The organism is Aeromonas rivipollensis (genome assembly GCF_010974825.1).
GTDB classification, from domain to species: Bacteria; Pseudomonadota; Gammaproteobacteria; order Enterobacterales; family Aeromonadaceae; genus Aeromonas; species Aeromonas rivipollensis.
The window spans coordinates 1-113,051 of record NZ_JAAILA010000025.1; the positions used below are offsets into that span (position 1 = coordinate 1).

General features: G+C 63.8%; 103 protein-coding genes, 1 tRNA gene and 1 pseudogene (1 of these 105 running past the window's edge). 52 read left to right on the forward strand and 53 right to left on the reverse strand.

Features of this window, described 5'->3' with window-relative positions; translation table 11 throughout:
- Positions 1–345: integrase core domain-containing protein (locus G4923_RS14155; protein ID WP_163137451.1), on the forward strand; the 345-nt coding region annotated here is incomplete at its 5' end.
- 64 nt (positions 346–409) lie between these two features.
- On the opposite strand, the gene pgi is transcribed toward G4923_RS14155, so the two are convergent.
- The 6 genes and pseudogenes from pgi to coaBC form a co-directional block, all read right to left on the reverse strand.
- Entirely contained in the window at positions 410–2,059 is a 1,650-nt protein-coding gene (gene pgi, locus G4923_RS14160) for a glucose-6-phosphate isomerase (RefSeq protein ID WP_163137452.1), read from the reverse strand.
- Between the two features lie 418 nt (positions 2,060–2,477).
- Positions 2,478–3,314 carry a mechanosensitive ion channel domain-containing protein gene (locus tag G4923_RS14165; protein ID WP_106885449.1) on the reverse strand — a complete coding sequence of 279 codons (837 nt, stop codon included), beginning with the start codon at positions 3,312–3,314 and terminating at the stop codon, positions 2,478–2,480.
- A gap of 266 nt (positions 3,315–3,580) precedes the next feature.
- Positions 3,581–3,685: pseudogene (locus G4923_RS14175) on the reverse strand (nucleoid occlusion factor SlmA); the annotation flags it as partial.
- 119 nt (positions 3,686–3,804) lie between these two features.
- Complete coding sequence (slmA, locus tag G4923_RS14185) at positions 3,805–4,401, reverse strand: nucleoid occlusion factor SlmA (RefSeq protein WP_005323760.1); 597 nt, start codon at positions 4,399–4,401, stop codon at positions 3,805–3,807.
- A gap of 71 nt (positions 4,402–4,472) precedes the next feature.
- Positions 4,473–4,931 carry a dUTP diphosphatase gene (dut, locus tag G4923_RS14190; protein ID WP_025328776.1) on the reverse strand — a complete coding sequence of 153 codons (459 nt, stop codon included), beginning with the start codon at positions 4,929–4,931 and terminating at the stop codon, positions 4,473–4,475.
- A gap of 121 nt (positions 4,932–5,052) precedes the next feature.
- Positions 5,053–6,255, reverse strand: a complete 1,203-nt coding sequence (coaBC, locus tag G4923_RS14195; RefSeq protein ID WP_163137453.1) for a bifunctional phosphopantothenoylcysteine decarboxylase/phosphopantothenate--cysteine ligase CoaBC — start codon at positions 6,253–6,255, stop codon at positions 5,053–5,055.
- Between the two features lie 147 nt (positions 6,256–6,402).
- Here coaBC and radC point away from each other — a divergent pair, with 147 nt between their 5' ends.
- The 6 genes from radC (at position 6,403) to G4923_RS14225 (ending at position 10,075) form a co-directional block, all read left to right on the forward strand.
- The gene (gene radC / locus G4923_RS14200; protein WP_163137454.1) at positions 6,403–7,077 is read left to right on the forward strand and encodes a RadC family protein; all 675 of its coding nucleotides are present in this window, start codon (positions 6,403–6,405) and stop codon (positions 7,075–7,077) included.
- Positions 7,078–7,213: 136 nt separating this feature from the next.
- Positions 7,214–7,450, forward strand: a complete 237-nt coding sequence (gene rpmB, locus G4923_RS14205) for a 50S ribosomal protein L28 (RefSeq protein ID WP_005307492.1) — start codon at positions 7,214–7,216, stop codon at positions 7,448–7,450.
- Between the two features lie 11 nt (positions 7,451–7,461).
- Positions 7,462–7,629, forward strand: coding sequence for a 50S ribosomal protein L33 (gene rpmG / locus G4923_RS14210; RefSeq protein WP_005323752.1), 168 nt, complete (start codon positions 7,462–7,464; stop codon positions 7,627–7,629).
- Positions 7,630–7,723: 94 nt separating this feature from the next.
- Positions 7,724–8,179 (forward strand): hypothetical protein, encoded by a 456-nt coding sequence (locus G4923_RS14215; RefSeq protein WP_139744769.1) that lies wholly within the window; start codon positions 7,724–7,726, stop codon positions 8,177–8,179.
- A 27-nt stretch (positions 8,180–8,206) separates the two neighbouring features.
- Positions 8,207–9,019 carry a bifunctional DNA-formamidopyrimidine glycosylase/DNA-(apurinic or apyrimidinic site) lyase gene (gene mutM / locus G4923_RS14220; protein ID WP_163137455.1) on the forward strand — a complete coding sequence of 271 codons (813 nt, stop codon included), beginning with the start codon at positions 8,207–8,209 and terminating at the stop codon, positions 9,017–9,019.
- A 177-nt stretch (positions 9,020–9,196) separates the two neighbouring features.
- On the forward strand, positions 9,197–10,075 hold the full coding sequence (locus G4923_RS14225) for a VirK/YbjX family protein (protein ID WP_163137456.1): 879 nt from the start codon (positions 9,197–9,199) through the stop codon (positions 10,073–10,075).
- A gap of 75 nt (positions 10,076–10,150) precedes the next feature.
- Here the strand turns inward: G4923_RS14225 and coaD are convergent, their stop codons facing one another.
- Positions 10,151–10,633: a pantetheine-phosphate adenylyltransferase gene (coaD, locus tag G4923_RS14230; RefSeq protein ID WP_139744767.1), complete on the reverse strand. Its 483-nt coding sequence runs from the start codon at positions 10,631–10,633 to the stop codon at positions 10,151–10,153.
- A gap of 223 nt (positions 10,634–10,856) precedes the next feature.
- On the opposite strand from coaD, the gene G4923_RS14235 reads away from it, so the two are divergent.
- The gene (locus G4923_RS14235; RefSeq protein ID WP_106885455.1) at positions 10,857–11,900 is read left to right on the forward strand and encodes a glycosyltransferase family 9 protein; all 1,044 of its coding nucleotides are present in this window, start codon (positions 10,857–10,859) and stop codon (positions 11,898–11,900) included.
- A 58-nt stretch (positions 11,901–11,958) separates the two neighbouring features.
- Here G4923_RS14235 and G4923_RS14240 read toward each other — a convergent pair whose 3' ends face one another.
- Complete coding sequence (locus G4923_RS14240) at positions 11,959–12,747, reverse strand: glycosyltransferase (RefSeq protein WP_163137457.1); 789 nt, start codon at positions 12,745–12,747, stop codon at positions 11,959–11,961.
- Between the two features lie 225 nt (positions 12,748–12,972).
- Between G4923_RS14240 and waaF the strand changes: the two genes are divergently transcribed.
- The 3 genes from waaF to G4923_RS14255 all read left to right on the forward strand — a co-directional run bounded on the left by waaF (position 12,973) and on the right by G4923_RS14255 (position 16,374).
- Positions 12,973–14,070 carry a lipopolysaccharide heptosyltransferase II gene (waaF, locus tag G4923_RS14245; RefSeq protein WP_163137458.1) on the forward strand — a complete coding sequence of 366 codons (1,098 nt, stop codon included), beginning with the start codon at positions 12,973–12,975 and terminating at the stop codon, positions 14,068–14,070.
- Position 14,071: 1 nt separating this feature from the next.
- Positions 14,072–15,349, forward strand: coding sequence for a lipid IV(A) 3-deoxy-D-manno-octulosonic acid transferase (gene waaA / locus G4923_RS14250; RefSeq protein ID WP_163137459.1), 1,278 nt, complete (start codon positions 14,072–14,074; stop codon positions 15,347–15,349).
- A 146-nt stretch (positions 15,350–15,495) separates the two neighbouring features.
- Positions 15,496–16,374, forward strand: coding sequence for a DMT family transporter (locus G4923_RS14255; RefSeq protein ID WP_163137460.1), 879 nt, complete (start codon positions 15,496–15,498; stop codon positions 16,372–16,374).
- Between the two features lie 182 nt (positions 16,375–16,556).
- Here the strand turns inward: G4923_RS14255 and G4923_RS14260 are convergent, their stop codons facing one another.
- On the reverse strand, positions 16,557–17,420 hold the full coding sequence (locus G4923_RS14260; RefSeq protein WP_163137461.1) for a YicC/YloC family endoribonuclease: 864 nt from the start codon (positions 17,418–17,420) through the stop codon (positions 16,557–16,559).
- A gap of 146 nt (positions 17,421–17,566) precedes the next feature.
- Here G4923_RS14260 and rph point away from each other — a divergent pair, with 146 nt between their 5' ends.
- From rph to G4923_RS14305, 9 genes are all read left to right on the forward strand, one after another.
- Complete coding sequence (rph, locus tag G4923_RS14265; RefSeq protein ID WP_025328763.1) at positions 17,567–18,283, forward strand: ribonuclease PH; 717 nt, start codon at positions 17,567–17,569, stop codon at positions 18,281–18,283.
- A gap of 83 nt (positions 18,284–18,366) precedes the next feature.
- A complete protein-coding gene (gene pyrE, locus G4923_RS14270; RefSeq protein WP_111910822.1) occupies positions 18,367–19,020 on the forward strand; it encodes an orotate phosphoribosyltransferase in 654 nt (217 codons plus the stop codon).
- A gap of 187 nt (positions 19,021–19,207) precedes the next feature.
- The gene (locus G4923_RS14275; RefSeq protein ID WP_163137462.1) at positions 19,208–21,619 is read left to right on the forward strand and encodes a heavy metal translocating P-type ATPase; all 2,412 of its coding nucleotides are present in this window, start codon (positions 19,208–19,210) and stop codon (positions 21,617–21,619) included.
- Positions 21,616–22,005: a Cu(I)-responsive transcriptional regulator gene (gene cueR, locus G4923_RS14280; protein WP_005323722.1), complete on the forward strand. Its 390-nt coding sequence runs from the start codon at positions 21,616–21,618 to the stop codon at positions 22,003–22,005. The genes G4923_RS14275 and cueR overlap by 4 nt, the downstream gene beginning before the upstream one ends.
- Before the next feature lie 156 nt (positions 22,006–22,161).
- Positions 22,162–23,316 carry a GGDEF domain-containing protein gene (locus tag G4923_RS14285; RefSeq protein WP_163137463.1) on the forward strand — a complete coding sequence of 385 codons (1,155 nt, stop codon included), beginning with the start codon at positions 22,162–22,164 and terminating at the stop codon, positions 23,314–23,316.
- A gap of 30 nt (positions 23,317–23,346) precedes the next feature.
- Complete coding sequence (locus G4923_RS14290) at positions 23,347–23,610, forward strand: YihD family protein (protein ID WP_025328759.1); 264 nt, start codon at positions 23,347–23,349, stop codon at positions 23,608–23,610.
- Between the two features lie 197 nt (positions 23,611–23,807).
- Positions 23,808–25,259, forward strand: a complete 1,452-nt coding sequence (ccoG, locus tag G4923_RS14295) for a cytochrome c oxidase accessory protein CcoG (RefSeq protein WP_163137464.1) — start codon at positions 23,808–23,810, stop codon at positions 25,257–25,259.
- Between the two features lie 123 nt (positions 25,260–25,382).
- A complete protein-coding gene (locus tag G4923_RS14300) occupies positions 25,383–26,372 on the forward strand; it encodes a serine/threonine protein kinase (protein WP_111910825.1) in 990 nt (329 codons plus the stop codon).
- A gap of 214 nt (positions 26,373–26,586) precedes the next feature.
- A complete protein-coding gene (locus tag G4923_RS14305; protein ID WP_111910826.1) occupies positions 26,587–27,195 on the forward strand; it encodes a thiol:disulfide interchange protein DsbA/DsbL in 609 nt (202 codons plus the stop codon).
- A 73-nt stretch (positions 27,196–27,268) separates the two neighbouring features.
- On the opposite strand, the gene pncB is transcribed toward G4923_RS14305, so the two are convergent.
- Positions 27,269–28,447 (reverse strand): nicotinate phosphoribosyltransferase, encoded by a 1,179-nt coding sequence (pncB, locus tag G4923_RS14310; protein ID WP_025328755.1) that lies wholly within the window; start codon positions 28,445–28,447, stop codon positions 27,269–27,271.
- An 80-nt stretch (positions 28,448–28,527) separates the two neighbouring features.
- Complete coding sequence (locus G4923_RS14315) at positions 28,528–29,163, reverse strand: nicotinamidase (protein ID WP_163137465.1); 636 nt, start codon at positions 29,161–29,163, stop codon at positions 28,528–28,530.
- A gap of 74 nt (positions 29,164–29,237) precedes the next feature.
- On the opposite strand from G4923_RS14315, the gene G4923_RS14320 reads away from it, so the two are divergent.
- Both G4923_RS14320 and G4923_RS14325 read left to right on the forward strand, forming a co-directional pair.
- Positions 29,238–29,888, forward strand: a complete 651-nt coding sequence (locus tag G4923_RS14320) for an NUDIX hydrolase (RefSeq protein ID WP_111910828.1) — start codon at positions 29,238–29,240, stop codon at positions 29,886–29,888.
- A complete protein-coding gene (locus G4923_RS14325; RefSeq protein ID WP_163137466.1) occupies positions 29,885–30,370 on the forward strand; it encodes a 2-thiouracil desulfurase family protein in 486 nt (161 codons plus the stop codon). Before G4923_RS14320 ends, G4923_RS14325 begins: the two co-directional genes overlap by 4 nt.
- Here G4923_RS14325 and G4923_RS14330 read toward each other — a convergent pair.
- The 3 genes from G4923_RS14330 to G4923_RS14340 form a co-directional block, all read right to left on the reverse strand.
- Positions 30,313–31,260, reverse strand: a complete 948-nt coding sequence (locus tag G4923_RS14330) for an acyltransferase (protein ID WP_163137467.1) — start codon at positions 31,258–31,260, stop codon at positions 30,313–30,315. The genes G4923_RS14325 and G4923_RS14330 overlap by 58 nt on opposite strands.
- A 9-nt stretch (positions 31,261–31,269) precedes the next feature.
- Complete coding sequence (locus G4923_RS14335; RefSeq protein ID WP_163137468.1) at positions 31,270–32,169, reverse strand: acyltransferase; 900 nt, start codon at positions 32,167–32,169, stop codon at positions 31,270–31,272.
- A gap of 121 nt (positions 32,170–32,290) precedes the next feature.
- Positions 32,291–33,808, reverse strand: a complete 1,518-nt coding sequence (locus tag G4923_RS14340) for a YifB family Mg chelatase-like AAA ATPase (RefSeq protein ID WP_163137469.1) — start codon at positions 33,806–33,808, stop codon at positions 32,291–32,293.
- A 383-nt stretch (positions 33,809–34,191) separates the two neighbouring features.
- Between G4923_RS14340 and ilvG the strand changes: the two genes are divergently transcribed.
- From ilvG to ompA, 6 genes are all read left to right on the forward strand, one after another.
- Entirely contained in the window at positions 34,192–35,838 is a 1,647-nt protein-coding gene (gene ilvG, locus G4923_RS14345) for an acetolactate synthase 2 catalytic subunit (protein ID WP_163137470.1), read from the forward strand.
- Entirely contained in the window at positions 35,835–36,113 is a 279-nt protein-coding gene (ilvM, locus tag G4923_RS14350) for an acetolactate synthase 2 small subunit (RefSeq protein WP_106885470.1), read from the forward strand. Before ilvG ends, ilvM begins: the two co-directional genes overlap by 4 nt.
- 12 nt (positions 36,114–36,125) lie before the next feature.
- The gene (locus G4923_RS14355; protein WP_163137471.1) at positions 36,126–37,070 is read left to right on the forward strand and encodes a branched-chain amino acid transaminase; all 945 of its coding nucleotides are present in this window, start codon (positions 36,126–36,128) and stop codon (positions 37,068–37,070) included.
- A 153-nt stretch (positions 37,071–37,223) separates the two neighbouring features.
- Complete coding sequence (gene ilvD, locus G4923_RS14360) at positions 37,224–39,065, forward strand: dihydroxy-acid dehydratase (protein ID WP_163137472.1); 1,842 nt, start codon at positions 37,224–37,226, stop codon at positions 39,063–39,065.
- Between the two features lie 101 nt (positions 39,066–39,166).
- Entirely contained in the window at positions 39,167–40,699 is a 1,533-nt protein-coding gene (gene ilvA, locus G4923_RS14365) for a threonine ammonia-lyase, biosynthetic (protein ID WP_163137473.1), read from the forward strand.
- 235 nt (positions 40,700–40,934) lie between these two features.
- Entirely contained in the window at positions 40,935–42,065 is a 1,131-nt protein-coding gene (gene ompA, locus G4923_RS14370; protein ID WP_163137474.1) for a porin OmpA, read from the forward strand.
- Between the two features lie 182 nt (positions 42,066–42,247).
- Here ompA and priA read toward each other — a convergent pair whose 3' ends face one another.
- A complete protein-coding gene (gene priA / locus G4923_RS14375) occupies positions 42,248–44,455 on the reverse strand; it encodes a primosomal protein N' (RefSeq protein WP_163137475.1) in 2,208 nt (735 codons plus the stop codon).
- A gap of 147 nt (positions 44,456–44,602) precedes the next feature.
- On the opposite strand from priA, the gene rpmE reads away from it, so the two are divergent.
- From rpmE to G4923_RS14390, 3 genes are all read left to right on the forward strand, one after another.
- Entirely contained in the window at positions 44,603–44,818 is a 216-nt protein-coding gene (gene rpmE, locus G4923_RS14380) for a 50S ribosomal protein L31 (RefSeq protein WP_025328741.1), read from the forward strand.
- 125 nt (positions 44,819–44,943) lie between these two features.
- Complete coding sequence (locus tag G4923_RS14385; RefSeq protein ID WP_163137476.1) at positions 44,944–46,377, forward strand: DUF2867 domain-containing protein; 1,434 nt, start codon at positions 44,944–44,946, stop codon at positions 46,375–46,377.
- 178 nt (positions 46,378–46,555) lie between these two features.
- Positions 46,556–47,812, forward strand: coding sequence for a malic enzyme-like NAD(P)-binding protein (locus G4923_RS14390; RefSeq protein WP_163137477.1), 1,257 nt, complete (start codon positions 46,556–46,558; stop codon positions 47,810–47,812).
- Between the two features lie 66 nt (positions 47,813–47,878).
- Here G4923_RS14390 and G4923_RS14395 read toward each other — a convergent pair whose 3' ends face one another.
- The 4 genes from G4923_RS14395 to trmA form a co-directional block, all read right to left on the reverse strand.
- Complete coding sequence (locus G4923_RS14395; protein ID WP_025328738.1) at positions 47,879–48,058, reverse strand: hypothetical protein; 180 nt, start codon at positions 48,056–48,058, stop codon at positions 47,879–47,881.
- A gap of 54 nt (positions 48,059–48,112) precedes the next feature.
- Positions 48,113–49,438 (reverse strand): two-component system sensor histidine kinase RstB, encoded by a 1,326-nt coding sequence (gene rstB, locus G4923_RS14400; RefSeq protein WP_163137478.1) that lies wholly within the window; start codon positions 49,436–49,438, stop codon positions 48,113–48,115.
- Positions 49,439–49,546: 108 nt separating this feature from the next.
- The gene (gene rstA / locus G4923_RS14405) at positions 49,547–50,254 is read right to left on the reverse strand and encodes a two-component system response regulator RstA (RefSeq protein ID WP_163137479.1); all 708 of its coding nucleotides are present in this window, start codon (positions 50,252–50,254) and stop codon (positions 49,547–49,549) included.
- Positions 50,255–50,406: 152 nt separating this feature from the next.
- Positions 50,407–51,513, reverse strand: coding sequence for a tRNA (uridine(54)-C5)-methyltransferase TrmA (trmA, locus tag G4923_RS14410; RefSeq protein ID WP_163137480.1), 1,107 nt, complete (start codon positions 51,511–51,513; stop codon positions 50,407–50,409).
- 169 nt (positions 51,514–51,682) lie between these two features.
- On the opposite strand from trmA, the gene G4923_RS14415 reads away from it, so the two are divergent.
- Together G4923_RS14415 and G4923_RS14420 are read left to right on the forward strand one after the other, a co-directional pair.
- Positions 51,683–52,819, forward strand: coding sequence for a DUF5610 domain-containing protein (locus G4923_RS14415; RefSeq protein WP_163137543.1), 1,137 nt, complete (start codon positions 51,683–51,685; stop codon positions 52,817–52,819).
- Positions 52,820–52,904: 85 nt separating this feature from the next.
- Positions 52,905–53,438 (forward strand): ATP--cob(I)alamin adenosyltransferase, encoded by a 534-nt coding sequence (locus G4923_RS14420; protein ID WP_163137481.1) that lies wholly within the window; start codon positions 52,905–52,907, stop codon positions 53,436–53,438.
- A gap of 95 nt (positions 53,439–53,533) precedes the next feature.
- On the opposite strand, the gene malZ is transcribed toward G4923_RS14420, so the two are convergent.
- The 9 genes from malZ to G4923_RS14465 all read right to left on the reverse strand — a co-directional run bounded on the left by malZ (position 53,534) and on the right by G4923_RS14465 (position 62,252).
- The gene (malZ, locus tag G4923_RS14425; protein WP_163137482.1) at positions 53,534–55,363 is read right to left on the reverse strand and encodes a maltodextrin glucosidase; all 1,830 of its coding nucleotides are present in this window, start codon (positions 55,361–55,363) and stop codon (positions 53,534–53,536) included.
- A 31-nt stretch (positions 55,364–55,394) separates the two neighbouring features.
- Complete coding sequence (locus tag G4923_RS14430; protein WP_111910845.1) at positions 55,395–56,243, reverse strand: HDOD domain-containing protein; 849 nt, start codon at positions 56,241–56,243, stop codon at positions 55,395–55,397.
- A gap of 69 nt (positions 56,244–56,312) precedes the next feature.
- Entirely contained in the window at positions 56,313–56,732 is a 420-nt protein-coding gene (locus G4923_RS14435; protein ID WP_163137483.1) for an META domain-containing protein, read from the reverse strand.
- 299 nt (positions 56,733–57,031) lie between these two features.
- Positions 57,032–58,393: a molecular chaperone gene (yegD, locus tag G4923_RS14440; protein WP_163137484.1), complete on the reverse strand. Its 1,362-nt coding sequence runs from the start codon at positions 58,391–58,393 to the stop codon at positions 57,032–57,034.
- 173 nt (positions 58,394–58,566) lie between these two features.
- Positions 58,567–59,556 (reverse strand): 2-hydroxyacid dehydrogenase, encoded by a 990-nt coding sequence (locus G4923_RS14445; protein WP_163137485.1) that lies wholly within the window; start codon positions 59,554–59,556, stop codon positions 58,567–58,569.
- Positions 59,557–59,633: 77 nt separating this feature from the next.
- Positions 59,634–60,113, reverse strand: a complete 480-nt coding sequence (locus G4923_RS14450; RefSeq protein ID WP_163137486.1) for a CreA family protein — start codon at positions 60,111–60,113, stop codon at positions 59,634–59,636.
- A gap of 20 nt (positions 60,114–60,133) precedes the next feature.
- The gene (locus tag G4923_RS14455; protein WP_163137487.1) at positions 60,134–60,580 is read right to left on the reverse strand and encodes an Mpo1 family 2-hydroxy fatty acid dioxygenase; all 447 of its coding nucleotides are present in this window, start codon (positions 60,578–60,580) and stop codon (positions 60,134–60,136) included.
- A 234-nt stretch (positions 60,581–60,814) separates the two neighbouring features.
- Positions 60,815–61,678, reverse strand: a complete 864-nt coding sequence (locus tag G4923_RS14460; protein ID WP_163137488.1) for a hypothetical protein — start codon at positions 61,676–61,678, stop codon at positions 60,815–60,817.
- Positions 61,679–61,865: 187 nt separating this feature from the next.
- Positions 61,866–62,252: a TraR/DksA family transcriptional regulator gene (locus tag G4923_RS14465; RefSeq protein ID WP_025328724.1), complete on the reverse strand. Its 387-nt coding sequence runs from the start codon at positions 62,250–62,252 to the stop codon at positions 61,866–61,868.
- Positions 62,253–62,714: 462 nt separating this feature from the next.
- Between G4923_RS14465 and G4923_RS14470 the strand changes: the two genes are divergently transcribed.
- The 9 genes from G4923_RS14470 to G4923_RS14510 all read left to right on the forward strand — a co-directional run bounded on the left by G4923_RS14470 (position 62,715) and on the right by G4923_RS14510 (position 72,091).
- A complete protein-coding gene (locus G4923_RS14470) occupies positions 62,715–64,046 on the forward strand; it encodes a glutamine synthetase family protein (RefSeq protein WP_106885487.1) in 1,332 nt (443 codons plus the stop codon).
- 172 nt (positions 64,047–64,218) lie between these two features.
- Positions 64,219–65,580, forward strand: a complete 1,362-nt coding sequence (locus G4923_RS14475) for an aspartate aminotransferase family protein (RefSeq protein WP_163137489.1) — start codon at positions 64,219–64,221, stop codon at positions 65,578–65,580.
- Positions 65,581–65,634: 54 nt separating this feature from the next.
- Positions 65,635–66,732: an extracellular solute-binding protein gene (locus G4923_RS14480; RefSeq protein ID WP_106885489.1), complete on the forward strand. Its 1,098-nt coding sequence runs from the start codon at positions 65,635–65,637 to the stop codon at positions 66,730–66,732.
- A gap of 121 nt (positions 66,733–66,853) precedes the next feature.
- Positions 66,854–67,933 carry a polyamine ABC transporter substrate-binding protein gene (locus tag G4923_RS14485; protein WP_205596968.1) on the forward strand — a complete coding sequence of 360 codons (1,080 nt, stop codon included), beginning with the start codon at positions 66,854–66,856 and terminating at the stop codon, positions 67,931–67,933.
- Positions 67,934–68,009: 76 nt separating this feature from the next.
- Positions 68,010–69,164, forward strand: coding sequence for a polyamine ABC transporter ATP-binding protein (potA, locus tag G4923_RS14490; RefSeq protein WP_106885491.1), 1,155 nt, complete (start codon positions 68,010–68,012; stop codon positions 69,162–69,164).
- Positions 69,161–70,066 (forward strand): ABC transporter permease subunit, encoded by a 906-nt coding sequence (locus G4923_RS14495; RefSeq protein WP_163137491.1) that lies wholly within the window; start codon positions 69,161–69,163, stop codon positions 70,064–70,066. The genes potA and G4923_RS14495 overlap by 4 nt, the downstream gene beginning before the upstream one ends.
- Before the next feature lie 150 nt (positions 70,067–70,216).
- Positions 70,217–71,059, forward strand: coding sequence for an ABC transporter permease subunit (locus tag G4923_RS14500; RefSeq protein ID WP_111910852.1), 843 nt, complete (start codon positions 70,217–70,219; stop codon positions 71,057–71,059).
- 89 nt (positions 71,060–71,148) lie between these two features.
- Positions 71,149–71,874 carry an MOSC domain-containing protein gene (locus G4923_RS14505; protein ID WP_163137492.1) on the forward strand — a complete coding sequence of 242 codons (726 nt, stop codon included), beginning with the start codon at positions 71,149–71,151 and terminating at the stop codon, positions 71,872–71,874.
- A gap of 140 nt (positions 71,875–72,014) precedes the next feature.
- Positions 72,015–72,091 (forward strand) — tRNA-Pro (locus G4923_RS14510).
- Positions 72,092–72,333: 242 nt separating this feature from the next.
- Here the strand turns inward: G4923_RS14510 and G4923_RS14515 are convergent.
- Together G4923_RS14515 and G4923_RS14520 are read right to left on the reverse strand one after the other, a co-directional pair.
- A complete protein-coding gene (locus G4923_RS14515) occupies positions 72,334–72,861 on the reverse strand; it encodes an AbiTii domain-containing protein (RefSeq protein ID WP_111910854.1) in 528 nt (175 codons plus the stop codon).
- 123 nt (positions 72,862–72,984) lie between these two features.
- The gene (locus G4923_RS14520; protein WP_162519265.1) at positions 72,985–73,449 is read right to left on the reverse strand and encodes a thioesterase family protein; all 465 of its coding nucleotides are present in this window, start codon (positions 73,447–73,449) and stop codon (positions 72,985–72,987) included.
- A 133-nt stretch (positions 73,450–73,582) separates the two neighbouring features.
- On the opposite strand from G4923_RS14520, the gene recQ reads away from it, so the two are divergent.
- A complete protein-coding gene (gene recQ, locus G4923_RS14525) occupies positions 73,583–75,406 on the forward strand; it encodes an ATP-dependent DNA helicase RecQ (protein ID WP_025328715.1) in 1,824 nt (607 codons plus the stop codon).
- Between the two features lie 51 nt (positions 75,407–75,457).
- Here recQ and G4923_RS14530 read toward each other — a convergent pair whose 3' ends face one another.
- Positions 75,458–75,760, reverse strand: a complete 303-nt coding sequence (locus G4923_RS14530) for a c-type cytochrome (protein ID WP_163137493.1) — start codon at positions 75,758–75,760, stop codon at positions 75,458–75,460.
- Positions 75,761–75,864: 104 nt separating this feature from the next.
- Between G4923_RS14530 and G4923_RS14535 the strand changes: the two genes are divergently transcribed.
- From G4923_RS14535 to G4923_RS14545, 3 genes are all read left to right on the forward strand, one after another.
- Positions 75,865–77,292: a protein adenylyltransferase SelO gene (locus G4923_RS14535; RefSeq protein WP_163137494.1), complete on the forward strand. Its 1,428-nt coding sequence runs from the start codon at positions 75,865–75,867 to the stop codon at positions 77,290–77,292.
- A gap of 10 nt (positions 77,293–77,302) precedes the next feature.
- Positions 77,303–77,590: a DUF3630 family protein gene (locus G4923_RS14540; protein WP_163137495.1), complete on the forward strand. Its 288-nt coding sequence runs from the start codon at positions 77,303–77,305 to the stop codon at positions 77,588–77,590.
- Positions 77,591–77,799: 209 nt separating this feature from the next.
- Positions 77,800–78,474 (forward strand): 7-cyano-7-deazaguanine/7-aminomethyl-7-deazaguanine transporter, encoded by a 675-nt coding sequence (locus G4923_RS14545; protein WP_043554198.1) that lies wholly within the window; start codon positions 77,800–77,802, stop codon positions 78,472–78,474.
- A 270-nt stretch (positions 78,475–78,744) separates the two neighbouring features.
- Here G4923_RS14545 and rraA read toward each other — a convergent pair whose 3' ends face one another.
- From rraA to G4923_RS14605, 12 genes are all read right to left on the reverse strand, one after another.
- On the reverse strand, positions 78,745–79,230 hold the full coding sequence (rraA, locus tag G4923_RS14550; protein ID WP_005328442.1) for a ribonuclease E activity regulator RraA: 486 nt from the start codon (positions 79,228–79,230) through the stop codon (positions 78,745–78,747).
- Between the two features lie 265 nt (positions 79,231–79,495).
- Positions 79,496–80,920, reverse strand: coding sequence for a magnesium transporter (mgtE, locus tag G4923_RS14555; protein WP_042649187.1), 1,425 nt, complete (start codon positions 80,918–80,920; stop codon positions 79,496–79,498).
- 143 nt (positions 80,921–81,063) lie between these two features.
- On the reverse strand, positions 81,064–82,470 hold the full coding sequence (gene cysG, locus G4923_RS14560; protein WP_163137496.1) for a siroheme synthase CysG: 1,407 nt from the start codon (positions 82,468–82,470) through the stop codon (positions 81,064–81,066).
- A 12-nt stretch (positions 82,471–82,482) separates the two neighbouring features.
- A complete protein-coding gene (gene nirC, locus G4923_RS14565) occupies positions 82,483–83,295 on the reverse strand; it encodes a nitrite transporter NirC (RefSeq protein ID WP_163137497.1) in 813 nt (270 codons plus the stop codon).
- Positions 83,296–83,431: 136 nt separating this feature from the next.
- On the reverse strand, positions 83,432–83,749 hold the full coding sequence (nirD, locus tag G4923_RS14570; protein WP_163137498.1) for a nitrite reductase small subunit NirD: 318 nt from the start codon (positions 83,747–83,749) through the stop codon (positions 83,432–83,434).
- A gap of 106 nt (positions 83,750–83,855) precedes the next feature.
- Entirely contained in the window at positions 83,856–86,402 is a 2,547-nt protein-coding gene (gene nirB, locus G4923_RS14575) for a nitrite reductase large subunit NirB (RefSeq protein WP_163137499.1), read from the reverse strand.
- A 244-nt stretch (positions 86,403–86,646) separates the two neighbouring features.
- Positions 86,647–87,735 carry an ABC transporter permease gene (locus G4923_RS14580; protein WP_163137500.1) on the reverse strand — a complete coding sequence of 363 codons (1,089 nt, stop codon included), beginning with the start codon at positions 87,733–87,735 and terminating at the stop codon, positions 86,647–86,649.
- Between the two features lie 2 nt (positions 87,736–87,737).
- Positions 87,738–88,847, reverse strand: a complete 1,110-nt coding sequence (locus G4923_RS14585) for an ABC transporter permease (RefSeq protein WP_163137501.1) — start codon at positions 88,845–88,847, stop codon at positions 87,738–87,740.
- Positions 88,844–90,598 carry an ATP-binding cassette domain-containing protein gene (locus tag G4923_RS14590; RefSeq protein ID WP_163137502.1) on the reverse strand — a complete coding sequence of 585 codons (1,755 nt, stop codon included), beginning with the start codon at positions 90,596–90,598 and terminating at the stop codon, positions 88,844–88,846. The genes G4923_RS14585 and G4923_RS14590 overlap by 4 nt, the downstream gene beginning before the upstream one ends.
- On the reverse strand, positions 90,595–91,563 hold the full coding sequence (hlyD, locus tag G4923_RS14595) for a secretion protein HlyD (RefSeq protein WP_163137503.1): 969 nt from the start codon (positions 91,561–91,563) through the stop codon (positions 90,595–90,597). The genes G4923_RS14590 and hlyD overlap by 4 nt, the downstream gene beginning before the upstream one ends.
- A gap of 85 nt (positions 91,564–91,648) precedes the next feature.
- Positions 91,649–92,281: a TetR/AcrR family transcriptional regulator gene (locus G4923_RS14600; protein ID WP_163137504.1), complete on the reverse strand. Its 633-nt coding sequence runs from the start codon at positions 92,279–92,281 to the stop codon at positions 91,649–91,651.
- Positions 92,282–92,508: 227 nt separating this feature from the next.
- Complete coding sequence (locus G4923_RS14605) at positions 92,509–93,429, reverse strand: LysR family transcriptional regulator (RefSeq protein ID WP_163137544.1); 921 nt, start codon at positions 93,427–93,429, stop codon at positions 92,509–92,511.
- 186 nt (positions 93,430–93,615) lie between these two features.
- Between G4923_RS14605 and G4923_RS14610 the strand changes: the two genes are divergently transcribed.
- Positions 93,616–95,004, forward strand: a complete 1,389-nt coding sequence (locus tag G4923_RS14610; RefSeq protein ID WP_163137505.1) for an MFS transporter — start codon at positions 93,616–93,618, stop codon at positions 95,002–95,004.
- 62 nt (positions 95,005–95,066) lie between these two features.
- Here G4923_RS14610 and hslU read toward each other — a convergent pair whose 3' ends face one another.
- The 4 genes from hslU to argS form a co-directional block, all read right to left on the reverse strand.
- Entirely contained in the window at positions 95,067–96,395 is a 1,329-nt protein-coding gene (hslU, locus tag G4923_RS14615; RefSeq protein WP_005328414.1) for an HslU--HslV peptidase ATPase subunit, read from the reverse strand.
- Positions 96,396–96,463: 68 nt separating this feature from the next.
- Positions 96,464–96,997 carry an ATP-dependent protease subunit HslV gene (gene hslV, locus G4923_RS14620; protein WP_005340772.1) on the reverse strand — a complete coding sequence of 178 codons (534 nt, stop codon included), beginning with the start codon at positions 96,995–96,997 and terminating at the stop codon, positions 96,464–96,466.
- Between the two features lie 187 nt (positions 96,998–97,184).
- Positions 97,185–98,024, reverse strand: a complete 840-nt coding sequence (locus G4923_RS14625) for an SPOR domain-containing protein (protein ID WP_163137506.1) — start codon at positions 98,022–98,024, stop codon at positions 97,185–97,187.
- Between the two features lie 3 nt (positions 98,025–98,027).
- The gene (argS, locus tag G4923_RS14630; RefSeq protein ID WP_163137507.1) at positions 98,028–99,773 is read right to left on the reverse strand and encodes an arginine--tRNA ligase; all 1,746 of its coding nucleotides are present in this window, start codon (positions 99,771–99,773) and stop codon (positions 98,028–98,030) included.
- Between the two features lie 314 nt (positions 99,774–100,087).
- On the opposite strand from argS, the gene G4923_RS14635 reads away from it, so the two are divergent.
- The 3 genes from G4923_RS14635 (at position 100,088) to G4923_RS14645 (ending at position 102,006) form a co-directional block, all read left to right on the forward strand.
- Complete coding sequence (locus G4923_RS14635) at positions 100,088–100,654, forward strand: LON peptidase substrate-binding domain-containing protein (protein WP_111910874.1); 567 nt, start codon at positions 100,088–100,090, stop codon at positions 100,652–100,654.
- A gap of 124 nt (positions 100,655–100,778) precedes the next feature.
- Complete coding sequence (locus G4923_RS14640; protein ID WP_025328693.1) at positions 100,779–101,348, forward strand: sigma-70 family RNA polymerase sigma factor; 570 nt, start codon at positions 100,779–100,781, stop codon at positions 101,346–101,348.
- Positions 101,341–102,006: a ChrR family anti-sigma-E factor gene (locus G4923_RS14645; RefSeq protein WP_163137508.1), complete on the forward strand. Its 666-nt coding sequence runs from the start codon at positions 101,341–101,343 to the stop codon at positions 102,004–102,006. The genes G4923_RS14640 and G4923_RS14645 overlap by 8 nt, the downstream gene beginning before the upstream one ends.
- A 63-nt stretch (positions 102,007–102,069) precedes the next feature.
- Here the strand turns inward: G4923_RS14645 and bacA are convergent, their stop codons facing one another.
- The 6 genes from bacA to galE form a co-directional block, all read right to left on the reverse strand.
- Positions 102,070–102,885 carry an undecaprenyl-diphosphate phosphatase gene (gene bacA / locus G4923_RS14650; RefSeq protein WP_163137509.1) on the reverse strand — a complete coding sequence of 272 codons (816 nt, stop codon included), beginning with the start codon at positions 102,883–102,885 and terminating at the stop codon, positions 102,070–102,072.
- Positions 102,886–103,111: 226 nt separating this feature from the next.
- On the reverse strand, positions 103,112–104,107 hold the full coding sequence (locus tag G4923_RS14655; RefSeq protein WP_163137545.1) for an aldo/keto reductase: 996 nt from the start codon (positions 104,105–104,107) through the stop codon (positions 103,112–103,114).
- A gap of 129 nt (positions 104,108–104,236) precedes the next feature.
- Complete coding sequence (gene galM, locus G4923_RS14660) at positions 104,237–105,229, reverse strand: galactose-1-epimerase (protein WP_163137510.1); 993 nt, start codon at positions 105,227–105,229, stop codon at positions 104,237–104,239.
- 48 nt (positions 105,230–105,277) lie between these two features.
- Positions 105,278–106,426: a galactokinase gene (gene galK, locus G4923_RS14665; RefSeq protein ID WP_163137511.1), complete on the reverse strand. Its 1,149-nt coding sequence runs from the start codon at positions 106,424–106,426 to the stop codon at positions 105,278–105,280.
- Positions 106,423–107,469, reverse strand: a complete 1,047-nt coding sequence (locus G4923_RS14670; RefSeq protein ID WP_205596969.1) for a UDP-glucose--hexose-1-phosphate uridylyltransferase — start codon at positions 107,467–107,469, stop codon at positions 106,423–106,425. Before G4923_RS14670 ends, galK begins: the two co-directional genes overlap by 4 nt.
- A 51-nt stretch (positions 107,470–107,520) precedes the next feature.
- Positions 107,521–108,534, reverse strand: coding sequence for a UDP-glucose 4-epimerase GalE (gene galE, locus G4923_RS14675; RefSeq protein WP_106885517.1), 1,014 nt, complete (start codon positions 108,532–108,534; stop codon positions 107,521–107,523).
- 217 nt (positions 108,535–108,751) lie between these two features.
- Here galE and G4923_RS14680 point away from each other — a divergent pair, with 217 nt between their 5' ends.
- Complete coding sequence (locus G4923_RS14680; RefSeq protein ID WP_106885518.1) at positions 108,752–109,756, forward strand: substrate-binding domain-containing protein; 1,005 nt, start codon at positions 108,752–108,754, stop codon at positions 109,754–109,756.
- A gap of 658 nt (positions 109,757–110,414) precedes the next feature.
- Positions 110,415–113,051: the 5' portion of a beta-galactosidase gene (locus G4923_RS14685; protein WP_163137513.1), read on the forward strand. The gene runs 405 nt beyond the window's last position; the window shows 2,637 of its 3,042 coding nt (coding positions 1–2,637); its start codon is at positions 110,415–110,417; its stop codon lies beyond the right edge, outside the window.

The window sequence follows — 113,051 nt, forward strand, 5'->3', positions numbered from 1 at the left end:
GAGTCGGTGGCGATGGCGTTTAAGAAAGCGCTGAAGCAACGGCGTGGCAGCGGGGAGCTTATCCATCACTCGGACCGCGGCGTGCAGTATTGCTCGGGCCTGTATCAGTCATTGCATGAACGGCACGGGGTACGATGCTCAATGACAGACGGATATGACTGTTACCAGAATGCGTTGGCGGAGCGGGTGAACGGGATATTGAAAGGAGAGTTGTTGCTGCAAAGCCAGCAGGACCTGGCGCAAGCGCGGGAGATGGTGCGCGAGTCGGTGGATATTTACAACGTGGAGCGACCGCATCATGCCTTGAAATACAGAACCCCCGATGCAGTGCATCGGGGGTTCTGAGTTACGTGAAGCTAGACGAAAATGTGTAAACCTATTTCAGGACTAGACAGAAAGACTTGGAAAATCAGGCTTTCCAGGATTTCCAGGTGTTGATCAGACCGTTGGTGGAGCTGTCGTGGCTGGTGACGACGTCATTGCTGCCCAGCTCCGGCAGTATCTTGTTGGCCAGTTGTTTGCCCAGCTCCACGCCCCACTGGTCGAAGCTGAAGATATTCCAGATTGCGCCCTGTACGAAGATCTTGTGCTCGTACATGGCGATCAGGGCACCCAGCGTCTTCGGGGTCAGGCTCTTGAACAGTATGCTGTTGGTCGGGCGGTTGCCTTCGAACACCTTGAACGGCACCAGATCCTTGACCTGATCCAGCGTCTTGCCGGCGGCCAGGAACTCGGCATCGACCTGTTCCTTGCTCTTGCCGAAGGCCAGGGCCTCGGTCTGGGCGAAGAAGTTGGCCAGCAGTTTCGGATGGTGGTCACCGATGGGGTTGTGGCTGATGGCCGGCGCCAGGAAGTCACAGGGGATCAGCTTGGTGCCCTGGTGGATCAGCTGGTAGAAGGCGTGCTGGCCGTTGGTGCCCGGCTCACCCCAGATGATGGGGCCGGTCTGGTAGTCAACCGGCTTGCCGTTGCGATCCACGTACTTGCCGTTGGATTCCATGTTGCCTTGCTGGAAGTAGGCAGGGAAGCGGTGCATGTACTGATCGTAGGGCAGAATGGCCTCGGACTCGGCACCATAAAAGTTGTTGTACCACAGGCCGATCAGCGCCAGCAGCACAGGCAGGTTCTGCTCATAGGAGGCGGTGGCGAAGTGCATGTCCATCTCGAAGGCGCCTTGCAGCAGGGCCTCGAAGTTGTCGAAACCGACGGACAGGGCGATGGGCATGCCGATGGCAGACCAGGAGGAGTAGCGGCCGCCAACCCAGTCCCAGAACTCGAACATGTTGTTGGTGTCGATGCCGAACTCGGCCACGGCCTTGCCGTTGGTAGAGAGCGCAGCGAAGTGCTTGGCCACGTGTGCCTTGTCACCGGCAATCTGGATGAACCAGTCCCGGGCGGTCAGGGCGTTGGTCATGGTCTCCTGAGTGGTGAAGGTCTTGGAGGCCACCAGGAACAGGGTGGTTTCCGGATCGATCTTCTTCAGGGTCTCGGCGATGTGGGTGCCATCGACGTTGGAGACGAAGTGCATCTGCAGGTGGTTTTTGTAGGGGCGCAGCGCCTCGGTGATCATCACAGGACCCAGATCGGAACCGCCGATGCCGATGTTGACCACGTGCTGGATCGCCTTGCCGGTGTAGCCCTTCCACTCGCCGGAGATAATCTTCTCGCAGAAGCCTTTCATCTTGGCCAGCACGGCGTTTACTTCCGGCATCACGTCCTTGCCGTCGCACTCTATGGGACGGTCGGAGCGGTTGCGCAGGGCCACGTGCAGGACAGAGCGCCCTTCGGTCATGTTGATCTTGTCGCCGTTGAACATGGCATCGATGGCGCTGCGCAGATCGGTCTCTTTGGCCAGATCAATGAGCAGCTTGAGCGTCTCCTCGGTGATCAGGTTCTTGGAGTAGTCGACCAGGATGTCGCCTTGATAGGTGAGGGAGAACTTGTTGAAACGCTGGGGATCCTGGGCGAACAGATCTTTCAGCCGGGTCTCTTTGTTCGCTGCAAAGTGGGCTTCCAGTGCCTGCCAGGCCTGGGTCTGGGTTGGATTGATATTTTTCATAGGATTACCGATCTTCCAAGTTGTGTTTGAACCTTGCAGGCAAGGCTCCCGCCAAACCTTATTATTCGAGCACTATACCGGGCCCATTATACCGAGCACATGGTGCGGCCCGTGTAACAGAGCTTTACCAATTGTCTGCATCGAAGGAGTTTACAACCAAAACGCTGCGATTATGAGTCAGCAGGGGCCATGAGATCTTGCGTTGGCTCATGCTTCGCCGGTCTCGTCAGGTTGAAAGGGGTTTCAATGTGGCAGGGGGGAGGCGGGGCGCACCAGGTGGCGGAGATGGGGTAAAGCGGCCGCCTTTGAACGGGTGTCGGGCAGGGGCCAGACCGTCCTGGCGGTGGCTGGCTTTTCCCCTGCCCCGGAAACGACAATGCCAGCCCGGAGGCTGGCATTGTGGCCATCATGACTGGATTCAGGCCTGGGTCTTCTGCATGTGCATGACCATCTGGGGGAAGGGGATCTCGACGCCCTCGGCATCGAAGGCCAGCTTCACCTTCTCGTGGAAGTCGAACCAGACACCCCAGTAATCGCCAGTCTTGACCCAGGGGCGCACCACTATGTTGACCGAGGAGTCGGCCAGGGCGGCGACGGCGATGACGGCTTCCGGATCTTTCAGGATGCGCGGGTCCTCGTTCACCAGTCGCTCCAGGATCTGCTTGGCCTTGCGCAGGTCAGAGCCGTAGCCGATGCCGAAGGTCATGTCGACCCGGCGGGTATCCATGCGCGAGTAGTTGACTATGGTGCCGTTGAGGATGGCGGAGTTCGGTACTACCACCATCTTGTTGTCACCGGAGGTGAGGGTGGTGGTGAACAGCTGGACGGACTGCACCACGCCGTTGGTGCCCGCTACTTCAATAAACTCACCCGCCTTGATGGGGCGGAAGATGATCAGCAGGAAACCGGCGGCGAAGTTGGAGAGGGACCCCTGCAGCGCCAGGCCTATGGCCAGACCGGCGGCACCTATGATGGCGACGAAGGAGGCTGTCTGCACCCCGACCCGGCCCAGGGCCGCTATCACCACGAACACCAGAATGGTGTACTTGAGGATGCTGCCTACGAAGTGGGTGACCGTGGCATCCAGCTTGCGGGTCTGCATCACTCTGACCACGCCACCGCTGAGAATATTGGCGGCGATGTAACCGACCAGCAGGGTGAGCAGGGCGGCAGCGATGTTGACCGCGTACTCGATGATCAGCCCCTGGTTGTTGACCAGCCAGGTCTGCGCTTCGGTAATGATCTCGGGTTCCATAGGATGTCCTGTTGGTATAAAGGTTTATGGCGCATGAATCTAACACCGGAACGCGACAACCTGGGTCGCATCTGGTACTTATTTTGTGCCATAGCAAGCTGCCACAAAAAACAAGGGAGGCCAAGGCCTCCCTTTGTACTCGAACCGGTTTGGCTCAGCTTTGCAGCAGCTGGCTGCGCATAAACTGTCATTGATCTTCAAAACCGGCGGTGGGCTTGAGCTTGAACTCGGAACGGACGCCTTGGTCGATCCGTTCCTCTGGCTACTCAGCTTTGCAGCAACTGGCTGCGCATAAACTGCCATTGATCTTCAAAACCGGCGGTGGGCTTGAGCTTGAACTCGGAGCGGACGTCTTGGTCGATCCGTGCCTCTGGCTACTCAGCTTTGCAGCAGCTGGCTGCGCATAAACTGCCACTGATCCTCAAACCCGGCGGTGGGCTTGAGCTTGAGCTCGGAACGGACGCCTTGGTCGATCCGTTCCTCTGGCTACTCAGCTTTGCAGCAACTGGCTGCGCATAAACTGCCATTGATCTTCGAACCCGGCGGTGGGCTTGAGTTTGAACTCGGAGCGGACGAACTGGCTGATCCGTCCCTCGGCATAGGCCAGCAACAGGTTGGCCAGCATGGTCTCATCGAGCTGGAAGCCCTGGCCTTCCCGCAGCCGCTTCTCCCTCAGTGCCTGCTTGAGCTGGGTCTCCAGCTTGTCAAACAGGGCGCTGATGCGATCCCGCAGCCGATCGTGCTCACCCAGCAGGGCGTCGCCATTGAGGATGCGGGTGATGCCGGGATTGCGCTCGGCGAACACCAGCAGCAGCTGCAGTATATGGTGGCAGCGGGCCATGGTGTCCTTCTCTTCGGCCATGATCAGGTTGACCCGTGACAGCAGGGAATCCTCGATAAAGTCGATCAGCCCCTCGAACATCCGCGCCTTGCTCGGAAAGTGCCGATAGAGGGCCGCCTCGGACACACCCACCTCGGCCGCGAGGCGCGCCGTGGTGATGCGCTGGCCCGGACTGGTTTCCAGCATGTGGGCGAGTGCCTGCAGGATCTGATCGCGCCGACTCTGTTTCTGGTTACTGCTTGCCATGGATTCCCCTAAAAAAAACAATGGCTTGATTCTGTTATTAGACACAGACCCCAGGGGCCTGTGTGGTCTTGTTATTGGCGACCAGAAGAACCAAACCCGCCTTCACCCCGTTCACTCTGATTGAACTCATCGACCAGCTGGAAGCTGGCCTGCACCACGGGCAGGATCACCAGCTGGGCGATGCGCTCCCCTGGCTGCATGGTGAAGCTGTCGTTGCCGCGATTCCAGACCGAGACCATCAGCTGGCCCTGGTAGTCGGAATCGATGAGGCCGACCAGGTTGCCGAGCACTATGCCGTGCTTATGACCCAGGCCGGAGCGGGGCAAGATGGTGGCGCACAGACCCGGATCCTGAATGTGGATGGCGAGCCCGGTCGGCACTAGCGTGGTGTCGCCCGGTGCCAGCGTGATCGGTGCATCCAGCAGGGCGCGCAGATCCATGCCGGCGGAACCCGGAGTGGCGTAGGCAGGCAGCGGGAAGTCGGTGCCGATGCGGGCATCCAGGATTTTCAGTTCAATTTGTGTCGTCATGAATCGTTTTTCAATTGGATCGCCCGGGAGCGATCGAGTGGTTCAGTGGGTGCCCTTGGGTCGCCCAGCATGTTGTCAATGCGATGCCGGTCGCCGTGAGTCCGTCGCCAGTGGCAATGGCTCAGGGTCGATAGTGGCGTGCAATCAGGGCAACAAGATGACGAGCCAGCGTCAGCTTGTCGGCCAGGGGCAGGGCGGCCTGACCCCCTTGCCAGAAGACGGTCAGGGCGTTGTCATCGGCATTGAAGCCTTGACCCGCGCGGGACACGTCGTTGGCGGCGATCATGTCCAGCCGCTTACGTCGCAGTTTGTCGAGGGCGTATTGTTCCACATCCACGGTTTCGGCGGCAAATCCGACGGTGAAGGGCTTGTTTGGTAGCGCCCCCACGGCGGCTATGATGTCGGGATTCTTGACCAGGGTCAGCGCCATCTGGTCGTTGTCACCTGTCTTCTTGATCTTCTGGCTGGCGACCTGGGCCGGGCGATAGTCCGCCACGGCGGCGCAGCCGATGAAGAGATCGCACTCATGAACCCGGCTCATCACCGCCTGATGCATCTGCTCCGCGCTCTCCACGTCGACCCGCTCAATCCCCTGGGGCGTGGCCAGGGCGACCGGGCCACTCACCAGGGTCACCTCGGCACCCGCCTCGCGGGCGGCGCGGGCGATGGCGTAACCCATCTTGCCGGAGCTGTGGTTGCTGATGTAGCGCACCGGATCCAGCGCCTCGCGGGTCGGCCCGGCGGTGAGCAGCAGCTTGACCCCCGCCAGCAGAGGCTCGGCAGTCAGCTGCTGGCAGCAGCGCTCCACCAGTTCGAGGGGATCCAGCATCCGGCCCGGACCCACGTCACCGCAGGCCTGGCTGCCGGAGTCCGGCCCCCACAGCAGGATGCCGCGGCTGGCCAGGGTATCGAGATTGGCCTGGGTGGCGGCGTTGCGATACATCTGCTGGTTCATGGCCGGGGCCAGCGCCACGGTTACCGGAGTGGCCAGGCAGAGGGTGGTCAGCAGCTCGTCCGCCATGCCGGCGGCCATGCGCGCCATCAGATTGGCGCTGGCGGGGGCGATCAGCACCAGATCCGCCCACTTGGCCAGCTCGATGTGGCCCATGCCCGCCTCGGCGGCCGGGTCCAGCAGGCTGTCGGCGACCGGGTGGCCGGAGACGGCCTGCAGGGTCAGGGGAGTGATGAACTCCTTGGCGGAGCGGGTCATCACCACCCGCACCTCGGCCCCCTGATCTTTCAGGCGACGTACCAGCTCGGCACTCTTGTAGGCGGCGATCCCGCCACTGACACCCAACAGGATGCGTTTATCGGCCAATCTCATCTGCTGCTTCTCTTTCGGCTCACTCTGACTGGTCGGCTAAGATAGCACAGGCGATGGACGACGACAGAGGCTGACATGGGGGAGTTGTGGTCGGGCTCCCGCGATTTTTTGCTATGTTTTCTCTCAATAGCCATGAGGGAGAGACAAATGAGCATCAAGGAGTGGCCGGAAGCTGAGCGCCCCCGGGAGAAGCTGTTGCGCCGTGGGGCGGGGGCGCTGTCCGATGCGGAATTGCTGGCGATCTTCCTGCGCACCGGGGTCAGCGGCCTGAGCGCGGTGGATCTTTCCCGCCAGCTGTTGCAGCAGTTCGGATCCTTGCGGGCGCTGCTTGGGGCCGAGCAGCAGGCTTTTTGCGGCGCTCATGGGTTGGGGCCGGCCAAATATGCCCAGTTGCAGGCGGTGCTGGAGATGGGCAGACGGCATCTTGCCGAGCAGTTGCAACGGGGGGAGGCCCTCACGTCTCCCCAGTTGACCCGGGAGTATCTGCAGGCTCAACTGCGGGACAGGCCGCGGGAGGTGTTTGCGCTGTTATTGCTCGATAACCAGCACAGAGTGATTCAATTTGTTGAACTTTTCTACGGCACCCTGGATTCGGCGAGCGTCTGGCCCAGGGAAATCGTGCAGATCGCGCTCAAACATAATGCAGCCGCCGTGATTCTGGCGCATAATCACCCGTCCGGCGTAGCCGAGCCCAGTCGGGCCGACCGCCAGATCACGGATCGGATCCTGGCCGCCCTGGCCTTGGTCGATATCAGAGTGCTGGATCACTTGGTGATCGGTGACGGCATCACGGTTTCTTTCGCAGAGCGTGGTTGGCTATGACTGGGCTCTGGCACTGTATTAGTTGATCTTTGATCACGGATGCTGTATAAAATGCCGCCTTCTGTTTGCCCCGCAATCGAAGGCCAGCGGGGCAGATATTTGCTCGAGCAATGAAGTAAGATTTGGAGAGACTGACATGTCTAGAGTATGCCAAGTAACCGGCAAGCGCCCGGCAGTTGGTAACAACCGTTCGCACGCTAACAACGCTACCAAGCGTCGTTTCCTGCCGAACCTGCACACTCACCGTTTTTGGGTTGAGAGTGAAAAACGCTTCGTAAGCCTGCGCGTATCCGCAAAAGGCATGCGTATCATCGACAAGCGCGGCGTTGAAGTGGTTCTGGCTGAACTGCGTGCCAGCGGCGTTAAGGTATAAGGAATTAGATCATGGCTAAAGGTATTCGCGATAAGATTCGCCTGAACTCCAGCGCCGGTACTGGTCACTTCTATACCACTACCAAGAACAAGCGCACCATGCCCGAAAAAATGGAGATCAAGAAATTTGATCCCGTTATTCGTCAGCATGTGATCTACAAGGAAGGCAAAATCAAGTAATTACTTGATGCTGCATTCCCAAAAAACCCGGCTTAGTGCCGGGTTTTTTTATGGGTGAAATTCAGTACACTGCCGCTTCAAAGGGAGGCTTGCCATGTTCAAATTGAGCCGCAAAGGCTGGAATAACGTGATCATAGTGGTGGTGCTGATAGTGATCACCCTGCTGCACCGGCTGGAGCAGGCCCAGCAGGAGAACAGCGCCCAGCGGTCGCGTCCCCTGCTGCCCGAAGCTGCCGTGGTGTTGACCTGGCAGGGGCCGAGCTGGCAGATAGAGCGGATCGGCCAGGGCTGGCGCAGCGGGCCGGATCTGGGGCTCAGCAGCGCCCAGCTGGCCGCCCGCATCGAAACATGGCAAGGCTGGTTGTTGCCCCCGGGCGGGGCCGTGCGCGGCACCCCTGTTACCCTCAAGATATGGGTCGCCGGCCAGAGCGATCCGGTTGAAGTGGGGCTCTATCAGGACGACGGCAAGTTTGCCGCCCTGCTGCCCCCCTCGACCTGGCTCACTCTGAGCCAGGAGCAGTACCGCGACCTGCTGCGTCCCACCCCCTGAACCCTGCCGTGAGCGAGAGGCCTGTCTATGCCTGAATTACCGGAAGTCGAAGTCAGCCGCCAGGGGATCTCTCCCTGGCTCACCGGCATCAAGGTGACCCGTGTGGTGGTAAGGGATGGCCGGCTGCGCTGGCCCGTGCCCGGCGAGATCCAGGAGCTGGTGGATCTCGTCATCCACAGGGTCAGCCGCCGCGCCAAGTACCTGCTGCTGGAGACAGATTTTGGCACCGCCATCCTGCATCTTGGCATGTCCGGCAGCCTGCGGGTGCTGGACATAGGCACCCCGGCCGAGAAGCACGATCACGTGGATATCGAGCTCGCCAACGGCAAGCTGCTGCGGCTCAACGATCCGCGCCGTTTCGGCGCCCTGCTGTGGACTCGAGAGCCCGCCGAGGCGCACGCCCTGCTCGCCAAGCTGGGGCCCGAGCCGCTCACCGACGCCTTCAGCGCCGACTATCTGCGGGCGCGGGCCAAGGGGCGCAGCACCGCCATCAAGCAGTTCCTGATGGACAACCAGGTGGTGGTCGGGGTGGGCAACATCTACGCCAACGAGGCGCTCTATGCCGCCGGCATTCACCCCAAGCGGGCGGCGGGCAACATCAGTGGCGAGCGGTTGGGGACCCTGGTGGCCGAGATCAAGCGGGTGCTGGCCGAGGCCATTCGTCAGGGGGGCACCACCCTCAAGGACTTCACCAGTGCCGATGGCAAACCGGGCTATTTCGTGCAGCAGTTGCAGGTCTATGGCCGGGGCGGCCAGCCCTGTTTCCACTGCCATACCCTGCTGACCGAGGTGAGGATGGGCCAGAGAACCACTGTGTTCTGCTCCCACTGCCAACGCTGAATTGCCGTTTTTTGGGCCATATCCGGCCAAGTTGTAAGAGAGTATTGCCAGTCTGTTGATGCCGCTATCGTCCATGACTACTATCTCGCCAGTTCAGGCTGCGAGGTAATAAAAATGACAGCAGAATCAATAGACTGGGATCATTTATCCCGGCAGGGGCACTATTGCGCCCAAAAAATGGCCCGCTTTCTTTATCCCGATGACAGCGCCCGCAAGACCTTCAATCGCGGCAAGTTCGTGCTGCGTAGTCTGCTCTACCGGACGCAGTTGAACCGGGTGTTCGAGCTGTTCCAGACAGAACCCCTGAGGGCCCTGCCTGCCCACTACCCCGAGCTGCTCGACAAGCCGATGCGACCCTATCGCTTCGCCTGCTCGACCGTGAACCAGCGAGTCAGGATGGTGGAGGATCACTACCGGCTGCTGCTGGCCCGTTATCCTGACCTGATCGATCCGCTCTATCTGGGGGAGGGGATCGAACTCGGCCGTTACCCCGAGGGCGGCTGTCGCCTGGTGTTGCGCCACGACGGCACCTTCCGGCGGGAGGCCGAACTGGCTCTCTCCATCGTCAACGAGCAGGGGGAGCGGCTCTACAGCTGCGCCTTCTCGCTGGCGGGCAGCGAGCACGATCTGGCGCTGGTGATAGGCTCGGTGCAGGGCCCAGAGCCCGGTGTCGCGCAGCCCCAGGAGCAGGTACGGGCACTGACCAAGGCGGGTCATGGTCTGAGGCCCAAGTCGCTGGTGGTAATGCTGGTGATGGCGCTGGCCGGGGCCATGGGGGCAAGCCGTGTCTCGGCCGTGCGGATGAAGGCGCACATCTTCCAGGCCAGACGCTACAGCAAGAAGAAAAAAGCCTGCCTGCAGGCGGACTATGACGAGCTGTGGCAGGAGTTCGGTGCCCAGGATCAGGATGCCAACTTCGTGCGGTTGCAGCCCGTGGTGCGCAAGCCGCTGGAAGAGGTGGCCGCCAAGAAGCGGGCCATGTACCGGCGTCGCTACGCCTGGCTGGACGAGCTGACGCTCAACTGTCAGCAGGCGCTGAACCGCGCGCCGGACTGACGGCCGGGGCGGGAGACCGGGGCTGCGCCAGCTGCCCCGACAAACAGGCTACCCGAGGGTAGCCTGTTTGCGTTGTCACTTGCCCTGTTTGGCGGCGATGGCCTGCGCCACCAGGGGATCGACGAACTGGTGGATGTCGCCGCCGTGCAGGGCGACTTCCTTCACCAGGGTGGAGGAGATGAAGGAGTTCTCTTCCGCCGGGGTGAGGAAGACGCTCTCCAGCTCCGGCATCAAGCGGCGGTTCATATTGGCCAGCTGGAATTCGTACTCGAAGTCGGAGACGGCGCGCAGGCCGCGGATCAGCACGTTGGCCTGCTGCTCCCTGGCAAAATCCACCAGCAGGCCGGAGAAGCCCACCACCTTGACGTTGGGCAGATGGGCGGTCACCTGCTGGGCCAGCAGGACGCGCTCCGCCAGATCGAACAGCGGCCGTTTGCTCGGGCTGTTGGCGACCCCGACCACCACCTCGTCAAACAGCCTGGCAGCCCGGCCAATCAGGTCGGTGTGGCCGTTGGTGATGGGGTCGAAGGTGCCGGGATATATTACCTTGTTGGTCATGCTGCTGATTCCTGCAACCGGGAAAATTGGTCGCATTATAGGGGCTGTTGGTGGTTTGTCGCGACCGGGATGGCGCGGATTTCTGGCGCGACGCCCCAGGTTTGATCGCCCAAATCAGAGCCCCTCGGCGTCTTCGCTTGAGAATAGCCCTGCATCAGGCAAGAATACCCGCACCGCGCATCAAGCCTCCCTGCATTGGTGACAGGGAGCAAAGGGATTTTTTATGAAACGTATTCTGGTAGTACGCAATGACAAGATTGGTGACTTCATGCTGGCCTGGCCGAGTTTTGCCATGCTCAAGCGCTCCATGGAGTGTCATGTGACTGCCCTGGTTCCCGCCTACACGGCGCCGCTGGCCCGCCTCTGCCCCTGGATCGACGAGATCATCCTGGATCCGGGTGCCCGGGCCGACAAGGAACAGCAACGCGCCTTGCTGGCCCGCATCAAGGCGGCCGCCTTCGATGCCTCCATCTGCCTCTTCTCCAACACCCGTAACGCCAAGCTGGTGTGGAAGGCGCACATTCCCTACCGGCTGGCTCCGGCCACCAAGCTGGCCCAGGTGCTCTACAACCAGCGGCTGGTGCAGCGCCGTTCCCGCTCCCAGAAGCCGGAGTACGAGTACAACCTGGATCTGGTGCGCCGCTTCCTGGCCGACCAGCAACTGAGCGTGGTGGAGCCCCAGGGGCCCTACCTCAGCTTCGATCCCGAGAGCCTGCAACAGGTGCGCGAGCAGATCGCCAGCCGGCTGAAGCTGGATGCGAGCCGCCCCTGGCTGATGGTGCACGCCGGCAGCGGCGGCTCGGCCAACAACCTCTCCATAGAGCAGTACTCGCGCCTCATCATCAAGCTCAACCAGGCCTGCCCTGAACTGCAGTGCGTGCTGACGGCGGGGCCCGGGGAGGAGAGCAAGGCGGAGCAGCTGGCGGCCGAGCTGCTGGCCCACGGCGGCAACGGCTGGATCTACCGCTCCGACGAGGGGCTGCCGAAGTTCTGTCAGGTGATGGCCAACGCCGCCCTGTTCGTGGCGGGTAGCACGGGGCCGCTGCACATAGCCGCGGCGCTGGACGTGCCGACCATAGGATTCTTCCCGGCGCACCGCTCCGCCACGCCGCTGCGCTGGCGTCCGCTCAACAGCGAGGGGCGTCATCTGGCCTTCAGCCCGCCGGAAGACAGCGATCACCCGGAAGACATGAGCCAGCTCGATCCCAAGACGATGGCGGCGGCGATCGCCCGCTGGGCACCGCCGTTCTGGCGGGCAGAGAGCTGAGAATGCAGACAGGGCCCCTCGGGGCCCTGTCTCGTCATGGGAGTGTCGCCATGCCGGCTTACTTTGGTGCCTGGTCCGGCGTCTGTGGCTGCTGGCGGATCCAGAGGTCGGCGTACTTCGCGAAGGTGGAGTGAGCCGAGAGGATGGCCAGCAGCAACCCCTGCTTGCCATCGAGGAAGCCGGCCTTGAGCAGGTACATTTTGAGGAAGCAGCCGACGGCGTGCACCAGCCCCTGACCGAGGGATCCCTTCTTGCCGCGGGCGGTGCGCTGATCGGCCCAGGCCCTGGCGTAGCCGGCGGATTTCACCAGATAGTGCTCCAGATCCCGGTAGGTGAAGTGGAGCAGGTCGCCGTGCAGGTTGACGATCTTCATGTTGGCGCGCACCTCCACTTTCTCGTGCACCAGCGCTTCGTTGTAGCTGGTGAGCGCCCTGGGGTAGAGACGCAGCACCCGATCCGGGTACCAGCCGCTGTGGCGGATGAAGCGGCCGAACACCCAGGAGAGGCGGGGGATGGAGTAGATGGTGTCGCCGGCCGGGTCGGCCATGACGGTGGCGATGGCTGCTTTGAGCTCCGGGGTGAGCCGCTCGTCCGCATCCAGCCACAGCACCCATTCCGACTGGACATGGGACTGGGCGAGGCGGCGCTGGCGGCCGAAGCCGGGCCAGGCCGTGTTGACGAAGAAGCGGGCGCCGAATTCGGCGGCGATGGCGGGGGTCTCATCCTGACTGCCGGAGTCCAGGATGACGATTTCGTCCACCAGGCCATCGAGGGAGGCGAGGCAGGCGCGCAGGTTGTCGGCTTCATTCTTGACGATCAGGACGGCCGCCAGGGTCGGTTTTTTCACGGGTTCTGGACTCTTGTTGGCGCCCGGCGGGCGGGTCATGCTCGGATTAGCGCCCATTCTAGCCTAAAACCCCGGCCGGGGCATGGGCCCGCTCCCCCTTGTGCTGTCCCTGAAGGCCTCTTGCGCATCAGGCAGGGATCTTCTGTTATTTCTTCGGCCTTTCTTGGGGCATAATCTCGCCCAGTAACGATTAACAGCCGGGCCAGTCCCGAGAGAAGACGCGCGATGAAGATATTGGTGATCGGCCCCTCCTGGGTCGGCGACATGGTGATGTCCCAGAGTCTCTACAAGGCACTCAAGGCTAATCACCCGGACAGCGAGCTGCATGTGATGGCGCCAGCCTGGTGCGTGGCCCTGCTGGAGCGGATGCCCGAGGTGGACAAGGCTATCCCCATGCCGCTCGGCCACGGTGACTTCAAGCTGGGGGCCCGCCGTCGGCTCGGCAAGCAGCTGGCCGCCGAGCAGTACGATCAGGCCATCATCCAGCCCAACTCCATGAAGTCGGCGCTCATCCCCTGGTTTGCCAGGATCCCGGTGCGTACCGGCTGGAAGGGGGAGCACCGCTTCGGTCTGCTCAACGACATGCGCAGCAACAAGCAGGCCTTCCCGCTGATGGTGGAAGCCTATCTGGCGCTGGCCTACCCCAAGGCACAGATGAAGAGCCGGAGCGACATCCCGTCCATTCCCCATCCGTCCCTGCACGTGGATCTTGTCAATCAGGACAAGGCCCTGGAGCGGCTCGGCCTGAATCGCGCCCGCCCGGTGCTGGTGCTCTGCCCGGGGGCCGAGTTCGGCCCGGCCAAGCGCTGGCCCGAGGGGCACTACGCCGTGGTGGCCCAGAAGCATCTGGATGAAGGCTGGCAGGTGTGGATCTTCGGCTCCGGCAAGGATGTGGAGGTGGCCAACACCATACGGGACCGGATCAATCCCCTGTCCCGTCCCAATTGTCACGTGCTGGCGGGCAAGACCAGCCTGCACGAGGCGATCGATCTCATGGCGCTGGCCGGTCGGGTCATCGCCAACGATTCGGGCCTGATGCACGTCGCCGCCGCCCTCAACCGGCCGCTGATCGGCGTCTATGGCTCCACCTCGCCGCTCTACACGCCGCCCCTGGCGGACAGGGTGGAGATAGTGCACACCGACATCGAATGCCGCCCCTGCTTCAAGCGCACCTGCAAGTTCGGCCACCTCAAGTGCCTGATCGAGCTGATGCCGGAGCAGGTCATAGAGGCGGGCAAACGGCTGGAGCGCAGTGACGGGGCGGACCTGATCATAGCGCTGCAGCCGGTGGCTGAGCCCGCGACCGGCGGCGAAGGCCAATAGCATGATCTATCGGCTGCTCTACAACCTGCTGATCCACCTGGGCCTGCCGCTGGCGCTGCTGGCGCTCTACAAGCCCAAAAAAGGCAAGCCCGGCTTCGGCCAGCGCTGGGCCGAGCACCTGGGGCGGACGCCTGCCACAGGGCAGGAGGCGCCGCTCTGGATCCATGCGGTGAGCGTGGGGGAGACGCTGGCCATCAGCCCCTTCATCCGCGTCCTCAAGGCGGAGCAGCCCTCCTTGCCCATACTGCTCACCACCACCACCCGCACTGGCGCCGAGCAGGCGGCCAAGCTCGGGGATCTGGTGGTGCATCGCTATGCGCCTCTGGACTACCCCTGGGCGGTCTCGGCATTTCTGGCCACCTTCAAGCCCCGCGCCCTCTGGGTGATGGAGACAGAGCTGTGGCCGAACTGGTTGGCGGCCTGCGAGGCACGCAACTTGCCGGTGACCATCCTCAATGCCCGCCTCTCCGAGCGATCCTGCCAGCGCTATGCCCGTTTCCAGGGCGCCTTCGATGCCCTCAGCCGCCCGCTGACTCACCTGCTGTGCCAGCACCAGGACGATGCGGATCGCTTCCATCGTCTGGGAATTGGCCGCGAGCGGCTGGCGGTGACCGGCTCCATCAAGTTCGACATCCAGTTTGGCGACGAGGTGCAGGCCCGGGGCCGCGCCCTGCGCCAGCAGCTTGGACAGGAGCGGCCGGTCTGGATCGCCGCCAGCACCCATCAGGGGGAAGACGAGCAGGTGCTGGCCGCCTTCGATCGGGTGCTCAAGGCTCATCCGTCTGCCCTGCTGATCCTGGTGCCGCGCCATCCCGAGCGTTTTGCCCGGGTGGCCGAGCTGTGCGCCCCCTACGGCTGCGTGCTGCGCTCTCACTGCCAGGGTCAGGGCAAGCCGGTGAGCGAGACGGACAAGGTCTATCTCGGCGATACCATGGGCGAGCTGCCGCTGATGCTGGCGGCCGCCGATCTGGCCTTCGTCGGCGGCAGTCTGGTGAAGATTGGTGGCCACAACCTGCTGGAGCCGGCGGCGCTCGGCAAACCCTGCCTGACCGGCCCCGTCTACTTCAACTTCAGCGACATCACCCGCCAGCTGGTGGCTCAGGGGGGCGCCGCCGTGGTGGCGGATGCCGATGCCCTGGGCGACAAGGTGATTACGCTGCTCGGCGATGTGGGCGCCCGCCGCCAGATGGGGGAGCAGGCTCGTGCCGTGGTGCTGCGCAACCAGGGGGCGCTGGCGCGCACCCTGTCCCACTGCCTCGCCGCACTGGAAAACGACTAGCGCGGGTGGCCCAGGTGGCCACCCCGTGCCTTATGCTGTACCCGCTCATAGTCCCGCCCGCTCCTGGGGCAGGGGCAAAACGCCGCAGGCAATCCGGCCTGCTTTCCTTTATGCTCTGCCCTTTGCCCTGACCCTGTGATGCCCCGATGAACCGCGCTCCCCTGCTGCTGATGATACTGGTCACCCTGCTGGCCGCCGCTGGCTGGCTCTTCTCGAAAGAGGCTATTCGCGAACTGCCCACCGCCGCTTTTATCGGCAGTCGCTTCCTGCTGGCCGCCCTGCTGCTGTTGCCACTCGCCTGGCTGCGCGAGCCGCCCCCCAGCCGTTCGCAACTGCTGCGTGCCGCAGGGTGCGGCACCCTGCTCGGTGCCAGCCTGTTGTTCTGGGTCACCGCCATCAGCCAGAGCGATGCGCTGGGCAGTGGTGCCTTCATCATGAGCGTGGCCACCCTGATGGCGCCGCTCGCCGCCTGGGCCGCCTTCAAGGCCAGACCCGGCCGCCACTACTGGCTCACCCTGCCCATCGCCGTGGCCGGCCTGCTGCTGCTCTCCAGCAGCACCCACTGGGGCGTGTCCCTGTCCCTGTTCTGGTTTCTGGCCGCTGCTGCCACCCTGGGGGTTCAGCTCGCGGTGCACCGCCACTTCGCCCAGTCCATTCCCCCTACCTGGCTCACTTGCATCCAGCTGGCGGTGACCGGCCTGATCGGCACCCTGCTCTCCCTGCTGACAGAGCAGTGGCCCGCCGACATCAGCTCTGGTGTCTGGGGCTGGTTTGCCGCCAGCGTCCTGATCGCCACCACCCTGCGCTACTGGTTGCTCACCCACGCCCTGAGCCAGATGACCACGGCCCACGCCGCCCTGCTGATGCTGCTGGAACCCGTCTGGACCCTGATCCTGAGCACCTTCTTCTATGACGAGCCGCTGGGCCCGGCCAAGCTGGCCGGCGCCGGTCTGGTGCTGGGGGCTCTGGTGCTCTACCAGCTCCCCCTGCTGCTGCGTAGCCGCAGGCTGAAGTCACCGGTCTAGCCTGCACGGGCGGGGGATGAATCGAATAGAAGGAGAGGGTCTGCATGGCAGACCCTCTTTGCGTGATGGCGCATGTCGGGCTCCCTTTGTCCGGGGCTGCCATCAGTCAGGCGGCTGATCGCCGTGGGAGACGAGCATAAAAAAGCCCCCGCGTGGCGGGGGCTGGTGCATCGGCGATGGGGTCACTCGATGTTTTGAATTTGCTCGCGCATCTGCTCGATGAGGACCTTCAGCTCAACGGCGGACTGGGTCACTTCGGCGTTGATGGACTTGGAGCCCAGCGTGTTCGACTCGCGGTTGAACTCCTGCATCATGAAGTCGAGACGACGGCCGCAGGCGCCACCCTTCTTCATGATCTTGATGGTTTCGCTGATGTGCATCTCCAGGCGATCAAGCTCTTCGGCCACGTCGATCTTCTGGGCCAGCAGCACGATTTCCTGCTCGATGCGGGCCGGATCCAGTTCCACTTTGGCCTCGGCCAGGCGGTCGGTGAGCTTCTGGCGCTGCCACTCGATGATCTGCGGCAGGTGCACCCGCACTTTCTTCACTTCCACCTGGATGCCGTCCAGACGCTGCTGGATCAAGTTCTTGAGGTTGGCCCCTTCGCTGGCGCGGGAGGCGATGAAGTCTTCCATGGTCTGGTCAAACCCGCCGAGCAGCTCGGTGGCAACCGCGTCCATGTCCTGCTCGGCGGCGGCCATGACACCCGGCCAGCGCAGCACGTCGACCGGGTTGAGCTGGCCCTGGCCGGCCTCTTTCATTACCCAGTTGGCACTGTCGATGATGAGCTTGGCCAGCTCCTCATTGATGTGCAGCTGGCTGGCGGCGGCTTGGGCTGCCTCGAACCTCAGGTTGCACTCCACCTTGCCGCGCTGCAGCTTGGCACGGAAACGCTCACGCAGGACCGGCTCCAGGCTGCGCAGCTGCTCCGGCAGGCGGATGTAGGTTTCCAGGTAGCGCTGGTTGACCGAACGAATTTCCCAAACGGCTGTGCCCCAGTCGCCCTTGAATTCCTTGCGGGCGTAGGCGGTCATGCTGTGAATCATTGATTGTTCCGGGCTTGATGAAGTGTGCGGCCAGTATACTCAGCCAGGCTTGCCCCGTCAGCCGATGCCGTGGTTTTAGCGGCTGATATTTGAGTAGCAATGGCTTATACTCCTGCGCCAATTCAGCCAGCCCAGAGGTCAGTCCCATGTCCCGTCCCAGCGATCGCAGTGCCGCGCAAGTGCGCCCGGTTACCATCACCCGCAACTTCACCAAGCATGCGGAAGGATCTGTGCTGGTGGAGTTCGGCCACACCCGCGTGCTGTGCACCGCCAGCGTCGACACCAGCGTGCCGCGCTTCCTGAAAGGCAAGGGTCAGGGCTGGGTCACCGCCGAGTACGGCATGCTGCCGCGCTCCACCCATTCGCGCATGAACCGCGAGGCGGCCGCCGGCAAGCAGAGCGGTCGCACCCTGGAGATCTCCCGACTGATAGCCCGCTCCCTGCGTGCCGCCGTGGATTTGACCGCCCTCGGCGAGCACTCCATCACTGTGGACTGTGACGTGCTGCAGGCCGATGGCGGCACCCGCACCGCCGCCATCACAGGCGCCTGCGTGGCCCTGGTGGATGCGCTGAACTGGATGGTCGAGAAGGGCATGCTCAAGCAGAGCCCGCTCAAGCAGATGATCGCGGCCGTCTCCGTCGGCATGTATCAGGGCGAAGCCATCTGCGATCTGGAGTACGTGGAAGATTCCGCCGCCGAGACCGACATGAACGTGGTGATGACCGAAGACGGTCGCATCATAGAGGTGCAGGGCACCGCCGAGGCCGAGCCCTTCACCCACGAGGAGCTGCTGGCGATGCTGGCGCTCGCCAAGGGCGGCATCGACGACATCATAGCGCTGCAGAAGCAGGCGCTCTCCTGAATTTCTGATTTGAAAAACGCGGCATTGACCGCGTTTTTTTATACCCCCACACCAGTAAACGACAAGCCAAGCAAGGAGCCAGAATGAAAGCCTACCAGCGTCAATTTATCGAGTTCGCCCTGGAGAAACAGGTTCTCAAATTCGGTGAGTTCACCCTGAAATCCGGCCGCAAGAGCCCCTACTTCTTCAACGCCGGCCTGTTCAACAGCGGCCGAGATCTGGCCCGCCTAGGCCGTTTCTATGCCGCCGCCCTGATGGATGCCGGCATCGAATTCGACGTGCTGTTTGGCCCTGCCTACAAGGGGATCCCCATCGCCTCCGCCACCGCGGTGCAGCTGGTGGAGCAGCACGACGTGGATGTGCCCTGGTGCTTCAACCGCAAGGAGGCCAAGGATCACGGCGAGGGCGGCAATCTGGTGGGCAGCCCGCTCAAGGGGCGCATCATGCTGGTGGACGACGTCATCACCGCCGGGACCGCCATCCGCGAATCCATGGATCTGATCCAGGCCAACGGCGCCTCCCTGGCCGGCGTGCTGATCGCCCTGGATCGTCAGGAGAAGGGCAAGGGCGAGCTCTCCGCCATCCAGGAAGTGGAGCGTGACTACGGCGCCCACATCATCGCCATCATCCAGATGAGCGACCTGATCAAGTATCTGGAAGAGAAGCAGGCAGAGCAGCCCGCGCTGGCCGAGCAACTGGCGGCCATGAAGGCCTATCGCGCCCAGTACGGCATCTGACGACCCGGTTCCCTCATCCCCGGCCCTTCCCCCGTGAGAGGAGAAGGGGGCAGATCGGCATGCTGCCGATCGTATCAACGGCGCCAACAGGCGCCGTTTTTTATTTGCACAAAAAGTCGGTGCGCTCACTTGAGCTTACCCTTACAGTAAAGGTTAAGGTTTGCTGGTCTATCCGAGGAGGATTGTCATGACCATGCATATTCAACTTCCCGTCAGCGGCATGAGTTGCGCCAACTGCGCCAGCCGCATCACGGCCGCCCTCAACCAGCTCGACGGCGTGACGGCCAGCGTCAACTTCGCGCTGGAGCAGGCGGCCATCGAACTCGGTGACCCGGCTCGTCTGCCCGAGGTCCTCGACAGCATCACGGGGCAGGGCTATGGCTACGGCCATGAGACGATCTCCTTCCAAATCAGCGGCATGACCTGTGCCGGTTGTTCGGCGCGGCTGAACAAGATGCTGGCGGCACTGCCTGGCGTCATCTCGGCCGAGGTCAATTTCTCCCTCGAGCAGGCCCGCATCCTGCTGGTGCCTGGCACCCAGACCCCGGCTTCCCTGCGCACCCATATAGAAGCGCTTGGCTTCGGTGCACAGCTGGCGCAAGGCTCAGTCAGCCAGCGCCGTCAGCAACTGCTGGCCCGTGAGGAACAGGAAGCCGTCGCCGCCCGCCAGGCGCTGACTCAGGTTGTTATTTCGGCCCTGCTCACCCTGCCGCTGCTGGTGGGCATGGTCGCCATGGCCGGACTGTTCCCCTGGCATCTGCCCGCCTGGCTGGAGCTGGTGCTCGCCACTCCGGTGCAGTTCTGGATCGGGGCCCGCTTCTATCGCGGCGCCTGGCTTGCCCTCAAGAACCGCGCCGCCAACATGGATGTGCTGGTGGTGACAGGCACCAGTGCCGCCTACTTCTACAGCCTCTATCTGCTGCTGACCTTAGGCGTGGCCGCAAGCGGCAAGCTCTATTTCGAGGCGAGCGCCATCATCATTACCCTGATTTCACTCGGGAAACTGCTGGAGGCGAGAGCCCGCCGCAGTACCCAGTCCGCCATTCGCGAGCTGATGGCGCTGCGGCCGGACACCGCCACCGTCTGGCGTGGCGAGGCCTGGCAGAGCGTCGCCATCGACGAGGTGCTGCGCGGCGACAGGCTGCGGGTGCTGGTGGGGGAGCGGGTGCCGGTGGACGGCAAGATCCTGAGTGGTGAGAGCGAGCTGGATGAATCCATTCTCACCGGCGAGAGCCTGCCGGTGCCGCGCGCACTGGGGGAGGCCGTGCTGGGTGGCGCCATCAATCGCTCCGGCGTGCTGGAGATAGAGGCCACCACGGTCGGGGAAGACTCCAGCCTCAGCAAGATCATCGCCATGGTGGAGCGTGCCCAGATGGGCAAGGCGCCGCTGCAACAGCTGGTGGACAGGGTCTCCGCCATCTTCGTGCCCGTGGTCATGGCCATAGCCCTGTTCACCCTGCTGGCCTGGTATGCCTACAGTAACGACTTCGGCCAGGCGTTGCTGGCGGCGGTGGCCGTGCTGGTGATCGCCTGCCCCTGCGCCCTGGGGCTGGCGACCCCGGCCGCCATCGTCACCGGCACCGGGGTGGCGGCGCGCCACGGCATTCTGATCAAGGACGTGGATACCCTGCAGAAGGCCCACGCCATCAAGGCGCTGATCTTCGACAAGACTGGCACCCTGACTCAGGGGCGGCCGGTGCTGGCGAGCTGGAGCGGCACCGACGAACAACTGCGCCTCGCCGCCGCCCTGCAACAGGCGAGCGAGCACCCGCTGGCGCTGGCGATGCGCGAGGCGGTAGGCAAAGAGGTCGTGCTGCCCCAGCCTGAAGCCGTGGAGGTGCGGGTCGGTGCCGGTATTCTCGGTCAAGTGGCTGGCCACAGGGTGGCCATCGGCAACGCCTCCCTGCTGGCTCAGCTCGGCATTGAGCCGCCACAACAGGATGAAGCGCCCGCCGATGGTGCGACCCGGGTCTGGGTCGCCATCGACGGCGTGGCGGTGGCTATCGCCGCCCTGGCCGATACCCTGCGCCCAGAGAGCCCCGAGGCCATCGCCATCCTGCGCCAGCGCGGCATCGCCAGCTGGCTGGTGAGCGGCGATGCGCCGGCACCCGTGGCCCATATCGCCGCCAAGCTGGGGCTGGACGGGGCCTTTGACTCAGTGCTGCCCGCCGGCAAGGTAGAAAAAGTGGAGGCGCTGCGCGCCCGTACCCAGGGCCTGGTGGCCATGGTGGGGGACGGGGTGAACGACGCCCCGGCGCTGGCGGCGGCGGATGTGGGGATCGCCATGGGCTCAGGCTCGGATGTCGCCATGGAAACCGCCTCCATCACCCTGATGCGATCTGATCCGCGGCTGGTGGCCGATGCCATCGACATCTCGGCGGCCACCTGGCGCACCATACAGCAGAACCTGTTCTGGGCCTTCGTGTTCAACATCATCGGCATTCCGCTGGCGGCGCTGGGCTATCTCAGCCCCGAGCTGGCGGGGGCGGCCATGGCCCTGAGCAGCATCACAGTATTGAGCAATTCCCTGTTACTGAAACGCTGGCAGCCCAGGGCGGGCGGCCAGCGCCAATCTGAATCGAAAAGGAGCCATCCATGAACATCAGCAAGGTTGCCAAGGCCACTGGGCTGTCCGCCAAGACCATTCGCTACTACGAGAGCATCGGCCTCATCTCGGCTCCGGTGCGCAGTGACAACGGCTATCGCAGCTACACAGACGGCGCCCTGCGGGAGCTGCGTTTCGTCAAGCGGGCGCGGGAGACCGGCTTCAACCTGGAGGAGTGTCAGGAGCTGCTGGCGCTCTATCGGGACGAGCACAGGACCAGCGCCCAGGTGAAGAAGCTGGCGCAGGAGAAGATCGTCGATCTGCGGGCCCGGATCGCCGGTCTGCAGGCCATGCTCAGCTCCCTGGAGGAGGTGGTGGGGTGCTGCCACGGGGACGCGAATCCCCAATGTCCCATACTCGACGAACTCGAGAAGGGCTGAGGGAGCCCGGGCAGGCCGGGGCGGCCCGGGATCCCGCCTGTGCGGCGCGGCGCACGGCGGATTGGGGGCTGAGTGGCTGCTTAATAGCGGGCGATTGATTGTTGAGCAGGAAAAGGGAGTGCTAAACTGTGCGGCTCTTGTACAGGGAGTACCCAGTTGACCCAGAGTGTGAATCACCAGGTGCGGCGGGCCATCATGGTCCAGCTCTATACCCACGCCTCCTTCAGCCTGCCTTGTCTGGCGCTGCTGGCGATCAGCTGGAGCCTGCTGTTCCACGACTACCTGCCCGCCAGGGAGGCGCTCGGCTGGCTTGGCCTGGTCTTCCTGCTGTTGCTGGGACGCTGGTGGCACCTGCGCTGGCGTCAACCCAGGTTGACGGAGCTCCCGCTGCCGGTGCTGGAGCGGGAGCTCTTCATCGGGGTGACCATCACCTCCATCATCTGGGCGCTCGGCGTGCTGCTCTACATGGACAGACTGCCGGACACCTACCGCGCCGCCATGATGATGCTCACCAGCCTGATCCTCACCGGCAGCGCCATCATGCTGTTCGGCAGTCGTCGCACCCTCTACGGGGCAGTGCTGCCGCTCGGGTTCGCCATGCTGTTCGAACTCAGCGACGGCAACGAGCAGGAGCGGATCGTCTCCTGCATGCTGGCGGGTTACCTGTTCGTCTTTCTGCCGACCCTACTGCGCCGGTTGCGCCGGGATCAGGTGGCTTCCCTCTACCACAGTTTTTCCAACGCCGACCTGGTGGCCGAACTCAAGGTAGTCTCGGAGCATCTCAAGCTCACCTCCCGCCTGGACGGCCTGACCGGCATCGCCAACCGGGCTCACCTGGACGACACCCTGGCGCGAGCCTGGCGCCGCTGTCACAGGGCCAGGGCGCCTCTCTCCCTGGTGCTGGTGGATGTGGACTACTTCAAGCAGTTCAACGATCACTATGGCCATCAGCTGGGGGACCAGTGCCTGCAGCAGGTGGCGGGCCTGCTGGCCGAGGTGCTGCGGCGGGAAGATGATCTGGCCGCCCGTTACGGCGGGGAGGAGTTTGCCCTGCTGCTGCCCTGCACCACCTTGCAGGGGGCCATGCAGATCGCCGAACAGGTGCAAACGGCCCTGCGTACCCTGGGCATTCCCCACCACAAGTCCCGGGTATCCGGCCGGGTCAGCTGCAGCTTCGGGGTGGCGACCCTGGTGCCGGATCAGCACAACTCCATCGCCGAGCTTATCCAAAAAGCGGATGCGGCCCTCTATCAGGCCAAGCATAATGGCCGGGATCGTATCGAAGTAGCCTTGATGGGTAAGGTTGCCTGAGTTTCACATGACAGATTAAAGAGGTCGTCTATGCAATGTCATCGTATCGAAGAGCTGCTGGAGCTGCTGCAGCCCGCCTGGATCAAGGAGCAGGATCTCAGCCTGGTGCAATTCATCGCCAAACTGGCGGCAGAGGCCGGCTATGAGGGCGCCCTGTCCGAGCTGACCGACGACATGCTGATCTACCACCTCAAGATGCGCGAATCCGACAAGCAGGCGATGATTCCGGGCCTGGCCAAGGATCATGTTCCGGACTTCAAGGAAGCCCTGCTCAAGGCCCGCGGCATCAAGTAACCCGACCGCCGGGTTGCCGGAAGAGGAAGGTTTCAAGAGAATCTCTAAAAAGGCCCATAGTCAACTGGCTATGGGTCTTTTTTGTTGCCTGAAATTGCGACGGCACTCGAACTATAGATACATTTAACCCACACAATTAGCAGGCTGTTTAAGATATAATCGCCTTCATAACAATATGAGTGGAGCTATGTGCTGCAATGGCCGACCAGGACAAGATCGATATCAAGGATGTGACCGACAAGAACGTCACCGGGACCTTCAATCCCCACACGTTCAAGGCGGGCGATGACAGGTTCAATCCCGGCAACCGCATCTACGTCAGGTCCCAGACCGGCTACTGGCAGCGGGTGCGCAAGGCCATGGGCTGGTTCTTCGTCGCCCTCTTCGTCACCTTGCCCCTGCTGCGCTACGATGGCCGCCAGGCGGTACTGTTCGATCTGGAGCACCAGCAGTTCCACATCTTCGGCGCCACCATCTGGCCGCAGGATCTGACCCTGCTGGCCTGGGTCTTCATGATCGCCGCCTTCGCCCTCTTCTTCGTCACCACCTTCCTCGGCCGGGTCTGGTGCGGCTATCTCTGCCCCCAGACTGTGTGGACCTTCATGTTCATCTGGTTCGAAGAGAAGCTGGAAGGCGCCGCCAACAAGCGCCGCAAGCTGGATGCCGCCCCCTGGAGTGGCGAGAAGCTGGCCCGCAAGGGCGCCAAGCATCTGGCCTGGATCCTGCTGTCGCTGGGCACCGGCCTCACCTTCGTCGCCTACTTCCAGGATGTGTTCCAGCTGGTGCCTGATTTCTTCACCCTGCAGGCGAGCGGCTGGGTCATCTTCTGGGTGCTGTTCTTCGCCGCCTGCACCTACGGCAACGCCGGCTGGATGCGCGCCATCATGTGCATCCACATGTGCCCCTATGCCCGCTTCCAGTCCGCCATGTTCGACAAGGACACCTACATAGTCGGCTACGACAGCAAGCGCGGCGAGACCCGTGGCGCCCGCAGCCGCAAGGCAGATCCCAAGGCGCTGGGGCTGGGGGACTGCATCGACTGCGATCTCTGCGTGCAGGTCTGCCCGACCGGCATCGACATCCGCGATGGTCTGCAGTACGAGTGCATCAACTGCGGCGCCTGCGTCGATGCCTGCGATCAGACCATGGATCGGATGGGCTATCCGAAGGGGCTGATCAGCTACACCACTGAGCACAAGCTGGCCCACAACCAGACCCATGTGGCCAGGCCCAAGCTGCTCGGCTATGGCCTGGTGATGGTCATCATGCTGGGGGTCTTCGTCTACAACGCCATGTCCATCATGCCCATGGGGCTCGACATACTGCGGGATCGCAACCAGCTGTTCCGGGAGAACAGCGAGGGGCTCATCGAGAACACCTATACCCTGAAGATCCTCAACAAGACCCTGCAATCCCAGACCTATCAACTGGATGTGGAAGGGTTGCCGGAGCACCAGTGGTTCGGCCCGAGGGAAGTGACTCTCAAACCAGGGGAAATTTTCACCCTGCCGGTGAGCCTGGCGGTGGATCCCTTCAACCTGAAGCGGCCGACCCTGGATGTCCAGTTCGTGCTCAAACGGGAAGGAGCCGCACCGGACGACAGCAAGGGCACCCTGCGCCAGCCCAGCAAGTTTATCAGCCGACTCTGAGGGGCCGTCCCGGACGGCTGATCCGGCGTGCCACGGGCGTCCGTGGAATGTTCCGGATCGGGATCATGGGCGGCATTGATTGGCTATCTCGGATAGAATGGGGCGCAACAGCGCCCCTTTCTCATGGTGGATGACATGCGTTTCAACTATTCCGACCTCAATCCCGACCTCATCATGGATGCGATCGATCTCAGCGGCCTGCGCATCGACTCCGGCCTCATCGAGCTCAACAGCTATGAAAACCGGGTCTACCAGTTTCAGGATGAGGAGCGTCGCCGTTACGTGGTGAAGTTCTACCGCCCCGGTCGCTGGAGCCGAGCCCAGATCCTCGAGGAGCACGAGTTTGCCGCTCGCCTGCGTGAGACGGAGATCCCGGTCGCCGCCCCCATCGCCTTTGCCGGCGAGACCCTGCTGGAGTATCAGGGCTACCCCTTCGCCATCTGGCAGAGCGTCGGTGGTCGCCAGTTCGAGGTGGACAACCTGGATCAGCTGGAGTGGGTGGGGCGCTATCTCGGCCGCATCCACAGTGTCGGGGCCAGTCACTCCTTCCACCATCGGGTCCAGCTGGACGTGGAGAGCATGCTGCACGAGCCGCGTCAGTTGCTGGCGGCCGGAGAGTGGGTGCCGAGCGGCCTGGCCAAGCAGTTCTTCGGGGTGCTCGACGAGCTGATCCGGCATGTCTGCGACGCCATGACCCTGGACGTGGCCCGGATCTCCCTGCACGGGGATTGCCACCCCGGCAACATACTGTGGCGTGACGGCCCCCTGTTCGTCGATCTCGACGACTGCCGCACCGGCCCCGCCATCCAGGATCTCTGGATGATGCTGAGCGGCGAGCGCCACGAGCAGCAGATCCAGCTCGACACCCTGCTGGCCGGCTACGAGGAGTTCATGGAGTTCGACCCGCGGGAGCTGGCGCTGATCGAACCGCTGCGAGCCATGCGGATAGTCCACTACATGGCCTGGCTGGCCCGGCGCTGGGAGGATCCCGCCTTCCCCCGTCACTTCCCCTGGTTCAATACGGATCACTACTGGCGCCAGCAGATAGCGACCCTGCACGACCAACTGGAAGCGCTCAAGGCGCCGCCCCTTACGCTGATGCCGAACTGGTAAGGCAGGCGAATCGCGATACCCGGGGCAAGACCAGCTGGAAGCGCTCCGGGTCGCTGATGCTGGCCGGACAAGCCCCGGCAACCTGGGCTTGGATGCTGCGGCGATGGGCTCGCCCACCCGCCTTTGCCATTGACGGCGGGAAGGTGACGCAATAGGCTTGGACTGCTTCGGTTCGCCGGGCGTGCCTCACAGTGATCCCTTAACAGGAAACGTCATGAAAAAAGTACTATTTTTCCTCGCTGCCATGCTGATGATCCCCATGGTTCACGCCGCCCCGGAATTCAAGGAAGGCGTCAACTATGACGTGGTCACCCAGACCGGCAGCGCCCAACCTGAAGTGCTGGAGTTCTTCTCCTATTTCTGCCCGCACTGCGCCAAGTTCGAGCCGATCGCCGAAGATCTGAAGAAGAGCCTGCCGGAAGGCGTGCCGATGAAGAAGAACCCGGTGGCCTTCCTGGGCCGTGAGATGGGTCCGGAGATGCAACGCGCCTATGCCGTCGCCAACCTGCTGAACGTCGAAGGCAAGCTGACCCCGGTCATCTTCGACAAGATCCACACCCAGCGTCAGGTGCCGCAGAGCCGTGCCGACGTGAAGCAGATCTTCGTGGACAACGGCGTACCGGCCGAAGAGTTTGACGGTGCCGTCGACAGCTTCGCCGTCTCCGGCATGGTCTCCCAGTTCGATCGCAACACCGAGAGCTACAACATTCGCGGTGTGCCGGCCTTCCTGGTCAATGGCAAGTACCTGGTGAAAATTGAATCCATCACCTCCCAGGAGCAGTTCAACCAGCTGGTGAAATTCCTGCTGGCCAAGAAAGACTGACCTCTCCCGAGTCGATAAAAAAGCCCGCCGGTGCAAACCGGCGGGCTTTTTGTTGTCTGCTGTTCCTGGGGGTTCACACCCCGACGTGGAAGGCCTGCTTGAGGTTGCGGATGAAGTCCGCGTCCCGGCACAGGGTCTTGCCCGGGCTGTCGGAGATCTTGGCGACCGGGCCGCCGTTGCACTCCATCAGCTTGAAGACGATGTTCATCGGGCTGACGCCGGGCAGATCGCAGGTGAGCTTGGTGCCGATGCCGAAGCTGGTGTTGATGCGGCCACGGAAGTGACGAAATAGCTCGACGGCCTTGTCGAGGTTGAGGCCGTCGGAGAAGACCAGCGTCTTGTCTTTGGGATCTATGCCGAGCCGCTGGTAGTGGCTGATGGCCTTCTCGCCCCACACCACGGGGTCACCGGAGTCGTGGCGCAGTCCCTGATAGCGGCTGGCCAACTCGAAATCGAAGTCGCGCAGGAAGGCATCCATGGTGATGCAGTCGGTCAGGGCTATGCCCAAATGGTTGGTGAACTCGTCAAGCCAGCTGATGAGGGCGGCGCGCTGACTGTGTTCCAGCGGGAAGCCGAGCTGCTGGTGGGCCTGGAACCACTCGTGGGCCTGGGTGCCCACCGCCGGTAGCCGGTACTTCTGGGCCAGCTGGTAGTTGCTGGTGCCCCGAAATGCCGGCAGGCGCTCCTTGAGGCGGCCCACCACGGCATCCTGCACGGCATGGGAGAAGCGGCGGCGGGTGCCGAAGTCGATGAGGTTGAAATCCTGCATCTCCTCGGGGCTGAGTTCCCGCTCCAGCTTGTCGATCTTCTGGTCCAGCCGCGCCAGGGCATGGCTCACCCCGAACTGGGGATAGCGGAAGCGGTTGCGCATCTCGCTGATGATGGCGAGCACAGGGATCTCCCACAGGATCACGTCCTGCCAGGGTCCCTCGACCCGCACATTGATGCGGCCATCCTGCTCGAACACCTTGAGCAGAGAGGCATCCAGCGGCTTGCGGCGCAGGTGATCGAGGTAATCGGCGGTGAAGAAGGGGCGCTCGGCCAGGAAGTCGAGCTCGGAGCCGGTCAGGCGCAGGGAGCCGGCGAGGCGCAGCTGCTCCTCGATCTCGCCCATCATGGGCAGCAGATCTTCCTCGTTGCGGCTGTGGAACTCGGCCACCACCTCGGCATCCGGGTAGCGATGGAACACCGCCTGCTGCATATGCAGCTTGTAGGCGTCTGTGTCGAGCAGGCTGGTGAGGATAGGGGGCATATCAGTATCCTGGCAGGCGGGTGACCTGCCGCATGGGTAATTTGCGGGCGCCGGGCAGGCTGGTGAGAATGGGTGACATATCAGGCGTCCAGAAGGTGTTGTACATCGATCAGGGTCTGGGCCAGTTCGGCACCCGCCTCGATCATCTGGGTGTGGGCGCTGGCAACCGTCTCGGGCGCTATGCCACGGCAGGCATCGAGGTGCACTATGACCCGCAGACCGGCACGGCGCAGTTGCAGCACACTGGTCTTGACGCAGTAGTCGGTGGCGAGGCCGCCCACCAGTACTGTGCTGATGCCGCGGGCTTGCAGGAATTCGATGAGCCCTGTGCTGCGCCGCTCGGCCAGGTCATGGTAACAGGCGCCATAGGGATGCAGGTCCGGCTCGACCCCCTTCCAGACGAAGAAGTCATAGTCGATGGGGGCGGGCAGGCCATCGAGCAGCTCGAAGCCAGGAGTGCCTGGTACGCAATGGGTCGGCCAGGTGAGATCGGCGTTGGGCAGGTCCAGCGGTTGCAGCATGGCGGCGGGGTTTGTTACCACCCAGGCGGCGTTCGCGGGGTGGGCGTCCTTGCTGCCGATCCGCAGGCTGGCGAGGGCGGCTTGCGCGTTGAGAGCGGCCACTATGTCAGCCCCGCCCGCGACGGGCAGCTCGTTCGGGCAGAGGGGGGTAAAGCCCTTCTGCGCATCTATATCCAGGCTGGCGATGGTTCCCATGGGTGGCTCCTGCACATAATATTCTTGTGATATTATCTACCAAACATTATTAGAAGGCGAGCAGGTCGACCAGGATGCCGAGAATGAGTCTGGATATGGTGGTGCTGCGGTTGAACGAGGAGCGGCTCGAACTGCTCCTCGAGACCCGGGATCGCCCCCCCTTTAGCCACTGCTGGCAGTTGCCGGCCCTGCGCATCGACGAGACCCGGGATAGGGATCTGGATGCCGCCCGTCACCGTCTGCTGGGGGAGTGGGGGCTGGGTCATTGCTACAGTGAGCAGGTCTGTACCCTCGGCAATCTGGAACGGGATCCCCGTGGCTGGTCCACCACCCTGGTCTATCTGTGTCTGGTGGAGCCGGAGGCGGAGGCCGTGCGAGGTCATTGGCACCCGCTCTCGGCCCTGCCGGGTCTCGACCTTGCCTTCGATCACGGCCAGCTGGTCGCCATGGGGCTGGAGCGGCTGCGCATCAAGAGCCGCTACAGCACACTGCCGCTGCAACTGCTGGGGGCCGAGTTCACCCTCTCCGAGGTGCAGCGGGCCTTCGAGATAGTCCTGCAGACCCCGATGAATACGGCGGCGTTTCGCAAGCGGATCCATCGTGCCGACATCCTGGTGGATACCGGCCGCAAGCGTACCGGCAAGCAGCGGCCCGCCATTCTCTACCGGCTGGAGAGCCCCTGCTGCGTGATGTTCGATCAGGTGATGCATGGAGCGGAAGCATGAATAAAGCGCCGCCCCGGGTACTGGTGAGTGCCTGCCTGCTGGGTCAGCCGGTACGCTACGACGGCCAGAGCAAGGGGATCGTCAGCGACTGGCTGAATGCGCTGGGGGCCGAGGGGAGGGCGCTGGCGTTCTGCCCCGAGGTGGCGGGCGGCCTGCCGACCCCGCGTCCGCCCGCCGAGCGGCAGGGTGAGCTTGTGGTGACCGAGAGCGGGCTGGATGTGACCGCCGAGTTCGATCGCGGCGCCGAGCTGGCGCTCGGGCTCTGCCTGGCGCAGGGCATTCGCTTTGCCCTGCTCAAGGAGGGGAGCCCCTCCTGCGGCAGTGGCCGCATCTACAACGGCCGCTTCGAAGGCGTTTCCCTGGCGGGAGAGGGCAAGACCACGGCCCTGCTGCGCCGTCACGGCATTCAGGTGTTCAGCGAGGATCAGTTGCCCGAGCTGGCTCTGGCACTCTCCCTGGCGGCCACCGCAGCGGGCTCCTGAGCTCGCTGCCACCCTTCCAATACCTCGTCCTTCTCCTGCCAGCGCTGGTTCAGCCACGCCTGAAAACCGCGTTTGAACTGCTTGTCGTTGAAGTAGTCACCCACCAGCGCCTCATCCACCGGCAGCTCCTCGATGCGCACCTGAATGCGCTTCATCCGCCCCATCAGGAAGTCCTTGAACGGCGTTTCGCTGTTGTCCGGGTAGCGGATTGTGACGTTGATCAGGCTGTCGAACTGCTCCCCCATGGCCGCCAGCGTGAAGGCGAGCCCCGCCGCCTTGGGCGGCATCAGGTGGCGGTGGCGGGATCGGGTCGCCTCTCGCTTAGCCTCGGTGAAGCGGGTCCCCTCCACGAAGTTGATGACTGTGGTGGGGATGTGGCGAAACGTCTCGCAGGCGTTGCGGGTGGTCTCTATGTCCTTGCCCCTCAGGTGCGGGTTGCGCAGCAAAAACTCCCGTGAGTAGCGACGCATAAAGGGCATGTCGAGCCCCCAGCAGGCGAGCCCCAGCAGCGGTATGTAGATGAGCTCGTGCTTCATGAAGAACTTGGGCACCGGCAGCCTGTCGCGGAACAGGTGGCCCAGCACCACTATGTCGGTCCAGCTCATGTGGTTGCTGATGATGAGGTACCAGCCATCTTTGCGCAGCCGGGTGTCATCCTCGAGCTGCCAGTCGATGCGGGTGGTGAGGCGGATCACCAGGGCGTTGCAACCCAGCCACAGCCTCATGAAGCCATTGTTGAGTCGGCTGCAGACTCGGCCGAAGGCCGGGATGGGCAGCAGCAATTTCGCCAGGGAGACCAGCAGGATCAGGCTGGCGCACAGGGCGGTGAACAATATGGTCAGGCCGGCGCTGATGAACAGCACCAGGGGGCCGGGGAGCAGGCTTAGCATGGGCGTCGTTTACTGCGTCTTGTCCGCCAGCAGCTGGTTCAGGGTCTGGTCTTTCTCGCGCCAGATCCCGTTCAGCCACTGTTGAAACTCTTGTTGGAACTCGGGGTCATTGAAGTAATCCCCCACCAGATTGCGTTCGATCGGCAGAAAGCGGACCCGAACCTTGATCTCCTTGACCCGACCGCACATGAAGTCCCAGTAGCTTGGGATGCCGCCTGGATAGGCGATGGTCACATCCACCAGCTTGTGCAGTTGATCCCCCATGGCCGCCAGGGTGAAGGCGATGCCGCCAGCCCTCGGGTGCAGGAGGTGGCGATAGGGGGCACCCTGTTTGTCGTGCTTGTGGGTGGTGAAGCGGGTGCCCTCTACGAAGTTCATCACACTCACCGGAATGTGGCGGAACTTGGCACAGGCCTTACGCGTCGTTTCTATGTCTTTTCCCTTCAGATGCGGCTTCTTTTCCAGCAAGCTGCGTGAATATCGCCGCATGAAGGGGAAGTCCAGCGCCCACCAGGCCAGACCGAGAAAAGGTACCCAAATCAGTTCTTTCTTGAGGAAAAACTTCAGGAAGGGAATTTTTTGATTAAAAATCCGCTGCAGTACCAGTATGTCGACCCAGGATTGATGGTTGGCAACCACCATATACCACTCATTCCGGCGTCCTTTGTCCACTCCGACCACCTCGAAAGGGGTTCTGATGATGGTTTTCTGGATCAGATTGTTGAAACCTATCCAGCAGCTGGCACAGCCGTCCAGCAGGGCGTTGCAGAGGGTACGCCAGCCCTTGAGCGGCAGCAGCAGCTTGATGAGGCCGAGCAGCAGTATGGGGACAAACCAGAAGAGGGTGTTGAGGAAATAGAGCAGGGTCGAGAGGCAGCCGCGCAGCCGCTCTATCAGCTTGTTGTGCATGAATCGGATCCGTTTTCGTGTCTGTGGGTGGCAACCAAGTGGTCAGATCTGTGGCCATAATATCAGCCGATCCGGCGCTAGACCATGGATGCACCGCACAGACGCCGGGATCTCCTGGCGCTCACTGGCCGCTGCGCAGCCGCGACAGCAGCCTGTCCATGGCGCGATAACCGAGCGCCTCGATAAGATGTTCCTTCTCGATGACGGGGCGCCCCGCCAGATCCGCTATGGTGCGCGACACCCGCAAAATGCGGTGCCAGGCCCGGATGCTGAGCCCCAGCTTCTGGATGGCGTTCTCCAGAAATTCGGCATCTTGCGGTGATAATCGGCAAATGTCCTCTATCTCTCGGCTATCCAGCAAGTTGTTGAGCTTGCCGTTGCGACTGAGCATTCGTTCGCGCGCCCCTAGCACCCGGTCGCGGATCTGCTGGCTCGACTCCCCCCGCTCCGCCTTGCCAGTCAGGCTGCCCTTGGGCAGCAGCGGCACCTCCACCGTCAGATCGAAACGGTCGAGGAAGGGGCCTGAGAGCTTGCCGAGGTAGCGCAGTATCTGATCCGGGCTGGAGCGGGTCTGGCCGTCCCCATAGTGGCCGCAGGGGCTGGGGTTCATGGCGCCCACCAACTGGAAGCGGGCGGGAAAATCCACCTGACGGGCGGCCCGGCTGATGGTGATGTGACCCGTCTCCAGCGGTTCTCGCAGTGAGTCGAGCACCTTGCGCTCGAACTCAGGCAACTCGTCGAGAAACAGCACACCATTGTGGGCCAGGGATATTTCCCCCGGCCGCGGGTGACTGCCACCTCCCACCAGGGCTACAGCCGAGGCGCTGTGGTGGGGCGTGCGGTAGGGCCTGTGGTGCCAGTGGCCGGCGCGGGGGGTGAGGCCGCCGATGGAGTGGATGGCGGCGGTCTGCTGCGCCTCCTGTTCGCTGAGCGGCGGCAGTATGCCGGGCAGGCGGCTTGCCAGCATGCTCTTGCCGGTGCCGGGCGGGCCTATGAACAGCAGGTTGTGGCTGCCGGCGGCGGCGATCTCCAGCGCCCGCTTGGCCTGGGACTGGCCTATCACATCCTGCAGATCCGGCACATCGGGCAGGGTGTCCGTGGTCTGGGGCTCCGGCAGCGGCAGTTCGTACTGACCCGCCAGCCAGGCGGTGACGGCCAGCAGCTGGTGGGCGGTGCGCACCTCGGCATCCTGGATGAGGGAGGCCTCGGGGCCGTTCTCTCGCGGTACCAGCAGGGTGCGGCCCGCATCGCGGCAGGCGAGCACGGCGGGCAGCACCCCGAGCACGGGACGGATCTCGCCGGTCAAGGCAAGCTCCCCTAAAAATTCATGATCGAGCAGATATGTTGCCGGTATCTGCTTGGAAGCGGCGAGAATGCCGATGGCGATGGCCAGATCGAAACGGCCTCCCTCCTTGGGCAGATCGGCGGGGGCCAGATTGACTGTGATGTGCTTGGAGGGGAACTCGAAATTGCCGTTGAGCAGGGCACTGCGCACCCGATCCCGCGACTCCTTCACCGAGGTTTCCGGCAGGCCCACCATGTTGAAGGCGGGCAGGCCGTTGGATAAATGGACTTCCACCGTGACTTGCGGCGCCGCTATCCCCAGGCTGGCACGGCTATAAACCACAGCTAATGACATAAATCCCGTCCTTGGTTTGATGTATGTGCTGGTTAACCGTTTTTTATTAGTTTTTTGTTCCAGAGAGTAGCTTGCTGATCAGTCAAAATCAGAGTCTTGTCAGGTAAAAAAGGCTTGCCCAATAAAAATCACCGTGCTAGTTCTAATAGTCATTCGCGGTGCAAACCGCCCCCATTTCACAGGATTTCCGGTTGTAACTATGAACATGGCCTCCCGTTTCGTCAGCATTATTGTGGTCCTAGTGGTGATTATTATCTCACCGCTCGGGGCTCGTTTAGCTGCACGGAACAAGGGATAGACCCACCACCGGACAGAACGAAACAAGCGACCCCCGAGCCTCACGGCCCGGGGGTTTTTTTTCGACCAAAGGACAGGATTTCCACATGAACGGCGCGCAGTTTTTGGTACAGGCTCTCAAGAAACAGGGTGTGACCCAGGTGTTTGGTTACCCGGGCGGGGCCATCATGCCGGTCTATGACGCCCTGTATGACGGTGGCCTGGCCCATCAGCTCTGCCGTCACGAGCAGGGGGCCGCCTTGGCCGCCGTGGGTTATGCCCGCGCCTCCGGTCAGGTGGGGGTCTGCATCGCCACCTCGGGCCCGGGGGCCACCAACCTGGTGACCGGCCTGGCGGAGGCGCTGCTCGATTCCGTGCCCCTGGTGGCCATCAGCGGTCAGGTGGCTTGCGCTGCCGTCGGTACCGATGCGTTTCAGGAGGTCGACGTGCTCGGCATGTCCCTCTCCTGCACCAAGCACTCCTTCATGGTGACCGATGCCGCCGATCTGGGTCGGGTGCTGGCGGAAGCCTTCGCCATCGCCACCGAGGGGCGTCCGGGTCCTGTGCTCATCGACTTTCCCAAGGATGTGCAGCTGGCCTCCGTGCCTGCCCAGAGCCCGCTGTTTGCGGTGGAGGAGCCAGAGCCCCTCAATCCGGCCGAGCTGACCCTGGCCCGCACCCTGCTGGCCGCTGCCGAGCGCCCGGTGCTCTACGTCGGGGGTGGGGTGGGCATGGCCAACGCGGAGCAGCAACTGCGCGACTTTGCCGCCGTCACCGGCATGCCTGCGGTCACCACCCTCAAGGGGATAGGGGCGCTCGACCCCGACAGCCCCGTCTACCTCGGCATGCTCGGTATGCACGGCACCAAGGCCGCCAACTATGCGGTGCAGCAGTGCGATCTGCTGCTGGTGGTGGGTGCCCGCTTCGATGATCGGGTGACCGGCAAGCTGGAGGAGTTCGCCCCCGAGGCCAGGGTGATCCACCTGGACGTGGATGCCGCCGAGTTCGGCAAGCGCCGCGCCGCCGACGTGGGCATAACCACGGATCTCAAGCGGGTGTTGCCCGCCCTGGCCATGGCGCTGGCGATCGATCCCTGGCGTGAGCACTGCGCCGCCATGGCTCGCGAGTATGCCTTCCGCTACGACCATCCCGGCCAGCCCATCTATGCCCCGGCTCTGCTCAAACAGCTCTCGGCACTGCTGCCCGAGACCAGCGTGGTGGCTTGCGACGTGGGTCAGCACCAGATGTGGGTGGCCCAGCACATGCGCTTCACCAGCCCGCGCAATCACCTCTCCAGCGCTGGTCTCGGCACCATGGGCTTCGGTCTGCCCGCCGCCATCGGCGCCAAGATGTCGCGCCCGGATGACGAGGTGGTGCTGGTGAGCGGTGACGGCTCCTTCATGATGAACGTGCAGGAGCTCGGCACCATACGCCGGGCCCAGCTCAAGGTGAAGATGGTGCTGATCGACAATCAACGTCTCGGCATGGTGCGCCAGTGGCAGGAGCTGTTCTTCGACGGCCGTTACAGCGAGACCATACTCTCCGACAACCCGGATTTCATCGCTCTGGCCGCCGCCTTCGGCATCCCGGGCGAGACCATCACATGCAAGGAGCAGATAGCACCGGCGCTCGATCGCCTGCTGGCAAGCGAGAGTGCCTACCTGCTGCATGTGGCCATTTCAGAGGAAGAAAACGTCTGGCCCCTGGTTCCGCCGGGAGTCGCCAACCACAAGATGATGGAGCAACGCCCATGAAGCAGCACAGCTTTCACCAACCCGGATTTGCGCAGCACACCCTGCATATTCACGCCCAGCCCAGACCCGAAGTGATGGAGCGGGTGCTGCGGGTGGTGCGTCACCGTGGCTTCGCTCTCTGCTCTCTGAACATGGAGCAGGATTGCCAACAGCTGCGGATCACGGTTACTGTCGAGTCGGAGCGTCCCATCCAGCAGTTGTGGAGCCAGCTGGTCAAGCTGGTGGATGTCTCCCGGGTCGATGCACTGGAACAGCAACCCCGGATCAGCGCTTAAGGAGCCAAGCCAATGTCACAGCCTTCCCAATCTGCCACTCAGCCTCAATACATCTGGTTCAATGGCAAGCTGGTGCCCTGGCAAGATGCCCAGGTCCACGTCATGAGCCATGCCCTGCACTACGGCTCCTCTGTGTTCGAGGGGGTGCGCGCCTACGACACCCCCAGGGGGACCTGCATCTTCCGGCTGCAGGAGCACACCCGCCGCCTGTTCGACTCCGCCAAAATCTACTGGATGGACGTGCCCTACAGCGAATCCGAAGTGAATGAAGCCTGCCGCACAGTGGTGCGCGAGAACGGCCTCAAAAGCGGCTATCTGCGCCCGCTGGCCTTTGTCGGCAACGTGGGGCTGGGGCTGCATCCGCCGCTGGATGCCAAGGCGGATCTCATGGTGGCGGCCTTGCCCTGGGGCGCCTACCTCGGCGAAGAGGGGCTGAAAAACGGGGTGGATGTCTGTGTCACCTCCTGGAGCCGGCTCGCCCCCAACACCATTCCCACCGGCGCCAAGGCGGGCGGCAACTACCTCTCGTCCCAGCTCATCAGCCGGGAGGCCAAGCGCAACGGCTTCGCAGAGGGGCTGGCGCTGGACGTGAACGGCTACCTGAGCGAGGGGGCCGGTGAGAACCTCTTCCTGGTGAAGAACGGCGTGCTCTTCACCCCGCCCGCCACCGCCGCCATCCTGCCCGGCATCACCCGCGACACCATAATGACGCTTGCCCGGGATCTCGGTTACGAGGTGCGCGAGCAGGCGCTGCCCCGGGAAGCGCTCTACGTGGCGGACGAGATCTTTATGACCGGCACCGCCGCCGAGGTGACCCCGGTGCGCTCTGTCGATCGGATGAAGGTGGGCGCTGGCAGCCGTGGCCCGGTGACCGAGCAGCTGCAGAACGCCTTCTTCGGCCTGTTCAACGGCCAGACCGAGGACAAGTGGGGCTGGCTGACCCCGGTCAACGACTGATCGAAAGCTGAGCGGGCGACCCGGTCGCCCGCTCATGTTTGGATTGGAGTCGGCTATGGCAAGGGCCCTATCCCTTGCCACAACCGATTTGAAGCGACAGCTTCGCACCATAAGTTTGCCCAGTCGGGCTCATGTATTCAGGGAGTAGAGACAATGCCGAAGTTGAGATCCGCCACCACCACCCACGGACGTAACATGGCCGGGGCCCGCGCCCTCTGGCGTGCCACCGGCATGACAGATCAGGATTTCGGCAAGCCCATCATCGCCGTGGTCAACTCCTTCACCCAGTTCGTGCCCGGTCACGTGCACCTCAAGGATCTTGGCCAGCTGGTGGCCCGGGAGATCGAGGCCGCCGGCGGCGTCGCCAAGGAATTCAACACCATAGCGGTCGATGACGGCATCGCCATGGGCCATGGCGGCATGCTCTATTCGCTGCCGTCCCGCGAGCTTATCGCCGATTCTGTGGAGTACATGGTCAACGCCCACTGCGCTGATGCCATGGTCTGCATCTCCAACTGCGACAAGATCACCCCGGGGATGCTGATGGCCGCCCTGCGCATCAACATACCGGTGATCTTCGTCTCCGGCGGCCCCATGGAGGCGGGCAAGACCAAGCTGTCGGATCAGATCATCAAGCTGGATCTGGTGGACGCCATGATCCAGGGGGCCGATCCCAAGGTCTCCGACGCCCAGAGCGATCAGATCGAGCGCAGCGCCTGCCCCACCTGCGGCTCCTGCTCCGGCATGTTCACCGCCAACTCCATGAACTGCCTGACCGAGGCGCTCGGCCTCTCCCAGCCGGGCAACGGCTCCATGCTGGCGACCCACGCGGACCGCGAGCAGCTGTTCAAGCTGGCCGGTCAGCGCATCGTCGCTTTGGCCAATCGCTACTACCAGCAGGATGACGAGAGCGCCCTGCCGCGCAACATCGCCACCAAGGCGGCGTTCGAGAACGCCATGGCCCTGGACATCGCCATGGGCGGCTCCACCAATACGGTGCTGCACCTGCTGGCGGCGGCCCAGGAGGCCGGGGTGGACTTCACCATGGCCGACATCGACCGCATGTCCCGCAAGGTGCCCCAGCTGTGCAAGGTGGCGCCCTCCACCCAGAAGTACCACATGGAAGACGTGCACCGCGCCGGTGGCGTGGTCGCCATCCTGGGCCAGCTGGAAAGAGCCGGCCTGGTGCACGGGGATACCCGCAACGTGCTCGGTACCTCCCTGAGCGAATTGCTTGAGGCCTATGACGTCAGCCGCTGTGACGACAAGGCGGTGCACGACTTCTACCGCGCCGGCCCGGCCGGGATCCGCACCACCAAGGCATTCAGCCAGGATTGCCGTTGGCCCGAACTGGATCTGGACCGTGCCGAAGGCTGCATCCGCTCCCTGGAGAATGCCTATAGCCTGGAAGGGGGCCTGGCCGTGCTCTCCGGCAACCTGGCCCTCAACGGTGCCATCGTCAAGACCGCCGGGGTGGATGACGAGAACCTCTGCTTCCGCGGCCCGGCCCGGGTGTTCGAGAGCCAGGACACGGCGGTCGCGGGCATCTTGGATGGCACCGTCCAGGCCGGCGAGGTGGTGGTGATCCGCTACGAAGGGCCCAAGGGCGGCCCCGGCATGCAGGAGATGCTCTACCCCACCACCTATCTCAAGTCCATGGGTCTCGGCAAGGCCTGCGCCCTGATCACAGACGGTCGCTTCTCCGGTGGCACCTCTGGCCTCTCCATCGGTCACGTCTCCCCCGAGGCGGCCTCCGGCGGCACCATTGGGCTGGTGGAGGATGGCGACATCATCAACATCGATATCCCGGCCCGCAGCATGGTGCTGGAGGTGGCCGACAGCGTGCTGGCCGCCCGCCGTGTTGCCGTGGAAGCCCGTGGCTGGAAGCCGCTCAATCGCCAGCGTCAGGTCTCCTACGCCCTGCGTGCCTACGCCATGCTCGCTACCAGCGCAGATAAAGGTGCGGTGCGCGATTTAAGCAAGCTGGAGGAGTGATGATGAGCGCGACGACAAACCATTTATGCAAAGTGCTGCTCGCCTCCTCCTGTGCCGACAAAGGTGCGGTACGTGATTTAAGCAAGCTGGAGGAATAGGACATGGTTTCAGCGGCGGATTATCTACGCAAGGTGTTGCTCTCCCCCGTCTACGAGGCGGCGCGGGTGACACCCTTGCAGAGTCTGAAAAAACTCTCCGAGCGGCTCGGCAACCAGGTCTCCCTCAAGCGGGAAGACTTGCAGCCGGTGCACTCCTTCAAGCTGCGGGGTGCCTATCACAAGATCGCCACCCTGAGCGCCGAGCAGAAATCCCACGGTGTGGTGGCCGCCTCGGCGGGCAACCACGCCCAGGGGGTGGCGCTGTCGGCGGCCAAACTTGGCATAAAGGCCATCATCGTCATGCCCAAGACCACGCCGGACATCAAGATAGATGCGGTGCGTCGCCTGGGTGGCAACGTGCTGCTGTTTGGCAACAGCTTCGACGAGGCCTATGCCGAGAGCCGCCGTCTGTCAGAAACCGAGGGCTACACCTTGATACCGCCGTTCGACGACGTCGAGGTGATCGCGGGCCAGGGCACCATAGGCAAGGAGCTGCTGGAGCAGGACACCCACCTGACCCACGTCTTCGTGCCCGTGGGGGGCGGCGGTCTGGCCGCCGGGGTGGCTGTCTACATCAAGCAGCTGCTGCCGGACGTCAAGGTGATAGGGGTGGAAGCCGAGGGCTCCGCCTGTCTCAAGGCCGCCATGGAGGCCGGCGAGCCGGTCAATCTGGAGCGGGTCTCCCTGTTTGCGGACGGGGTGGCGGTCAAGCGCATCGGCACCGAGACCTTCCGCCTGTGCAACCAGTATCTGGACGAGGTGGTGACCGTCTCCAACGACCAGATCTGCGCGGCGCTGAAAGACATCTTCGACGACTGCCGTGCCATCGCCGAGCCGTCAGGGGCCTTGTCGCTGGCGGGGCTCAAGGCCTACAGCGAGCGGGAGCAGGTCAAGGGCGGGCGGATGGCGGCCATCCTTTCCGGTGCCAACGTCAACTTCCACAGCCTGCGCTATGTGTCGGAGCGCTGCGAGATCGGCGAGAAGCGCGAGGGCATGCTGGCGGTGACCATACCCGAGCGCAAGGGGGCCTTCCTCGACTTCTGCCGTCAGCTTGGGCCCCGCATGGTGACCGAGTTCAACTACCGCTACGCGGATGCGGCCCAGGCCTCCCTGTTCGTCTCGGTGCGCCTCAGCGGGGGCGACGAGGAGCTCGGCCAGATCATCGATCAGCTCGGTGGCAACGGTTACCCCGTGGTCAACATGACAGAGAGCGAGCTGGCCAAGAACCACGTGCGCTACATGATTGGCGGCCGCCCGGCCCGGCCCCTCGGTGAGCGTCTCTACAGCTTCAAGTTCCCGGAGCAGCCGGGCGCCCTGATGCGCTTCCTCGAGACCCTGGGTTGTCGCTGGAACATCAGCCTGTTCCACTACCGCAACCACGGCGCCGACTATGGCCGGGTGCTCTGTGCCTTCGAGCTGCCGGACGAGGACGTGGCCGCCTTCCACGACTACCTGCGCGAGATTGGCTACGGCTGGAAGGAGGTGAGCGAGGATCCCGCCTACCGCCTGTTCCTGGCGAGCCAGGGCAGTCAGTGATGGCGGCTTGACCATCCCGCCCCGAGATGAAAACGAAGAGCCTGGCTCTTCGTTTTTTTATGGGCGCCCCGGGGTGTGCATCTGCCGATAATGTCGCCAATATCACACTCCTGAGTCCCTGGTCGTTTGAGGCTGGTTGCAGATGGGATAATCTGAGTGCGGGGCTTGGGTTCAGGGCCCCGTCAGGGAAGAGAGGCGCATCCGCGTCATAACAATTCATTGCAGGGGCTCATCCATGAACAGATCTATGCTCGCCGTCCTGATCGGCGCTCTGATGGCAACGGGGACGGTGCAGGCTGCCGCCCAGGACAATACCTGGTATGTCGGCGGCAAGGCCGGCTGGTCCAATTTTTACGGGGTGGATTACGACGCTCAGGTCGAAGAGCTGTTTGATGCGACCAGGGTGAACGAGAACAGCGATGATCTCGGGCTTGGGCTCTTCGCAGGCTACCAGGTCAACAGAAACCTGGCCGTCGAGCTCGGTTATGACTGGCTCGGCAAGTATCAGGTGGACAAGCACTACTCGGGCAATGGCGTTGATTTTGCACTCGATGGCGAGGCCAAGGCCCAGATGGTGCAGGCCACCATGAAGATCATCCTGCCCGCGACCTCAGCTCTGGATATCTACGGCCGCCTCGGGGGAGCCTACGCCTGGACCGAGAGCTCCCTCAACGTCAGGGCCAGCGATGGTACCAGCAGCCTTTCCGAGTCCCATGAGGGCAACAAGTATCACGGTGCCGCCTTTGTGGGGGCATTGGGCATCGAATATGCCATCGACAGGGATTGGGCCGCCCGCCTCGAATACCAGTACACCACCCCTCTCGGCAAGACCTCGCTGGAGGAATCCGGCATTGAGATGGACAACGGCCTGCTGTCGGTGGGCATGCTCTATCGCTTCGGTCAGGTCGGTGACGAGCCGGTGGCGCCGACGCCGGCTCCCGTGCCTGAGCCAGCACCGGCCCCCGTGCTGGTAGAGAAGCAGTTCAGTCTGGACTCGGACGTCTTGTTTGAATTCAACAAGGCGACCCTGAAGCCGGCCGCGAGCCAGGCGCTGGACAGCCTGTTTGCCCAGATCCTGGCGGCCAACCCGAAAGACGGGGTGGCCACGGTGATCGGTCATACCGACCGGCTGGGATCCGATGCCTACAATCAGGCCCTTTCGGAACAGCGTGCCCGCACAGTGGCCGACTACCTGATTGCCAAGGGGCTGTTTGCCGACAAGGTGCGGGCCGAGGGGCAGGGCGAGTCGTCACCGGTGACGGGGGGCAGCTGCCCGGATGGCGCCAAGGCGCAGATGATCGCCTGTCTGGCCCCGGATCGCCGGGTCGAGGTGCGGCTGACCGGGGTTTCCCAGGTCGCCGAATAAGCCGGAGCAGTCATGGGGTAAAAACAACGAGGGGGCCCAGGCCCCCTCGTTGCGTTCTGGCTCTCCCCCTCATCCCCAACCCTTCTCCCGCGAGGGGGAAGGGAGCAAAGACGCCATGGCGGGTGCGCACTATCGCAAGATCCGTTGATTAGCGAAGCGTAATCGGACCAGCGCAGCGACCCTTAATTCAACTCCGTGGGATCGATATCCAGGCTCCAGCGCACCTTCTTGGTCTCCGGCCAGCCGTCCAGCTCCTTCACCGCCCAATCCAGCAGTTGCGCCAGCGGCGCCCGGTTTGGCCCCTGTACCAGCAGCTGCATGCGGAACTTGCCCGCCTTGCGCTCCATGAAGCCGCTGATGGGCCCGAGCACCTGCACCTGGGGATAACGGGCGCTGCGCAGGGTATCGGCGAGCCGGCCGAGGAACAGCTGCACCTCGTCGCGACCGTTGGCCTCGGCCCTGAACAACCCCTGATAGCTGAAGGGCGGCAGCCCCAGCAGGCGGCGCTCTTTGAGCGCGGTATCGGCGAAGTGGCCGTAACCGTTCTGGGTAAGGTCCTGCAGCAGGGCGTGCTCCGGGTGGTGGCTCTGCAGCACCACCAGCCCCGGTTTGCTGGCGCGACCGGCGCGGCCCGCCACCTGGGTGTAGAGCTGGGCCAGCTTCTCGGCGGCGCGAAAATCGGCGGAAAACAGGGCGCCATCCACGTCCAGCAGACCCACCAGGGTTACGTCCGGGAAGTGGTGCCCCTTGGCCAGCATCTGGGTGCCGATCAGGATCTTGTACTTGCCCGCCTTGATGTCGCCGAGGTGGGTCTCCAGCTCCCCCTTGCGGCGGGTGTTGTCTCTGTCGATGCGCACCACAGGGTATTGAGGGAACACAGTGGTGAGCAGCTGCTCCAGCTGCTCGGTGCCGACCCCTGAGCCAATCAGCTCGCTGCTGCCACACTCCGGGCAGCTATGAGGCAGCGGGCGCACGCTGTCGCAGTGGTGGCAGTGCAGCCGACGCCCGGCCTGATGCCAGGTGTACCAGGCGTCACAGCGCTCGCAGGCGGCGCTCCAGCCACATTGGTGGCAGATAAGCGAGGGGGCATAGCCGCGCCGGTTGAGGAACAGCATCACCTGGTTGCCCGCCACCAGGTGCTCTGCCATCAGCTGCTCCAGCTGGGGAGAGAGCCCGGCCTGCAGCCGCACGCTCTTGATGTCCAGGATCACCTGGCGGGCGGTCTGGGCGTTGCCGGCGCGCCGCGTCAGGCTGAGGTGGTGATACTTGCCAGTGCGAGCGTTATGCAGCGTCTCCAGCGAGGGGGTGGCCGAGCCGAGCAGTATGGGGATACCGGCACGATGGGCCCGCATCACCGCCAGATCCCGCGCGTGGTAGCGAAAACCATCCTGCTGCTTGAAGGAGCCGTCGTGCTCCTCGTCGATGATGATGATGCCGAGGTTCTTGAACGGGGTGAAGACGGCGGAGCGGGTGCCGATCAGGATGGCGGCTCCACCGTCGCGGCAGGCGAGCCAGGCATCGAGCCGCTCTCTGTCGTTCATGGCGGAGTTCATCGCCACCACCGGTACCTTGAAGCGGCGGCGGAAGCGGTTGATGGTCTGGGGGGTGAGGCCTATCTCCGGCACCATCACCAGGGCCTGCTTGCCCGCCTTGAGCAGGGGCTCGAGGATGCTCAGGTACACCTCTGTCTTGCCGGAGCCCGTGATGCCGTCCAGCAGGAAGGCGCCGAACTTGTCGCTCTGGCTGGTGACGGCGGCTACCGCCAGCGCCTGCTCGCCGTTGAGGCGCAGCCCCTCACCGGCGTCAAAATGGGTTGCCCAGTCGCCGTCGTGGCTCGGCTCCAGGCTGCGCTTCTCCAGCAGCCCCTTCTTCTCCAGGGCGGTGAGGGCGGCGCTCTGAATCTCCTCCTGCTTGAGGGCCGATGGGGTCTGGGGCCCCTTGCGCAGCAGGGCGAGGGCCTGCTGCTGCTTGGCGGCCCGTTTGAGTTCGTTGAGATCGATTGCCATCCCGGCTTCGGTGGCAAACCAGAATTCCAGCTCCCGGTAGGCGGCGGGCTCCCCCTTGCGCACCAGCACAGGCAGGGCGTGGGGCAGCACCTCACCCAGGGGATGCTGGTAGTAGCCGGCGCTCCAGGCCATCAGCGCCAGTATGTCGGGCCCCAGCACAGGGGCCGTGTCGAGCACCCGTTTCAAGGGCTTTAACTTGGCGCGGGGCACCTGACTCTCGGTCGGGTGATCCACCACCAGACCGACCAGGGTCTGGGGGCCGAAAGGGATCTCGACCCGGCAACCGGGCTCAGGCAGGGGCAAAGGGGAGAGATAGTCGAAGTGACGGCGCAAGGGCACCGGAACAGCGACACGAACCAGATCAAGCGTTTGCGATGAATCCACCAGGGGTTGCCTATTTTTTCTGCGAAGCCACTTGCCTGAACTCAGGCATTTCCTATATTATTCGCAGCCTTTGAAACTGTGTTCAACAATCGTGTGGTGTCCGACAAGAGATCGGATGGCGACACGGCCTGATAATCGAGGTTGTCCATGAAAGCTGGTATCCATCCCGAGTACGTAGCCATCACCTGCAAGTGCTCTTGCGGTAACGTCATCAATACCTTCTCTACCCTGGGTAAAGATCTGAACCTGGACGTGTGCTCCGCATGCCACCCGTTCTATACCGGCAAGCAGAAAGAAGTTTCTAGCGGCGGCCGCGTAGACAAGTTCAACAAGCGTTTCGGTGGTCTGACTGCCAAGAAGTAATCTTACTTCTGAAGAATTCTGAAAAAGGCGCCCATCGGGCGCCTTTTTTACTGGCTGGCATTCTGTATTGCCCCGCTTTGCCCTATGGTGGTGCGAGTCCATGGGGGATGGCAAGGGGGGTCGAAATGCGAAACTGTCTGGTGATGGGTGCGGCGGGTTACATAGGTTCCTATCTGGTACCCCACCTGCAAGGGCTGGGTTACAGGGTGATCGCCGGGGCCCGACGCCCTTGCCGCCTGCCGGAGGGGGTGGAGTTTCGTCTCGCCGACAGCCTAAAACCTATCACCCTGCTGCCGGCCCTTGCCGGGGTGGATACCGTCTTCTATCTGGTGCACGCCATGGGGGCAGGCGCCGGTTTTCACCGGCTGGAGCAGCAGGGGGTGAAGAACTTCGCCGCCGCCGCCCGCGCCGCCGGGGTGCGCCGCATCGTCTATCTGGGGGCCATACAACCGATCCCCTGCAACAGCCGCCATCTCAACTCCCGTCGCCACTGCGGCGAGCTGTTTCGGGAGGCGGGCGTGCCCACGGTGGAGCTGCGGGCCGGCATCATCATAGGGCCCGGCTCCGCCGCTTTCGAGGTGATGCGGGATCTGGTGTTCAACCTGCCCATGATGGTGACGCCCAAGTGGGTGCGCTCCCGCACGCCCCCCATAGCCCTCTCCAACCTGCTGCACTATCTGGGCGGCCTGGTGGAGGCGCAAGGGGTGGATGGCCGCATCTTCAACGCGGCCGGCCCCGAGCTGCTCAGCTATCAGCAGCAGTTGCAGAGGTTTGCCGCCCACATCGGCAAGCGTTGCCCCATCATTCCCATCCCCTTCCTGAGCCCCCGGCTCTCCGCCTGGTGGTTGCAGTTTGCCACCTCTGTGCCCCAACCCATCGCCAAGGCGCTGGTGGGCGGCCTCAAGCACGACATTCCGGCCGACGATGGTCCACTGCGGGCCCTGCTGCCCCAGCACCTGCTCAGCTTCGACGAGGCGCTGACGGAGAGCCTGGCGCTGGAGCAGAAGCTTGGCGCCGAGCAACAGGGGGAGGAGACGCCGCTCGGCCTGCGCTGGCGACATCCCGAGTACGGCTTCTACGATCGCACCGCCAGCGGGGAGGCCGAGTGCCTCGCCTCCCCCGAGGTGGTGTGGCAGGTGCTGCAGCAGCTGGGGGGTGAGCAGCGCTACTTCTACATGAACGAGCTGTGGGTGGTACGCGAATGGATGGATCACCTGATAGGGGGCCCGGCGCTCACCCGGGGGCGCACCAATCCTGATCGCTTCGTGAAGGGGGACATGCTGGACTCCTGGCAGATCCTCGGGGTGGACGAGGGGCGCAGGCTGGATCTGCTGTTCAACATGAAGGCCCCTGGCGTCGGGCGACTGGAGTTCAACATCCAGCCCCAGGAGTCCGGCCTGACACGGCTGCGGGTGACCGCCCACTGGCACCCCCAGGGGGCCTGGGGCCTGGCCTACTGGCTCGCCATGCTGCCCTTCCACCTCTTCATCTTCCAGGGGATGACGGAGGCCATCGCCCGCCAGGCGGAGGCGAGGGCCGGCATTCCCGTGATGGACTGAAATCGCATCTATAACTAAATGGGTATTTCTGCGTGGCAGGAGATGCTGCTGAGTCAGCTGTCAGTGCGACTTGGCGATATTTTCTGCTGTGAAAGGGGGCGGGTTTTCTTTATGATCCCCAGCCCTCGCCACAGGCGAGCCAATGCACCACTCATTCACTTCCGTATCGGGGTCCCCCATGTCCGATCTGCGTCACGATCTTCGTCAACAAGCGCTCGATTACCACGCCCAGCCCATTCCCGGCAAGATAGCCATAGCCCTCACCAAGCCCGCCGAGACAGCGCGGGATCTGGCCCTGGCCTACAGCCCTGGCGTCGCCGAGCCGGTGCGCGAAATCGCCGCCAACCCGGCCGATGCCTACCGCTACACCGGCAAGGGCAACCTGGTGGCCGTCATCTCCAACGGCACCGCCATCCTGGGGCTGGGCAATCTGGGGCCGCTGGCCTCCAAGCCGGTGATGGAGGGCAAGGCCCTGCTGTTCAAGCGCTTCGCCGGCATCGACGCCATCGACATCGAGGTGAAGCACGAGACCAGCCAGCAGTTCATCGACACAGTCGCCGCCATCGCCGACACCTTCGGTGGCATCAACCTGGAAGACATCAAGGCTCCCGAGTGCTTCGAGATAGAGCAGGCGCTGATCGAGCGCTGCGATATACCGGTGTTCCACGATGATCAGCACGGCACCGCCATCGTCACCGCCGCCGGCCTGCTCAATGCGCTGGAAGTACAGGGCAAGCGCATCGAGCAGAGCCGCATCGTCTGCATGGGCGCCGGTGCCGCCGCCACCGCCTGCATGGATCTGCTGATCAAGTGCGGCGCTGCGCCACAGAACATCTTCATGCTGGACCGTCAGGGGGTGATCCACAGTGGTCGCACCGATCTCAACCAGTACAAGCAGCGCTTCGCCAACGACACGCCGCTGCGCACCCTGATGGATGTCATCGACGGGGCGGACGTGTTTGTCGGCGTTTCCGGCCCGGACGTGCTGCCTGCGGAGGCGGTGGCCTTGATGGCCCCCAATCCGGTGATCTTCGCCTGCTCCAACCCGGATCCCGAGATCAAGCCCGCCCTGGCGCACTCGGTGCGCAGCGATCTCATCATGGGCACGGGTCGCTCCGACTATCCGAACCAGATCAACAACGTCATCTGCTTCCCCTTCATCTTCCGCGGCGCCCTGGACGCGCGCGCCAGCCGCATCAACGATGCCATGAAGGTGGCGGCGGTGGAGGCGATCCGTGGCCTGGTGAAAGAACCCGTACCGGCCGAGGTGCTGACCGCCGCCGGGGTGAGTGCGCTCACCTTCGGCAAGGAGTACGTCATTCCCAAGCCGATGGATGCCCGTCTGCTGCCCCGTGTGGCCCGCGCCGTGGCGCTGGCGGCGGTAGCCTCCGGCGTGGCGCGCATCGCGCTGCCTGCAGATTACATGCAAGATTGAGCCGACTGAGCACGACAAAAGGGGCCCCATGATGGGGCCCCTTTTCATTGGGAGCTTGTGCGCCTGTTACTTGGTCTTGGGGGCCACTTTCACGGCCGGTGCGGCATGGGTCGCCTTGTGATGCTTTTTCACCACCTTGGTCTGGGTGGCCTGGGGTGCGGCAGCCTTGGTCGGGGTGGCAGCCATGGTGAAGCCGGAGGTCAGGGCGAAGACAGCGGCCAGGCTCAGGGGGATCAGCTTTTTCATATTCCAGTTCCTCGTTCGGTTTGATGACATGGAGCGGCTCTCCATGACGTCATCCTAGGGCTGCCGGGTCTGAGGTTCAGTGAGTGGCTGGTGACGGTTTGTATCCAAATGTACGGGCAGCCTGAGGCAGAAGCGGGCCCCCGTCTCGGCGGGCAGCAACTGCACCTCGCCCCCGTGGTGGCGCGCTATGCTGCGCACTATGGCGAGGCCTAAGCCCGTGCCGCCAGTGCGTCTGTCCCGGCTCTGATCCAGCCGCACGAAGGGCTCGAAGATCTGGGGTGCCAGCGCCGGATCTATGCCGGGGCCGTCGTCGGCCACCTCCAGCAGATAGTGATCCTGCTGCCGGCTCATGGTGAGGCTCACCCGGCTGTTGGCGTGGCGCAGGGCGTTGCCGATGAGGTTCTCCAGCGCCCTGTCCAGCAGGCGGATGTCGCCGCGCCAGGGCAGGGGATGGGCGGGAAGCTGGAGGGCGAGTCGTCTGTCCGGGCGCAGCGCCTGCCAGTCCGGGAGCCGCTCCCCGGCCCAGCGACCCAGCTCGAGATCGCTGCACTGCAGCGGCAGCTCGGGGCGATCCAGCCTGGCATAGGTGAGCATCTCCTCGATGAGGGCGTCCAGCGCGCCGAGATCCCGCTCCAGCCCCTGCTGCTCCTCGGCCGAGGGGGGCTCGGCCAGCATGGCGAGTCGGTAGCGCAGCCGCACCAGGGGGGTGCGCAGCTCGTGGGCGATGGCGTCGGTCAGCTGCTTGCGGCTGGCCAGCATGGCCTGCAACTGCTCGGCCATCTGATCGAAGGTGCGTCCCACCCGGCCCAGGCTGCTGCCGGGAGGCAGGCCGGTGCGGCAGGAGAGATCCCCGTCACCGACCCGGCGCGCCGTCTGTTCGAGCCGTTGCAGGCCGTGCCAGTGGGGGCGCAGCCAGAGCAGTATGGGCAGGCCGAGGGAGAGACCGATGAGCAGCAGCAGGCCCACGTCCACCCAGTGCAGTTCGTGCAGGTAGGAGAGATAGGGGACGGGGCCGACGATCAGCACCTGGTCGGTGCCCGGGATGCGCTGCAGGAAGGTGTCATCCTCCTCGACGATGACGATGTTGCCCGCCTCGAGGAAGGCCTGATCCTCCCTGGCCAGTGGCTGGTTGGCGAGGGCGCCGAGTTGCAGCGGCAGGTTGAGCTGCTGGCTCTGCTCCCCCATGCGGGCGGGCCAGCGTGCGGGTGGCAGCCGGGCCAGCTCGCCGGTGAGCAGCCCCAGGGAGCCCTGCATCATGTGCTCGAGATAGCGGTCACCCGCCCGCTCGGCACTGACCTGATAGACCAGGCCGATGAGCAGGATGGCGAGGCCGAAGCAGCCGATCAGCAGCAGATAGAACTGGATAAACAGGCGGCGCATGGGGGCTCTCCTCTTGCCTGGATTGCGTCTGGGCGCCCCCCTCATCCCCAACCCTTCTCCCGCAAGGGGAGAAGGGAGCAGAGAGCATCAAGGTCATTCGGTAACTGCTTATTCCCAGGCCTGGGGTACCAGCAGGTAGCCCTTCTGGCGCACCGTCTTGATCCGGGTCGGGTTGGTGCTGTCATCCCCGAGCCGGCGGCGCAGGCGGGAGATGGCGACGTCCATGCTGCGGTCCTGGCCGTCGTAGTCGCGGCCCCGCAGGCTGCGAAACAGCGCTTCTCGCCCCAGGATCTGGCCGGCGTGGCAGGCCAGCTCCCACAAGAGATCGAAATCGGCGGTGGAGAGGGGCACGCTGTTGCCGTCGAGGCGCACATCCCGCCCCGGGCCATCGATCCGCAGGCGGCCGAATTGCAGGCGCTGGGGGGGCGTGCTGAGGGCGGCCGGTTGCGGCGCCTGCCCCTGCTGGCGGAACTGGACCCGCAGCCGGGCCAGCAGCACGGGGGGCGGCGTGGTCTTGAGGATGTAGTCGTTGGCCCCGAGCTCCAGGCTGAGGATCTGGTTCATGTCGCTGTCGAGGGAGGTGAGCATGACGATGGGGCCGGCGAAGCGTGGCCGCAGATCCCGGCACAGGGAGAGGCCGTCCTGCCCCGGCAGCATGATGTCGAGCAGCACCAGATCGGGCTGTTCGGCCTCCACCCTGGCCAGCGCGAGATCGCCCCGGGTCTCCAGCAGCACCTCTATGTCGTGGCGGCCGAGCCAGCTGCTGATGAGCTGGCCTATGTCGGGATCATCTTCAACAAACAGAACGCGTGGCATGGCGGCGTGGCCCCCGGCTATGGCGCGAATGCGCGTGTCGCCAGCATAACGGCTGCGCCCGCGCCCTGCACCGGGATAACTAATCAAAACAGGGCCCGCGGGCCCTGTTGTCATTCTGCCTGTCGAGGGGGATCGGTGTGTCCCCTGCGGCATCAGCCCGCCTTGCGCTTCAAGTACACCCCGGCTTCCATATGGTGGGTCCAGGGGAACTGGTCGAACAGGGCGAAGCGGGCGATCTCGTGGGTCTCGCCCAGCACTGCCATGTTGGCCTGCAGGGTCTCGGGGTTGCAGGAGATGTAGAGGATGTTGTCGTACTCCTGCACCAGCTTGACAGTAGCGTCGTCGAGACCGGCACGGGGCGGGTCGACGAAGATGGTGTTGCACTGGTAAGCGCCGAGATCGACCCCCTTGAGGCGGTTGAACTCCCGCTCGCCGCGCATCGCCATGGTGAACTCCTCCGCCGACATGCGCAGTATGATCAGGTTGTCCACTCCGTTGGCGGCGATGTTGAACTGGGCAGAATCCACGCTCGGCTTGGCGATCTCGGTAGCCAGCACCTTGCGGAAGTTCTGGGCCAGGGCGATGGAGAAGTTGCCGTTGCCGCAGTAGAGCTCCAGCAGGTCCCCTTCGCTCCCGCGGGTCACATCCAGGGCCCAGCCCAGCATCTGCTCGTTGATGGCGGCATTGGGCTGGGTGAAGCTGTTCTCCACCTGCTTGTAGACCAGCTCGCGGCCTTGCACCGTCAGCCGCTCGATGACGAACTCCTCCCCCAGGCAGATCTTCTGCTTGTGGGCGCGGCCAATCAGTTGCAGATCGAAGCCCTGGGCCCGCAGGTCGGCCTGCAGGGCCTCTGCGGCCTGCTGCCACTCCGCTTCCAGCTTGCGGTGGTAGAGCAGGCTGACGCACAGCTGGCCGGACTGGGTGGAGAGGTAGTCTATCTGGAACAGCTTGCGGCGCAGCACCGGGTGCGGGCGCAGCCCTGCCAGCAGCACCGGCATCAGCCGGTTGATGAGCAGGCTGGCGGTGGGGAAGCTGTCGACCCGGATGATCTCCTTGGTGGTCTGGGCATACATGCAGTGGAAGAGGTCATCCCCCTCGTGCCAGATGCGGAACTCGGCACGCATCCGGTAGTGCTCGGCGGGGGAGGCATGGACCTCAAGCGCGGGCGGGTTGAAGTCGGCGAACAGCTGGGTGAGGCGATCGCGCTTCTCGTCGAGCTGGGCCTGGTAGTCGGCGGGGGTCCGCTGGGATTGGGTCATAGATACCTCAGATGCACACCGGCAGGGCCGGGCAGAAACCGGGGGAAGGCCGCAGCCAACCAAAGGGTGAGGATTTTAAAAGGCCGTCGCGGATTGTCCAAGTTTTTTGTGGTCAAGAAGTGGCCAGTCGGGCCGATAACCGATCCACCACTATGGCGGGAGAGTGATGATGCAGATCGATGGCATGGGCGCAGCCCAACCCAAGGGAGTGGGCATTGCTCCCAAGTCGCCTCAACAGGCAGAGTCGAAACCGGCAGGCAGCGGGGAGGAGGTTTCCCTGAACAAGCCCCCGAAGTGGGCCCAGGTGCTGATCCAGCAGGCGCTGCAATTTGCGCTGGAGATCAATGGTCAGCACTATCAGGCCCCCAGGAGTCAGGAGTTCAAGCTGGATCCTCCAGAGGCCATCACCCCGGAGACCCTGTTCGATTACGAGGCCGTGGCGGACAACGTGCTGCAGTTCGTCACCGGACGGCTGGGGGCGGCCCGTGCCGACGGCAAGTCGGATGAGGATCTGGCCAAGATGATGGAGCAGGCCCGCAAAGGCGTGGAGATGGGCTTCGGCGACGCCAGAAAGCAGCTCGGGGGCTGGGCGGACAACGAGGACATCAAGACCGGCATGGATCAGAGCTACAAGCTGATCCAGGAGGGACTGGAGTCCTTCGAGCAGGAGTTCTTTGGCGAGGTCTCGACCACGGATCTCGGGGCGGCCAAGATGGCCAGCCGGCAGCAGGCCTTTCTCGAGATCGAGACCCGGGACGGGGACAAGGTGATGCTGCGCTTTAGTGACAGTTGGCAGTTCAAGTCCCGAAGCGACGGGAGCGGCAACCAGTTCAGCCTCAAGTCGAGCCAGAGTTTCGACTTCTCCCTGGAGGGGGATCTCGACAGTGGCGAGATGGACGCCATCGGCAAGCTGGTCAAGGGGCTGGACGAGCTGGCCGGCCAGTTCTTCGGGGGCGGGGAGGGCAAGACCCTGGCCGACAGGCTGGATGGGTTGCAACTGGACGACAGCCAGCTGGCCTCCTACTCCCTCAAGCTCAAGCAGTCGGCCCGCTTGAGCCAGACCTATCAGGGGGCCCATTCGCTGCAGGAGGGGCTCAAGCCGCTGGCGGACTACCTGCCGAAGCTGAGTCAGCTGCAGCAGCAGGCCGATGCCCTGTTGCCACCCGTCCAGCAGCAGGCGTTGACCCCTGCGGTGCTGGCGGCGCGAGGCCAGGGCGAGGCGGCCGAGGGCGCCGGTTTCATGGGCTTCAACCAGCGGATGCTGGAGGCCATGAGGCTGCTCGGCCAGCAGATGGCGACGAGCTGATCCCGGCTCGTCGCCCCTCTGATGCGGCGTTTGCCAGCCCGGGCCGGGGCTGGCAAACTGCCCTTTTCTCCAGCCAGACGATGCCATGAACCCCAAGAAGCCAAGAGACAAGCGCGAGCTCTGCTACCCCTTCATCTTCGAGACCCAGTTCCAGTGTGACTACGAGATCGCCACCGACGAGCTCTGCTGCCAGGTGGGGGCCGTGCTCTCCCACCTGGTGCCGGATGCCGACACTCAGCCCATGCTGGCGGATCTCACTACCTTGCAGCGGCTCATCTACAACCTCAACGGCTCGGTGCGCGGCAGGCTCGGGATCTTCGAGGAGGATCTGGACTGGCTGAAGGGACGTTACGATCACTACAACGAGGCGAGCCGCGGCCGGGTCACGGGTTTCGTGCTGCCCCAGGGACCCCAGCCCATTCCCACCCTGCACCTGTGCCGCTGCGGCAGCAAGAAGGTGGTGCGCCTGCTGGTGCGCCTCGAAGAGAGCGGCGTGCGCTTCGACCCCATCCTCTACCGTTTCGCCAACCTGCTGGCCAACTTCTTCTTCGTGCTCACCGTCTACCTCAAGCAGGCCTGGGATGTGCCCGAAGTGCCCTACGTCAGCATCAACTACTGAGGTTGCATGGGGTTGCCACAAGGCTGGCCGAAGCGACATAAAGAAAAACCGGAGCACAGGCTCCGGTTTTGCTTTTCCGCGTGCCAACAGCGCATTCAGCTGGAGAGCAGCACCCTGGCCGAGTTGGCCGGTATGGTGAGCTGCACCTCCCCTTGCACCACCTCGAACTTGTCACCGTTGAAGGCGTCGGTGAAGCGGCTGGCGGGGCTGGCTGTCTGCCACAGGGGCAGGCTGATGGTGCGCGGCTCGGTCGGGTGGCGGTTGCAGGCCACCACCACCTGATCGCTTTGCAGGGTGCGGGCGAACACATAGCTGTGAGGGCCGGCGTAGAGGGTCTGGATGTCGCCCCGGCGCAGGGCCGGACGCTGGCGGCGCAGCTGGATCAGGCGGCGATAGTGATCGTGCAGCACATGGTCCCAGTCCGTGGTGTCCCAGGGGAAGCAGCGACGGCAGTCCGGATCGTTGCCGCCGGAGAGCCCCACCTCGTCGCCGTAGTAGATGGAGGGCACGCCGATATAGGTGATGAGCAGGGTGGCGGCGAGCCGCATGCGCTGCTTGTCCTCCCCCAGCAGGTGGAGGAAGCGGGCGGTGTCGTGACTGTCCAGCAGGTTGAACTGGGCCAGCTGGTTCTTGAACGGGATATGGGCCCGGGCCAGCTTGAGCCATCTGTCCAGCTCCTCGGCGCTGATCCGGATGGGGTGATAGGCGATGTCCTGCCCCGCCAGGAAGGCGCGGATGGGGTGGGCGAAGCCGTAGTAGTTCATGGCGCCGTCCTCCTGATCCCCCTGCAGCCACTGGCTCGCCTCGAAGAAGTGTTCGCCGAGCACGTAGGCGTCCGGGTTCTCCTGCTTGACGGCGCCGCGAATGGCACGCACATGGCCGCTGTTGCCCATGGCCGAGCCCCGCTCCCCCAGCATGTGGATGACGTCGAAGCGCCAGCCGTCGATCTGGTAGGGGGCGCGCATCCAGTAGCGCAGAATGGCGTTGTCTGCCCGATACACGGCGTCCTGCACCTGCTCGCTGGCAAAGTCCAGCTTGGGCAGGCTGCGAATGCCCTTCCAGCTGACATAATCCCCCTCCTGGTCGAAGGTGTAGAAGCTGCGCCAGGGGGAGTCCGGGTTGCTCTGGGCTCCCAGCGGCGGGCAGAACCAGGGGTGGTCGGTGGAGGTGTGGTTGACCACGGCGTCCAGGATGATCTTCATGCCGCGCTGATGCAGGTTGCGGGTCAGCTCGGCAAACTGGGCATTGGTGCCGAGGTGCGGGTCGACGCTGTAGTAATCCTGGGTGTCGTACTTGTGGTTGCTCGGCGAATCGAAGATGGGGTTGAGGTAGAGCGCCGTCACCCCGAGGGATTGCAGGTAGTGCAGCTTGGCGTCTATGCCCGCCAGATCCCCGCCGTAGAACTCGCAGGCGCCGTGCCCCTCTTCATGGCGGCTGACCGGCTCCCCCCAGGCCTTGCTGATGACCGCCTTGCCGCGGTACTCGTACTCGTGATGCTTGACGCTCAGCGACGGGTCGCCGTTGCAGAAGCGGTCCGGGAAGATCTGGTAGAAGACCTGATCCTGTACCCAGGTCGGCGGCTGGTGATGGCTGTTGAAGCGGAAATGTTGCTCGCGCGGCGGCATGGCGGCGCTGACGCCCGCCCCGTGCAGCCACCACTGCTCCTGGTCGGTGAGGCACTTGAAGCAGTAGAGGTGGATCTCCTGCCCCTTGGCCAGCGGCAGCTCGACCTGCCAGACCTGCAGTCTGTCCCGGGTCGAGACAGGGCGCATGGCTACCAGATATTCCTCGTTGTCCGGCTCGTGGCGCAGCCACACCTCGCGGATGGGGGCGTCCAGCTCGCTGAACAGGGTGAGCAACAGGGTATCGGCACTCTCTTTGAACCAGGGTGCCACCTGGGGATGAAACAGGAAGGGATGGGTCATGGTATCTACTGCATCAGAGGGTGGCCAGAGGCTACTGGGTCAGGAGGTCGGCGAGGGCATTACCCTGCTCGTGGAGTTGCTCCAGCTGATCCGCCAGGGTGGCGGGATCCAGCCCGAGCTGGTCGGCCAGCGGCTTGGGGAAGCGCGCTATGATGGCCTGGGCCGGTACCCCGGCGTGCCAGGCGAAGGAGACGAAGACGGAGAGCCGGATCAGCACCGCCTCCTTGCTGACCGGATCGTGGGAGAGGGGATCCAGCTGCTGGGCGATGGCATCGACGAAGGAGGACGACAGGTTCCAGCGCTTCGCCAGCTCGGCGCCGAGCTGGGCATAGTCGTACCCCAGCATCTCCCGCTGGGCCTCGACCCGGCTGCTCCCCTTCTCGATGGCCAGGTTGATGAGCCCGGCCTCCTCCGGCAGTGTGCTCTGGATCAGCAGCTCGCCGATGTTGTGAATGAGGGCGCAGGTGAAGGCGCTCTCCGGATCCACCGCCCTGGTCTGCTGGGCCAGGGTGCGGGCTATGGTGGCGACCTGGAAGGTCTGGGTCCAGAAACGGTGCTTGTCAAAGCCCGGGGGGGCCTTGAAGCTGCTGATGATGCCGGAGGCGACCACCACGGAGCGCAAGCGGTTGAAGCCGAGGCGGATCACCGCCTGCTCGATGGAGGTCACCTCGTTGCCCCGGCGCAGGGCGGCGGAGTTGGCCATCCGCAGCACCTTGACGCTGATCACCTGGTCCATGGCGATCTTGGCCGCGATCTCGTCGATGCGGGCATTCTCATCGTTGAAACTCTGCATCAGCTCGTGCAGCAGCTGCGGGATTGTGGGCAGTTGTTTGATCTTGCCAAACAGGCGATCCATCGACATGGCTGAGGCAGCCTCCATTGCGAACAGTGCCTCATATTGTGCCACAGCTGGGCCAGTTGTTCCTGTCGGCGAGTGGTTTTGTGAGCCCTAGTACACCCAGTCTCGCAGTCTGTATTCCAAACGGTGCCGTTTTCCGGTCAGGATCAGGGTCTGTGGCGTGCCGCTCAGGGTCGCCCCCTCCATCAGGGTAGCGAGTACCGCCTGTTCGATCTGGTCGAGCCGGGGCGGGCAGGCCATGGCCGTGCTGCCGAGGCTGGTAACCCAGAGTCTGTCATCCTCGAGATGGCCCTGGCCGAAGTAGCGGTTGCACCCGGCGATGCCATTGACGGTGAAGTGCTCCCCTATCTCGATGTCGGGGGGATTGATGCGGCTGCTGGGGATGGCCTGGCCATCCAGCTTGTCGAGCACCCAGTGGTGGTGCTGCAGATCTTGCGAGGCGAAGCGGGGAGTACTGCTGCAGGCGCTGAGCAGGAGCAGGGCGAGCAGCAGTAGCAGAAATCTGGGCATGGAAGGGGCTCCGGTGATGGGAGCGACAAGCATACCCGTGCCATGGCCCGGGAGGCAGGGCGAGGGGGGGCCAGCCCGACCGCTTCTGTCGCCCTCAGGGGAAGGGGGGTGTCGGTAAATGGCAACACCCGCCCCGGGCGAGCCTCGTTTCAGGCAGCAGGGATCGCCCATGGACCCCTGCCGGTACCTCAGCCGGCAAACAGCCGCTCGGCGTAGCGGGCCAGGCCCGAGGTTATCAAACCGAAGTCATCCCCACCTTCCAGAGGAGATGTGGTGGGTAGCCTTTGGCGTGTCGGGGATCAGCCGGCGAACATCCGCTCGGCGTAGCGAGCAAGGCCCGAGGCCACGGAACCGAAGTCATCCCCTCCTTCCAGAGGCACTGCGGGCAGCTTCTGGCGAATAAAGGCCTTGATGAGGGGGGAGCGGGCGCTGCCACCTGTGACGAAGACCCGGTCCGGCGACACGCCGGCGGCGGCGATCGCCTCGTCCATCAGCTCGCCAATCTTCTCCAGCAGGGGGGCCGAGGCACTGGCCAGCTGAGGGCGAGTGAGTTCAGCCTCCAACCCCTTCTCCAGCTCGTTCAGGGTCTGGTGATTGAGCTCATGGTCGGACAGGGCGATCTTGCCCTGCTCGGCGCGCCACACCAGCTGGTGGCTCAGCTTGTGGGCCCGCAGGCTGGCGAGCCGTGAGAGCTTGCTGCCGGGCTGGCTGTCGAGCTGCAGATCCTGCAGCTGGCGGGCGGTATCCAGGCTGTAGAAGCGGCTCTGGGCGCTGACGTCGTTGATGGCGGCCGCGTCCCAGAACAGCGGGTGGGGCAGCGGCTTGCCGGTTTTGAGGGTCTCGTGCATGCCGAGCAGCGGCATCATGCCCTCCACTGTCAGGCGGATGTCGAAGTCGTTGCCGCCGATGCGCTGGCCGCTGTGGCCGAGCAGATCGCCGCTGCGATCGAGCCGGTCGCGGTGGCTGGGGCCCATGCGCAGCATGGAGCAGTCGGTGGTGCCGCCGCCTATGTCCACCACCAGCACCACGGCATCCTCGGTGAGGCGCGCCTCGAACTCGAAGCCGGCGGCGACCGGCTCGTAGAGAAACTCCACCCGCTCGAAGCCGGCGAGGCGGGCAGCCTCACCCAGGATGGCGATGGCCTGGCGGTTGCTCTCCTCCCCGGCCAGCCCCTGGAAGTTGACCGGGCGACCTATCACCGCCTGGCGCACGGGGGCACCTGTCTGCTGCTCCGCCTCGTGGCGGACGTGCAGCATCATGGCGCAGACGATGTCCTCGAACAGGGCGATCTGGGGCGCCTTGAGGCCGTAGGCCCCGAGGAAGGATTTCGGCGACTTGATGTAGTAACCGTCATCCGGCTCCTCCAGGTAGCGCTCCAACGCCGCCCCGCCGAAGCTGAGCTCGTCGATGAGCCCCTCTTCGCGCATCTGGCGACGCACCGCCTGAGCCCGGGTCACCACGGGGCCCCGCAGCTTGAGGTACTCCGCTTGCTGGGTGCTGGCCAGCCGTTCGGCCAGCAGGCCGGCGATGGCGTCCCGGTGCGGGGCGTGCAGGGTGGAGGGGAGGTAGTGGGAACCGGAGAGGGTCAGCAGCCTGGGGCTGCCCTGTTCCATCACGGCGACGGCACAGTTGGAGGTACCGTAATCAAATCCGACAAACATGGCGGCCAGGCTCCTGAGTAAAAAAGGGCTGGTAGCCTACCTGATGACGTCGGGTCTCACAACCCGGCGCCATGGTTATTGAGGTCACAGTGTGCGATAGGACGAGCGAGGCGTATGTCGGCGCAAAGTACAGAGGGAGTGGCTCCCTCTGTCTTTCATCGCCAGGGGAGGGGTCACTCCACCTCGTTGTCGCTGCGGCCCCGGCTATCTATGGCCTGGATGTTGCCGAGGGTGGTGTCGGCGATGGCGTGCAGCGCCTCCCGGGTCAGGAAGGCCTGGTGACCGGTGAACAGCACGTTGTGGCAGGCGGAGAGACGGCGGAAGACGTCATCGGTGATCACCTCGTTGGACTTGTCCTCGAAGAAGAGATCTTCCTCCTCCTCGTAGACATCCAGCCCCAGGGCGCCGATGCGGGAGGTCTTGAGGGCCTCGATGGCGGCGTTGGAGTCGAGCAGGCCGCCCCGGCTGGTGTTGATGATCATCACACCGTCCTTCATCTTGGCGAAGGCCTCCTTGTTCAGCAGGTGGTAGTTCTCCTTGAACAGGGGGCAGTGCAGGCTGATGACGTCGGACTGGCGCAGCAGGGTGTCGATGTCCACGTACTCGGCCCCCAGATCGATGGCCGCCTGGCTCGGGTAGGGGTCGCTCACCAGCAGCCGCATGCCGAAGCCCTTGAGGATGCGCAGGGTGGCGATGCCGATCTTGCCGGTGCCTATGATGCCGGCGGTGCGGCCGTGCATGTTGAAGCCGACCAGACCCTCCAGGGAGAAGTTGGCATCACGGGTGCGCTGGTAGGCCTTATGGATGCGGCGGTTGAGGGTCATCATCAGACCCACGGCGTGTTCGGCGACCGCCTCGGGGGAGTAGGCGGGCACCCGCACCACTTTCAGACCCAGCTCCTTGGCGGCGACCAGATCCACGTTGTTGTAACCGGCGCAGCGCAGGGCGATCACCTTGGTGCCGTTGGCAGCCAGCTCGGTCAGCACCTCCCGGTCGGCATCGTCATTGACGAACAGGCAGACCACGGGGAAGTGATGGGCGAGGCGGGCTGTCTTGGCCTCCAGCCGCACGTCGAAGAACTCCAGTTCGAAGCCGTACTGGCTGTTGGCCTGATTGAAGTGTTCCTTGTCGTAGCTCTTGGTACTGAAAACGGCGACTCTCATGGTGCGCTCTCCGCAGATAATGATGTGGTTAAATTACAACAAATAGTGACCGTCATCACGGGATAAATGGTGGGGATTCAGCCCCAGGGCATGATGGGGACGGCGCTCACTGCGCTCTTGTACGAACCATCCACCAACTTGGTGCTGTAAGTCAGATAGACAAGCGCATTGCGCTTCTCGTCGTAAAAACGCACCACCTTCTGCTCCTTGAACACCAGTGAGGTGCTGACGTCGAACACCTCTTCCCCGGCTTTGAGCTTGGCGGGCAGGGTGATGGGACCTATCTGGTGGCACGACAATGAGGCGTGGGAGGGATCTTCCGCCAGCCCGAGACCGCCCTTGACGCCCCCGGTCTTGGGGCGCGCCAGATAGCAGGCGACGCCGGCTATCTTGGGGTCGTCGAACGCCTCCACCAGGATCTTGTGATTGGGGCCGACCAGCTTGAAGGCGGTGCTCACCTCGCCGACGGGATCGGCCTTGTCGGCCAGCGCCGGACCGGCAAACAGCATGCCCAGCAGCAGAGGCAGGGCGCGGGTGAGGGGGAAATTGTGTGTCATGGTTTCTCCTTTGGACTCCCTCAGTAGGGGATACCCAAGCTACGATAGAGGCTGGCCAGCACCCAGGCGGGGCCGACCAGCAGAAATTGCAGGTCGGCGAGGAAGGAGGGGCGTTTGCCCTCTATCCGGTGGCCGACGAACTGGGCTACCCAGAGCAGCGCGAAGCCGGACAGGGCGGGCCACAGCAAGGGTCCTTGCCAGCTGTGGCAGAGGGCCAGTCCCAGCGCGGTCAGCGCCGCCATTCCCACGAACAGGGCAAACGACAGCTGCAGGTAGAAGGCCAGCACCGGAATGGCAACCAGCGCCGCCCAGTTGAGGGAGGGCGGCAAGGGCCCGGCCGGCAGGCACCAGAGCAGGGCCAGGGTACAGAGGTAGATACCGGGCACCGCCACCTTGTGGATGGCTACATTGACCGGGTGCCGGTGGCTCTGGCCGTAGTCGCTGAACCAGTCGTCGAGTCGTTTCATGGCACCTCCCTGGTGCTGCGGTTGAAACCGGCCCGCTTATTCCCTGCGAGCCGATGGTCAGGGACTAACGCCCTTGTGGCGGCGAATGCTTGGCTGCGTTACTGCCCCTGCCTGGGGGGGGATAGTCCCAACAAATAGGGCTCCGGAATCCCGGCGTTACTGCCCCTGCTTGGGCGGATAGTCCCAGCCCCGGCATTACTGTCCCTGCCTGGGCGGATAGTCCCGGCCCCGGCATTACTGTCCCTGCTTGGGGGGATAGTCCCAATATTGGGCTGGAATGCTCCTGAGCAAGGGGGTCATATCCGGGTTGGGCAGGGATATGGTGACCCGCTGCTCCAGGTTCGCGCTGGCCAGGGCCTCGCGGATCCTGGGATTCTCGTGGAAGAAGGTCATGAAGCTGCCGTCGGCATAGGCCCGCTCCAGTCCGGTCTGGATCGCCTTGGCCAGCTTGGGGGACTCTGGGCTGACGAAGAAGAACTCGGCGAAGGGGTAGCGGATCAGCAGGTGCTGCTCTATGGCGAGATTGGGGTACTGGGCCGCCAGCTCACGGCGTTCCGCGAAGATCTCCACCAGACCGCGGGGGAAGAAGTCGAGCTTGTCACCGTCGTTGATGAGGCGGAACAGGTTGCTGTAGCGCCCCGCATAGGTCGCTATGCCCGCCTGCTCCAGGATCTTGTTGTCGGCCCAGCCGACCCCCTGGGCCGCTTTCAGCAGCTTGAGATCCGCCAGGGTGTTGACCTGGTTGAACTTCTCCTGGGCATCGCTGTGAATGAACGACAGCCGCAGCCCTTCCAGACCGCGGAACAGCGGAATGGGGACGGGGATCAGGGCGGATTCGAGGGCGCTGGAGGTGCCCATCCAGAACACATTGATGGTTTTGCCCTTACGCAGCTCCTGCTGCAGGGTGAACTGATTGAGATTGAGGTCGACCCGCTCCAGCTTGTAGGGCTGTCCGGCACGGTCGAGTGCCAGCTCCAGCAGCTTGAGCTGGTATTCGCTGTCGAGGTCATTGATCGGTCGGCTGGGGACCTTGACGGTGAGAGTCTGCGCCTGTGCCAGCAGCGGCAGGCACAAACACAGCTTGATGAGCCATTTCACGCTCTGATCTCCTGTAGAGTCCGGGACTTGCCCGGAGTCTAACAGAAGTTGTCACGCTCTTGCTGTGAAGCCGCAAACAAGGTTCATGTGCAGCCCGGCATGCTTGTCTGTCTACACGGACGCCGGTGCCTGCACACTGCCTTGCCAGCGGCCCGGTGCGACAAGGTGGTGACGGTTCACTGGCGCATCAGGCGACGCGGCGGAACACGTGGGTATCGTTGAATTCCTTGGTGCTCTGGCACTCGACGCAGAAGCGGGACTCAGGGCGAGCCTGCAGCCGCTTGAGGGAGATCTCGTCACCGCAGGACTCGCAGTAACCAAAGTCCCCTTCATTGATGCGTCTCAGCGCCCCTTTCAGCTTGCGCAGATGCAGCTTGTCGTGCTCGATGCGGTTCAGCTCCAGACGGCGGGCCTCCTCGATGCTGGCACGATCAATTTCATCGGCCATCTCGTTGGTATCGGTGGCGATGGCCTGGCTGGCTTGGGAGTTGAGACGCTCTTCGAGCTCGAGGATTTGTCGCTCGATCTGACCCTTGTAAAAGGCCAGTTGGTCTTCAGTCATGAAATCACACATAGGGTTTGCTACCAGTCAGTTTCCCAATTTTTCCCATTTATGGGGGCTTTAGGCCCGCAGACCAAGCCCCTGTAGTCCGATTTGCACCAAATCCATGCAGGAGAGTGCAAATCAGGGCGGGCCTTGTACCAAAAAAATGCAGGTATGCAAAGAGAATTGGATAAGGATTGTGCGCCCTTGCAAAGAAATGGGCCCGCTCCGACAGGGGCTGACTGAGTATCGAGCAGGTTATGTCCAGCCTTGGCATCGTGCTTGCAATGGGCTGATCGTGACACAGAGTGTTTAGTATTTGGTGCCGCATTGGTCATTATATCGGCCATTGTTTATAGTTTTTTAAACACCACTGCTTGACAAAGGCCTTTATCACGGGCTTTTATGGTGAGGTCGATTACATTTTCTTAACAAGGGTGTTCCTTATATTAGACACCCTTGCCAATGACAACCGTAGAGTCGGGGTTTAACATGGACAGTATCAAGGGCTGGATGGAGAGCAATCGCATCACGGAAGTGGAGTGCCTGTTCCCGGATTTCACCGGCAATGCCCGAGGCAAGATCATTCCAGCCAACAAGTTTCTGCGCGAAGGGGGCATGCGGCTGCCCGAGGTCATCTTCACCCAGACGGTGACCGGCGAGTACCCGGATGACGACAGCATGATAGACCCGCTGGAGCGGGACATGCAGCTCTATCCCGATCCCAACACCATTCGTTTCGTGCCCTGGGCACTGGAGCCCACGGCTCAGGTGATCCACGACTGTTTCGACATCAATGGCAAGCTGATCGACATAGCGCCGCGCTCCGTGCTGCGCCGGGTCCTGTCATTTTACGAGAAGCAGGGCTGGAAGCCGGTGGTGGCCCCCGAGCTCGAATTCTATCTGGTCAAGCGCAATGAAGACCCCGACTATCCGCTGGTGCCGCCGGTGGGCCGCAACGGCCGCCCCGAGACGGCTCGCCAGTCGTTCAGCATAGATGCGGTCAACGAATTCGATCCCATCTTCGAGGACATGTACGACTACTGCGAGGCCCAGGAGCTGGAGGTAGACACCCTGATCCACGAGTCCGGCGCCGCCCAGATGGAGATCAACTTCCTGCACGGTGACGCCATTGATCTCGCCGACCAGGTGTTCCTGTTCAAGCGCACCATGCGGGAAGCGGCACACCGTCACGGCATCTATGCCACCTTCATGGCCAAGCCCATGAGCGATGAGCCGGGCTCCGCCATGCACATCCACCAGAGCCTGGAAGATGCCGAGGGGCGCAACCTGTTTGGCACCAGCGAAGGGGGCAACTCCGAGCAGTTCATGCACTTCATCGCCGGCCTGCAGAAGTACACCCCGGCGGTGACCGCCCTGCTGGCGCCGAACGTCAACTCCTACCGCCGCCTCACCTTCGGCGAGAGCGCGCCGCGCAACGTGCAGTGGGGCGTGGAAAACCGCACCTGCGGCCTGCGGGTGCCCTTCTCCGAGCCGAGCGCGCGCCGGGTCGAAAACCGCTTCGCCGGTGCCGACGCCAACCCCTATCTGGCGCTGGCCGCCACCCTGGCCTGCGGCTACCTCGGCATGCTGGAGAAGCTGGAGCCGATGCAGGAGATGAAGGCGAGTGCCTATGACCTGCCCTACAGCCTGCCCCGTTCCCTGGAGGAGTCGCTCAGCCATCTGGAGCAGTGCGAGCCCATCAAGGACATGCTGGGGGAGCGCTTCATTCGCGCCTTCGTCGCGGTCAAGCGCAAGGAGTACGAGACCTACTTCGGGGTGATCAGCCGCTGGGAACGGGAATTCCTGCTGCTGAACGTCTGACCCGTCTCGGGAGGGGCGCAGATCCCTCCCGTCACTCTCAAAGCAAGATGGCACTGGCTCGTGAGGGGCGGCTGATGGCGCCCGCTCGCGGCCGCACCGTGCCCGTGGGCCAGCCGCCCTCAGCAATTGACGAACAAACATCGCTTAAATCGAAGGAACCGAGGAGCAAGCAATGAAGCAGACCACCCGCGAGTGGCAACAACTGGATGCCAGCCACCACCTGCATCCCTTTACCGACTTTCAGGCCCTGAACAAGAAGGGCAGCCGCATCATCACCAAGGCCGAGGGGGTCTATCTGGAAGACTCCGACGGGCGCCGCATCCTGGACGGGATGGCGGGCCTGTGGTGCGTCAACCTGGGCTACGGCCGCCAGGAGCTGGTGGATGCCGCCACCAAACAGATGCAGCAACTGCCCTATTACAACCTCTTCTTCCAGACCAGCCATCCCCCCGCCGCCGAACTGGCGACCCTGCTGGCCGAGATCACGCCGCCCCATCTCAACCACGTCTTCTTCACCGGCTCGGGCTCGGAGTGCAACGACACCGTGCTGCGCATGGTGCGTCACTACTGGGCCAGCAAGGGGCAGCCCGACAAGCAGGTGATCATCAGCCGCCACAACGCCTATCACGGCTCCACGGTGGCGGGCGCCAGTCTGGGGGGCATGAAGGGCATGCACGCCCAGGGTGGCCTGCCCATTCCCGGCATAGTCCACATCGATCAGCCCTATCACTTCGGTGAAGGTGAGGGCATGAGCGCCCACGAGTTCGGCCTGGCCCGTGCCCGCCAGCTGGAAGAGAAGATTCTGGAGCTGGGGGTGGACAAGGTGGCGGCTTTCATCGGCGAGCCAATCCAGGGTGCCGGCGGCGTCATCATTCCGCCCGACAGCTACTGGCCCGAGATCCAGCGCATCTGTGACAAGTACGGCATCCTGCTCATCGCCGACGAGGTGATCTGCGGTTTCGGTCGCACCGGCCACTGGTTCGCCAGCGAAGGCTTCGGCATCAAGCCTGACCTCATGTGTCTGGCCAAGGGCATCACCTCGGGTTACCTGCCGATGGGGGCTGTGATGGTGGGGGACAGGGTCGCCAGGGTGCTGGTGGAAGAGGGGGGCGAGTTCAACCACGGCTTCACCTATTCCGGTCATCCGGTGGCCTGCGCCGTGGCCATCGCCAACATCCAGCTTATGCAAAGTGAGAGCATAGTTAAGCGCGTTCATGATAGTATCGGCCCCTATTTGCAGCGCCGCTGGAGCGAGCTTGCCGATCACCCGCTGGTGGGAGAAACCCGGGGTAAAGGCCTGGTCGCCGCGTTGGAAATAGTCCAGGACAAACAGACGAAACGTCGTTTCCCGGCCGAACTGCACGCCGGGATGACCTGTCGGGAGTTCTGTTTTAACAATGGCTTGGTGATGAGGGCTGTCGGCGATACCATGATCATATCGCCCCCCTTGGTGATCACCGAGGAACAGGTGGATGAATTGGTCAAACTGGCCAGGCTCAGTCTGGATCTGACGGCTGCAAAGCTGCAGGAATAGGCTGAAACCGGGCAGATTGGCTTACGCATACAATTTGCTTAGGAGACAAGGACTATGTCTTTTAAAAAGGGAATGATGGCTGCTTCCGTGGCGCTGGTCATGATGAGTACCGGGGCGATGGCCGACGAGAAGGTGCTGCACGTCTATAACTGGAGCGATTACATCGCGCCGGATACGCTGGAAAACTTCCAGAAGGAGACGGGCATCAAGGTGGTGTATGACGTGTTCGACAGCAACGAGGTGCTGGAAGCCAAGTTGCTGGCGGGCAGTTCGGGTTATGACATAGTCGTGCCGTCCAACCCCTTCCTGGCCAAGCAGATCAAGGCAGGCGTCTTCCAGAAGCTGGACAAGTCCAAACTCTCCAACTGGCAGAACATGGATGTCGATCTGCTCAAGGCGCTCGAACCGAGCGATCCGGGCAACCAGTACTCCATCCCTTACCTGTGGGGCACCATTGGCTACGCCTACAACGCCGAGAAGGTGAAGGCCGTGCTGGGTGCCGATGCGCCGGTCAACTCCTGGGATCTGGTGTTCAAGCCGGAGAACATGGCCAAGTTGAAGGAGTGCGGTGTCTCCTTCCTCGACTCGCCGACCGAAATGCTGCCGGCCGCCCTGCAATACCTGGGCTTCAAGCCGGATAGCCAGAAGCCGGACGAGTTGAAGAAGGCAGAGGAGCTGTTCCTCTCCATCCGCCCCTATACCGCCTACTTCCACTCCTCCAAGTACATTTCGGATCTGGCCAACGGCAACCTGTGCGTGGCGGTGGGTTACTCAGGTGACCTGCAGCAGTCCAAGGCACGTGCCGCCGAAGCCAAGAACGGTGTCAGTCTGACTTACACCATTCCGAAAGAGGGGGCTGGCAGCTTCTTCGACATGATCGCCATCCCGGCGGATGCCAAGAACGTCGAGGCAGCCCACACCTTCATCAACTATCTGATGAAGCCGGAAGTGATCGCGAACATCACCAACGTGGTGCAGTTCCCGAACGGCAACAAGGCCGCCACGCCGCTGGTGGACGAGGCGATCCGTACCGATCCGGGCATCTACCCGACGGCGGACACCCTCAAGAAGATCTACACCTTCCCGGATCTGCCGGCCAAGGTGCAGCGTCTGATGACCCGCAGCTGGACCAAGATCAAATCAGGTAAGTAAGTGACGAGTACCCCTCCCGGTCCGCAGTTCGGCCGGGAGGGTGGTGACCACCCGACAGGTTGGACGGCGCGTATGGATGCGCGACTGGCAAAATCACACAAACGAGGACTGATAAGTGCACATGACCAAGATGGCAATGCTGGCCCTGACCCTGGGGTTTGCAAATCTGACCCAGGCAGCCCCTGTGGTTCATTTTTACAACTGGTCCGATTATATCGGCGAGACCACCCTCAGTGACTTTCAGCAGAAGACCGGGATCAAGACCGTCTACGACGTGTTTGACTCCAACGAGACGCTGGAGGGCAAGCTGCTGACCGGACGAACCGGTTACGATCTGGTCGTGCCCTCCAACAATTTCCTGGCCAAGCAGATCCAGGCGGGGGCCTTCCAGAAGCTGGATCCCGCTCTGCTGCCCAATCTGGCCAATCTGGACCCCCTGCTGCTCAAGCAGCTCGACAAGGTGGATCCGGGTCATCAGTACGCCGTGCCCTATCTGTGGGGCACCAACGGCATCGGCTACAACGTCGACAAGGTCAAGGCGGTGCTCGGGGTCGACAAGATTGACTCCTGGGCCATCATCTTCGAGCCGGAAAACATGAAGAAGCTCTCCCATTGCGGGGTGGCCTTCCTCGACTCGGCGGACGAGATGATCCCGGCAGCCCTGAACTACCTCGGCCTCAACCCCAACAGCCACGATCCTGCGGATCTCAAGCGTGCCGAAGAGCAGTTGCTCAAGGTGCGCCCCTATGTGACCTATTTCCATTCCTCCAAGTACATAGGGGATCTCGCCAATGGCGACATCTGTGTGGCGGCGGGGTTCTCCGGTGACATACTGCAGGCGGCGGCCCGGGCCGACGAGGCAGGCAAGGGGATCAAGATTGCCTACAGCATCCCCAAGGAGGGGGGCAATCTGTGGTTCGACATGATGGCGATCCCCTCCGATGCCACCAACGTCAAAGAGGCTCACGCCCTGATCAACTACATTCTCGAGCCGCAAGTGATCGCCAAGGTGAGCGACTACGTGGGCTACGCGAACCCGAACATCAAGGCGGGAGAGTTCATGGACAAGGCCGTGCGCGATGACGAGTCAGTCTATCCCCCCCAGGCGGTGCTGGAGCGTCTGTATGTGCAGGAAGCACATCCCCGCTCGGTGCAGCGCCTGATCACCCGGAGTTGGACCAAGATCAAGTCCGGAACCTAACCTTGGCGCCCATCCCGGGGCGCCAGATTGTATTGATGGATCGGCCCCGGCCGGTATCACCTTTGGGAGTTTGGTAATGGCGATAGCCTCCAGTGCCTACAAGAAAGCCCTCGAGGGCAGCCAGCAGCGTAAAGAAGTGCTGGTCAAAATAGACAGGGTAAGCAAGCAGTTCGACGAAACGCTGGCGGTCGATAACGTGTCTCTCAACATCCACAAGGGCGAGATCTTCGCCCTGCTGGGTGGTTCAGGCTCCGGCAAGTCCACCTTGCTGCGGATGCTGGCCGGGTTCGAGCGCCCCACCGAGGGGCGGTTGTTCCTGGATGGGGTCGACATTACCGACATGCCCCCCTATGAACGTCCCATCAACATGATGTTCCAGTCCTACGCCCTGTTTCCCCACATGACGGTGGCGCAGAACATCGCCTTCGGTCTCAAGCAGGATGGCCTGCCCAAGGCAGAGGTCGACGCCCGGGTGGAGGAGATGCTCAAGCTGGTGCAGATGACCCAGTATGCCCGTCGCAAGCCGCACCAGCTCTCCGGCGGTCAGCGCCAGCGGGTCGCCCTGGCCCGCTCTCTGGCCAAGCGCCCCAAGCTGCTGCTGCTGGATGAGCCCATGGGGGCGCTGGACAAGAAGCTGCGCTCCAAGATGCAGCTAGAGCTGGTGGAGATCATCGAGCGAGTCGGCGTAACCTGCGTCATGGTGACCCACGATCAGGAAGAGGCCATGACCATGGCGGAACGGATCGCCATCATGCACCTGGGTTGCATCGAGCAGATTGGCAGCCCGATGGACATCTACGAGACCCCGGCCAGCCGGCTGGTGTGCGAGTTCATCGGCAACGTCAACCTGTTTGACGGCCTGCTGGTGGAAGATGAGCAGGACCACGCCATCATCGCCTGCGCGGATCTGGAGCAGCCCATCTACGTGGGCCACGGCATCAGCTCCCGTGCCGAGAACAAGAAGGTGACCTACGCCCTGCGGCCGGAAAAATTGCTGATGAGTCTGCACAAGCCGGAGGAGATCGAGCATCCGGACTTCAACTGGACCAAGGGTGAGGTCTATGACATCGCCTATCTGGGCGGCCACTCGGTTTATCACATCCAGCTGCCCTCGGGCAAAATCGTTCAGGCTTTCATCGCCAATGCCGAACGCCACGGCAAGCGGCCAACCTGGGATGACCAGGTGTTCCTCTATTGGGAAGATGACAGCGGCGTGGTGCTGCAATCATGAAGGCATTGAGACGACTCAAGCAGTTGGGGGGACGCCAGCTGGTGATCGGCATCCCCTTCTTCTGGCTGTTCCTCTTCTTCCTGCTGCCCTTCATCATAGTGGTGAAGATCAGCTTCGCCGAAGCGGATGTGGCTATCCCGCCCTACACCGACGTGGTGAGCTGGGCAGACAATCAGCTCACCATCTTGCTCCACATGGGCAACTACCTGCTGCTGCAGGAGGATGAGCTCTACATAGCTGCCTATCTGGGCTCCCTCAAGATGGCCTTCATCAGCACCCTGCTGTGCCTGCTGATCGGCTATCCCATGGCCTACTCCATAGCGCGGGCCAACAAGGAGACCCAGACCGTCCTGCTGCTGCTCATCATGATGCCGACCTGGACCGCCATCCTGATCCGGGTCTACGCCTGGATGGGCATCCTCAGCAACAACGGTCTGCTCAACAGCTTCTTGCTGGGGATCGGGGTGATCGACGAGCCCTTGCAGATCCTCAACACCAACCTGGCGGTCTACATCGGCATCGTTTACTCCTACCTGCCGTTCATGGTGCTGCCGCTCTACGCCAACCTGGTCAAACACGATCAGAGCCTGCTGGAGGCGGCCTCCGATCTCGGCGCCCGCAACCTGACCCGGTTCTGGCAGATCACTGTGCCACTCTCCAAGAACGGCATCATCGCCGGTTGCATGCTGGTCTTCATCCCCGTGGTGGGCGAGTTCGTCATCCCCGAGATGCTGGGCGGCCCCGAGACTCTGATGATCGGCAAGGTGCTGTGGCAGGAGTTCTTCAACAACCGCGACTGGCCGGTGGCGTCCGCCCTGGCGGTGGTGATGCTGGCGGTGCTGATAGTCCCCATCATCCTGTTCAACCGCAACCAGGCGAAGGAATTGGAGGGCAAGGTATGAAAAAGGCGTTGCTGATAGTCCCTGTATCCATTCCGTTCAACCGCAACCAGGCGAAAGAACTGGAGGGCAAGGTATGAAAAAGGCGTTGCTGATAGTCCCTGCATCCATCCTGTTCAACTGCAACCAGACAAGCGTATTGGAGGGTCAGGCATGAGACGTCTCGGTTTTTCCAAGCTGATGCTGTGGCTGGGGCTGCTGTTTATCTACCTGCCCATGGTCATCATGGTCATCTACTCCTTCAACGCCTCCAAGCTGGTGACGGTATGGGGGGGCTGGTCCCTGAAGTGGTACTTCGGCCTGCTCGACAATAAACAGTTGATTGGGTCCGTGTTCCGCTCCCTGGAGATCGCCTTCTACACCGCCATAGCCGCGGTGGCGCTGGGGACTGTGGCCGCCTTCGTGCTGACCCGGATCCCTCACTTCCGTGGTCGCACCCTGTTCGGTGGCATGGTGACGGCGCCCCTGGTCATGCCAGAGGTGATCACAGGTCTGTCGCTGCTACTGCTGTTCGTGGCCATGGCCCAGCTGGTGGGCTGGCCCGCCGAGCGGGGCATGCTGACCATCTGGATTGCTCACACCACCTTCTGTACCGCCTATGTGGCGATAGTGGTGTCGGCGCGGTTGCGGGAGCTGGATCTTTCCATCGAGGAGGCGGCCATGGATCTCGGCGCCAAGCCCTGGAAGGTGTTCTTCCTCATCACCATCCCCATGATAGCCCCGTCACTGGCGGCGGGCGGCATGATGTCGTTTGCCCTGTCGCTGGATGATCTGGTGCTGGCGAGCTTCGTCTCAGGCCCGGGTTCCACTACCCTGCCGATGGAGGTGTTCTCGGCGGTGCGGCTCGGGGTGAAACCCGAGATCAACGCGGTGGCCAGCCTGATCCTGCTGTCGGTATCGTTGTTCACCTTCAGCAGCTGGTACCTGATGGCGAGGGCGGAGAAACGCCGCCGCGCCGAGATTGCCATGACCACCCAGATGCAGGCCGTCGCCTGACCCCGGGGCTGTTGACGCAGTAACACGGCTTGCGCCGACGGCTCAACAGCCCCTAAGATCCGCATTCTCTCATCCGTCAGGAGCATGGAATGCGGATCTCCCTCTTTATCGGCCAGAGCGCCGAGATGAATGCCGAACTCGCCCCCGGACTCGTTAGTGCCATCGACAAGTATGTGGCAGGCAGTCCCCTGTGGTGCAGCTTCTCGGGCCTGGAGGGTGATGAGCAGAGCGACAAACGCCATCACGGCGGCCCGGATCGCGCCCTGCACTATTACCCCGCGGATCACTACCCCTGGTGGAAGACCTGGCAAACTGCGCTGGGTCTGCCTGCCCCTCGTGCTCCCTGGCAGCCGGCGGCCTTTGGTGAAAACCTCTCCGGCCTCGGCTTGACCGAAACGCAAGCCTGTATCGGCGATGTCTATCGCCTCGGCGAGGCGCTCATCCAGATCAGTCAGCCGAGGTCCCCCTGCTTCAAGCTCAATCAACGCTTTGGCTACCCGCACCTTTCCCAGGTGATGCAGCTCAACGGCCGCTGCGGCTGGTTGCTGCGGGTGCTGGAGGAGGGGCGTGTGGCCCCGGTGGATGAGCTGCTGCTGATGGACAGGCCCTATCCCGAGCTGACGGTGAAGCGCACCGCCGACATCCTGTTCAACCAGACCCGCCACGAAGGGGACCTGCAACTGCTGCTGGAGAACCCGGCACTCTCTCCCAACTGGCGCCAGCATGCGGCTCACTGGCTGGAGCACGGGGTCGTTGCCGATTGGAGTCGGCGTCTGCTGGGACCGGCCGAGTTTCAGCTGCCGCCAAAGGTGTAACTGAGCACCGGGACGAGCCCGGCGCCCCCTATCGCCATGAAACGCTGGATTATTGAGCGTAAAGCCCTTTTTTTGTGGCGAAAGCAAAAAAAGGCTTGTGTCATGTCGGGGCTTTCGGTAAATTCTCGCCCCGCAGACATCGGTGTGTAGCGCAGCTTGGTAGCGCACTTCGTTCGGGACGAAGGGGTCGGAGGTTCGAATCCTCTCACACCGACCACATTAGAAAAGGCCGCTCATTGAGCGGCCTTTTCGCATTTGGATTTTGCCTTTGCCGTTCTCGGCAGACGGTGCAGGAGCGGCATACGGGGTCGATTGCCTGGTGCTGAATGCCGCCCATTAAAAGGGCCACCGCTCGGTGGCCCCACAGGTGGAGTCTGATCCTGACTCCGGCACTCTAGATTGTGGCAATCTCGTTGTGGGTCTTGTCGATGGTGCCCTCCTTGCGCTCTGGGCGCATGATCAGATATGCCAGTGTTGATGCCGCAATGCCTTGAAGCCGTGCTGAGTTTGCAGAGCCGCATGCTTGGGGTACTCACTAATGAAATGTGCTATTCCCTCCATCAGTTGTGACCGCAGAGAAGACACGGGCTCGTGCCAGGCCTGCAGGCAGAGATGGCCGGGGATCAACTGCTCTCGATACGCTTCCAGCAGCTGTTCTGGCCAGGGCTCGATATGGGAATCATGATGCAGTAAATAGTGGACGGCGGGTTCACGGGCATAGATGAACTGAACTTGGGCCAGGTCGCGTTGGCTGAGCGTTTGGCTGCCGATGTGGCAAGTCAAATATTTCCCCGTCTTCAGATTCAGGAAGTGACCGCGTTGCCGACAGGCAATGATGCGATACCAAGGCAGGGGTGAACAGAGAGAATACCCCTTAAGCTCCTGTTCCAACCAGTGACGGCACTCGGGCGTCTGCACCTCTTCGCGCATGGACTCGAGCTGTGTCAACAAGGCTCTGGATGGTTGGGTAGCCAGCATCGCGCTCATCGTCTGCAATCCTCCCTCTGCACACAATCCCGACTTCCAGTATGGACCCTGGCCGGTGGCGGGGGTAACAATTCTAATGATTAAAATCAGCTTAGAAGCGCACTTTTTATGCAATAAAGACCATTAGCCGACCAGGTAGGTGCCGGTGCCAAAGGCGATATGAGTCCCTTCTTCGTTGTGCAGTTCCATACGGGCGACGGCGACCTTGCTGCCCGCCCGTATGATGTGAGCGGTGGCGATGAACTCGTTGCCGCGACCGGGCCGCAGATAGTCGACCCTCAGGTCTATGGTGCCGAGGCGGGAGAAGCGCTCCTTGAGATAGCTGGGGGAGAAGTCCTCCAGCTCGTCGATGCAGGAGGCGGCGACTATCATGCCGCCCGCCACGTCCAGCAGGCTGGCGGTGACACCGCCGTGCAGTATGTTGTGAAAGGGGTTGCCGATCAGCTTGTCATCCATCTTGATGCGCAGCTCCACCTTCTCGAAGTCATAGTGGGTCACCTGCATGCCGATGAGCTTGTTGAACGGCATCTTCTCGGCGAACAGATTGGCAATGCCACTGAGCGCCATCTTCTTCAACATCTGTTTCATTCTCTGATACCGATCCCTGTCATCAAAGCCGAGTAAAAACTCCAGCCAGTCTGCAACACTTCCTTAACAGTCGCAATGGCAGGTTTATTGTGGGCGGCGGCTGCTTTAGAATGGCGACCCCAAAGGAGAGCCCATGACCGCCATTGCCGACACCTTGCCCGATACCCCCCTTGCCCTGCTGCAGGCGGTCTTCGGCTACCAGCAATTTCGGCCTGGCCAGCTCGAGATCATCGAACAGATAGTGGCGGGGCGCGATGCCCTGGTGCTCAAGCCCACAGGTGGCGGCAAGTCGCTCTGTTACCAGATCCCGGCGCTGCTGCGGCCCGGGCTCGGGGTGGTGGTCTCCCCCCTCATTTCGCTGATGAAGGATCAGGTGGACAGCCTGCGCGCCAACGGCGTGGCGGCTGTCTACATCAACTCAGCCCTGAGCCGGGAGGAGATGATTCAGAACTTTGCCGCCATGCGTCGCGGCGAGATCAAGCTGGTCTATGTCTCCCCCGAGCGGCTGCTGCAGCACGAGTTTCTGGATCGGCTGGCAGAACTGCCCCTCGGGCTGTTCGCCATCGACGAGGCCCACTGCGTCTCCCAGTGGGGCCACGATTTTCGCCCCGAATACGCGGCGCTGGGGCGGCTCAAGCAGTGGTTCCCCCAGGTGCCCGTGGTGGCGCTCACCGCCACCGCAGACGAGGCGACCCGCAGCGACATGCTGCATCGCCTCGAACTACACGACCCCTTCATTCACACCGCCAGCTTCGACAGACCCAATATCCGCTACAGCCTGGTGGAGAAGTTCAAGGGGGCTGAGCAGTTGCTGCGCTATGTGCAGAGCCAGAAGGGCAACTGTGGCATCGTCTACTGCTCCAGCCGTAACCGGGTGGAAGAGGTCGCAGAGCGGCTCTCCCGCCACGGCTGCAAGGCGGCGCCCTATCATGCGGGCCTGCCGCTGGATCAGCGGCTGCGCACCCAGGATGCCTTCCTCAAGGACGACGTCGAGATAGTGGTGGCGACGGTGGCGTTCGGCATGGGGATCGACAAGCCCAACGTGCGCTTCGTGGTGCACTACGACATCCCCAAGAACATCGAATCCTACTATCAGGAGACCGGCCGGGCCGGCCGTGATGGCACCCCCGCCGAGGCGCTGCTGCTCTACGATCCCGCCGACATAGGCCGGGTGCGGCGCCTGCTCGACAACATAGAGAACCCCCAGCAGCTGCAGGTGGAGCAGTACAAGCTCAACGTGATGGCGGCCTTCGCCGAGGCGCAGACCTGCCGCCGTCAGGTGCTGCTCAACTACTTCGGCGAGTACAACGACAAGCCGTGCGGCAACTGCGACATCTGCCTGGATCCCCCAAAGAGCTATGACGGCACCGAAGATGCCCAGAAGGCGCTCTCCTGCGTCTGGCGGGTGGGGCAGAACTTCGGGGTGGGTTATGTGGTGGAGGTGCTCAGGGGCTCGCTCAACCAGCGTATCAAGGATCACGGCCACGACAAGCTGTCGACCTACGGCATCGGCAAGGATCAGAGCCACGAATACTGGATGAGCGTGATCCGCCAGCTGATCCACAAGGGGTTGCTGACCCAGAACATCACCCGCAACCTGGTGTTGCAGCTGACCGAGGCGGCCCGCCCTGTGCTGCGCGGCGAGACGACGCTGGCCCTGGCGGTGCCGCGGCTGCAGCCCATCTCCAGCCGCAAGGAGAAGCGCAGCGGCCTGCTCGACAATGCCAACTACGACAAGCGGCTGTTCAAGGAGCTGCGGGCTCTGCGCAAGCAGATCGCCGAGGATGAAGAGGTGCCGCCCTATGTGGTGTTCAACGACGCTACCCTGGTGGAGATGGCCCAGCTGATGCCGATGACCGAGGACGAGATGCTGGCCATCAATGGTGTCGGCCACCGCAAGCTGGAGCGCTTCGGTGAAGCCTTTATGGACCTTATCATCGAGTATTGCCGCCGGTAGGGTCGATTAGCGCAGCGTAATCGACCGCATCGGGGATAGGGCGTCGCCAGGCTACTTCAAGCTGGCGTAATAGGCCGCCAGGTTCTCCATGTCCGCCTCGTTCAGCATCGCCATGAAGGGGGCCATCAGCGGCTCGGTGCGGCTGCCCTCCTTGAAGGCTTTCATCTGTTTCAGCAGATAGGCAGAGTTCTGGCCGGCCAGATGGGGATAGACGGGGACGGTCGCCTTGCCCTCGACCCCGTGACAGGCGGCGCAGACAGCCGCCTTGGCCTTGCCCGCTTCGATGTCGGCGGCCTTGGCCTGATGTCCCCAGGCCAGTGCCAGCAGGGGCAGGGCATAAATCCATTTTTGCATTGTTTTCTCCGTGAAATGAAATAGCGCGATCGCCTGTTAGCCTGTGCGGGCAGACGGCGGTATAAAGAGTGACACGAGCATACGCAGGGACGAACCACGCCACCATGAAGTTGATCAACACTTTCGCCACCGAACTGCCCTGGGCCTGCGAGCCTGTGGCCCCTCAGCCCCTGCGTGAGCCCAGGCTGCTGCACCTCAATCAGGGGCTGTTGCGGGAGCTGGGGCTGGACGGGGTCGGTGAGGCTGATTGGCTCGCCTGCTGCGGGCTGGGGCAGCCGTTGCCGGGCATGCAGCCGGTGGCCCAGGTCTATGCGGGCCATCAGTTCGGTGGCTACAGCCCCCGGCTCGGCGATGGTCGTGCCCTGCTGCTGGGGGAGCAGCAGGCGCCGGACGGCCAGCGCTGGGATCTGCACCTGAAGGGGGCGGGCAAGACGCCCTTCTCCCGCTTCGGCGACGGTCGCGCCGTGCTGCGCTCCAGCATCCGCGAATACCTCGCCTCGGAGGCGCTCCATGCCCTCGGCATTCCGACCACCCGGGCCCTGGTGCTGGTGGGCAGTGACGAGCCGGTCTACCGGGAGCAGGTCGAGAGCGGGGCGACAGTGCTGCGCACAGCGCCTAGCCACCTGCGCTTCGGCCACTTCGAGTATTTCGCCTGGAGTGGCCAGGGGGAGAAGATCCCCGCCCTCATCGATTATCTGCTGCGCCATCATTTCCCCGAACTGGAGAGCGGTGCCGAGTTGTTCGCCGAGGTGGTGCGGCGCACCGCGCGCCTCATCGCCAAGTGGCAGGCGGCGGGCTTCTGCCACGGGGTGATGAACACAGACAACATGTCCCTGCTCGGGCTGACCCTGGATTACGGCCCCTACGGCTTCATCGACGCCTATGTGCCCGACTTTGTCTGCAACCACTCGGATCCGGGTGGTCGCTACGCCCTGGATCAGCAGCCGGCGGTGGGTTACTGGAACTTGCAGAAGCTGGCCCAGGCGCTGGCGGATCAGGTGGATGGCGAGGCCCTGGCGGCGGCCCTGGCCCAGTACGAGCATCAGCTGATGTTGCACTACTCCGAACTGATGCGGGCCCGACTCGGCCTGGAAACCTGGGAGGATGAAGACCCGGCCCTGTTCCGCCAGCTGTTCCAGCTGCTGGCGGCACATCGGGTGGACTATCACCTCTTCCTGCGCCGCCTGGGTGAGCTGACGTCTCAGGGAGAGTGGCCCGCCTCCCTGCTGGCGCTGCTGCCGGATCCCGCCCCCTGGCAGGGATGGCTCGACGCCTATCGGGCCCGGCTGGCCCGGGAAGGGAGCCAGGACGCGGCACGCAAGGCGCGGATGGACGCCGTCAATCCCAAGTACGTGCTGCGCAATGCCCTGGCCCAGCAGGTGATAGACGCCGCCGAGACGGGGAACATGGCGCCGTTCGAGCGGCTGTTTGCTGCCCTGCAGCACCCCTATGACGAGCAGCCGGAATACGAGGATCTGGCGACCCCGGTTCCCCAGTGGTATTGCGGTGGCGAGCTTTCTTGCAGCAGTTGAGGAGTGAAGGATGAAGTGGCGGGTAACTCAGGTGGATGCCGAGTCGGCTGTGCTGCTGCTGACCTGTCCCGGGCTCTGCTGGGACAACTTCCCGGCCCTGGCCGAGGCGCTGGTCGAGGGGTGGGAGCTTATCCCGCTCGAGCGGGAGTGGGGGGCGGATCGCCACAGCTGGCTGCTGGAGTTCGAAGGCAGCCGGTTGCGGCTGGAGTATGAGCAGCACAGCGGCTGCTGGCTGGAGGCGACACACCCGGACGACAGGGAGGTGGTGCTCTGGCTGGGTCGGCAACATGGGGCATGAGACCCGATGGTGGTTGCCGGGTCCGTCGCACAAGCATTGAATGACCGGCCTGGGGCCTGTGACGTCGCCCTTCGACCATGATTGCTGCAGGCTGAACCAACAGCATAAGGATTGAACTATCGCTATTGGGGCGTATAATCTCGCCCCTCAATTATCGCCAATGGTGGCGGTATGGGTTCCCTAACCCCATTAACCAAAAAGGTCACAATATGAATCTGACCCCTGCTCAGCACCAGACGGCGCTGGTGCGTCTCTCGTTGTTCCACATCCTGATCATCGCCAGCAGCAACTACCTGGTGCAGCTGCCGATCACCATCTTTGGCTTCCACACCACCTGGGGTGCCTTCAGCTTCCCGTTCATCTTCCTGGCCACCGATCTGACGGTGCGGATCTTCGGCGCCGGACTGGCCCGCAAGATCATCCAGACCGTTATGCTGCCGGCCCTGGCCGTTTCCTATGTGCTCTCTGTGCTCTTCTTTGAAGGCAGTTATCAGGGCATGGGCAACCTGGCGGAGTTCAACCTCTTCGTGGCGCGCATCGCCCTGGCCAGCTTTATGGCCTATTTGGTGGGGCAGTTCATGGATGTGGTGGTGTTCAACCGCCTGCGGCTGCTCAGGGCCTGGTGGGTGGCACCGGCCGCCTCGACCCTGTTCGGCAACCTGGTGGATACCATCGCCTTCTTCAGCATCGCCTTCTGGCGCAGCACGGATCCCTTCATGGCCGAGCACTGGGTCGAGATAGCGACCGTGGACTATGTGTTCAAGCTACTGATAAGTTTGGGATTGTTCGTGCCGCTCTACGGTGTGCTGCTGCGCTACCTCAGCCGCAAGCTGGTGGGGGAGGCCGGCCTGGCCGGTCTGCAAACGGCCACACGACAAGCTTGACGAGAATGACCACCCGCGCGGTGGTCATTTTTTTGCACTTTTTATAAATAAGGCTTGCACAGTTAAATGAGAATGATTATTGTTAACTTGTTTTCCGGGAAAGACTTCATTCGTTCCAACGTGATGGACTTCTTGTGAAGGCACGACATTGCTCACATTGCTTCCAGTTAAGGGGCCAGTTGTTTACTGGCCCTCTTTTTTTGTCTTTTTTCAGCAAGTTGCAGTCATAAAAAATGGGAGCCAAGGCTCCCATCTTCAGTCTGTGTCGGCTCATTCGATGTCGAGCGCATCGGGGGAGAGGATCACCCCTGTGGTATCGGCGTAGAGGTGATCGTCCGGCAGGAAGGTGACACCACCGAAGTTGACCGGCAGATCCGTCTCTCCCACATCCTTGTGGTCGGCACCGACCGGGATGGCGGCCAGGGCCTGGATGCCGATATCCAGATCCTCCAGGATGTCGACTTCGCGCACGCAGCCGTAGCAGACGATGCCTTCCCACTCGTTCTCCGCCGCCGTGGTGGCGATCTCGCTGTCGATCAGGGCCCGGCGCATGGAGCCGCCGCCGTCGATCAGCAGTACGCGGCCGACGCCGTTCTCTTTGACGACTTCACGGATGAGACCGTTCGATTCGAAGCATTTGACCGTGGTGATGACGCCGCCGAAAGAGGCACGGCCGCCGAAGGAGCAGAGCATGGGTTCGAGTACATCCACCATGTCCTGATAGATGTCGCACAGTTCTGAAGTGTTGTATTCCATTGAGTCAAATCCACCGCTGGAAACAGGTGGATCCAGTATAAGGAGTGGGACTGGCATTTCAATGAATATTCCTTGAACAAGCATGGGGATAAGAGACTGCACATGGATTCCCTGCAGCCCATCGCCGGGTCGTCGAGAGGCTCAGAGCATCGAGCTGCATAGGGGACTTTCATCACCCGCCTTGCGGGTCAGGGGCATGTGCTCGTCCTCCCGGCTGAAAAGCAAAGGGGCCATCAGGCCCCTTCATATTGGCGCCGATCCGGTACTAGAGCAGGAACAGGGTCGCGAGACCGAGGAAGATAAAGAAGCCGCCGGTGTCGGTGATGGCGGTGATCATCACGCTGGCTCCCACAGCCGGATCCCGCCCCAGCCGACTCATGGTCATGGGGATGATGACCCCCATCAGGGCCGCCACCAGCAGGTTCAGCACCATGGCGAGCGTCATCACGGCGCCCAGGGCCGCATCCTGATAGAGGAAGTAGGTGGCGACTCCCATGGTGCCGCCCCACACCAGGCCGTTGATCAGCGCCACCCCCAGCTCCCGCCACAGCAGGAAGGAGACGTTGCCCGGCTGAATGTGCTGCAGCGCCAGGGCCCGCACTATCATGGTGATGGTCTGGTTGCCTGTGTTGCCGCCAATCCCTGCGACTATGGGCATCAGGGCCGCCAGCGCCACCAGCTGCGAGATGCTGTGCTCGAACAGGCCTATGACCCGGGAGGCCACGAAGGCGGTGCAGAGGTTGAGGGCGAGCCAGGCCCAGCGGGTCTTGACCGCCTTGGCGACAGGGGCGAACACGTCTTCTTCCTCGCTGATCCCCCCCATGCGGCGCAGATCGGTGTCGCTCTCCTCATAGACCAGGTCCACCACCTCGGCGACGGTGAGCCGTCCCATCAGCTTGCCCTTGCCATCCACCACGGCGGCGGAGACGAGATCGTCCCGCTCGAAGGTACGAGCCGCCGCCTCGTCGTTGTCTTCCGGATCGAAGGTGACGGGGTTCTTCTCCATCACGTCTTCCACCTTGGTCTCCGGTTTGTGCAGCAGCACTGTGGTGAGGGGCAGTTCCCCCTGCAGCCGGTTGCGTCTGTCGGTGACGAACAGCTTGTCGGTGTTGGCGGGGATCTTGCCGAGCTGGCGCAGATAGCGCTGCACAGTCGCCAGGCTTATGTCCGCCCGCACCGTTATGAGCTCGAAGTCCATCATGGCGCCGACCGTGTGCTTGCCGTAGCGGATCACCTCCCGCACCCGGTCGCGCTGGTCGGGGGCCATGGAGGTGAGCAGCCGACCCATCAGGTTGCGGGGCAGGTATTGGCCCAGATAGATCTGATCGTCTATGTCGAGGGTGCGCAGGGCGTGCAGCAGCGCCTTGTCGCTCATGCCGCTGATGAGACTGTCCCACACCGTCTCGGACGCCTCGACCAGGATCTGGCCGTGGCGCTCCGGGTCTACCTGCTGCCACAGCACCTGGCGCTCGTCCGGCGGCAGTGACTCCAGGGCATCGGCGACGTCGGCGGCCGGCAGGCTGTTGACCAGGCGCGTCAGCTCGCTGGTCTGATCCCGCAGCTCGGCGTCCTGCACCCCTTGGGGATCGAGCAGGCTGTCGGTGAGGGCATCGTCGGCCAGCAGCAGGGTGAGGATGCGGGCTCTGTCGTGTTCACGCTGTTTGGCGCTGTTCTTGGGGGGGAGAGACATGCAACAAGATTCCTGAATTCGGTTGGCCGGATGGCCTTGCTCCATAGGATACCAAATTCAAAACAAGAGGTTATGACAGTAAATGCAGGATAAAGAAACGCCACCCCAAGGTGGCGCTTTCAATACTGGCGTTGGGCCTAGTCTCAGGCCGATGCCGCGATCCGCGCTGCGTCATTGCCCTGGCCGAACCAGGCGAGCTGGTCCGCCAGGGTCACCACTGAACCCACCATGATGAGGGCCGGGCTATCGACGCCGATGGCCAGCTCCGGCAGCTGGTCCAGGGTGCCGCGGATGACCCGCTGGCTCGGCTGGGTGCCGCGCTCGATCAGCGCCACCGGGGTGTCGCCCCCCTTGCCGTGGGCCAGCAGCTGCTCGCGGATCACGGCGCAGGATGAAAGCCCCATGTAGAACACTAGGGTCTGCCGATCCCGGGCCAGCAGGGGCCAGTCGAGATCCCGGGCGCCGCCCTTGCCGTGAGCGGTGACGAAGCGCACGCTCTGGGCGTGATCCCGGTGGGTGAGAGGGATGCCCGCATAGGCGGCGCAGCCGCTCGCCGCCGTGATCCCCGGCACCACCTGAAAGCCCACGCCGCTGCCGACCAGCGTCTCCAGCTCCTCGCCGCCGCGGCCGAAGATGAAGGGGTCGCCCCCCTTGAGCCGCACTACCCGCTGCCCCTTCTTCGCCTCGTCCAGCAAGAGTTGGTTGATGCCCTCCTGGGGCACGCAGTGGTTGCCCGCCTGTTTGCCGACGAAGATGCGTCTGGCATCCCGTCGCACCAGCGCCATCACCTCGTCCGAGACCAACCTGTCATAGACCACCACGTCCGCCTGCTGCATCTGGCGCAGGGCGTGCAGGGTGAGCAGGCCGGGATCGCCGGGGCCGGCACCCACCAGGATCACCTCGCCCTTGGCAGCGGCATCCTCGGCAAAGAGCGCGTCGGCCAGCTGGTTGGCGGCAGCCTTGTCGCCGCGCGCCAGCGCCTGACCGAGGCGGTCGGCGCCGAGCAGCCGCTCCCAGAACTGGCGTCGCTCCCCCATGCTGGCAAAACGGGCCTTGACCCTGTCTCTCAGGCCGCCGGCAAAGGTCGCCACCGCGCCGAGGTGCTGGGGCAGCAGGGCCTCCAGCTTCTCGCGCAGCAAACGGGCCAGCACAGGGGCCTTGCCGCCGGAGGAGATGGCCACCATCAGCGGCGATCTGTCGATGATCGACGGCATGATGAAGCTGGAGCGCTTGGGGTCGTCCACCACGTTGGCAAATATCCCCGCCTGGTTCGCGCTCTGGTAGACCAGGGCGTTGACCTCGCGCCTGTCGGTGGCGGCCACCACCAACCACTTGCCCGTCAGCTGAGCCGGCTCGAACTCGGCAGCCAGCCACTCTATCTCACCATCAGCGGCAAGGGTTGCCAGCTCGGGGTCGAGGGCGGGGGAGACCAGGGTCAGCCGGGCGCCGGCGTCCAGCAGCAGGCGCGCCTTGCGCGCCGCCACCTCACCGCCGCCAACCAGCAGCACGGGTTTGTTGTCGAGTCGGCAAAAGATGGGCAAGTAGTCCATGGGGCCTCCGGATCAGGCAGTTTGGGTCTGGCTGGTGGTGGCGCTGGCGTCGATAGCCGCGACCGGGCGCTCAGCTTTCGGGGTGGCATACCAGTAACCGAGGCCCATGAAGATCGCGCCGGAGACTGTGTTGCCCAGGGTCACCCACAGCAGGTTGTGGCCTATGCCGCCCAGGGTGTAGGCATCGGAGTGGGCGCCGAACCAGGAGAGGGCGAACAGCGTCATGTTGGCGACCGAGTGCTCGTAGCCGGAGGCGATGAAGGCCAGCAGGCACCACCAGATGGCGATGAACTTGGCCGCGCCCTCGGTGCGCAGCGCCATCCAGATGGCGAGGCAGACCAGCCAGTTGCAGAGGATCCCCTTCATGAACAGGGTCAGGGCCGGTGCCTGGGTCTTGGCCAGCGCCACCTTATGGGCCAGGCTGCCTGCATCCGGCAGCAGGCTGCCGCCGTAGGAGTAGATCAGCGCGACGAAGATGGAGCCTAGCAGGTTGCCGGCCCAGGTCTGGGGCAGGATGCGCAGCAGGTCGGCCATGGAGATCCTGCCCGTCTTCACCCCGAAGGTGAGGAACATGGTGTGGCCGGTGAACAGCTCGGAGCCGGCGATGATGACCAGAGTCAGGGCTATGCCGAAGGTGGCCCCCATCACCAGCGGCCGGATGCTGGGATCCACCAGGTTGCCCAGGGTGAAGATGAGTATGATGCCCAGGCCCACATAGGCCCCCGCCATGGCGGAGCTGAGCCAGAAGCCCAGCTTGTCGCTGCGCTCGAAGCGGTTGATGCGGGCCGCGTTGGCGGCGCACTTGTTGATAGTGTCTGTATACATGCTGGTTCTCTTTAAGGGGGCCGCCCGCGGGCAGCCCTGACAATGTGTTACCCCCTCCCTGCCTCCCCCTTGTCAAGGGGGAGGTGCTTTTTGCTCCCTCCCCTTGCGAAGGGGAGGGCCGGGGTGGGGTCTTATGTTAGACGGCGACCCAGACTTGCTGATCGCGCACTTCAACGGCATAGGCCGCAATCGACATGGCGGCATTTTCGAGACAGTGGCCGTCGCTCAGGCGAAAGTGCTGCTTCTTGAGCGGGCTGGCGACCCAGAGCGCGCCGTCGTGTTCACAGATGATGCCGCGCGACAGCACGTTGGCGGCGAAGAAGGGATCCCGGTTGTCGATGGCGAACACCTCGGCCGCCGCGCTCGGGCGGAACAGGGCTATCTGACGCCCTTCGATCAGGGCGCAGACGCCAGTGCCAGGGAGTATGTCGTTGAGTTGGCAGGCGAATTTCATGATTGAACCTCCACATCGAGCGAAACAGGCATATTCTGGCGACCTTCAATGAGGGCACAGACGCCGGCGCCGGGGAGTATGTCATTGAATTGACAGGCTAATTTCATCATTTGGTCTCCACATCGATCTGGTAGACGGGGATGCGCTCGGCCGGAGTGGCGGGTCTGTGTTGGTCGCGCTCGGCAACGAACTGAACGTCCGGGTCACGCTTGTCGCTGTTGATGAAGTGGCTGAAACGCTTGAGCGCCTCCTCTTCGTTGAGGGTGCGCGACCATTCGCACTCGTAGCTGTCGATGAGGGTCTGGATGTCGCGCTCCAGGGTCTCGGCCAGCCCCAGCTTGTCGTCGACTATCACCTCGCGCAGGTAGTCGACGCCCCCTTCCAGATTGCCGAGCCAGACCGAGGTGCGCTGCAGTTTGTCGGCGCTGGTGACGTAGAACATCATAAAGCGGTCGATCAGCTTGATCAGGGTCTCGCGGTCGAGGTCAGAAGCCAGCAGGTCGGCGTGGCGCGGTTTCATGCCGCCGTTGCCGCCCACATAGAGGTTCCAGCCCGCGTCTGTGGCTATGATGCCGACGTCCTTGCCCTGGGCTTCCGCACATTCGCGGGTACAACCTGAGACGCCGAACTTCATCTTGTGGGGGGTGCGAATGCCCTTGTAGCGGTTCTCGAGGAAGACCCCGAGGCCGACGCTGTCCTGCACGCCGAAGCGGCACCAGGTGCTGCCGACACAGGTCTTGGCCATGCGCAGCGCCTTGGCGTAGGCCTGACCTGTCTCGAAGCCCGCGGCCAGCAATTTCCGCCAGATGGCGGGCAGATCATCCTTCTGGGCCCCGAACAGGCCGATGCGCTGGGCACCGGTGATCTTGGTGTAGAGCTTGTAGTCGCGGGCCACTTCGGCCACCGCCAGCAAGCCTTCCGGGGTCACCTCGCCACCGGCCATGCGCGGGATGACGGAGTAGCTGCCGTCTTTTTGCATGTTGCCGAGGAAGATGTCGTTGGTGTCCTGCAGCTGGGTATTGAGCGGGCTCAGCACATAGCCGTTCCAGCAGGAGGCGAGGATGGAGCCGACCGTGGGCTTGCACACCTCGCAGCCATAGCCGTGTCCGTGCTTGGCCAGCAGCTCGTCGAAGCTCTTGATCCCTTCCACCTTGACCAGGTGGAACAGCTCCTGGCGGGAATGGGGGAAGTGGGCGCAGAGGTGGTTGTTGACCTCTATGCCCTGCTTCACCAGCTCGGCGTTGAGTACCTGGCTGATGAGCGGCACGCAGCCGCCACAGCCGGTACCGGCCTTGGTGTGCTGCTTGATGGCGGCGAGGGTGGTGTGACCCTCGGCCACCGCCTGGGCTATGTCGCCCTTGGAGACGTCGAAGCAGGAGCAGATCTGGGCGGTTGAAGGCAGGGCATCCACCCCCAGGGTCGGCTTGGCACCGGCATAGGCGGGCAGGATCAGGGTGTCCGGGTGGCTAGGCAGCGGCAGGGCGTTGAGCATCAGCTGTAGCAGGTTGCCGTAGTCATCCACGTCACCCACCAGCACGGCGCCGAGCAATCGGCTGTTGTCTTCGCTCACCACTATTTTCTTGTAGACGCCAGCCTGGTCATCCTGGAACACATAGCTGTGGCTGCCCGGGGTGCGGCCGTGGGCATCACCGATGGAGCCGACGGAGACGCCGAGCAGCTTGAGCTTGGCGCTCATGTCCGCCCCCTCGAAGCGGTTGTCGCCGCCGAGCAGGTGATCGACGGTGACCTGGGCCATCTTGTAGCCGGGCGCCACCAGGCCGAAGAAGCGGCCCTGCCAGGCGGCGCACTCGCCGATGGCGTAGATGTCGGGATCCGAGGTGAGGCAGTGATCGTCGATGAGCACACCGCCGCGCTCGGCGATGGCCAGTTCGCTATAACGGCCGAGGGTGTCCTGCGGGCGTATGCCGGTGGAGAAGACCACCACGTCCACGTCAAGGGCGCTGCCGTCGGCGAAGGCGAGGCGGTGTTTGGCCTCCTTGCCGCCGTGCATCAGGATTTCGCTGGTGCTCTTGCTGGTGTGAACCTGCACCCCCATGGACTCTATCTTGCGGCGCAGCAGCTGGCCGCCCTGGCCGTCGAGCTGCTCCGCCATCAGCACAGGAGCAAACTCCACCACATGGGTCTCGAGACCCAGTGCCTTGAGGGCGCCGGCCGCTTCCAGGCCGAGCAGACCGCCACCCACCACCACGCCGCTCTTGCCGCTCTTGGCGGCGCTGCGGATGGCCTTCAGATCCTCTATGGTGCGATAGACGAAGCACTCGTGGTGCTGGCTGCCCTGGATGGGCGGCACCCAGGGGTAGGAGCCGGTGGCCAGCACCAGCTTGTCATAGCTGACCACAGTGCCCTTGTTGGAGTGCACCTCGCGGGCCGCTCTGTCGATTTTTTTCACCGCTTCGCCGAGCAGCAGGCGGATGTCGTGCTTCTCGTAGAAACCGGGTTTGACGAGGGAGAGATCTTCGCTGGTGTGGTGGGAGAAGTAGGAGGAGAGATGGACACGATCGTAGGCGGGACGCGGTTCAGCACCGAAGACGGTGATCTCGAACCGGTCCGGATCGGATCGCTCGATCAACTCTTCGATGAAGCGGTGCCCCACCATGCCGTTGCCGATGACGGCCAGCCTGACTTTGCTCATGATTGCCTCTGATTTGGAGTAATAAAACATCATTCTGAAGCTAGGCTACCCAGTCGGCGGGGGCGGTCGATTGATGCAAATCAAGTGTCTATTTATATATCTCCTCAGGGGTAATTCGAGGGAATTCAAACTTATACATAAATGGGTATACCAGTTGACGGTTTCCGTACCCGGCGTGGCTGCTGGCTCCGGTCGAGTGCCGGTATGGCGGGCAAGGGCCCGGCCCCTGGCAGGGGCCGGGTCATCAGGCGATATGGCGGCGGAACATGGCCAGCGCCAGGGAGAGGGAGACACCGGCGATGGTGAGCAGGGGCCAGAGCAGGGGCCAGGCCGCCGACCAGCCGAGATCCTTGAGGAAGACCCCCTTGAGCAGCAGGATGAAGTGGCTGAGGGGATCCACGGCCGCCAGCCACTGGAACAACAGCGGCATGTTCTCGATGGGGGAGACGTAGCCGGAGAGGATCACCGCCGGCACCATGAAGGAGAAGACCCCGAGAAATGCCTGCTGCTGGGTCGAACAGAGGGACGAGACGAAGAGCCCTATCCCCGCCAGCGCCAGGCCGTAGCAGACCATGCCCGCCATCAGCAGCGTGGTGCTGCCGCCAAACGGCACCTGATAGAGGAAGCGGGCCGCCAACGCGACTATGGTGCCCTGGCCCACCGCCACCAGAATGCCGGGCACCGCCTTGCCCGCCATGATCCAGCCCGCGGTGAGGGGGGAGACCAGCAACTGGTCGAAGGTGCCCTCTTCCCGCTCCCGCGCCACCGACAGGGCGGTGACGATGAGGCAGCCTATGGTGGTGATGATGGCCACCAGGGAGGGCAGTATGTGCCAGCTGAACTCTATGTTGGGGTTGTAGAGGTGGCGCACCGTGAGCGTAGGCAGCCCCTTGCCCTCGCTCTGCCAGCGAGCGATCACCTGATTGATGTAGCCTGCCGCCACCTGACCCCCGTTGGAGCGGCGCCCGTCGATGATCAGCTGCACCTTGGCGGTGTCGCCGCGCGCCAGGCGGCGGGAGAAATCCTGCGGGATGATGAGGCCGATCAGGGCCTGCTGCCCTGTGATGGCATCTGTTATCCCAACCTCGCCCGCCACCGGCATCACAGTGGTGAAGGCGGGCATGTGGGTGAGGCGCTCGATGAGCTCCCGGCTCTGCGCCCCCCCATCCTGGTCGTAGATGGCCAGGGTGTTGCCTGTCACCTCCAGGGTGGCGGCGAAGGGGAAGAGGGCCGTTTGCAGCAGCACCGGCATGATGAGCAGGAAGCGCCCCTGGGTATTGCCCATCAGGGCCTGCAACTCTTTTCGGATCAGCCACCAGAGTCGGATCAGCATGTTTACTCCAGGGTGCGCCGCGTCTTGCGGGCGGTGAGGGCCAGCCAGAAGGCGGCCAGCAGCAACAGGCAGACGCCGTTGACCAGCAGGATGGAGAGCACGTTGCCCGCCTGGTAGAGGGTCTGCAACGAGCTCGCGAAGTAGCGAGCCGGGATCAGGTGGGTGATGGCTCGCAGCAGCGGCGGCATGCTGGCGATTTCGAACACGAAGCCCGAGAGCATCATGGCCGGCAGAAACGCTGCCGTCAGCGCGGCCTGGGCGGCGTTGAACTGGCTGCGCATCACGGTAGAGAGAAAGAGCCCGAGCCCGAGGGCGCTGCCGAGAAACAGGGTGGTGAGCACGAACAGGGAGATCAGCGAGCCGCGCCAGGGCACCCCCATCACGGCCACCGAGAAGAGCAGGCAGATGAGCATGGCGGCGATGCCGAGCCCGTAGTAGGGCAACAGCTTGGAGAGCAGCAGCTCTGTCTTGGTCACCGGGGTGGCGAGCAGGGCCTCCATGGTGCCGCGCTCCCACTCCCGGGCCACCACCAGGGAGGTGAGCAGGGCGCCTATGATGGTCATCACCACGGCGATGGACCCGGGCACCAGGAAGTTGCGGCTCACCAGGGCCGGGTTGAACCAGGCGCGGCTCTCCACCGCCACCGGCAGGGAGACTCCCTCCCTGACGAGCCACCCCTGCCAGATCCCCTGCACGTAGTTGGTGACGAAGTTCGCCGTGTTGGGTTCAGAGCCGTCGGTGAGCAGCAAGACCCTGGGGGTGCCGCCGCCCTGGCCCGCCATGGCACGGGAGAACCCCTCGTCGATCACCAGCAGGCCGCGGATCTCGCCGCGCTCAAGGCTGCCGAGCAGCGCCTCCTTGCTCGGACCGCCGTGCACCTCAAGGGCGTTCGAGCCGCGCAGGGCCTGTTCGAGGCGGATGGCCGGGGCGCCGCCGTCGGTGCGCCAGATGCCGAGTCGCAGGTGGTCCACGTCCAGGTTGATGGCGTAGCCCATCACCACCAGCAGCACCACGGGCATGATGAAGGCGATGAGGATGCTGCTGGGGTCGCGCACTATTTGCAGGGACTCCTTGTGGCACAGGGCCAGCAGACGGCGGCGGTTGATGCTCATGAGTCCTCCTCGCTGGCCTGCTCGACTAGCGTGATGAAGGCCTCTTCCATCGTTGGTAATGAAGAGGTTGGCAGGGAGAGGGGGTTGCCTCCGGCGGCACTGGCCTTGAGTTCGTCCGGGGTGCCGAGCGCCAGCAGGCGACCGCGGTAGATGAGGGCGATGCGGTCGCAATACTCCGCCTCGTCCATGAAGTGGGTTGTGACCAGCACTGTGACCCCGTGATCGGCCAGGGCGTTGATGTGGGACCAGAACTCCCGCCGGGTCACAGGATCGACCCCCGAGGTGGGCTCGTCGAGGAACAGCAGCGGCGGCTCGTGGAGCAGGGCGCAGGCGAGGGAGAGGCGCTGGCGCAGGCCAAGAGGCAGGGATTCCGTCTGCTGGCCGAGCCAGGGGCCGAGGGCGAACGCCTTCACCATGGCGTCGATGCGCGTCTGCTGCTGGCGACCGAACAGGCCGTAGATGCCGGCGAAGAACGACAGGTTCTGGGCCACGGTGAGCTGCTTGTAGAGGGAGAACTTCTGGGCCATGTAGCCGAGGTGCTGACGCGCCGCCGAGGGGCTGCGGGCCAGATCGATGCCGGTCACCAGCGCCTGCCCGCTGCTTGGGCGCAGCAGGCCGCACTCCATCTTGAAGGTGGTGGACTTGCCCGCGCCGTTGGGGCCGAGCAGGCCGAAGATCTCCCCCCGGCGCACCGCGAAGCTGACGTCGTCGGTGGCGGTGAAATCGCCGAAACGCTTGGTGAGGCGGCGCGCCTCGATCACCGCCTCCGGGGAGACCCCCTCGGGCAGGCTGGCCTCGCGCATCAGCTGCGCCAGGCTGGATTCCCCACCCGGGCCGCCCCCCAGCAGATCGATAAAGGCATCTTCGAGCCGCGCAGGGGTCGGTACGAAGCCACCCTCCGAGAGGCCGAGCTCCGCCAGGGGAGGCGGCATCTGGCCCGGGTGCAGCAGCAGGCGCACCCGCTCCCCCGCCACGGTGCCGTCCATCACCGCCGGGTGGGCCAGGGCGCGGCGCAGCAAGGCGCGCCGCTCACGGCCGTCCAGTTCTCCGGCTTCCAGCAGCCAGCAGCGGCTCGCCATGGCTCCTATGAGATCCACCGGGGTGCCGCTGGTGCGCACCTCGCCGTCCGCCATCAGCAGCACGTGGTCGCACAGCTCGGCCTCATCGAGGTAGGCTGTGCTCCAGAGCACCGTCATGCCTCCCTGGGCCAGCTCGCGCACCATCTTCCAGAGGGCGCGGCGGGAGATGGGATCGACCCCGACCCCGGGCTCGTCGAGCAGCAGCACGTCCGGGGTGCCGAGCAGGGCGCAGGCCAGCCCCAGCTTCTGCTTCATCCCCCCCGACAGCTTGCCCGCCGGCCGTGCGGTGAAGCGGGCGAGATCGGTGAAGGCGAGCAGGCGCTCGAAGGTGGGGCTGCGCTCTGGCTCCAGCACCCCGCGCAAGTCAGCATAGAGGTTGAGGTTCTCCTGCACGCTGAGATCCTCGTAGAGCCCGAACTGCTGGGGCATGTAGCCGAGCCGCTGGCGCAGGGCATCCCCCTCGCGGACCGGATCCAGCCCCAGCACCCGGATTTCCCCGGCCTCCGGCACCAGCAGACCGGCCAGCAGGCGCAGCAGTGTGCTCTTGCCCGCGCCGTCCGGCCCAACCAGACCCGTGATGCCGCCGCTCGGAATGGTGGCCGAGATGGCGTTGAGGGCCACCCGATCGCCGAAACGCTTGGTGAGCCCGGCGAGCTGGATGGCGGCGTTCATGGCTGCAGCCTGACGGTGACCGGCATCCCCTGGCGCAGGGCAGAGTCAGGATCCTGCACCACTATGCGCAGCCGGTAGACCAGGTGGGTGCGAAGATCCGGCGTCTCCACGGATTTGGGGGTGAACTCGGCGGTAGGGGAGACAAAGCCCACCACCCCCTGATAGGGCTTGTCCGGCCTTGAGTCGGTAGTAAGGGTCACGCGGGCGCCGCTCGGGAAGTGGCCGAGCCAGGGCTCCTCCACATAGGCGCGTACCCAGACAGGCGCTGTCAGTGAGAGGTTGAAGGCGGTGGCTCCCGGCTGCACCATGCTGCCGGTCTCTATGGCGCGGGTGAGGAGGATGCCGTCGCTCGGGGCTGTCAGCACGGCGTCGGCGAGCGCCAGTTCGGCACTGGCCAGCGCCGCTTTGGCCCCTTGCAGCTGGGCATCGGACTGGGCAATTTCTTCGGGGCGATAGCCGGTCTCGAGCTGACCGAGCTGCTCGCGTGCGGAGCGCACCTGGGCCTGGGTCTGATCCCGCTGGGAGCGGGCGCTGTCGAGCTGACCACGGGAGATGGCACCGGTCGCCGCCAGCGCACTCTGGCGACGCCACTGCTGCTCTGCCTCGAGCGCAGCCGCCTCGGCGGCGGCCAGTTCGGCCCGTGCCCGATCGCGCTCTTCGCTGCGATACCCCTTGTGCACCAAGGCGTTGGCCGCTTCGATCGCGGCCAGATTGGCTCGGGCGCTGTCGCGCTGGTGGGCGAGGGGCACGGGATCGAGGCGGGCCAGCAATTGGCCTGCTTTTACGCTATCCCCCTCATCGACCAGCACCTCGCTGACCCTGCCGCCGACCCTGAACGCCAGGTTCACATCGCGGATGTCGACGTTGCCGTAGAGGATGGAGCCGTCGGCCGGGCGGCCCTGCCACCAGAGGTAGCCTCCGATCAGGGCCAGCAGCAGGGCCAGGATGGCGATGCGTTGTTTCATGCAGGATCTCCTTGGGGGCGGCCCTGCCACCCGAGGTAGCCACTGAGCAGGGTCAGCAGCAGGGCCAGGATGGCGATTCGCTGTTTCATGAGGGATCTCCTTCGGAGCGGCGCAGGCCGCGCAGGGCCCACGTCAGGCGTTGCCGGGCGGCCTCGGGGTTGTCTATCTGGGACAAAAACGGCGCCGCCTCCGGAGGCAGCCAGCCGAGCTGGCGACCGCCACCGGCGATCACCAGGGGCAGACCGACGGAGCCCATGATGAAGATCATCAGCTGCAACGGGTTGCCCGCCACCAGGGATCCCTCCGCCTGCGCCTTCTGGACCTGTTCGAGCAGCAGCAGGGGGTGGCGGCGCGGCAGGCTCAGCAGAAAGCGCTGGGCCGCACTCTCGCCGGACAGGGCATCGCCAAACAGGTGGTTGATGAAGCTGCGCTGGCGCGCCACCAGAGCGATCACCGCCACCATGGTGGCCTCGAAGGTCGCGAGGGCAGAGGGGTAGGTGCCGCGGGCAGCCACCGCCTTGAGCTCATCAAAGAGGGGGGCATACCAGAGCTCCACCAGCTCGTCGATATAGCTGTCGCGGTTGCCGAAGTGGTAGACGAAGGTGCCGAGATTGACCTCGGCCGCCGCCGCCAGCTCGCGCACAGTGAGGCCGCGCAGCCCCTTGTCGGTGGCGATCGCAAGGCCCGTATCGAGCAGTTTTTGACGAGTGGGGTGCATCTAACAAGGCTCCTGCTGCACAGATTTTGATCTGAATTATACGCTCGTATAAACCCGAGGGAAGGGGGCGGGTCGATCTTTTTTTGAACAAGAGGCGGGCGGCGCCTCACGGCTCTGCGTGAAGGAGGGAAAAGGCGGGCACAGCGTGCCAGAGCCCTCGGAATTCCGGGCGGCCGCGCCGTGCTCCCCGGGCGGCCAGGAGGTGGATTTGCCTGCCGCCGGGGGGATCAGCTGTCTCTGGTGTCCCCTCCATAGGGGGCCCGGGCGCAGGTCTCGCGGATGAGGGTGCGCAGCCAGCGGTGAGCCGGGTCGGCGTCCTGACTGGGGTGCCAGATCAGGGCGACCCTGATCCCTGCCAGCGGGAAGGGCAGGGGCAGGGTCACCAGATCGGCGTGCAGGGCGGCGCAGTGCCGCTCGGGCACCGTCGCCACCAGGTCGCTGCCTCGCACCAGCGCCAGGGCAGTGGCAAAGCCGGGGACCAGGGTCGCCACCTCGCGGGCCAGCCCGAGGTGCGCCAGGGCCTCGTCTATGGGGCCCTGCTCCAGCCCGCGCCGTGACACCATGATGTGGCGGGCGGCGGCATAGCGGGCGGCGGTCAGGGTGCCCTCGCACAGGGGGTGGCCCGGACGCACCACGGCGACGAAGTGGTCCTGAAACAGCGCCTGGGTACGCAGCTCGGGCGCCGTCTCTGCACCTATGACGCCGGTTTCGAAATCCAGCTCGCCGCTGCGCAGGGGGTGGCTCCCCTTGTCGGGCTTGGCCAGAAAGTGCAGCCTGACCCCGGGGGCCTCGGCGGCGAGCCGGGCCAGCAGGGCAGGGCCGACCGCTTCCACGAAGCCGTCGCTGGATCTCAGGCGGAAGGTGCGCACCAGCCGGGCCGGGTCTATCTCCTGCTGGGGGCGCAATACGGCGTGCGCATCCTGCACCAGCTGGCTGACCTGAGCGCGCAGGGCCAGGGCTCGCGGCGTGGGCACCAGACCCCGGCCCGCCCTGACCAGCAGGGGGTCACCCGTGGTCTCCCGCAGCCTGGCCAGGGCCCGGCTCATGGCGGAGGGGCTCAAGGATAGTCGCCTGGCGGCACCGGCCACGCTGCCCTCGTCCAGCAGGGCATCCAGGGTCAACAGCAGATTGAAGTCGGGGGTATTCATGGCATTGCCCTCGCCGAGCCGGGGATCCCGGGTGATGACCCATGACGGTCGGTTGGCTTCATCATACGCGAGAACCCTGATCTTCATATGGCGTCTCGTGCAGCTATAAGCTGCAAGTCGTGCGTCTTCCGCCGGCTCATGCCCCCCGCTAGCCTTGTGGCATCATCCTCTGCCGGAGACAGTGCCATGTCACAATCCAAGCCCCTTCCGACCCCTGCCGCTCGCCGTCTCGGCCTGCTGGCACTCGGCCTAGCCACCCTGCTGCCCATGTTGGGGGGTAGCCTGGCCAACATGGTGCTGCCCGCCCTGGGGCAGGCCTTCGGGGTGCCCTTTGCCAGCCTGCAGTGGGTGCTGGTGGCCTATCTGCTGGGGATCACCTGCCTGACTGTGGTGGCTGGCCGACTGGGGGACAGGTTCGGTCGGCGTCGCCTGCTGCTCCTGGGGCTGGGGCTCTTTGCGCTGGCCTCGTTGCTGTGCGCCCTGTCGCCGACCATAGGCTGGCTGATCGCGGCCCGTGCCCTGCAGGGGGTCGCTGCGGCCTGCATGCTCTCCCTGGCGCTGGCCATGGTGGGCCAGCTGGTGCCACCGGCGCGGCGGGGTTGGGGCATGGGGCTGCTCGGTACCCTGTCGGCCTGCGGCACTGCGCTCGGCCCCTCCTTTGGCGGCCTGCTGACGGCCGGCTTTGGCTGGCAGGCCCCCTTCCTGCTGCTGGTGCCCCTCAGCCTGCTGGCGCTGGGCTGTGCCCGGCTCGGTCTGCCTCGGGACGGCTCCTCGCCACAACAAGAGGGGATGAACCTCGCGAGCCTGTCACTGCTGGTGGCGGCCCTGCTCTGCTACGGCCTGGCGCTGACTCTGGGGGGCGCCCTTGCCCTCTGGTGGGGGGCGGGGGCCCTGCTGGTCACGGCCTCGTTCGTTCGCCGCGAGCGCCGCGCCCCTGTGCCCCTGTTGCCGCTGGCGCTGCTGGGGACCCCGGGGCTGCGCGACGGCCTTGTCGCCAGCGCCCTGGTGGCCAGCGTCATGGTGCTGACCCTGCTCATAGGCCCCTTCTACCTGAGGGGGGTCTTCGGTCTCAGTCTCGGGACTGTCGGCCTGATGATATCGGGCGGGCCCCTGCTGGCGGCCCTGACGGGGATGCCCGCCGGCTGGCTGGTGGACAGGCTGGGGGCGCGGCAGGTGGTCCGGCTGGGGCTGGCAGTCATGGGGGCTGCGGCCCTCGGCCTAGCCGGGGCGGCGGGGCAGTTCGGCCCACTCGGCTACCTGCTGCCCATACTGCTGCTGACAGCCGGCTATGCCCTGTTCCAGACCGCCAACAACAGTGCCGTGGTGGGTGGGGCGAGTGAGCAGACCCGGGGTGCCGTGGCCGGTCTGCTGACCCTGTCGCGCAATCTGGGCCAGTTGACCGGGGTGGCCGGGCTCGGCGGCCTGTTCGCCGCCCTGGTGGGAGAGCAGGGTCTGACCCTGGCCAGCGAGCTGGTGTTCGGCACCCGGGCCCTCTTCGCCCTGAGCGCCTTGCTGATTGGTTTGGCATTCTGGCTGGTGTGTCGCCGCCGGGAGGGGATGCTGGCCAGGGCCTGAGCCGGGACGCATAAAAAACGCCTCCGCGAAGGGAGGCGTTTGTCTAACGGGAGGCGGCGAGCTTACAGAATATAGCGGCTCAGATCCTCGTCCTCGATCAGGGCGCCTAGGTGGGCGTTGACGTAGTCGGTGTCGATGACGAAGGTCTCGCCGGACTTCTCGGAGGCATCGTAGGAAATGTCTTCCATCAGCCGTTCCATCACTGTGTGCAGGCGGCGGGCACCTATGTTCTCGGTGCGCTCGTTGACCTGCCAGGCCGCCTCGGCCAGACGGCGGATGCCGTCCTGGGTGAACTCGATCTTGACCCCTTCGGTGGCCATCAGCGCCTGGTACTGATCGGTCAGGGAGGCGTTCGGCTCGGTCAGGATCCGCTCGAAGTCATGGGTAGTCAGTGCGGTCAGCTCGACCCGGATCGGCAGACGACCCTGCAGCTCGGGGATGAGATCCGACGGACGGGCCACCTGGAAGGCGCCGGAGGCGACGAACAGTATGTGGTCTGTCTTGACCATGCCGTGCTTGGTGTTGACGGTGCAACCCTCGACCAGCGGCAGCAGGTCGCGCTGTACCCCTTCACGGGAGACATCGGGGCCCGAACTCTCGCCGCGCTTGCAGATCTTGTCGATCTCGTCGAGGAAGACGATGCCGTTGTTCTCGACCGCGGCAATGGCTTTCTGCTTCAGCTCTTCCGGGTTGACCAGACGGGCCGCTTCCTCTTCGATCAGCGCCTTCATGGCCTCTTTGACCTTGATCTTGCGCTTCTTCTTCTGCTGCTGGCCCAGGTTCTGGAACAGCCCCTGCAGCTGGTTGGCCATCTCTTCCATGCCCGGCGGGGTCATGATGTCGACGCCCATGGGGGTGGCGGCCAGATCCAGCTCTATCTCCTTGTCATCCAGCTGACCTTCCCGCAGTTTCTTGCGGAAGATCTGGCGGGTGTTGGAGTTGTCGGCCTTCTCCTCCTCGCCCCAGCTGTTGCGCGGGTTCGGCAGCAGGGCGTCGAGGATGCGCTCCTCGGCGGCTTCCTCGGCGCGGTATTTCATCTTCTCCATCTCGGTCTCGCGCACCAGCTTGATGGCGACATCGGTGAGATCGCGGATGATGCTGTCCACTTCCTTGCCCACATAGCCCACTTCGGTGAACTTGGTCGCTTCCACCTTGATGAAGGGGGCGTTGGCGAGCTTTGCCAGACGACGGGCGATCTCGGTCTTGCCGACCCCGGTCGGGCCTATCATCAGGATGTTTTTCGGGGTCACTTCATGGCGCATCTCTTCGCTGAGCTGCATCCGGCGCCAGCGGTTGCGCAGGGCCACGGCCACCGCACGCTTGGCATCGGCCTGACCGATGATGTGTCTGTCCAGCTCGTGGACGATTTCTCTCGGGGTCATCTCGGACATGATGGAGTTCCTGTATCCGGGGCGGGCAGGGCCCACCCCTTGGAGAATGAGTTGGCTGACGGGCGCCCTTACTTGGCGCTGTAGTCAAGCACTTCGATGGTGTGGTTGCCGTTGGTGAAGACGCAGATGTCGCCCGCAATCTTGAGGGACTTCTCGACTATGGTCCTGGCATCCAGCTCGGTGTTTTCCAGCAGGGCGATGGCGGCGGACTGGGCGAAGTTGCCGCCGCTGCCGATGGCGATCAGGTCATGCTCCGGCTGCACCACGTCACCGTTGCCGGTGATGATGAAGGATTTGTGCTCGTCGGCCACGGCCAGCAGGGCCTCGAGGCGGCGCAGGGCGCGATCGGTGCGCCAGTCCTTGGCCAGCGCCACGGCGGCGCGTTCCAGGTTGCCCTGATGGGCCTGCAGTTTGGCTTCGAAGCGCTCGAGCAGGGTGAAGGCGTCGGCGGTGCCGCCGGCAAAACCTGCCAGCACCTTGCCGTTGTAGAGACGATGAACCTTGCGGGCGTTGCCCTTCATGACGGTGTTGCCGAGGGAGACCTGGCCATCACCGCCGATCACGACCTGGCCGTTGCGGCGGACGGAAACTATGGTAGTCACTTTACTTACCTCGCTTGAGCCGAATGACGGCCGGACTGTGCATGGCAAGAAAGATGGGGATGGCAAACCGGCTTTTCAAGCCTGCCTGTTGTCGGGATAAAGGGGGAGGCCATGCCGGCGAGGGAGAGGGGAGTCGAAAGGAGAAGGGCCGGGGTTGTCCCCCGACCCTTCTTGATTGGCTGTGTAGCTAGCCTTTTCTGGGAATGCAGCCGCTGATGCCTGAGCCCTGCAGCTTGCGGTTGGCCGCATCGACGGCCGCCTTGCCGCTGAAGGGGCCCACCATCACCTTGTAGACGGTGCCATTGGCGCCATTGACCACCTGCAGGCTGGAGGAGAGGCCGGCGCCGAAGGCGATGCGCGCCTTGAGCGATTCGGCGGAATCCTGCGAGCGCAGGGCGGCGCACTGCATCATGTAGCGACCGCCGTCGGCTGCCGCCGTTTGGGTCGCCGCCTTGGCCTTGGCGGCCTCGGCGCGTTCCCGCTCCAGTTCGGCACGGATCTCCCGCTCCATCCGCTCACGCTCTGCCTTCTGGTCGATCACCTGCTCTTGGGCGCTGGCGACCGGGGCACCGGTGGCCGGCTTGGTCGGTTGCACCGGTTGCGGCTGGAAGGGCTTCACCTGACCTAGGGGGGTCCCCGGTTGGGGGATCTCGGTCGGTACCGGCTGCGGCAGCTTCTCGGGTTGCAGGGTGAGGGTCTCGGCAGGCGGTGGCGGCAGCACGCCCGGCTGGGGCGGCGGCTCTATGATGTCCACCTGCTTGTTCTCCAGCCGCTCTATGTAGCTCCACTTCTCCTGGGGCAGGGTATTGCCCTGTGCCTTGGGTTTGTTGGCCTTCACCTGTTCTTCTATGGTGGGGGCATCCGCCCCCTTGCCGTTGATCAGGTAAAGGAAGGCGCCAAAGCCGACGACCAGGGCCCCGGCCAGCAGTGCCGGGATAACAGGAAAGCGGCGAGGTGCCGCTTTCTTGATGTTACGACCACCGGCCCGTCGTCTCGGGCTGTTGCCGACGTAATCCCGGGTCGCCATCTATTACATGCGCTCCAGGGTGTGGATGCCCAGCACGCCCAGGCCCAGCTTGAGCACCTTGGCGGTGGCGGCGCACAGCAGCAGGCGGCTGTTGCGGGTCGCTTCGTCCACGCCGTCCTTGTTGATCGGGCAGGCTTCGTAGAAGGTCATGAAGTTGCCGGACAGCTCGTACAGATAGGTGCACAGCAGGTGCGGCATGCCCTTGTCCGCCACGCCGTTGACCGCGTCGGAGAACTGGATCAGCTTCTGGGCCAGCACCTCTTCGGCCTCTTCGTTCAGGGTCACGTGGCCGGTCAGGGCCTCGGCATCTATGTTCGCCTTGCGGAAGATAGACTGGATGCGGGTGTAGGCGTACTGCAGGTAAGGGGCAGTGTTGCCTTCAAACGACAGCATCATGTCCCAGTCGAAGATGTAGTCTGTGGTGCGGTTCTTGGAGAGATCCGCATACTTGACCGCGCCCATGGCGATGGCGTGCACCACCTTGGCCTTGTCTTCGGCGCTGAGATCGCTGTTGCGGCTCTCCAGCAGGGCACTCGCGCGCTCTTCGGCCTCGTTCAGCAGATCGACCAGCTTGACGGTACCGCCGGAACGGGTCTTGTAGGGGCGGCCGTCCTTGCCCAGCATCATGCCGAAGGCGTGGTGCTCAAGCGGTACGGATTCCGGCACATAGCCCGCCTTGCGGGTGATGGTCCAGGCCTGCATCAGGTGCTGGTGCTGACGGGAGTCGATGAAGTACATGACACGGTCGGCGCCCAGGCTCTCGTAACGGTATTTGGCACAGGCGATGTCGGTGGTGGTGTAGAGGAAGCCGCCATCGCTCTTCTGGATGATGACGCCCATGGGCTCGCCATCCTTGTTCTTGAACTCGTCGAGGAACACCACTGTGGCCCCTTCGCTCTCGACCGCCAAGCCACGGGCCTTCAGGTCGGCCACTATCTGGGGCAGCATGTCGTTGTACATGGACTCGCCCATGATGTCCTTGTTGGACAGGGAGATGTTCAGGCGATCGTAGTTGCGCTGGTTCTGCTCCATGGTCATGTCGACCAGCTTCTTCCACATGGTGCGGCAGTACTCATCGCCACCCTGCAGCTTGACCACGTAGTTGCGCGCGCGCTCGGCGAAGGCTTCGTCTTCGTCGTAGTGACGCTTGGCCTGGGTGTAGAAGGCTTCCAGGTCCTTGAGCTCCATGTCGGAGGCGTGCTCGTTGGCCATCTTCTCCAGGTAGGCGATCAGCATGCCGAACTGGGTGCCCCAGTCGCCGATGTGGTTGGCACGCACCACCTTGTGGCCGAGGAACTCCAGGGCGCGGGCGGCGACGTCACCGAGGACTGTGCTGCGGATGTGGTGCACCGCCATCTCCTTGGCCACGTTGGGGGCGGAGTAGTCCACCACCACGGTTTGTGGCGCGGGCAGCTTCACGTTGGCGTTGGCACTGGTCACCATGGCTTCCACCTGACCGGCCAGCCAGCTCGGGTCGAAGAAGAAGTTGATGAAGCCGGGACCGGCGATCTCGACCTTGGCGATCAGATCGGAGGCGGGCAGGTGCTCTATGATGGCAGCGGCCAGCTCACGGGGGTTCTTGCGGGCCGGTTTGGCCAGCAGCATGGCCAGGTTGGTGGCCAGGTCGCCGTGAGCCTTCTCCTTGCATCGGTCTACTTGCACCCGGGCTTCCAGGTCGGCCGGCAAGACGCCTGCGGACTTGAGATTGGCTACCGTTTGTTCAAGTAGATGATGAATATGCTCTTTCATAACTGACCACCGAGGTTGCGCGTCGAAAAATGACTGACTGGATAAGGGCGTGAATTTTACCCGCATCGGGCCGAGAAAACTATAGGAATGGCCCGACCCCCTTGGGGTGGCGGATATTTCACTGCGTTTTTCACCACATTGCAGAATATTGATTTGAATAAGTGGTGGTTATCCATTTCTACTGCATATCGAAGCGGCTTGTCCAGGCTATTTTCCCCTGATTGTTAAGGGGTTATTTATTCCAATTTGCTCTGAATGATCCCGCGCCGTCCGGCGGTCGTATCCTTAGAGGAAGTCGCTAGAGGACGATCCCGATGACACTGGTGCTGTTTCCACTCTCCGCCCACCTGCTGCCCGGTGGCATCATGCCGCTGCGCATCTTCGAACCCAGGTATCAGCGCATGATAGCCGAGGTGCGGGAGCGGGAGTTTGCGCTCTGCATGCTGGACCCCCGCCAGCCCGAGGCCATGCGCAACATGTATCCCATCGCCACCCGGGTGCGGATCATCGATTTCGATCTGCTGCCGGACGGCCTGCTCGGCATCACAGTGCTCGGGGTGGAGCGAGTCAGGATAGTCGATCTGTGGCAGGAGCCTGACGGCCTGCGGGTCGGCGAGGTGGAGCCGCTACCCCCCTGGCAGAGCGGCCGGCTCAAGGCCGACCAGCACACCCTGGCCAAGGCGCTGCAGGATGTGTTCAACGACTACCCGGAATACGCTGCCCTCTACCCCGAGCCCGACTGGGACGACGCCAGCTGGGTAGCCCAGCGCTGGCTGGAGGTGCTGCCCATCCCGGTGGAGCAGAAGCAGTGGCTGGTCGCGGCCAAGGACAACCAGCCCGCCCTCTCCCTGCTGAGCGGCCTGCTGGTCGCGAGCCACTGAATTCCCGTTCCCGGTGATCCTTTTGCCCCGCCCGTCGTAATGGTGATGACAGCAACACTCAAGGGATGGCGCAATGGCATATACTGGCCAACCACAATCGGCTCCACGCAGGATATCGCCCCCCATGGACAACCCAGATGGCGATCTGACGTCTCTTCTCATTCGGGTGGCCGAACATGGCGACAAGGTCGCCTTCGCCACCCTGTTCCACCACTTCGCGCCGCGCATCCGCAGCTATGGGATGCGCCACCTCGGCAGCGAGGCCAACGCCCTCGAGCTGGTGCAGGAGACCATGCTGCTGGTGTGGCAGAAGGCGCGGCTCTATCACCCCGAGAAGGGGGCGCCGACCACCTGGATCTACACCGTCATGCGCAACCAGAGTTTCGACATGCTGCGGCGCCGTCGCGCCAGCAAGGAGGATCTCTGCGCCGAGGAGCTGTGGCCCCTGCTGGAGTTCAGGGCGGAAGAGGAGCACCTGAGCGGCGGGGAGGACGCCGTGCTGACCCGCCAGATGGCAGATTACCTCGCCACCCTGCCGGAGCCGCAACAACAGGTGGTGCGCGGCATCTATCTGCAGGAGTTTTCCCAGCAGGAGCTGGCCGACAGGCTAGGCGTCCCGCTCGGGACCATCAAGTCCCGCCTCCGGCTGGCATTACAGAAACTGAAAGAGCAAGTGGAGCAAGGCCATGATTAAGACCCATCCGACCGAACTCATGTTGCGGGCCTTCGCCGCCGACGAGTTGCCCCTGCCGCTGGCCGTCGGTGTCTCTGCCCATTGCGAGCTCTGCCCCGAGTGTGCCGCCCAGGTACAGACCCTTGAGGCTGAGCTGGCGAACCAGCTCCTGGCGCCGGTCGCACCGGACCAGGGGCTGCCGGCCGGGCTCGACGCCATGCTGGCGGAGATACTGCAACAACCCGTGGCGACAGTGGCCGAGCTAGCGCAGCAGGTGCGGCCGGCCTCCGAGTTGCGGGTAGCGGGCCAATCCTACCGGCTGCCACGGGTGCTGGCCCGCCACCATGCGCCCAAGTGGCGCCATGTGGGCGCCATTCGCCAGCACAGCCTGCCGCTCGACGAGATGGGAGCACGCGCCAGCCTGCTCCACATCGAGGCCGGTGGCCGCATTCCCGAGCATACCCACAAGGGCTATGAGCTGACCCTGCTGCTGGCGGGCAACATGCAGGAGGGGGACATCTGCTATCAGGCGGGGGACTTCATCTGGCGCGACGCCAGTCACGCCCACAGCCCGCACACCCCGGACGGCTGCCTCTGTTACACGGTGCAGGACGCACCCGTCCACTTCACCAAGGGACTGTCGCGGCTGCTCAACGGCATCAGCCATCGCCTCTATTGAGTGCGGGCAGCAATAGAAAAAGGGACCTTAACGGTCCCTTTTTCATCAGGCAATCACTCGGGATCAGGCCACAAATACCAGGTAGACGGCGAAGGCCACCACGAAGCGGTAGATGGCGAACGGGATGAAGTCGAGGCGACGGATCAGCGCCAGGAAGGTCTTGATGGCGACCATGGCGACCGCGAAGGCGGTGATGAAGCCCACCGCAAACATGGGGAAGTCGGCCATGGAGAGGAAGTCGCGACTCTTGTAGAGGTCCAGTCCGCTGGCCGCCATCATCATGGGCACCGCCATGATGAAGGAGAATTCGGCCGCCGCATGGCGGCTGATGCCCATCAGCATGCCGCCGCTGATGGTGGCGCCGGAGCGGGAGAAACCGGGCCAGAGCGCCAGGCACTGGAACAGACCTATGCCGAACGCCTGCTTGTAGCTGATGTCGTCCAGGGTCTCGGCGGTGACGGCTGGGCGGAACTTCTCGGCGATGATGAGCAGTATGCCGCCGGCCACCAGGGCATACATCACGGTTTCAGGGCCAAACAGATGGGCCTTGATCCAGCTGTGGATGGCCAGCCCGATGAGCACGGCGGGCAGCATGCCGAGGATGATGTGCACCAGGGAGAGGGTGGCATGCCCAGGTGCCGGTTTCTGACCGAAATGGATGCCGATGAGGCCGAACAGCCGGCGCCAGAACATGACGACCACAGCCAGGATGGAGCCCAGCTGGATCACCACCTCGAAGGTGGCGGCCTTGGGGCCTTCGAAACCGAGCAGGTGGCCGACGATGATCATGTGGCCGGTGGAGGAAACGGGCAGAAACTCGGTCAGGCCTTCCACTATGCCCAGCACGAAGGCCACAAACAGGGCGTAGGATTCGGTCATGGTACAGATCTCTTGGTTGATGGGTCCGGATAAAATCAGCCCCGATCAGGGTCGGGGCGGCCAATGATGGCGGAAAATCACGCGGGCAACCAGAGATTATTGGAAGGGACCGTCGAACCCGCTAGGTGCCGCGCGGCCGGGGTCGTCTGTCTGCGGGCGGCGCGGGGCAGGGGCCGCCAGTCCCCTGGTTCCGTCATCTTCTGACATGGTCAGCGGCATAGGCCCGTCATGCCAGCACCGCCAGGATCTGCTGCTGCAGCGCCTCGTCCAGTGGCGGCAGGGCCAGGGCCTCGACCGCGCTCACTATCTGCTGCGGGCTGCTGGCGCCAATCAGGGCGCAGCTCACCACGGGATCGCGAAGCACCCACTGCAATGCCAGCTGTGACAGGGGCTGCCCCCTTTGCTGCGCCAGGGCGTGGAGGGCGCGGATGCGGGCCAGCTTGTCCGGGGTGATCTGGTCTGGCTGGAGGAAGGGGCTGGCGCTGGCGGCGCGGGAATCCGCCGGAATGCCGGCCAGATAGCGATCGCTCAGCAGACCGCCCGCCAGGGGCGAGAAGGCGACCACGCCCACCCCCTGCTCGCGGCAGACCGGCAGCGTCTCGGCCTCGATGTCGCGCTGGAACAGGGAGTACTTGAGCTGGTTGACCAGGCAGGGGGTGCCGAGTTCGGCCAGCCGGGTCGCCGCCTGGGCGGCAAGCGGGGCCGGGTAGTTGGAGAGGCCCACATAGAGCGCCTTGCCCTGACGCACCATGAGCGCCAGTGCCTGGCAGGTCTCCTCCAGCGGGGTGCGGGGATCCGGCCTGTGGTGATAGAAGATGTCCACATAGTCGAGCCCGAGCCGGCGCAGACTCTGGTGCAGGCTGGCAAACAGGTACTTGGCGCTGCCGCCATCGCCGTAGGGGCCGTCCCACATCACATAACCCGCCTTGCTGGCGATGATGAGCTCGTCTCTGTAGGGGGCCAGACTGCGCTTGAGCACGCCGCCGAAGGTGGTCTCGGCGGAGCCCGGCGGCGGCCCGTAGTTGTTGGCGAGATCGAAGTGGGTGATCCCCAGATCGAAGGCCTGATGCACCATGGCCTTCACCCTGGCGGGATCGCTCCCGGCGCCGAAGTTGTGCCAGAGCCCGAGGCCTATGCCGGGCAGGCGCAGGCCGTGGCGACCGGCGGCTCTGTAGGGCTGGCGCTGGTAACGATCCGGCGCGGCGAGGTAGTGATCATCCATGTTCATCAAGACTCCTGAGTTGGCTCGGTGGACTGTCGTCAGCAAGAGAGGGTGAAGAACCCCACCTCTCCCCTTCATAAGGGGCGTCATAGCGCCACCCCTTTCGAAGGGGGAGATCGGTAGGGGGTCTTAGCCTGCGGGGATCAGGCGGTAACGGGTCTGGTGGTGATACAGCTGGCCCGGCAGCAGCCAGGGGTCGCCGAGCTCGGGCCGGTTCGGGCTGTCCGGCAGCTGTTGCGCCTCCAGGCAGAAACCGTCGTAATCCCGGTATGGCCGACCGCTGCGGTCCGGCGTGCTGGCCAGCCAGTTGCCGGTGTAGAACTGCAGGGAGGGCTGATTGGTATGGACCTCCATCACCAGCTGCTTATCCCCTGAGACCACCCGTGCCGCCCACGCCCGTTCGGGGCCGTTCAGCAGAAAGGCGTGATCAAAGCCCTTGGCCTGCTGCTGTTGGGGGTGGCTCAGCCAATCCTGGCCTATGGGGCGTTCGGTGCGCATATCGAAGGGGCCCTCCACCGGCGTGATGGCGAGCGGCAAACCGCTCTGGTCGGTGGGCAGGAAGCGATCGGCATTGATGCTGATGGCATGATTGCGAATATCAGAGCGCAGATCGCTGCCGCTTTGCTGGCCATCGAGATTGAAATAGGCGTGGCTGGTGAGGCTGACCGGGGTCGGCGCGTCCGTACTGGCCCTGAAGTCGACCACCAGATCCTGCTGCTCCAGCCGATACTCCAGGGTCACCCGAAGGTTGCCGGGGAAGCCCTGATCTCCCGCCCTTGAGAGCAGGGCCAGCCTGACCCTGTCCGCCTCTCGCTCCTTTATCTGCCAGGGCTGACGATGGAATCCGACCCGTCCGCCGTGCAGGCAATGGGGGGCCTGATTGGCGTCCAGGGACCAGCGTTCGTCCCCTCGCACCAGCTCGGCGCCGCCGATGCGGTTGGCAAAGCGCCCCGCCACCGCCCCCAGCCACACCTGCTGGGTGGCATAGACCTCATTGGCGCAGCCCAGCAACACTTCACGGCGCACGCCGGCCACCGGCAGGCTGAGGGAGGTGAGGGTGGCGCCAAATTCGAGGCCGCGCAGGCGCAGCCCCTCCTCGTTTTCCAGTTCGAATGTCTTCATGGTTTGCCCGTTTCGATGGTCAGTGACCTGTCACTCATGTGCTTCCCGTTAGAGCCTGCCGGCCCCGGCGCTGGCGCGGCAGACGTAGCAGTCCGCCTTGAGGCCAAACCTGGCCGGGTACTGGGCCTCGACCACGGCGATCACCTCGTCCACCTGCGCCGGGCGCAACAGGGCCACCACGCAGCCACCGAAGCCACCCCCTGTCATGCGTACGCCGCCCTGGGTACCGATCTCTGCCTTGATGATCTCCACCAGGCCGTCGATGGCGGGCACGGTGATCTCGAAGTCATCCCGCATGGCGGTATGGGACTGGCCCATCAGCTCGCCGAGTCGCACCAGATCGCCAGAGGCCAGCGCTTCGGCGGCGGCCAGGGTGCGGGCGTTTTCCCCCACCACGTGGCGGGCACGGCGGTAGCAGGCTTCGTCCAGCCCGGCCTTGCCCGCTTCCAGCGCGGCCAGATCCAGGTCGCGCAGGGCCTTGACCCCGTAGTGACGGGCGGCGGTCTCGCACTGCTGGCGGCGGGTGTTGTATTCGCTGTCCACCAGGCCGCGACGCACGTTGGAGTTGACGATCAGCACCGCCAGATCTTCGGGCATGGGGATGAGACGGGTCTCCAGGGAGCGGCAGTCCAGCAGCAGGGCGTGATCCTGCTTGCCACTGGCGGAGATCATCTGATCCATGATGCCGCAGTTGCAGCCGACGAACTGGTTCTCCGCCTGCTGGCCGTTGAGGGCGATCTCGGCCTGGCTGATGTGAAGCCCCAGGGCCTCCTTGAAGGCCTGGCCTATGGCCACCTCAAGAGACGCGGACGACGACAGGCCTGTTCCCTGGGGCACGTTGCCTGAGACCACCAGATTGAGGCCGCGCAGGGCATGGCCACGGGCTTGCAGATGCTTGACCACGCCGCGAATGTAGTCGCTCCAGCGCTGGTCCGGATGATGGGTGATGGGCTTGTCCAGGTCGAACAGATCCCGTTGGTTGCCGTAGTCGGCGGCGATCACGTGCACCAGGTTGTCGCTGCGCAGGCCGATGGCGACACAGGTCTCGTAGTCGATGGCGCAGGGCAGCACGAAGCCGTCGTTGTAGTCGGTGTGCTCGCCGATGAGGTTGACGCGACCGGGGGCGCGCACCAGCAGGTCGGGTTGTTGCTCAAACTGCTCGGCAAATACGGCGCTGACGCGTTGGCTCGGGGTCATGGGGTCACCTCATTGGCTTTGTAATGAACGGGGGAGAGGGAGCGCAGGCGCTCGGCGGCCTGTTCCGGGGTCAGGTCTCGCTGGGTTTCGGCCAGCATCTCGAAGCCCACCATGAACTTGCGTACCGTGGCGGAGCGCAGCAGGGGCGGATAGAAGTGGGCATGCAGTTGCCAGGCCTCGGGGCAATCCGACTTGGGCGGCGCGAAGTGCCAGCCCATGGAGTAGGGGAAGCTGCACTCGAACAGGTTGTCGTAGCGGCTGGTGAGCTCCTTGAGTGCCACCGCCAGATCCTCCTGCTGCTCACGGGTGAGACCCAGCAGGGAGGGCACATGGGCCTTGGGCAGCAGCAGGGTCTCGAACGGCCAGGCCGCCCAGAAGGGCACCACTGCCAGCCAATGTGTCGTCTCCACCACTATGCGGGATCTGTCCGCCAGCTCCCGCTCCACATAGTCCAGCAGCAGCGGGCGGCCGTGTTCGGCCAGCCAGTTGCGCTGGTGCTGCTCTTCGCGGGCGATCTCGTTGGGCAGGAAGTCGCTGCCCCACAGTTGGCCGTGGGGGTGGGGGTTGGAGCAGCCCATGACGGCGCCCTTGTTTTCAAAGACCTGCACCCAGTCCCACTGGCTCGACAGCTCGGCCACCTGGCTCATCCAGGTGCTGATCACCGCCTCTATGGCGGGCAGCGCCAGCTCGGGGAGTGTCTTGCCGTGATCCGGCGAGAAGCAGATGACCCGGCTGGTGCCGCGGGCGGCCTCCAGCTTCAGCAGGGGATCCTGCTGGCTGTCGGCGGCCGGGGTGTCCTGCATCAGGGCGGCGAAGTCGTTGGTGAAGACGAAGGTCTCCTGATAGTCGGGATTCTGGTCGCCGGTGACGCGTTTGTTGCCCGCACAGAGGAAGCAGTCCGGATCGTGGGACTGGCTCGGTGCCTGGCTTATTTTTTCGACCTGACCCTGCCAGGGGCGCTTGGCCCTGTGGGGGGAGACCAGTACATACTGGCCGGTCAGCGGGTTGAAACGGCGGTGGGGGTGATCAACAGGGTTGAACATCATCACTCCAATCAATGAGTTGAGAAAATCGTAACGGGCAGGCCGTCAGGCCTACTCCTCGTAACCGTTCGGGTTGGCGAACTGCCAGCGCCAGCTGTCGGCGCACATGGCCGCGAGATCCCGGGTGGCATGCCAGCCCAGCTCGCGCTCGGCCTTGGCGGGATCGGCCCAGCATTCGGCGATGTCACCCGGGCGTCTGGGTTCGATGCGACAGGGTAGGGGGCGGCCGCATGCCGCCTCGAACGCCGCCACCATCTGCAGCACGCTCTGGCCCTGGCCCGTACCCAGGTTGTAAGGGTGGACGCCGCCTCGCCCCGCACAGTGGTGCAGCGCCTTGACGTGCCCCTCGGCGAGATCCATCACATGGATATAGTCGCGCACCCCTGTGCCATCCAGGGTGTTGTAATCGTTTCCAAAGACCGAGAGACAGTCACGACGGCCAATGGCCACCTGAGTGATATAGGGCATGAGATTGTTGGGCATGCCCTGGGGATCCTCCCCCAGGGTGCCGGATTCGTGGGCGCCGACCGGGTTGAAGTAGCGCAGCAGCGTCATGCTCCAGTGGGGTTCGGCAGTCTGCAGATCCTCGAGGATCTCCTCGATGATCAGCTTGGATCGGCCATAGGGATTGGTGGCGCTGCGCGGGAAGTCTTCCCGGATGGGGGTGCTGGCCGGGTCGCCGTAGACGGTGGCCGAGGAGCTGAACACCAGGTTGTGAACCCCGGCCCGCTTCATCGCCTGCAGCAGCACCAGGGTGCCGCTCAGGTTGTTCTCATAATATTCGAGGGGGATCCGGGTCGATTCGCCGACCGCTTTCAGGGCGGCGAAGTGGATCACGGCGTCTATCTGCTGCTCGGCGAAGATGCTGTCCAGCAGGGCCGGATCACGGATGTCCCCCTGATAGAATTTGGGCATCTGCCCGCTGATGGCGGCGACCCGTGTCAGCACGGCGGCCTTGCTGTTGCAGAGGTTGTCCACCACCACAGGCTCCATGCCTGCCGCCTGCAAGGCCAGACAGGTGTGGCTGCCGATATAGCCGCAACCGCCGGTCACCAGTACTCTCATCCTCTTCTCCACCGTTCGTGCCTCACGCAAGGAAAGCCTGAGCAGGAGTCTAGCCGAGGGGCTGACGGACAAACTGTGAACTGGTTAACAAAAATGTGGAAACGATTACACTTGTTTGTGTGGTTATAAATGCATCGACATGGCTTTTCCCCCTGTTATCAGTGACATTGCCCGGTATAATGGCGCCATATCGAACCGTGAAATAAGTGAAAACAGCATGAGCACCATCAAGGATGTCGCCCGTTTGGCCAATGTATCGGTGGCAACGGTTTCACGGGTGATGAACAACTCACCCAAGGCCAGCGCCGCCTCCCGCGAGGTGGTGCAGAAGGCCATGGCCGAGCTGGGCTACACCCCCAACGCCAACGCCCGGGCCCTGGTCAGCCAGACCTGCGACACCATGGGGGTGGTGGTCGGTGACGTGGCGGATCCCTTCTTCGGAGCCCTGGTCAAGGGGGTCGCCGCCGTGGCGGTGGAACAGGGGTTGCACCTGCTGATGGGTAATGGTTTTCACCGCGCCCAGCAGGAGCGGGAAGCCATAGAGCTGCTGATCGGCAAGCGCTGCGAGGCGCTGGTGGTGCACAGCAAGGCGCTCAGCGACGAGGAGCTCATCGACTACGCCCTGCGGGCCCCCGGCATGGTGCTGATCAATCGCGACATCCCCAGCCTGAGGGGCCGCTGCATCGCCCTCAACAACCGGCAGGGGGCCGCCACCGCGACCCGCCATCTGCTGGAGCTGGGGCACCGCCACATCGCCTTCCTCAGTTCGGATCACGCTATCGAGGATGCTCTGCTGCGCCATCAGGGTTATCAGGATGCCCTGGCCGAGGCGGGTTTGAGCGCCGATCCCGAGCTGGTGGAGAGCGGCATGCCCAATGAGGAAGGGGGGGAGCGCGCAATGCTCAACCTGCTGGCCAAGGGGCTGCCCATCACGGCCGTGGTGGCCTACAACGACGCCATGGCGGCAGGGGCCATCTCTGTACTGGCAGACAACGGCCTCAAGGTGCCGGAAGAGGTCTCGGTGGTGGGCTTCGATGACATCATCTATGCCAGATACCTGAGACCCAAGCTATCCACCATGCGCTATCCCATCGAGCTCATGGCCGCCCAGGCCGCCAAGCTGGCGTTGCAACTCGCCGCCGGGGAGAGCGAGACGGTGCAGAGCCGGATCTACACCCCGACCCTTATCAACCGCCACTCGGTGGCGCCCGTCAGGCTCTGATCGCCGCATCTTCTCGCCGCCGTCATGGCAGTGGAGTGAAGGCGGTAGAGGCGTGTTTACAGGCTCACGCTCTGCCCCCCCCCTTGCCGCTGTCATGGCGCTGGCGTGAAGGCGGTAGAGGCGCATCTACAGACTTGCGCCTCTGTTAAGCGCCCTGGTCTCTGCTCAACCGCCACTCGGTTGCGCCCGTCGGGTTCTGAGCGCTCTTCCCCCTTGCCGCTGTCATGGTTGTGGAGTGGGGGGGCAGAGGCGCCGCTACACGCCCAGGTCCCTGTTCAATTGCCGCTTGATGGCGTCCGCCAGTCTCTGAACAATCGCATCCGATGGCATCCCCACAGCTCTGAAGGCTGTGTCTCCTTGCCGTCTTCTGACGGTGGATTGGAGGTCGTTGAGTGGCCGCCTCTGATGATGCGCCCTGAAAAGTTGCCATTCGAGGCTAATCATCTCTCTTTTTCCCCGGTTTCCCCGTCTGAATCGCCCTGTCTCAGCCTGCTTATCCGGCAGGGCGATCTTTTACTTTCATTTATCTCATTTTTACCCTGTTTTACTTAACAAAATCAGTGTAATCGTTTACATCTGTGTGAGCGAGATCGCCGATCACCGGGCAAAACTCCCCTACACTGCATGCGTTATCTGTTTCATGCAGGGAGAGAGAAGAATGCTCAGGGAGATAGTGGCCCGTCAGGACTGGCAGACCCAGGCGATTACATCGGTGAATCGTCTGCCTGCCCATACCCCCTTGTTCAGCTGGCGCAGCGAGGCCGATGCCCGTGCCGGGCTCCCTTCGCCCTCCCGCATGCTGCTCGATGGCGACTGGCGTTTCTCCTTCTTCGAAGCCCCTGAGCTGGTGCCAGAGGAGTGGCTGAGCGGGGATCTGCCCGGCGCGACCCCCATCAGGGTGCCCGGCAACTGGCAACTGCAGGGGTTTGATCGCCCCATCTATACCAACATCAAGTACCCCTTCCCCTGCGATCCGCCCCGGGTGCCGGCCGAGAATCCCACTGGCTGCTATTCCCGCGAGTTTGCACTGCCCGTCGACTGGCTGGCCAGCGGCCAGACCCGCATCATTTTCGATGGGGTAGACAGTGCCTTCCATCTGTTCTGCAACGGCCGCTGGGTCGGTTACTCCCAGGACAGCAGGCTGCCCGCCGAATTCGATCTCGGCGACTTGCTGCAGGCCGGTCCGAACCGGCTGGCCGTGCTGGTGCTGCGCTGGTCCGATGGCTCCTATCTGGAGGATCAGGACATGTGGCGCATGAGCGGCATCTTCCGCTCCGTCAGCCTGCTGCACAAACCCGAGCGCCGGTTGCTGGACGTGCGGCTGACCCCTGTGCTGGACGCCTGTTACCGGGACGCCCGCCTCAAGGTGGCGCTGCAGGTCAATGAGGGCGCCGGGCTGGCGGTGGAGGCCAGGCTCTATTTCGGTGAGACGCTGATCGCCGATCGGCGCCAGCCGCTCGGCACAGGCGCCATCGACGAGAAGGGCGCCTACACAGACAGGGCCGAGCTGTGGCTGGAGGTAGCGGCGCCGCACAAGTGGAGCGCCGAGACGCCACACCTCTATCGACTGACCCTGACCCTGCTGGATGAGCAGGGTGAGCCCATCGAGAGCGAGGCCCATGACGTGGGTTTTCGGGCGGTGGAGATCAAGGGCGGCCTGCTGAGGGTCAACGGCCAGCCGCTGCTGATCCGCGGCGCCAATCGCCACGAACACGATCCCGCCCTGGGCCATGTGGTGACCCCTGCCGCCATGGAGCAGGATCTGCGGCTGATGAAGCAGCACAACTTCAACGCGGTGCGCTGCTCACACTACCCCAACCATCCCGAGTTCTATCGACTGTGTGACCGGCTCGGCCTCTACGTGGTGGACGAGGCGAACCTGGAGACCCACGGCATGACCCCCATGGGGCGGCTGGCGCAGGATCCCGCCTGGAGCAACGCCTTCCTGGAGCGGGTCACCCGCATGGTGGCGCGGGACTTCAACCACCCCAGCATCATCATCTGGTCGCTGGGCAACGAATCCGGCTATGGCCCGGCCCACGATGCCATGTACCAGTGGGTCAAACGGGCCGATCCGAGCCGCCCGGTCCAGTACGAAGGGGGCGGGGCCGATACCCCGGCCACCGACATCATCTGCCCCATGTATGCCCGCACCCATCAGGATCAACCCTTCCCGGCGGTGCCCAAGTGGGCGCTGGCCAAGTGGATAGGCCTGCCGGAAGAGACCCGGCCGCTCATCCTCTGCGAATATGCCCACGCCATGGGCAACAGCCTGGGGGGCTACGCCCACTACTGGCAGGCGTTTCGCGATCATCCCCGCCTGCAGGGCGGTTTCGTGTGGGATTGGGTGGATCAGGGGCTCGACAAGCAGACCGACGATGGCCGCCATTTCTGGGCCTATGGCGGTGACTTCGGCGACATTCCCAATGATCGCCAGTTCTGCTGCAACGGCCTGCTGTTCCCGGACCGGACGCCGCATCCCGCCCTGTTCGAGGCGAAACGGGCCCAGCAGCCCTTCGTGCTGACTCTGCAAAGCCGGCAGCCGCTCCGGGTCGAGATCCGCAGCGAATACCTGTTCCGCCCCACGGACAACGAAGTGTTGCGCTGGCAGCTGCTGGAGGACGGTGTGGTGCTGAGCCAGGGTGAGTGCCCGCTCGAGCTGGCGCCCCAGGGCAGCGTGACGCTGACCCTGCTGGAGCGGCTGCCGGGCTTTGCCGCAGGCACCCTGGCCTGGCTGGATCTGACCATAGTGCAGCCCACCGCCACGGCCTGGGCCGGGGCGGATCACGAGGTGGCGCGCCAGCAATGCATGCTGCCGACCCCTCTGGCCCTGCCTGTTACCCGGGCTCCCGCCTCATTGAGCGAACAGCCGGACCACTGGCTGGTGCGTGCCGCAGGCAGCGAGTGGCGGCTGGACAAGGCCAGCGGCCGCATCAGCAGCTGGCAGAAACAGGGCCGTGAGCGGCTGCGGGATGCCATCACCGATCACTTCTACCGGGCACCGCTCGACAACGACATCGGCACCAGCGAGGCGGATCACGCGGATCCCAACGCCTGGATTGCCCGCTGGCAGGAGGCCGGGCTCAATGATCTGCAGCACCGCTGCCTCGGCCTGGAGGCTAACCCCGATAAGGGGACGCTGGTCGTATCCCACGGTTACTTCGTCGGGGAGTCGCTGCGGCTGCTGACCCGCTGGCATCACAGCTTCGGTGCCGACGGCGCCATGGCGCTGCGCATAGAGGTGGAGGTTGCCGCCGACATGCCGTCCCTGCCCCGCATCGGGGCCAGGCTCTGG

Excerpts from the sequence above, each read along its gene's own strand:
- pgi (WP_163137452.1), bottom strand. The coding sequence starts at position 2,059 with ATGAAAAATATCAATCCAACCCAGACCCAGGCCTGGCAGGCACTGGAA.
- G4923_RS14165 (WP_106885449.1), bottom strand. The coding sequence starts at position 3,314 with ATGGAACCCGAGATCATTACCGAAGCGCAGACCTGGCTGGTCAACAAC.
- slmA (WP_005323760.1), bottom strand. The coding sequence starts at position 4,401 with ATGGCAAGCAGTAACCAGAAACAGAGTCGGCGCGATCAGATCCTGCAG.
- dut (WP_025328776.1), bottom strand. The coding sequence starts at position 4,931 with ATGACGACACAAATTGAACTGAAAATCCTGGATGCCCGCATCGGCACC.
- coaBC (WP_163137453.1), bottom strand. The coding sequence starts at position 6,255 with ATGAGATTGGCCGATAAACGCATCCTGTTGGGTGTCAGTGGCGGGATC.
- radC (WP_163137454.1), top strand. The coding sequence starts at position 6,403 with ATGAGCATCAAGGAGTGGCCGGAAGCTGAGCGCCCCCGGGAGAAGCTG.
- rpmB (WP_005307492.1), top strand. The coding sequence starts at position 7,214 with ATGTCTAGAGTATGCCAAGTAACCGGCAAGCGCCCGGCAGTTGGTAAC.
- rpmG (WP_005323752.1), top strand. The coding sequence starts at position 7,462 with ATGGCTAAAGGTATTCGCGATAAGATTCGCCTGAACTCCAGCGCCGGT.
- G4923_RS14215 (WP_139744769.1), top strand. The coding sequence starts at position 7,724 with ATGTTCAAATTGAGCCGCAAAGGCTGGAATAACGTGATCATAGTGGTG.
- mutM (WP_163137455.1), top strand. The coding sequence starts at position 8,207 with ATGCCTGAATTACCGGAAGTCGAAGTCAGCCGCCAGGGGATCTCTCCC.
- G4923_RS14225 (WP_163137456.1), top strand. The coding sequence starts at position 9,197 with ATGGCCCGCTTTCTTTATCCCGATGACAGCGCCCGCAAGACCTTCAAT.
- coaD (WP_139744767.1), bottom strand. The coding sequence starts at position 10,633 with ATGACCAACAAGGTAATATATCCCGGCACCTTCGACCCCATCACCAAC.
- G4923_RS14235 (WP_106885455.1), top strand. The coding sequence starts at position 10,857 with ATGAAACGTATTCTGGTAGTACGCAATGACAAGATTGGTGACTTCATG.
- waaF (WP_163137458.1), top strand. The coding sequence starts at position 12,973 with ATGAAGATATTGGTGATCGGCCCCTCCTGGGTCGGCGACATGGTGATG.
- waaA (WP_163137459.1), top strand. The coding sequence starts at position 14,072 with ATGATCTATCGGCTGCTCTACAACCTGCTGATCCACCTGGGCCTGCCG.
- G4923_RS14255 (WP_163137460.1), top strand. The coding sequence starts at position 15,496 with ATGAACCGCGCTCCCCTGCTGCTGATGATACTGGTCACCCTGCTGGCC.
- G4923_RS14260 (WP_163137461.1), bottom strand. The coding sequence starts at position 17,420 with ATGATTCACAGCATGACCGCCTACGCCCGCAAGGAATTCAAGGGCGAC.
- rph (WP_025328763.1), top strand. The coding sequence starts at position 17,567 with ATGTCCCGTCCCAGCGATCGCAGTGCCGCGCAAGTGCGCCCGGTTACC.
- pyrE (WP_111910822.1), top strand. The coding sequence starts at position 18,367 with ATGAAAGCCTACCAGCGTCAATTTATCGAGTTCGCCCTGGAGAAACAG.
- G4923_RS14275 (WP_163137462.1), top strand. The coding sequence starts at position 19,208 with ATGACCATGCATATTCAACTTCCCGTCAGCGGCATGAGTTGCGCCAAC.
- cueR (WP_005323722.1), top strand. The coding sequence starts at position 21,616 with ATGAACATCAGCAAGGTTGCCAAGGCCACTGGGCTGTCCGCCAAGACC.
- G4923_RS14290 (WP_025328759.1), top strand. The coding sequence starts at position 23,347 with ATGCAATGTCATCGTATCGAAGAGCTGCTGGAGCTGCTGCAGCCCGCC.
- ccoG (WP_163137464.1), top strand. The coding sequence starts at position 23,808 with ATGGCCGACCAGGACAAGATCGATATCAAGGATGTGACCGACAAGAAC.
- G4923_RS14300 (WP_111910825.1), top strand. The coding sequence starts at position 25,383 with ATGGTGGATGACATGCGTTTCAACTATTCCGACCTCAATCCCGACCTC.
- G4923_RS14305 (WP_111910826.1), top strand. The coding sequence starts at position 26,587 with ATGAAAAAAGTACTATTTTTCCTCGCTGCCATGCTGATGATCCCCATG.
- pncB (WP_025328755.1), bottom strand. The coding sequence starts at position 28,447 with ATGCCCCCTATCCTCACCAGCCTGCTCGACACAGACGCCTACAAGCTG.
- G4923_RS14315 (WP_163137465.1), bottom strand. The coding sequence starts at position 29,163 with ATGGGAACCATCGCCAGCCTGGATATAGATGCGCAGAAGGGCTTTACC.
- G4923_RS14320 (WP_111910828.1), top strand. The coding sequence starts at position 29,238 with ATGCCGAGAATGAGTCTGGATATGGTGGTGCTGCGGTTGAACGAGGAG.
- G4923_RS14325 (WP_163137466.1), top strand. The coding sequence starts at position 29,885 with ATGAATAAAGCGCCGCCCCGGGTACTGGTGAGTGCCTGCCTGCTGGGT.
- G4923_RS14330 (WP_163137467.1), bottom strand. The coding sequence starts at position 31,260 with ATGCTAAGCCTGCTCCCCGGCCCCCTGGTGCTGTTCATCAGCGCCGGC.
- G4923_RS14335 (WP_163137468.1), bottom strand. The coding sequence starts at position 32,169 with ATGCACAACAAGCTGATAGAGCGGCTGCGCGGCTGCCTCTCGACCCTG.
- G4923_RS14340 (WP_163137469.1), bottom strand. The coding sequence starts at position 33,808 with ATGTCATTAGCTGTGGTTTATAGCCGTGCCAGCCTGGGGATAGCGGCG.
- ilvG (WP_163137470.1), top strand. The coding sequence starts at position 34,192 with ATGAACGGCGCGCAGTTTTTGGTACAGGCTCTCAAGAAACAGGGTGTG.
- ilvM (WP_106885470.1), top strand. The coding sequence starts at position 35,835 with ATGAAGCAGCACAGCTTTCACCAACCCGGATTTGCGCAGCACACCCTG.
- G4923_RS14355 (WP_163137471.1), top strand. The coding sequence starts at position 36,126 with ATGTCACAGCCTTCCCAATCTGCCACTCAGCCTCAATACATCTGGTTC.
- ilvD (WP_163137472.1), top strand. The coding sequence starts at position 37,224 with ATGCCGAAGTTGAGATCCGCCACCACCACCCACGGACGTAACATGGCC.
- ilvA (WP_163137473.1), top strand. The coding sequence starts at position 39,167 with ATGGTTTCAGCGGCGGATTATCTACGCAAGGTGTTGCTCTCCCCCGTC.
- ompA (WP_163137474.1), top strand. The coding sequence starts at position 40,935 with ATGAACAGATCTATGCTCGCCGTCCTGATCGGCGCTCTGATGGCAACG.
- rpmE (WP_025328741.1), top strand. The coding sequence starts at position 44,603 with ATGAAAGCTGGTATCCATCCCGAGTACGTAGCCATCACCTGCAAGTGC.
- G4923_RS14385 (WP_163137476.1), top strand. The coding sequence starts at position 44,944 with ATGCGAAACTGTCTGGTGATGGGTGCGGCGGGTTACATAGGTTCCTAT.
- G4923_RS14390 (WP_163137477.1), top strand. The coding sequence starts at position 46,556 with ATGTCCGATCTGCGTCACGATCTTCGTCAACAAGCGCTCGATTACCAC.
- G4923_RS14395 (WP_025328738.1), bottom strand. The coding sequence starts at position 48,058 with ATGAAAAAGCTGATCCCCCTGAGCCTGGCCGCTGTCTTCGCCCTGACC.
- rstB (WP_163137478.1), bottom strand. The coding sequence starts at position 49,438 with ATGCGCCGCCTGTTTATCCAGTTCTATCTGCTGCTGATCGGCTGCTTC.
- rstA (WP_163137479.1), bottom strand. The coding sequence starts at position 50,254 with ATGCCACGCGTTCTGTTTGTTGAAGATGATCCCGACATAGGCCAGCTC.
- trmA (WP_163137480.1), bottom strand. The coding sequence starts at position 51,513 with ATGACCCAATCCCAGCGGACCCCCGCCGACTACCAGGCCCAGCTCGAC.
- G4923_RS14415 (WP_163137543.1), top strand. The coding sequence starts at position 51,683 with ATGCAGATCGATGGCATGGGCGCAGCCCAACCCAAGGGAGTGGGCATT.
- G4923_RS14420 (WP_163137481.1), top strand. The coding sequence starts at position 52,905 with ATGAACCCCAAGAAGCCAAGAGACAAGCGCGAGCTCTGCTACCCCTTC.
- malZ (WP_163137482.1), bottom strand. The coding sequence starts at position 55,363 with ATGACCCATCCCTTCCTGTTTCATCCCCAGGTGGCACCCTGGTTCAAA.
- G4923_RS14430 (WP_111910845.1), bottom strand. The coding sequence starts at position 56,243 with ATGGAGGCTGCCTCAGCCATGTCGATGGATCGCCTGTTTGGCAAGATC.
- G4923_RS14435 (WP_163137483.1), bottom strand. The coding sequence starts at position 56,732 with ATGCCCAGATTTCTGCTACTGCTGCTCGCCCTGCTCCTGCTCAGCGCC.
- yegD (WP_163137484.1), bottom strand. The coding sequence starts at position 58,393 with ATGTTTGTCGGATTTGATTACGGTACCTCCAACTGTGCCGTCGCCGTG.
- G4923_RS14445 (WP_163137485.1), bottom strand. The coding sequence starts at position 59,556 with ATGAGAGTCGCCGTTTTCAGTACCAAGAGCTACGACAAGGAACACTTC.
- G4923_RS14450 (WP_163137486.1), bottom strand. The coding sequence starts at position 60,113 with ATGACACACAATTTCCCCCTCACCCGCGCCCTGCCTCTGCTGCTGGGC.
- G4923_RS14455 (WP_163137487.1), bottom strand. The coding sequence starts at position 60,580 with ATGAAACGACTCGACGACTGGTTCAGCGACTACGGCCAGAGCCACCGG.
- G4923_RS14465 (WP_025328724.1), bottom strand. The coding sequence starts at position 62,252 with ATGTGTGATTTCATGACTGAAGACCAACTGGCCTTTTACAAGGGTCAG.
- G4923_RS14470 (WP_106885487.1), top strand. The coding sequence starts at position 62,715 with ATGGACAGTATCAAGGGCTGGATGGAGAGCAATCGCATCACGGAAGTG.
- G4923_RS14475 (WP_163137489.1), top strand. The coding sequence starts at position 64,219 with ATGAAGCAGACCACCCGCGAGTGGCAACAACTGGATGCCAGCCACCAC.
- G4923_RS14480 (WP_106885489.1), top strand. The coding sequence starts at position 65,635 with ATGTCTTTTAAAAAGGGAATGATGGCTGCTTCCGTGGCGCTGGTCATG.
- G4923_RS14485 (WP_205596968.1), top strand. The coding sequence starts at position 66,854 with ATGACCAAGATGGCAATGCTGGCCCTGACCCTGGGGTTTGCAAATCTG.
- potA (WP_106885491.1), top strand. The coding sequence starts at position 68,010 with ATGGCGATAGCCTCCAGTGCCTACAAGAAAGCCCTCGAGGGCAGCCAG.
- G4923_RS14495 (WP_163137491.1), top strand. The coding sequence starts at position 69,161 with ATGAAGGCATTGAGACGACTCAAGCAGTTGGGGGGACGCCAGCTGGTG.
- G4923_RS14500 (WP_111910852.1), top strand. The coding sequence starts at position 70,217 with ATGAGACGTCTCGGTTTTTCCAAGCTGATGCTGTGGCTGGGGCTGCTG.
- G4923_RS14505 (WP_163137492.1), top strand. The coding sequence starts at position 71,149 with ATGCGGATCTCCCTCTTTATCGGCCAGAGCGCCGAGATGAATGCCGAA.
- G4923_RS14515 (WP_111910854.1), bottom strand. The coding sequence starts at position 72,861 with ATGAGCGCGATGCTGGCTACCCAACCATCCAGAGCCTTGTTGACACAG.
- G4923_RS14520 (WP_162519265.1), bottom strand. The coding sequence starts at position 73,449 with ATGAAACAGATGTTGAAGAAGATGGCGCTCAGTGGCATTGCCAATCTG.
- recQ (WP_025328715.1), top strand. The coding sequence starts at position 73,583 with ATGACCGCCATTGCCGACACCTTGCCCGATACCCCCCTTGCCCTGCTG.
- G4923_RS14530 (WP_163137493.1), bottom strand. The coding sequence starts at position 75,760 with ATGCAAAAATGGATTTATGCCCTGCCCCTGCTGGCACTGGCCTGGGGA.
- G4923_RS14535 (WP_163137494.1), top strand. The coding sequence starts at position 75,865 with ATGAAGTTGATCAACACTTTCGCCACCGAACTGCCCTGGGCCTGCGAG.
- G4923_RS14540 (WP_163137495.1), top strand. The coding sequence starts at position 77,303 with ATGAAGTGGCGGGTAACTCAGGTGGATGCCGAGTCGGCTGTGCTGCTG.
- G4923_RS14545 (WP_043554198.1), top strand. The coding sequence starts at position 77,800 with ATGAATCTGACCCCTGCTCAGCACCAGACGGCGCTGGTGCGTCTCTCG.
- rraA (WP_005328442.1), bottom strand. The coding sequence starts at position 79,230 with ATGGAATACAACACTTCAGAACTGTGCGACATCTATCAGGACATGGTG.
- mgtE (WP_042649187.1), bottom strand. The coding sequence starts at position 80,920 with ATGTCTCTCCCCCCCAAGAACAGCGCCAAACAGCGTGAACACGACAGA.
- cysG (WP_163137496.1), bottom strand. The coding sequence starts at position 82,470 with ATGGACTACTTGCCCATCTTTTGCCGACTCGACAACAAACCCGTGCTG.
- nirC (WP_163137497.1), bottom strand. The coding sequence starts at position 83,295 with ATGTATACAGACACTATCAACAAGTGCGCCGCCAACGCGGCCCGCATC.
- nirD (WP_163137498.1), bottom strand. The coding sequence starts at position 83,749 with ATGAAATTCGCCTGCCAACTCAACGACATACTCCCTGGCACTGGCGTC.
- nirB (WP_163137499.1), bottom strand. The coding sequence starts at position 86,402 with ATGAGCAAAGTCAGGCTGGCCGTCATCGGCAACGGCATGGTGGGGCAC.
- G4923_RS14580 (WP_163137500.1), bottom strand. The coding sequence starts at position 87,735 with ATGCTGATCCGACTCTGGTGGCTGATCCGAAAAGAGTTGCAGGCCCTG.
- G4923_RS14585 (WP_163137501.1), bottom strand. The coding sequence starts at position 88,847 with ATGAGCATCAACCGCCGCCGTCTGCTGGCCCTGTGCCACAAGGAGTCC.
- G4923_RS14590 (WP_163137502.1), bottom strand. The coding sequence starts at position 90,598 with ATGAACGCCGCCATCCAGCTCGCCGGGCTCACCAAGCGTTTCGGCGAT.
- hlyD (WP_163137503.1), bottom strand. The coding sequence starts at position 91,563 with ATGAAACAACGCATCGCCATCCTGGCCCTGCTGCTGGCCCTGATCGGA.
- G4923_RS14600 (WP_163137504.1), bottom strand. The coding sequence starts at position 92,281 with ATGCACCCCACTCGTCAAAAACTGCTCGATACGGGCCTTGCGATCGCC.
- G4923_RS14605 (WP_163137544.1), bottom strand. The coding sequence starts at position 93,429 with ATGAATACCCCCGACTTCAATCTGCTGTTGACCCTGGATGCCCTGCTG.
- G4923_RS14610 (WP_163137505.1), top strand. The coding sequence starts at position 93,616 with ATGTCACAATCCAAGCCCCTTCCGACCCCTGCCGCTCGCCGTCTCGGC.
- hslU (WP_005328414.1), bottom strand. The coding sequence starts at position 96,395 with ATGTCCGAGATGACCCCGAGAGAAATCGTCCACGAGCTGGACAGACAC.
- G4923_RS14625 (WP_163137506.1), bottom strand. The coding sequence starts at position 98,024 with ATGGCGACCCGGGATTACGTCGGCAACAGCCCGAGACGACGGGCCGGT.
- argS (WP_163137507.1), bottom strand. The coding sequence starts at position 99,773 with ATGAAAGAGCATATTCATCATCTACTTGAACAAACGGTAGCCAATCTC.
- G4923_RS14635 (WP_111910874.1), top strand. The coding sequence starts at position 100,088 with ATGACACTGGTGCTGTTTCCACTCTCCGCCCACCTGCTGCCCGGTGGC.
- G4923_RS14640 (WP_025328693.1), top strand. The coding sequence starts at position 100,779 with ATGGACAACCCAGATGGCGATCTGACGTCTCTTCTCATTCGGGTGGCC.
- G4923_RS14645 (WP_163137508.1), top strand. The coding sequence starts at position 101,341 with ATGATTAAGACCCATCCGACCGAACTCATGTTGCGGGCCTTCGCCGCC.
- bacA (WP_163137509.1), bottom strand. The coding sequence starts at position 102,885 with ATGACCGAATCCTACGCCCTGTTTGTGGCCTTCGTGCTGGGCATAGTG.
- G4923_RS14655 (WP_163137545.1), bottom strand. The coding sequence starts at position 104,107 with ATGGATGATCACTACCTCGCCGCGCCGGATCGTTACCAGCGCCAGCCC.
- galM (WP_163137510.1), bottom strand. The coding sequence starts at position 105,229 with ATGAAGACATTCGAACTGGAAAACGAGGAGGGGCTGCGCCTGCGCGGC.
- galK (WP_163137511.1), bottom strand. The coding sequence starts at position 106,426 with ATGACCCCGAGCCAACGCGTCAGCGCCGTATTTGCCGAGCAGTTTGAG.
- G4923_RS14670 (WP_205596969.1), bottom strand. The coding sequence starts at position 107,469 with ATGTTCAACCCTGTTGATCACCCCCACCGCCGTTTCAACCCGCTGACC.
- galE (WP_106885517.1), bottom strand. The coding sequence starts at position 108,534 with ATGAGAGTACTGGTGACCGGCGGTTGCGGCTATATCGGCAGCCACACC.
- G4923_RS14680 (WP_106885518.1), top strand. The coding sequence starts at position 108,752 with ATGAGCACCATCAAGGATGTCGCCCGTTTGGCCAATGTATCGGTGGCA.